Source organism: Micromonospora sp. U21 (assembly GCF_018070045.1).
Classification (GTDB): domain Bacteria; phylum Actinomycetota; class Actinomycetes; order Mycobacteriales; family Micromonosporaceae; genus Micromonospora.
Genome location: NZ_JAGPYK010000009.1, coordinates 1 through 115,343, shown reverse-complemented (window position 1 = coordinate 115,343; position 115,343 = coordinate 1). Strand labels below are relative to the sequence as shown.

Sequence of the window (115,343 nt, the reverse complement as noted above, 5' to 3'; positions counted from 1 at the left end):
CCTGGATCCCCCACGGATCCCGTGGACCCCGTCCCCGGTTGGTGCATCGCCTTCACCCGTCGGCGGGACCGTTCGCGGTCGGTCCGCCCCTGCTGTGTCGCGTTCGGGTCGAGTCGCTCCGCGGCCCGCAACCGCACCGAGGCGGCTCGCGGGTTCACGGCGACCTCCGCCTCCCCGGGCAGTTCGGCGCCCCGGCTGAGCAGCCGGAACGTCGGACCGGACCCGGGCAGTTCGACCGGGAGGTCGATCGGGCCCTTACTGCGGACCCGGTCCGCGAGCGCCACCTTGGTGAGCCGGTCCTCCAGCGAGTGGTAGGACAGGACCACCATGCGACCGCCCACGGTCAGTGCGTCGAGCGCGGACGGCAGCGCTGACTCCAGCGCTGCCAGCTCCTTGTTTACCTCGATCCGTAAAGCCTGAAACGTTCTCTTTGCCGGGTGTCCACCCGTTCGTCGGGCTGGTGCCGGAATCGAGGCCCGGACCAGCTCCGCCAGCCGCGCGGACGAGGTGATCCGGGCGCGTTCCCGCTCCCGGATGATCGCCGAGGCGATCCGGCCGGCGAACTTCTCCTCGCCGTAGACCCGCAGCACCCGGGCCAGGTCCGGATGTGCATAGGTGTTGACCACCTCCTCGGCGGTCACCCCCCGGGTCTGGTCCATCCGCATGTCCAGCGGCGCGTCCTGGGCGTACGCGAACCCGCGGTCGGGCGCGTCCAGTTGCAGCGACGAGACACCGAGGTCGAACAGGATCGCGTCGATGCCCGGATAGCCCAGCCGGTCCAGCACCTCGGGCAGCTCGTCGTAGACGGCGTGCTCCAGGTGCATCCGGTCGGCGAAACGGGCCAGCCGGACCCGTGCGTGGGCGAGCGCCTCGGTGTCCCGGTCGAGCCCGATCAGGACCGTCTCCGGGTGCGCCTCCAGCACCGCCTCGGCATGCCCGGCCAGGCCGAGCGTCGCGTCGACGTACACCGTCCGGCCGCCCCGACCCAGCGCGGGGGCCAGCAGCTCGAGACACCGCTCGAGCAGCACCGGCACATGCGTGCCGCGCAGCTCCCCCATCATGACCCCCACTGGTTGAAACGTCCGTTCGTTCGTGCGCCTGTCGCGGGACGGCGCCGCCGTCGTACCGCCAGATCCCCATCCGCTCCCGCCTGACACCGGGCTTCCGCCCGATGTCCGGATCGTGCGCCTGGCACCGGGGAAGGGATGCCAGGAACTCGAAAGCGGCTGGAGATCTCGCAGTACGTCGGGCGCCGTTCCGCCCTACAGACCGCCGGGCAGCACCCCCTCCTCGATGTCGGCGAAGTCGTCTTCGCTCTCGGCGAGGTAGGTCTCCCAGGCGACCCGGTCCCAGATCTCGACCCGCGTGCTCGCGCCGATCACGACCAGATCGCGGTCGAGCGCGGCGTACGCCCGCAGGTGGGCCGGGATCGTCACCCGGCCCTGCTTGTCCGGCACCTCGTCGTGCGCGCTGGCGAAGAAGACCCGGCTGTAGGCCCGGGCCGCCTTGTGCGTCATCGGCTGCGCGCGCAACTGCTCCGCGATCCGCTGGAACTCGGGCGTCGGGAAGACGTAGAGACAGCGATCCTGCCCTTTGGTGACCACGACACCCCCCGCCAGCTCGTCCCGGAACTTGGCCGGAAGGATCAACCGGCCTTTGTCGTCCAGGCGCGGAGTGTGGGTGCCGAGAAACACCGGCCCTACCCCCTCGCCCTTAAGCGGCGTTCGCGGCGCCGCTGACCCCCCGGGCCGGTGAGCCCTCCCGGCCTCACCATTGGGCCCCACTCTACTCCACTTCCCTCCACCTGCAACCAGAATCGACCGCGTGGCGCGCCGGATCCGTGGGCAAAACCGCACGTCACAAGGGGTGGGGCGGAGTGGAGGGCCGCAGCGGCCGCCCGGCGTGGTCCGCTTTCCGACATAGATCGACTCCGTCCGGTGGACGTCGACCCGGCCACCCGCGTCCGCACCACAACCGAACGGTTCACCGTCGGCGGCGATCTGGTGGGGTGGGCGGTCCGGTAACCTCGCTCGCGTGACGGACGCGAAAATGCCCCTACGGGCCAAGGTGGCCAGCTCCGTGTCCCGGACCGCCGCGGCGCTCTCCCGGGCGGCCGGCCGTGGCGACGGTTCGGTGATCGGCGGGTGGATCGGGCTGAAGATCGACCCGGACCTGCTGGCCCACCTGTCGGCCGGGCGCGCCATCGCGCTCGTCTCCGGCACCAACGGCAAGACCACCACCACCCGGCTGGCCGCCGCCGCGGTCGGCGTGCTCGGCCGGGTCGCCACCAACTCCTTCGGCGCCAACATGCCCAGCGGGCACACCTCGGCGCTGGCCAAGGCCGGCAGCACCCCGTACGCGGTGCTGGAGGTCGACGAGCACTACCTCGCCCAGGTGCTGGAGGCGACCGAGCCGCACGTGGTCGCGCTGCTGAACCTCTCCCGCGACCAGCTCGACCGGGCCAAGGAGGTCGCCATGATGGCGCAGCTCTGGCGCGCGGCGCTGGTCCGGCACACCGACGTACGCGTGGTGGCCAACGCCGACGACCCCATGGTGGTCTGGGCCGCCACTCCGCCGGCCGACCCCGCCCACGGCATCAACCCGCCGCACGTGACCTGGTTCAGCGCCGGCCAGCGCTGGCACGACGACTCCTGGGTCTGCCCCGAGTGCGGCTCCACCATCCAGCGCTCCGGCGACCAGTGGTGGTGCACCGGCTGCGCGCTGCGCCGACCGGAGCCGCAGTGGGTCGTCGAGGACGAGGGCGTGCTCGACCCCACCGGCGCCTGGCACAAGGTCTCCCTCCAACTGCCCGGCAAGGTCAACCTCGGCAACGCGGCGACCGCGCTGGCCGTGGCCGCCGAGTTCGGCGTCCGCCCGGTCGACGCGGTGTCCCGACTCGGCATCGTCACCTCGGTGGCCGGCCGCTACGCGCAGGTGGACAAGGACGGGCGTAACATCCGGCTGCTGCTGGCCAAGAACCCGGCCAGCTGGCTGGAGGCCTTCGACATGGCCGACGAGGCGCCCACCCTGCTCGCCATCAACGCCCGCGACCCCGACGGGCTGGACACCTCCTGGCTCTTCGACGTCGACTTCGCCCCGCTGCGCGGCCGGCAGGTGCTGATCACCGGCGACCGGGCGTACGACCTGGCGGTCCGGCTGGACGTCAACGACGTGTCGTTCCAGCACGTGCGCACATTTGACGACGCGATCCGGTCGGTCCCGCCGGGGCGGCTGGAGGTCATCGCGAACTACACCGCGTTCCAGGACATCCGAGCGGAGTTGGACCGTGTCAACTGAGAGCCTGCGCATCGTCTGGATCTACCCCGACCTGCTTTCCACCTACGGCGACCGGGGCAACGCCCTGATCCTCGCCCGACGGGCGCGCCAGCGCGGCATGCCGGTCGAGGTGCTGGAGGTCCGCTCCGACCAGCGGCTGCCCGCGACCGCCGACATCTACCTGGTGGGCGGCGGCGAGGACGGCCCGCAGGCCCTGGGCGCGCAGCGGCTGATCGCGGACGGCGGCCTGCACCGGGCGGTCGCCCAGGGCTCGGTGGTGTTCGGTGTCTGCGCCGGCTACCAACTGCTCGGCACCTCCTTCTTCGCCAAGGGTGTGCAGTGCCGCGGCCTGGAGCTGCTCGACCTGCAGTCCGACCGGGGCCCGAGCCGGGCCGTCGGCGAGCTGGCCGGCGAGATCGATCCGCGGCTGGGCCTGCCCGCGCTGACCGGTTTCGAGAACCACGGCGGTCGCACCCACCTCGGCCCGGAGGTCGCTCCGCTGGCCCGGATCACCGCCGGGGTCGGCAACGACGGCAGCACCGAGGGTGCCTGGCGCGGCAAGCTGCTCGGCACGTATTCGCACGGGCCCGCACTGGCCCGCAACCCGGCCCTGGCCGACCTGCTGCTGCGCTGGGCCACCGGCGCGCACCAGCTCCCGCCGCTGGACGACACCTGGTCGGACCGGCTCCGGAGCGAGCGCCGCACCGCAGTGGCCGCCGCCCGGGCATGATCCGGGCCGTCCGGCGGCTGCTCCGGCAGCCGTCGGCCGCCCGGTTCGCCCTGCTCGTGCTGCTGATCGGCCTGTGCGCGTTGCTGTTGCTCCTGGCACCCCGGCCGGATCCGGCGCGGCTGCCGCAACTGGCTGACCGGCTCGGCGACCTCGCCCCGGTGGCGGCGATCCTCGGTGGCGCGCTGCTGCTGGTCGCGTTGGTCCCCCGGACGTTCATCACGCTCGCCGCGGGCGCGATCTTCGGTCCGCTGGAGGGTGCCGCGTACGCCCTGGGCGCCGCGCTGGTGGCGGCGGCGGTCGGGTTCACGGTCGGCCGGTTGCTCGGCCGGGAGTTCGTCGCCGAGCGGGTCCGCGGCCGGCTGGCCCGCCTGGACGGTTGGTTCACCCGGCAGAGCGTGCTCGGCGTGGTCACCGTCCGGCTGCTCCCGATCGCCGGCTTCGGGCTGGTCAGTTACGGCTACGGCACCACCGGGGCCCGGGTCCTGCCGTTCCTGGCCGGCAGCGTGATCGCCTCCGCCCCGACCGCCTTCGGCTACGCCGCGATCGGTGCGGCGGTCAGCTCCCCCGGCCACATCAACTGGTACGCGGCCGCCCCGGCCAGCCTCGGCCTGATCGCCAGCGTGGTGCTGATTTCCCAGTGGTGGCGCGCCGAGCGGCAGCGCCGCTCGGTGCTGAGCCGATGACGGGCGGGCCTGGCGAGCAGCGGCTCGCCGGCGGCTTCGTCGCCGAGGTGGTCCGGGCCGGCGACACGGTACGGCGCACGCCGCCGGCCAACCTGGAGTTCGTCGGCGCGCTGCTGCGCCACCTGGCCGAGGTGGGCGCGGACCTCGCGCCCCGTTACCTGGGAATCGACGCCCACGGGCGGCAGACACTCAGCTACGTCGCGGGTCGGGTGCCGTGGCGCGACCGGGAGGACGCGGCGTTCTTCGCCGACCGGGCGCTGGTGCGGCTGGCCGAGCTGATCCGGCGACTGCACGACGTGTGTGCGGGCACCCCGCTGGCCGGCGACGCCGAGACGGTGTGCCACCGCGACCTGTCCCCGAAGAACACGGTGTACCGGGACTACCCGGCCGGGCCCCTGCCGGTGACCTTCCTCGACTGGGACCTGGCCAGGCCGGGCCGACGGGTCGAGGACGTGGCGTTCGCCGGCTGGCACTGGGCGGCGTTGGGCGAGGGCGCCGATCCGACCGAGCTGGGCCGACGCTGCCGCGTGCTCTGCGACGCCTACGACGCGGCGTCCGCCGCACCCGCGCGTCCGGCACTGCCACGCGATGAACTGGTGGACGTGATGCTCCTCCAGATCGAGAGCACCTGGCGGAGCATCGACGCCGGCGCCGACCGCGACGAGCCGGGTATGCGCCGGCTACGCGACGCGGGCGCGGTCGAAGGGGTACGCCGCTGGCAGGACTGGCTGCTCACCCACCGCCATGCCGTGACGGCGGCGTTCACCGCCTGAGGCGGTGCCGGGCCTCGAAGGCCGGCCTGTCGCGCCGCAGAGCCAGCGTGTCGCCCGCGGCGGCGTGCGGCGCTTGGCGACGGTGGCCTGCCGCGCCCCGCCGAGACGCCGCCCTGCCGCGGCCCGCGGAGACGGGCGCCCTGCCGCGGCCCGCGGAGACAGATGCGCCGGAGAGCGTTATGACTCAGAGGTATGAATATGCCTCTGAGTCATAACGCTCGTTCCGGCGTCCGCCGCCGTCGACGTCACACCGCGTAGCGCACGCCGGTCATTCACCAGCGCGCCCCTCATCGACAGGGGCGTCAGGCGACGACCGAGACCACTCGGCCCGGGACGACGATGACCTTGCGAGGCTCCTTGCCGGCCAGGGCGGTGGACACCGCGTCCAGGGCGGCCGCGCGAACGGTCTCCTCGGACGAGTCGGCGGGCACCTCGATGCGGCCACGCACCTTGCCGTTGACCTGCACCGGATAGGTGACCGTGTCCACGACCAGCAGTGCCGGGTCAGCCGTCGGGAAGTCCGCGTACGTCAGCGACGTGTCGTGGCCCAGCCGCCGCCACAGCTCCTCGGCGACGTGCGGAGCGAACGGCGCCACCATCAGTACCAGCGGCTCGGCCACCTCGCGCGGCGTCGCCGACAGCCGGGTCAGTCCGTTGGTCAGCTCGATCAGCTTGGCGATCGCGGTGTTGAACCGGATGCCGTCCATGTCGCCACGGACGCCGTCGATCACCTTGTGCAGCAGCCGGCGGGTCGCCTCGTCGGCCGGCTCGTCGGTGACCCGCAGCGCGCCGGTCTGCTCGTCGACCACCGCCCGCCAGACCCGCTGCAGGAACCGGTACGAGCCGATCACCGCCCGGGTCTCCCACGGGCGGGACACCTCCAGCGGGCCCATCGACATCTCGTACACCCGGAAGGTGTCCGCGCCGTACGCCGCGCACATGTCGTCGGGGGTCACCACGTTCTTCAGCGACTTGCCCATCTTGCCGTACTCGCGGTTGACCACCAGGTCGCCCAGGTAGTAGGCGCCGTCGCGCTCGGCGACCTCCTCGGCCTGCACGTAGCTGCCGCGCGAGTCGGTGTACGCGTACGCCTGGATCATGCCCTGGTTGAACAGCTTGCGGAACGGCTCGATCGACGACACGTGCCCCAGGTCGAACAGCACCTTGTGCCAGAACCGCGCGTACAGCAGGTGCAGCACAGCGTGCTCGGCGCCACCGACGTACAGGTCCGTGCCGCCACAGTCGCCCTCGCCGCGCGGGCCCATCCAGTACCGCTCGTTCTCGGCGTCGACGAACCGCTCGCTGTTGGTCGGGTCCAGGTAGCGCAGCTCGTACCAGCAGGAGCCGGCCCACTGCGGCATCACGTTGGTCTCCCGGGTGTAGCGCTTCGGCCCGTCACCCAGGTCCAGCTCCACCTCGACCCAGTCGCGGCGACGCGACAGCGGGGTCTCCGGGTTCGAGTCGGCGTCGTTCGGGTCGAACGTCTTCGGCGAGAAGTCGTCCACCTCCGGCAGCTCGACCGGCAGCATCTCCTCCGGCAGGGCGATCGCCGCGCCGGTCTCGTCGTAGACGATCGGGAAGGGCTCACCCCAGTAGCGCTGCCGGGAGAACAGCCAGTCGCGCAGCCGGTAGGTCACCGCGCCGGAGCCGTGCCCGTTCGCCTCCAGCCAGGCGATGATCGCCGACTTGGCGTCGGCGACCCCCAGGCCGTCCAGATCCAGGCCGCGCTCGGGCGCCGCGCTGTTGATCGCCGGGCCGTCCCCGGTGTACGCCTTGCCGTCGAAGCCCTCCGACGGCTGCACGGTGCGCACGATGGGCAGCTCGAAGACCTCGGCGAACGCCCAGTCCCGCTCGTCCTGCGCCGGCACCGCCATGATCGCGCCGGTGCCGTAGCCGGCCAGCACGTAGTCGGCGATGAAGATCGGGATCTGCCCGCCGGTGACCGGGTTGGTGGCGTACGCCCCGATGAAGACGCCGGTCTTCTCCTTGGTGTCGGCCTGCCGCTCGACGTCCGTCTTGGCCGCCGCCGCCTTGCGGTACGCCTCCACGGCCGCACGCGGGCTCGCGTGCCCGCCGGTCCAGGCGTCCCGCGTCCCGTCCGGCCAGGCGGCCGGCACCAGCGCGTCGACCAGCTCATGCTCGGGCGCCAGCACCATGTAGGTGGCACCGAAGATGGTGTCCGGCCGGGTCGTGAACACCCGCACGGGCGCGCCGGCGGTCGGGAAGTCGATGTGCGCACCGGTGGAGCGACCGATCCAGTTGCGCTGCATGTGCTTGATCGGCTCCGGCCAGTCCAGGCCGTCCAGGTCGTCCAGCAGCCGGTCACCGTACGCGGTGATCCGCATCATCCACTGCTTCAGGTTGCGCTTGAAGACCGGGAAGTTGCCCCGCTCGGAGCGCCCGTCGGCGGTGACCTCCTCGTTCGCCAGCACGGTGCCCAGCCCCGGGCACCAGTTCACCGGGGCCTGCGAGACGTACGCCAGCCGGTGGTCGTCGACGACCTGGCGGCGCTCGGCGACGCTCAGCTCGGCCCAGGCCCGGCCGTCCGGGGTCGGCCGGTTACCGCCTTCGAACTCGGCGATCAACTCGGCGATCGGCCGGGCCCGGCCGGCGTCGCGGTCGTACCAGGAGTTGAAGATCTGCAGGAAGATCCACTGGGTCCAGCGGTAGAAGTCGGTGTCGATGGTGGCCACCGAGCGGCGCTCGTCGTGCGCCAGCCCCAGCCGGCGCAGCTGCGCCTTGTACCGCTCGATGTTCGCCACCGTGGTGGTCCGCGGATGGGTGCCGGTCTGCACCGCGTACTGCTCGGCGGGCAGGCCGAACGCGTCGAAGCCCATCGCGTGCAGCACGTTGCGGCCGGCCATCCGCTGGTAGCGGGCGTAGCAGTCGGTGCCGATGTAGCCCAGCGGGTGGCCGACGTGCAGGCCCGATCCGGAGGGGTACGGGAACATGTCCAGCACGTACAGCTTCTCCGCGCCGGCCCGGGGGTGGCCCGGGTCGGCCAGCGGGCCGGTCGGGTTCGGGGCGTGGAAGGTGCCCTCGCGCGCCCAGATGTCCTGCCAACGGATTTCGATCTCGTCGGCCAGGGCCGCGGTGTACCGGAACGGGGGAATGTCGCCCGCCGGTGCGGCTGCCTCACTCATCGTCTCTCCTCGCTTCGCTTCGCTTCGTCTCGGCGCCACCGGGCCGGGCCGGCGACGGGCACAAAAAAGCCCCTCGCACAGGAGGGGCCGCCGTGCTGTCGCGCGTTCAGCGCATCAGCACGGCCCGGTAAGAAGCAGGAAAGCTCCGGCCATGTCGGCAGTGTACCTCGCCGCCGCGCCGGACCGGCGGTGCCCGGGACGAGCCAGGTCCGATCCCCCGACTTGGCGAATATCGGTGCGTAACCGACGGACTACCTGCGGGGGTCGGCGATAACGACAAACATGGTTAGCCTGAGAGGCCAGTGAGAATTCTGCGGCAAACGAGGCTCGACGTCGCGAACCCAACGGCGGGTCCAGGTGCTCTCTATAGAGCTGCCGTGACGGCGACGAGGAGGAGGCCCGTGACACAACAGACCTGGGACGAGGTGGGCGGCTTGCTGCCGCACGACGAGTTCCGCGCCGCCAGCGAGGCCATCGTAGCCAACATCGAGCAGGTCATCGAGGGTAAGACCGCCACCGTGCGGCTGGCCCTGGCCGTCCTGCTCGCCGAGGGCCACCTCCTCATCGAAGACGTCCCCGGCGTCGGCAAGACCAAGCTGGCCAAGGCGCTCGCGCGGTCCATCGACTGCACGGTGCGGCGGATCCAGTTCACCCCCGACCTGCTGCCCAGCGATGTCACCGGCGTCAGCGTCTACAACCAGGAGACGCACGACTTCGAGTTCCGCCCCGGCGCCGTGTTCGCCAACCTGGTCGTCGGCGACGAGATCAACCGGGCCTCGCCGAAGACCCAGTCGGCGCTGCTGGAGTGCATGGAGGAGCGGCAGGTCACCGTCGACGGCGTGACGTACCAGCTGCAGACCCCGTTCATGGTCATCGCCACCCAGAACCCGATCGAGATGGAGGGCACCTACCCGCTTCCCGAGGCGCAGCGCGACCGGTTCACCGCCCGGATCGCGATGGGCTACCCGGACGCTGGCGCCGAGCTGGCGATGCTCGACGGGCACGGCGCCACGGACCCGCTGAACGAGCTGCGGCCGGTCTCCGACGCGGACATCGTCCGGCAGCTCATCGCCACCGTCCGCAAGGTGCACGTCGCGGACGCGGTCAAGCAGTACGCCATCGACCTGGTCACCGCCACCCGCGAAGCCCCCGACCTGCGTCTGGGCGCGTCCCCCCGGGCGACCCTGCAGCTGCTGCGTACCGCCCGGGCGGTCGCCGCCCTCGAGGGGCGCGACTACGTCCTTCCTGACGATCTGCAGGCCCTCGCGGTGCCGGTGCTCGCGCACCGGATCATCCCGACCGCCGACGCGCAGCTGGCCCGACGCACCACGGACGCGATCGTCTCCGAGCTGGTGCACCGACTGCCGTTGCCACACGACCGGCAGCGCTCGCCCTACGACACCCGGCCCGCCACCGGCAACGGTCGCGCGCCCTACGAGCCGCGGAGGCCGTGACGTGCGTGCCGGGCTGCGCGGGTTGACCACCCGCGGGCGCTCGTTCCTGGCCGCCGCGGTCGCGGCGGCGATCTCGGCTGGCATCCTGGGCGAGAAGGACCTGCTCCGGGTGGCCGTGCTGCTGGGCATCCTGCCACTGCTGGCCGCGGCCTACGTGGGGCGCAGCCGCTACAAGCTGGCCTGCAACCGGTCCCTGGACCCGCACCGCGTCCCGGTCGGGGCCAACTCCCGGGTGGTGCTGCGCCTGCAGAACCTCTCCCGGCTGCCGACCGGCACCCTGCTGCTGGAGGACCGGCTGCCGTACGCCCTGGGCAGTCGACCCCGGGTGGTGCTGGAGCGGCTGGGCGCGCACCAGGCCAGCTCGGTGGCGTACACCGTGCGGGCCGACGTGCGGGGCCGCTACGACGTGGGCCCGCTGGTGGTCCGGATGACCGACCCGTTCGGTCTCTGCGAGCTCAGCCGGGCATTTCCCAGCACCGACCACCTGACGGTCATCCCGCAGGTCACTCCGCTGCCGTCGGTCCGGCTCCCGGGGGAGTACGCGGGCAGCGGCGACAGCCGGGCGCGCTCGGTGGCGGTGCACGGCGAGGACGACGCGGCGACCCGGGAGTACCGGCGCGGCGACGACCTGCGCCGGGTGCACTGGAAGTCCACCGCGCGCACCGGCGAGCTGATGGTGCGCCGCGAGGAGCAGCCCTGGGAGAGCCGGGCCACGGTCGTGCTGGACACCCGCGCGTACGGTCACCGCGGCGACGGGCCGACGGCGAGCTTCGAGTGGGCCGTCTCCGCCGCCGCGAGCATCGCGGTGCACCTGCGGCAGGCCGGTTACAAGCTGCGCCTGGTCACCGGCTCGGGGGCCGACGTGGACGCCTCGGAGGCCGGCGGCGACGGGGCGCTGCTCGACCACCTCGCCGAGGTCCGGTTGGACCAGCGGGCCGAGGTGACCAGCCTGGTGCAGCGGGTCCGGCAGCGCGCCGACGGTGGGCTGATCATCGGGTTGTTCGGCGCGGTGAGCGTGGCCGAGGCCGAGCTGCTGGCCGGCCTGCGGGGCAACGGCGCCACCTGCGTCGGCTTCCTGCTGAACAGCTCCACCTGGCTCAGCCTGCCCGAGAAGGCCCGGGCCGAGGCGGAGCACGCGCACGGCGCCGCCGTGCTCGCCATGCTGCACAGCGGCTGGCGGGTGGTCGGCGTCGACCACGGCAGCCGACTGCCGGCGCTCTGGCCGCAGGCCGGCCGGGGCTCCCAGGGGTTCGCCCTGCGCGCCGCGCTGGCCGAGACGGTCGCCGGCGGCGTGCGATGAACGGAAGGTTCCCCTCATGATCGCCAGTCGGAACATCGGCCCGGTGGCGGCCGCCGCCACCCTTCTCGCCGCCGCGCCGCTGTCGGCCATCTTCGAGACCTGGACGTGGCTCATCCAGTCCGCGATCGCGGTCGCGGTGGTGGCCGGGGTCGCCGCGCTGACCCGGCTGGTCCGGGCGCCGCTGTGGGGTCAGGTCCTCGGCATGCTGGCCGGCCTGGTGCTCGCCCTGACCTGGTTGTTCCCCAGCGGCGGGGAGCTGCTCACCTTCCTGCCCACGCCGGGCACGATCGGGCACTTCGCCGACCTGTTCACCGGCTCCATGCAGGACATGCGCTCATACGGCGTGGAGGTACCGGACACCGACCCGCTGCTGTTCATCACGGTGCTCGGCGTCGGCGGGGTGGCCGTACTGGTGGATGTGCTGGCGGTTGGTCTGCGCCGGCCCGCGCTGGCCGGGCTGCCGATGCTCGCCATCTACTCGGTGCCGGTCGCCGTCTACGTCGACAGCGTCCCCCCGGTGCCGTTCGTGGTGGGCGCCGCCGGATACCTCTGGCTGCTGGTCACCGACAACGTCGACCGGGTCCGCCGGTTCGGCCGCCGGTTCACCGGCGACGGCCGCGACGTCGACGTGTGGGAGGCCTCGCCGCTGGCCGCCGCCGGCCGTCGGCTCGCGGTGGTCGGGGTGGCCATCGCCGTGGCGCTGCCGCTGGCCGTGCCGGGCATGACCGGCGGGCTGCTCGACACGCTCGGCGGCGGCACGGGCAACGGCAACGGCAGCGGCCGGGCGGGTGCGGGCGGCTCATCGGGCCGGATCGACCTGTTCGCCTCGCTCGCCGGCCAGCTCAACCAGTCCGAGGTGGCCGACCTGGTCAAGGTGACCACGTCCGAGCCGAGTCCGTTCTACCTGCGCTACGCGGTCGCGGACGAGCTGCGCCCGAACGGGTTCCAGGCGCGCAACCCGAGCGGCCGGCCGGTCAACCGGGACCTGCCGGACCCGACCGAGCGGGCCGGCCCGGGCGTCCAGCAGACCCCCTACCGGGCGACCGTCGAGGTCACCAAGAGCCTGAGCATGTCCCTGATGCCGGTGTACGCCGAGCCGGTGCGCACCGAGGACCTCAACGGCAACTGGCTCTACGACCCCAACCAGCAGGTCGTCTTCTCCAACCGGGACAACTCCCGGGGCAGGAAGTACTCCTTCGACTACATCCGCTCGACGTACACGCCTGCGGCGCTGCGGGCCGCGCAGCCGCTGCCGGCCGACCACCCGGTACGCCGGCAGCTGACCGCCACGCCCGGGCCGGTGCCCGAGGTGGAGGAGCTGGTCCAGGGCCTGGTGCAGGGCAAGCGCACCGACTACGACCGGGTGCTGGCGATCTACCAGCACTTCTCGGCGGACAACGGGTTCAGCTACCGGCTCAGCACCGAGAGCGGCAGCAGCGGCGAGGACATCGTCAACTTCCTGACCAACAAGGTCGGCTACTGCCAGCAGTACGCCGCGGCGATGGCCTGGCTGGTGCGCAGCGCCGGCATCCCGGCCCGGGTGGCGTTCGGGTTCACCAACGGCAGCAAGCGGGACGGCGACACCTACACGTTGACCAACCTCAACCTGCACGCCTGGACCGAGGTCTACTTCGACGGGGTCGGCTGGGTGCCGTTCGACGCCACGCCGTCGTACGGTGTGCCGGGCTCCACCCGGTCGGCCTGGGCACCGGACACCGATGCGCCGGAACGGGCCGACACGGCCCCCGGCACCCCGGGCACCCCGTCGGGCCCCGACGCGTCGGCCGGCCCGGCCGGTCCGGACAACGCCGACCGGGACACCGACTCGGGGCTCTCCCTCGCCGGCGAGACGCCGGCCGAGCAGCCGCCGGTGTGGCCCTGGTGGACGGCGGGCCTGCTGGCCCTGTTGGCACTGCTGGCGGTGCCGGCCCTGCGTCGGCTGGCGCTGCGCCGGCAACGGGGTGGCCGGGCGGCCGGCGCCGCGATGGCCGCCGCATCGAACGACGCCGCGACGGTGGACGGGGCACGTGTGGTGGTGGTCGGGCCGGATGCCAACCGGGCTCGCGCGGACGCGCACGCCGCCTGGGCGGAGCTGCTCGACACGCTGGTGGACTTCCAGGTCCGGGTCGACCGCACCGAGACGCCCCGGGGGACCGCGGACCGGCTGGTCCGGGAGACGTTCAGCGATGACACCGCGGCGGTCGGCGCGGCGCGGCTGCTCGGCCGGGCTGAGGAGCGGGCCCGCTACGCGCGGGATCCGCTGACCGGTGAACCGCTGGTGCCGGCACTGCGCGCGGTCCGCGGTGCGCTCGCCGCCCGGGCGGGCCGGCGGACCCGACTGCTCGCCGCCGTGCTGCCGCCGTCGGTGCTGCTGCGCTGGCGGACCGCCCTGGCGGACACCTCCGGCCGGATGGTGGCGCTGACCGGGCGGGCCCGGTACCGGCTGCTCCGCTGGAATCCGCGTCGGCTGCTGGCCGACCGGGCGGCCCGCTGAGCGACGTCCGTCCGGCTCGCGGGGCGGCGGTCCACCGGACCGTCGCCCCGGGCCACCGGTGCTCGCCGCCGTACGGTGCCTTCTGATCGACTTGATGCCGGGTGGTCGCCGGAGGCCGCACGGAACGGCCCAGATCAAGTGATCATGGACGCCAGATGACGCGCGGGACGAGGCGGGTGAGCGCTGGAGTCGGCGTGCGGCCCTGGGCCGTTGAGCGGCGGAGCGGACGGCGTTCGTCCACCATGCGACGGGCGCGCGGATACGTCAGCGGTCGCCGGGGATGTTCCCGGCGACCCGCTCGTCGCGGGTACGGCCCGCCTCAGCGGCGGGACAGGCTCAGCGGTGCCCCTCCGGGCGCTGCCGCCACCTGTCCTCCATGCGGTCCAGGATCGACGGCCGGCGACCGGATCGGCCGCCACGGGGACGGCGACGACTGGTCGTGCCACCGACCACGTGCAGGTCGGGTGACTGCGCCCGCCGGTGCGACTGCACCGCGAACGCGGCCGAGGCCAGCATGACGACAAAGCCCGCCACCGCCAGCGGTGGAGTCTTGATCACCGCGCCATAGACCAGTAGAGCCAAGCCAGCGATGATCACGCCGGCAGCGACGAGCAGGCGACGCCGCGCATGGAAGCGCGGATCGCTGGCGCGCACGGCCGAGGCGAATTTGGGGTCCTCGGCAAGCGACCGCTCGATCTGCTCGAACAGCCGCTGCTCGTGCTCCGAGAGCGGCACGGCACTCCTCCCCGGTCACGTTGGTCGGGCCCACTCGGGCCGACAGACCGTGGCAGCCAACCGGCTGCTTACCCGCAAGTCTACGAGGGGGGTCGCGCGTCGGAAAGCGGGACGACCTACGGGTGGGGTGGATTTTCGTTTCGACGGGGGTCACGGTCGCCCAGGAGACTGGCCGGACCTATGACGGACCGCCCGAATCGGGCAGCGGCGGCGTCCGCGGCAGCTTCCGCCTCACGCCAGCCACGCTCGGGCGCGCCGAGGGTGAGCTGTCGGGGCGCACCCTGTGCCGGGGCGAGCCCCTCCACCCGGACACCGACGAGCCGGATCCGCTCGCCCGGGTCCAGCGCGGTGTAGAGCGCCCAGACCGTGTCGAACATCTCGCGGGCCGTGTCGGTGGGCACGCCGAGTGTGCGGGAACGGTTGACGGTGCGGAAGTCGGCCAGCCGCACCTTGAGCGTCACGGTGCGCCCCACCTGCCCGGAGCCGCGTAACCGGACGCCGACCTTCGCGCTGAGCGCGAGCAGGGCGCGACGGATCTCCACCGGGTCGGCCACGTCGGCGTCGAAGGTCACCTCGGCGCCGATCGACTTGTCGACGTGCTCGGGGCTGACCCGGCGCGGGTCCCGCCCCCAGGCCAGCTCGTGCAGGTGCGCCGCGGACGCCGCACCCACCGCGCGGCGGAGCATGCCCAGCGGGGCGTCGGCGAGGTCGCCGACGGTGGCCAGGCCGAGCCGGCGCAGCGACTCGGCGGCGCGCTCCCCCACCCCCCAGAGCGCGTCCACCGGCAGGGGGTGCAGGAAGTCGAGCACCTGCCCGGGGGGCACGACCAGCAGGCCGTCCGGCTTGGCTCGGGTGGACCCCAGCTTGGCCACGAACTTGCTCGGCGCCACCCCGACCGAGCAGGTCAGCCCCTGCTCGTCGGCGACCCGGCGGCGGATCAGCCGGGCGATGGCGGCCGGGGAGCCGAACAGCCGACGGGCTCCGGTCACGTCGAGGAACGCCTCGTCGAGGGAGAGCGGCTCGACCAGCGGGGTGACGTCCCGGAAGATCTGCATGACGGCGCGGGAGGCGGGCGTGTAGGCGGTGAAGTCCGGTGGCAGGTAGACCGCGTGCGGGCAGCGGGCCCGGGCCTGGCTGGTCGGCATCGCGCTGCGGACGCCGTAGCGGCGGGCCTCGTAGCTGGCCGAGCTGACCACGCCGCGCGGTCCGACGCCGCCGACGACCACCGGCCGGCCCCGTAGCTCGGGCCGGCGCCGCACCTCGACGGCGGCGAAGAAGGCGTCCATGTCGACGTGCAGGATCGGGCTGCCGGAGTCGTCGGCGTCCGGCCCGAAGCGGGGATCGCCGCCCCGGGGCAACGACTGGCTGCGGCCCATCCCAGCAGGTTAACCCGGGGGTACGACATCACCAGCGGCTGCCGGGGCCGGGCCGTCCGTCGGTCAGCCGCGGACCACCAGCAGCGGCACGGTCAGCTCGGCGGCGGTGTCCGACCCGTGGTACGCCACCAGCCGGGACGCCATCGGCCGTTCGGTGCGGGTGGCCATGACCGCGTACGTGTCGTTGCAGCTCACCACCACATCGCCGATACGCCCCAGGTGCTCCTCGGGCACCGGCCCGAACCAGCCGCTGGCCACCACCTCGTCCCGGGTGCGCACCCGGGCCGCGTCGCCGAGCACCGCCGACCAGGCGGCCACCACGTCGTCGACCGCACCCGGCGCGACGTGCAGGTAGCGCACCCGGGCCTCACCGGCCACCAGCCGCACACCGTCACGCAGCCGCGGATCGGTGTCCAGGTCGAAGCGGTGCGTGGCGGGCACGTTGAGCTGGCCGTGGTCGGCGGTCACCAGCAGCGCCGCGTCCGGCGGCAGCCCGTCGACCAACCGGGCGAGCAGCGCGTCCACCTCGCTGGCGGCGATCCGCCAGGGGGCCGAGTCGATGCCGGTGAGGTGGCCGTGCCGGTCCAGGTCCGCGTGGTAGCCGGAGACCAGGGTGGGTCCGCTGCCGGCGGCCAGCGCGGCCAGGATGGTGGCGGCCACGGCGTCCGCGCCGGCGGCGCCCCGGAAGTCGCCGCCCCGGTTGGCGGCCAGGGTCAACCCGCTGCCACCGAACTCCGGCCGGCTCACCACGCTCACCGCCACCCCGGCGGCGCGGGCCCGTTCCAGCTGGGTGGGCACCGGCTGCCAGCGCAGCGGCGGCGGGTCGGCGGCCCAGTCGGTGTGGGTGAGCACCCGGTCCGTTCCGGGCACCCGCACGGTGAAGCCGAGCACCCCGTGCGCGCCCGGCGCGACGCCGGTGCCGAGGGTCACCAGGCTGGTCGGGGTGGTGGACGGGAAACCGGCGATGAGCGGCCGGCCCACCGTCGCGGCGAGCCCGGCGAGGGTCGGCGCGTACGGCACGGCGGCCGGCAGTTGATACCAGCCGAGCCCGTCGACCAGCAGGACGGCGATCCGGCGTACCCCGGTCAGCGCGGGAACCAGTCCGAGCGGGTCGGCCGACCCGGGCACGCCCAGCACGGCCAGTGCGCTGGGCAGCACGTCAGCGAGGCGACCGCCGCCGTGCGCCGGACCGAGGACGGCCAGCGGCGCCGGCGCGCCACCCGGCAGGGCGGTCATGCCGGTCGGCGGGCGAACAGGTGCAGCTGGGCGGCCAGATCCCGGTACGGGGGTTGGGCGGCCAGCGCCCGTTCCAGCTCCACCAGCGCGGCCGACTGCCCGTCGGCCACCGCGGCCGGCAGCAGGTCGGCCAGCACGCGTACCCCGTGGATCTCCTCGACCACCAGCCCGGCGGCGCCGAGCAGCGCGGCGGCGCCGGAGGCGTCGTAGCGCCGGCGCAGGGTGTCCCGTGGCCCGGCGGTGCCGGCCGGGTCGGCGGCCAGCGCGGCCGCGACGTCCAGGTGACCGTTCATCGCCCGGCCCAGCACGGCGGCGGCCCGGCCGGCCACCAGCACACTGGCCGCACCGCCCGGCCGCAGCGCGGTGGCCAGCGCGGCCACCACCGGCGTCGGGTCGTCGACCACCTCCAGCACGGCGTGGCAGAGCACCAGATCGACACCGGCCGGCTCGACCAGCCCGGCCAGCGCGTCCCCGTCGCCCTGCACCGCGGCGATCCGGTCGGCCACCCCGGCCTCGGCGGCCCGGCGGGTCAGCGCGGCCAGCGCGTCCGGGCTGGCGTCGACCACGGTGACCCGGTGCCCGGCGCGGGCCAGCGGGACGGCGAAGCCACCCGTGCCGCCGCCCACGTCCAGCACGGTGAGCTCGGCGTCGCCGCGCCGGTCCAGCTCGGCGCGGAGCACCGACCAGATCACGGCGGTACGGGGGGTCAGCGGCGGCCCGGTGAACCGGCCTCGGGTCTGCTCCACCCGGTCGAGCCTAGTCACCCGGTCCAGTCAACCCTTGCGGCCGGTGGTGGCGATGCCCTCGACGAAGTGCCGCTGGGCCAGGAAGAACAGGATGATCATCGGTACGGTGGCCAGCACGCTCCCGGCGAGCACGATCTCCCACTGCTGCTCGCCGCCGTAGCCGAACCGGTCCAGCACCACCTTGAGCCCGCGCGGCAGCGTGTAGAGCTGCTCGTTGCGCAGGTAGATCAGCGGCTTGAGCAGGTCCGTCCAGCTGGCCTTGAACTCGAAGACGAAGGCGACCAGCAGGGCCGGTCGGATCAGCGGGAAGGCCATCTTCCAGAACAGCTGCGGGTAGCTCGCCCCGTCCACCCGGGCGGCCTCGAAGTACTCCCGGGACAGGGAGAGCAGAAACTGCCGCAGCAGGAAGATGTAGAACGCCGAGCCGAACAGGTTGCCCGCCCAGAGCGGCACCTGGGTGTCGGTCAACCCCAGGTCCGACCAGATCAGGTACGTCGGGATCATGGTGACCGCGAACGGCAGCATCATGGTCGCCAGGACCAGCCCGAAGAGCAGGTTGCGGCCGGGGAAGCGGAAGTAGGCGAAGCCGAAGGCCACCCAGGCGCTGGAGAGGGTCACCGCCGCGGCGGCGGCGACGCCGACCACCACGCTGTTTCCGAACCAGGTCAGCAGCGGCACGGCCTGCCAGGCCTCGGCGTAGTTCTCCGGAGTGAACGGCACCGGCAGGAAGCCGGGGGCGAAGACGTACTCCCGGGGGCGCAGCGAGGCGCTGATCAGCCAGACGAACGGCAGCATGAAGATCACCGCGGCGCCCACCAGCGCCGCCACGAAGAGCACCCGCTGCCAGAGTGGCGGGCGGCCCTCACCGGCCGCCGACCGGGGCACCGCCGGCCGGGCCGGCGAGATGCCGGGCACCGGCGGAGCAGTGCCCCGCTCGACGGCGGTGGTCACGACTCGGCCCCAGCCGCCGGGTCGTCCTCGGCCCGGGACCGCCGAGCGTTGGCGACCGGGCCGTCGGTGAGCTGGTACTCGCGCGGCTCGAGGTGCTGCTCGGGCACCCATCCAGCGGTCAGCCGGGTGCGTCGCGCGTTGGCCACGCCGTTGTGACCGTTCATCCCCGTCACTTGTCTTCTCCCTCGTAGTACACGAACCGGTTGCTGAGTTTCACCTGTATCAGGGTGATGATCAAGATGATCACGAAGAGGAGCCAGGCCATCGCCGAGGCGAAGCCCATGTGCAGGAACTGGAAAGCCTCCTGGAACAGGTGGATGACGTAGAAGGTGGCCGCGTCGCTGTTGAACGTGTTCTGGGTCTCGCGGTTGCCGAAGTACATGGTGTAGACCTCGGTGAACATCTGCAGCGACGCGATCGTGTTGACGATCAGCGTGAAGAACAGCGCGCCCGAGATCATCGGCAGGGTGACCGACCGGAACCGGGCCCAGGCGCCGGCGCCGTCGATGGCGGCCGCCTCGTACAGGTCACGGGGCACGTTCTGCAACGCGGCCAGGTAGATGATCACCGTGGAGCCGAGGCTCCACAGGCTCATCAGGATGATGCCGGGCATCACCCAGCCCGGGTCCGTGGTCCAGCTCGGACCGTCGATCCCGACCAGGCCGAGCGCCCGGTTGATCAGGCCGTCCTGAGTGTTGAGCAACAGCAGGAACAGGATGCCGACCGCCACCGCCGGGGTCATCACCGGCAGGTAGAAGACGGTACGGAAGAAGCCCTGCAACCGGCCGACCCGCTTGAGCAGCAGCGCCAGGCCGAGCGAGATCAGCATCACCAGCGGTACGTGCAGCGCCGCGTAGTAGACGGTGTTGCCCAGGCTGCGGGCCACCGCCGGGTCACTCATCAGCTCCCGGTAGTTGTCCAGCCCGGTGTACTCCGGCGGGTTGATCACGTCGTACTCGGTGAAGCTCAACCAGAGGCTGGCGATCATCGGGCCGGCGTAGAAGACCAGGAACCCGACGATCCACGGCGCCAGGAAGAGGTACGCCCAGCGCGCCTCCCGCCGGGCCAGCGGCGTACGACGGCGCCGGCCCGGAGCGGGAGCGGTGACGGTGGCCATCGCGCGGGCTACTTCGCGGCCTTGTCCAGCGCGGCGGTGGCCTCCTGCTGGGCCCGCTGCAACGCCTGCGCGGGCTGCGCCTGGCCGGCGAGCACCCGGTTGACCGCGTCGTAGTACGCCTTGTCGAACTCCGCGCCCGCCGGAGAGGCGGGCATCGCGAAAGCGGCGTCCTGCACCGAACGGATGGTGGCCACCGCGTCGTCGAAGCGCTTGTTACCGGTCGGCTGGTACAGCTCGTCGAAGATCCTCTTGTCGGCCTCGGCGTTGGCGGTGTAGACGCCGGTGAACGGCTGGCCGGCGGACTTGCGGGCGTCCGCCCGGGCCTTCGCGGCGGCCATCCAGGTGTCGGTGGCGGTCATCTGCTTGACGAACGCGCACGCGGCGTCCGGGTTCCTCGCGCCCTTGGTGATCACCCAGGCCTGCCCGGCGGACTGGGTCAGCGGCTTGCCCTGCCGGTCCACGAACGGCTTGACCACCAGCTCGGCGTCCGGGCTGTTCTTGGCGGCCTGGTTGAGGAACCACTCCTCCATCGGCCAGGCCACGATCTGGCTCTTGGACAGCGGGTTCTGCGCGCCGAAGAAGTCGAAGGTGTCCCGGAAGGACTTGAACCTGCCCCAACCACCCTGCTGCTGGATCAGGTTCACCCCGGTGGTCAGCGCCTCGATCACCTTGGGGTCGTCCAGCTTGGCGGTGCGGCCGTCGGCGGAGAGCATGTCGACACCGTTGGCCTTGGCCCACATCGGCAGGAACTCGGGAATCTTCGGGTCGATGCCGATCCGGGAGAGCCGGCCGCCGGACACCGTGGCCAGCTTGGCGTTGAGCCCGGGCAGCGCCGCCCAGTCGGCCAGGTTGACCTGGTCGGCGGTCATCCCGGCCTTCTTCAGCAGCCCCTCGTTGAGGTAGACCACCCGGACGGTGGAGAACTCCGGGATGCCGTAGACGGTGCCGTCCAGGGTGACCTGGGCGCGGGCCGCCGGCCGGTACTGCTCCAGGTTGATGCCCTGCTTCTTGACACAGTCGGTGAGCGGCTGGATCGAGCCGCGCTTGGCGTACGTGCCGATCAGCTTGCGGTCCATGTAGACCAGGTCCGGTGGGTTGCCCGAGGCGACCGCGGAGAGGAACTGCTGCTCGTCGAAGCTGCCCTCGGTGACCTTCAGGTCGACGTCCGGGTGGTCCCGCTTGAAGGCGTCGACGCGGGTGCTGGCGATCTCGTCGGAGAACCCGAAGCCCATGGTGCTGAGCGCGCCCTTGGTGGCGGTGCCGCCGCCCGCGTCGCTGCCGCCGCCGACTCCCCCGCACCCGCTGAGCGCCAGGGTGAGCACCCCGGCGAACGCCGTCACCCGCACTGTCCGTGACATGAGACCCTCCCGATTCGCGCGGGCCACCCTGCCCGCGCGACCTGCACTTCTCCTCTTCTCCGGATTTCCAAACATGGGAGGCCGATGCTTGCCGGTCACCGGAAGTCACGGGACGCGGGACTGACCGGCGGTTCGATCGCGTCCAGCCGGTCGGCCACGAGGTTGGTCACCCCCTCGTGCCGTTCCAGCCGCCCCCGGACCACCAGCGCGGCGCTGGTCCGGGCCACCCGCCGGTAGCGCTGCCACAGCCCCGGCGAGCAGGTGACGTTGAGCATCCCGGTCTCGTCCTCCAGATTGAGGAAGGTGACCCCACCCGCGGTCGCCGGGCGCTGCCGGTGGGTGACGATGCCGCCGACCCGGATCCGCTGCCCGGGCTCCACCCGGCCGAGCCGGGCGACCGGCACCGCGCCGAGCACGTCGAGCTGGCCCCGGATGAACCGGGCCGGATGGCTCTCCGGCGACAGCCCGGTGGCCCACACGTCGGCGACCAGCCGGTCCACCGCCTCCATCCCGGGCAGCGTGGGTGCCGCCGCGCCGGTCACCGTGCCGGGCAGCCGACCCGGCCGGTCCTGGGCCGCCGCGCCAGCGGCCCAGAGCGCCTCCCGCCGGGTCAGCCCGAAACAGGCGAAGGCGTCCGCGGTGGCCAGCGCCTCCAACTGCGCGGCGGTGAGACCGACCCGCCGGGCCAGGTCCGGCATGTCCCGGTACGGCCCACCGGTCGCCCGTTCGGCCTCGATCCGCTCGGCCACCTCGGCGCCGAGGGTCCGTACGCCGGACAGCCCGAGCCGGACCGCCGGGCCGCCCAACCCCCAGGCGTGCGGCGGCTCCCCCGGACCGCTGCCCCACCGGGTGTCCGGGGTGGACTCCAGCACCGCCTTCGCCCCGCTGGCGTTGATGTCCGGGCGGCGTACCTCCACCCCGTGCCGGCGGGCGTCGTCCACCAGGGTCTGTGGGGAGTAGAAGCCCATCGGCTGGGCGTTCAGCAGCGCGGCCAGGAACGGCGCCGGGTGGTAGCGCTTGAGCCAGGAGCTGGCGTAGACCAGGTAGGCGAAGCTCATCGCGTGGCTCTCCGGAAAGCCGTAGCTGGCGAACGCGGTGAGCTTGCGGTAGACGTCCTCGGCCAGCTCGCCGGTGATGCCCCGCTCGGCCATCCCGGCGTAGAGCCGGTCGGCGATGCGGGTCATCCGCTCGACCGAGCGTTTGGCGCCCATCGCCCGGCGCAGTTGGTCGGCCTCGGCCGCGTCGAAGCCGGCCAGGTCGATGGCGAGCTGCATCAGCTGCTCCTGGAACAGGGGCACGCCCAGGGTCTTCTCCAGCGCGTTGCGCATCAGTGGGTGCGCGAAGGTCACCGGCTCCAGGCCGTTCTTGCGCCGGATGAACGGGTGCACCGAGCCGCCCTGGATCGGGCCGGGCCGGATCAGCGCCACCTCGACCACCAGGTCGTAGAACTCGCGGGGCTTGAGCCGGGGGAGGGTGGCCATCTGGGCGCGGCTCTCCACCTGGAACACCCCGACCGAGTCCGCCCGGCAGAGCATGTCGTAGACCTCCGGGTCATCCAGCGTCATGTCGCCGAGGTCGAGCCGGGACCCGATCATGTCGTAGCCGTAGTGCAGCGCGGAGAGCATGCCGAGGCCGAGCAGGTCGAACTTGACCAGACCGACCGCGGCGCAGTCGTCCTTGTCCCACTGGAGCACGCTGCGCCCGGGCATCCGCCCCCACTCCACCGGACAGACCTCGATCACCGGCCGGTCGCAGATCACCATGCCACCGGAGTGGATGCCCAGGTGCCGGGGGAACGTCTGCAACTCGTTGGCGTACTCCACCACCTGCTCGGGGATGTCCTCGACGTCGACCGTGGCGACCGAGCCCCACCGGTCGATCTGCTTGCTCCAGGCGTCCTGCTGGCCGGGTGAGAAGCCGAACGCCTTGGCCACGTCCCGCACCGCCGACCGGGGCCGGTAGGAGATGACGTTGGCGACCTGGGCGGCGTGCTCCCGGCCGTAGCGGGTGTAGACGTGCTGGATCACCTCCTCCCGGCGGTCCGACTCGATGTCCACGTCGATGTCCGGTGGGCCGTCCCGCTCCGGGGCGAGGAAGCGCTCGAAGAGCAGGCGGTGCCGGACGGCGTCCACGTTGGTGATCCGCAACGCGTAGCAGACCGCCGAGTTGGCCGCCGAGCCCCGACCCTGGCAGTAGATGTCCTGCTCACGGCAGAACGCGACGATGTCGTAGACCACCAGGAAGTAGCCGGGGAAGCCCAGCTCCTCGATCATGTTCAGCTCGTGGTCGAGCTGCGCGTACGCCGTCGGGTGCGCCTGCGGGGGGCCGTAACGCTCCCGTGCCCCGTCGGCGGTCAGTTTCCGCAGCCAGCTCATCTCGGTGTGCCCCGGCGGCACCGGGTACGCCGGCAGCTGCGGCGCGACCAGTTGGAGGTCGAAGGCCAGCTCGGCGCCGAACTCGGCGGCCCGGGCCACCGCGCCCGGATACGCGGCGAACCGGGCCGCCATCTCCGCGCCGCTGCGCAGGTGGGCGGTGGCCGCCGCGGGCAGCCAGCCGTCGATCTCGTCCAGGCTGCGCCGGGCCCGGACGGCGGCGACCGTGGTGGCCAGCCGTCGCCGGCCCGGGCTGGCGTAGTGCACGTTGTTGCTGGCCACCGTCGGCAGCCCGGCCGCGGCGGCCAGGTCGGCGAGCGCGTCGTTGCGGTCGGCGTCGACGGGGTGGCCGTGGTCGGTCAGCTCCACCGCCACCGTCTCCGCGCCGAAGAGCGCGGTCAGCCGGTCCAGCTCGCGGGCCGCCGCGTCCACCCCCTCGGTGAGCAGCGCCGCCGGCACGTGCCCCTTGCGGCAGCCGGTCAGCACCAGCACGTGGTCGCGCAGCTCGGCGGCGACCTCCTCCAGCTCCCCGTAGACCGGGCGGCCTTTCTCCCCGCCGCGCAGCTGGGCGCGGGCGATGGTGGTGGCCAGCCGGGCGTACCCCTCGTGACCGTGCGCGAGCACCAGCAGGTGCGCGCCGTGCGGGTCGGGCTCGCCGTTCTGCGGACCGGGCAGCCCGAGGGAGAGCTCCGCGCCGAAGATGGTCGGCAGGGCCAGCGCGCGGGCCGCCTCGGCGAAGCGGACCACCCCGTAGAAGCCGTCGTGGTCGGTGACGGCGAGTGCGGTGAGCCCCAGCCGGGCCGCCTCCTCGGCCAACTCCTCCGGATGACTGGCGCCGTCGAGGAAGCTGAAGTTGGTGTGTGCGTGCAGCTCCGCGTAGGGCACCACGCCGTCGGGGCGGGCCAGCTCCGGCGGCTGGTACTGCTCGCGCCGGCGGCTCCAGGCCGGGGAGTCCCCGCCGTCGGCGTCCACGGCGAGCGGATCCACCACGTGCAGGTGCCGCTCACCCCGGCTCCCCCGCTTGTCGTCGGCCCGCCCGGAGAGCACCCGCTCCAGATCCGACCAGGGCATCTTCGGGTTGTGGAAGCTCATCCGGCCGCCCCCACGGGTGGCCGGATCCCGACGGCCGGCTCCGCCGGCGAGAGGGTCGGTGAGCGATATACCTGAGAGTCATAAATATGCCTGACAGTCATATCGCTCGCCGGGGCATCCGCCTCCGGCAGGGAGCGGACACGGACCAGCTCAGTCATAGATCGCCTCCACCAGCCACTGCCCGGCCTCGACGGCGAGCAGCAGGGCGGTGCCGTCGGCGAGGCCGATCTGGAACCGGGCCCGGCGGTGGGCCTCCGCCGGCACCCACCAGCGCTCGTCCACCGGCCACGGCCCGGCCCAGCCGACAATCTCCGCCGGCCGGCCGGTGCCGACCAGCAGCCGTGCGGGTGGGGCGCTCACCGCCAACCGAGCGCTGACCACCACCGGCTCGCCGGCAGCGTCCTGCACGGTCGCCACGAGCGGGCTGGCCAGCACCATCGCCGGCGCGGGCGGGGGAAGCCGGCCGGGCCAGGGCGGGGCACCGGCGCGGGCAGGGAGGCGTTCGTCGCCCCACGGCACCAGTCGCACCTGGTCAGCCGGGGAACGCCCGCCGCCGAGCACCGCGGTGACCACCGATTCCGGGCCGAGGATGCCCTGCACCCGGCTCAACGCCCGGTGCGCCCGCTCCCGCTCCTCGCCGGCCTCCCCCCAGAGGCCGGACTGCAGGCCGGCCTGGGCGATCACCCCGTCCGGGACCAGCCGCAGCCGGATGATGCCGGCCGTCGGCCGGGCCGGTCGGGCACCGGCCCGGCCGTTGCTGCCGGAGAGCCAACCATCGAGCTGCCAGCGCACCCGGTCGGCGATGGCCGCGGCGGTGAGCAGGCCGTCGTGCCGCCACACGCGGTGCAGCTCCTGCCCGTGCGCGGTGACCGCCTCGATGCCGAGCCGGGTGCAGGCCAGCCCGTGCCCGGCCAGCCGGTCGTGCAGCTGCTCGGCCAGCGCGCGGGCGGCGAACGCCGCCGCGTCGACCCGGTCGATCGGCTCGTCGTGCTCGGCGGTCACCGTCAGGTCGGACGGCGGCTGCCGGACGGCGAGCGGGCGATGGTCCCGCCCGGCGGCCAGCCGGTGGGCCAGCGCGCCGTCGAACCCGAACCGGGCCAGCACGTCGCCGGCCGGCAACGCGGCGAAGTCGCCGAGGGTCCGCACCCCCAGCCGGCGCAACAGGTCGGCCAGCGCCGACCGGCCGAGCGCCTCGACCGGCAGCCCGGCCAGGAACTCCGGTGTCCCGCCCGGCGCCACCACCCGGCCGGCGCGGGCGGCCAGCCCCGCGGCGAAGACCCCGTCGGCGATGCCGACCTGGCTCTCCACCAGACACGACTGGGCGATGTGCTCGATGATCCGCTCGGCGGCCGCCTCCTCGCCGCCGAGGTAACGGCTCGGGCCCCGGGCGGCCACCGCGCAGGCTCCCGGGCGGACCACCTCGACGCCGGCGACCAGCTCCTCCACCGCGGCGACCACCGGCTCGAACGCCCGGGCGTCCCGGCCGGGGTCGTGCTCCACGACGGTGAGCTGCGGGCAGCGGCCCTGCGCCTCCCGCTTGCGCAGCCCTCGACGCACCCCCTCGGCGCGGGCCCGCTCGGAGCAGGCGACCACCCGGTTGGCGTGCAGCACGGCGACCGGGCCGGTGGCCGGCACCCCGTCGACGATCTCGGCGGCGAGCACCGGCCAGTCCGGGCACCACAGCAGCAGGGTCCGTACCGGCGAGCCGGTCACGCTGGTCACGCCGGGCTGACCAGAGTGAGCGACACGGCCGGTCGGGCCACGGTCGACGGCACCGTACGAGGGATCACCCGGGTGAGCTCGTCACCGGGGAGCCAGACCTTGATCTCCTTGGGTCGGGCGGCCGCCCCACGCCCCCGCGCCGAAACGGTGATCTCCCGGCGGCGCAGCCGGCCCCGGCCCGACCCGAGTCCTTCCCAGACCCCACGGACCACCTGCAGCGTCACGTCCGCGCCGTCCCACCGGCCGTACGGGACGAGCACGCTGCCGCGCTGCCGGGCCCGGGCGGCCAGCCGGGTGGCGACCGAGGCGGAGACCGCGGCCGGCACGGCGGTGACCACGACGTCCACCCCGTCGATCAGTGCGGCGACCACGGTGGCCCACTCGGGGCCGGGATCCGGCACCAGGGCCAGCCGGTCCAGGGCGATGCCCAACTCGGCGGCCGCGCCCGCGCCGAACGTCGGCACCCCGACCACGGCGCACCACGAGCCGGCCCGGGACGCCTCAGCGAGCAGGGCCAGCACCAGCGAGGTGCCGCCGCTGCGCCGGGGTTGGCCGACGGCGACCGCGATGGTGCTGCCCCGGCGCAGGCCCCGGTTGGGCAGCAGGCCGGTCAGCTCGGGTGCCACCGGCAGCACCCGGTGGCCGCCGACCTGGTCGGGTGCGCTCGCCGGGCGTACCAGATCGGCCAGTGCGGCGGAACCGACCACCATGCGGCCCACCATTGGACCAACCCCCCGTCGTTGCTGTGGATCAGATCAGGACCGGCACGCCGTGACGCCGGCCGCCCGACTCCCCCCGTCGGGCGGCCGGTGTCACGGCGGGATCATGCGGCGAGACCGTCCAGGGCCGGTTGATGAGCCACGCCGAGCGCGGTCTCCACCACCGTGACGAACTGTTCGGCCGCGCGGAGCAGGTCGTCTGCCTCCCGGGCGCTGACCACCCGGGGGATGCCGGCCTCGGCGGCGGCCCGCTTGCCGGCGCCGGCGGCGAAGAACCGGGCCCACTCGTCGAGCTCGGGGGCGACGGCGCAGAGCAGGACCCAGACGCTGGTGATCCGGTTGCGCCGGCTCGGCGCGGGTCGGGCACGGGCGGCGAGCAGTGCGGCCGCCGCGCGCAGAGCCGCCAGGTGGGCAGCCGCGTAGCGCAGGCCGTCGGGTCGGGTCTGGCCGGCTTCGACCAGCCCGCGCCGGGCCAACATGAGGAGCTGGGCGGGGGTGCGGTGCGGCAGCACGTGCGCCGGCACCGCCGGTGCCTGAGCCGGGTTGGTCGGCATGGACTGTCTCCTCCACTGGCCGGGGCGTCGCCTCGGCGCACCGGTGCCGCCGATGGGATGCCGAGGTCGGGTGGTGCGGAGGAAGACGCACCGGGTGTGGCCGGCCGGGTGTGGATGCTTCCCCACACCACACCCGGCCGGCGTACCGGCGGGTTCGTCGCCCGCCGCCCGGGGGTCGTGGGCGGCGGGCGACGCTCCTGCCTGTCGGGACCGGGCTCGCGACTGCCCGGAAACCCAGGTGCGGCCCGCGGAGCCGCACCGGCCAGAGCTGGCGCCGCGAAACGCCGCGCTCCGGCTGGTTGGAACGGGCGTTCGAGGCAATCGAACACTCGTTCTAACTGCTGCTGACAGTACACCTCCCCTCCGACGAAAATGCAACGTGTGACGCGCCGCCCGGTGCACCGGAGTGAACCCGGCACCGTGGACCGGGAAGAATGGCGACATGCAGCCACACCCGAACGTACGGGCGGTGCAGGACGCGCTGGACGGCTCCGGCGCGCTCGACGGCGCCGGCCAGCCCAGCACGGTCCGCCTGCTGCCCGACGCGGTGCACACCGCCGCGGCGGCCGCCGAGGCGCTCGGCGTCCAGGTCGGTCAGATCGCCAACTCGCTCATCTTCGACGCGGACGACACGCCGCTGCTCGTGCTCACCTCCGGCGCGCACCGGGTGGACACCGCCGGCCTGGCCGCGTCGATCGGGGTCACTCGACTGCGCCGGGCCACCCCGGAGTTCGTCCGGACGCACACCGGGCAGCCGATCGGTGGGGTCGCCCCGCTCGGGCACCCCCGACCGCTGCGCACCCTGGTGGACACCGCGCTGGCGGCGTACCCGGAGATCTGGGCCGCGGGTGGCGTACCGCAGGCCGTCTTTCCGACCACCTACGCCGAGCTGCTGCGGGTCACCGCCGGCACCCCGGCCGAGGTGGCGTGAGCGAGCGGAGCGAGCGAACCAGCAGGCACAGCAGCGCCGTTCCGGATCTGGTCACCCTGCACGTGTGGCGGACCTCCCGTGGCGCGCTGCCCCGGGCGCTGACCCGGATGGCGGTGGACCCGGGCCGGTTGCGCGCCCTGCCGGGCGTGCGGTTCGGCAAGCTGCTGGGCACCGGGACGGGCACCGGCTTCGGGCCGGGTGACGCCGACCTGACCCGGTGGGCGGCGCTGACCGTCTGGGACTCGCCCGCCGCGGCGGCCGGCTTCGACGACTCGCCGGTCGGCCGCGCCTGGGCTCGGATCGCCCGCGCCCACGCCCGGGTCGACCTGCGGCCACTGAGCAGCCGGGGCGAGTGGTCCGGTCAGCGGCCCTTCGGCGAGCCGCCGGGTGGCCGGGTCACCGGCCCGGTGCTGGCACTGACCCGGGCCCGGCTGCGGGCCCGCCGGGCGGCCACCTTCTGGCGGGCGATCCCCCCGGTCGCCGCCGCCCTGCGCGACGCGCCGGGGCTGCTGGCCCGGTTCGGTGTCGGTGAGGCGCCGCTGGGTTGGCAGGGCACGGTGAGCGTGTGGCGTGATCCGGCGGACCTGGTGGCGTTCGCGTACCGTCACCCGGAGCACCGGGCGGCGATCATGCGAACCCCCACCGCGGGCTGGTACGCCGAGGAGCTGTTCGCACGGTTCGAGGTGCGCGACGTGGTCGGCGACCGGACGGTGCTCGGGTGGGTCGCCGACGGCGACCCGGGAACGGCGAAGGGTGGACGGGCATGAGGTTGGTGCGCTGGACGCCGGACGATCTCGTCCGGCGGCTGGACGACGTGGTGACCGTCTACGGCGAGGCGATGGGATACCGCACCGATCTGCTGGAGGCCCGGCGCGGCTACATCGCCACCCACGTCCGCCGGCCCGGGTTCCGAGCCGTGGCCAGCCTGACCAGCGAGGGTCACCTCGCCGGCTTCGGCTACGGCTACCTGGGCGGCCCCGGGCAGTGGTGGCACGACCAGGTGCACCGGGCCCTGGACGCCCCGACCCGGCAGCGCTGGCTCACCCACTGCTTCGAGGTGGTCGAGCTGCACGTACGGCCGCCGGCGCAGGGGCACGGCCTGGGCGCCGGCCAGCTGCGTGCCCTGCTCACCATGGCCGAGGGCGACACCACGCTGCTGTCCACCCCGGAGGCCGACGAGCAGACCTCGCGGGCCTGGCGGCTGTACCGGAGGTTCGGCTTCGTCGACGTCCTGCGCGACTTCCACTTCCCCGGCGACGAGCGGCCGTTCGGCGTGCTCGGCCGGGATCTGCCTCTCGAGCGCCCGGCGTCATGACCCGGCGGGGGATCTCCTGGACGCTGCTCGCCGTCCTGGTGCTCGCCCAGATCTGCTACCCGCTGACCACCGGCGCCACCCGGGCCGGGCTCACCGTGGCCACCGTCGTGCTCGGCTGGCTTCTCTCGGTCGGCCACGCGCTGCTCAGCCGGGGACCCCGGGCCGCGGTGGCGCTGGTCGCCGTGGCCACTGGCGGAGGGTTCGCGATCGAGGCGATCGGGGTGGCCACAGGTGTGCCGTTCGGCAGCTACGACTACTCCGGAGAGCTCGGCCCCAAGCTGGCCGGGGTGCCGCTGATCATCCCCCTGGCCTGGACCTGGATGGCCTGGCCGGCGTGGCTGGCGGCGGTCCGGCTGACCGGCGGCACCGGGTCGCCGACCATCCGGCGGGTGCACCGCATCACGCTGGCCGCGCTGGGGCTGGCCGCCTGGGACCTCTTCCTCGATCCGCAGATGGTGGCCGAGGGGTACTGGGTCTGGCGGGACGCCACCCCGGCGCTGCCCGGCCTGCCCGGCATCCCGGTCAGCAACTACCTGGGCTGGCTGCTCTTCGCGGTGCTGCTGATGAGCGCGCTGCGCCCGCTGGCAGGCCCGGACGCCGAACGCACCGACCACCGGGATCACCCGATGATCGCGCTCTACCTGTGGACGTACTTCTCCAGCATCCTGGCCCACGCGGTCTTCCTCGACCTGCCCGCCTCGGCGCTCTGGGGCGCGGCCGGCATGTCGGTGACCGCCGTGCCGCTGGCGGTGATCCTGCTGCGCGCCCGCCGGGCCTCCGACGCCCACCGGGAGAGCCACCAGCCGCACCGCCCCGGTGTCGACGCGACCCGATGACCGTCCTGTTCGCCCTGCTGCTCGTCGTCGCCGCGCTGACCGGGCACACCTGGGTCAACGCCTCGCGCTGGCTGCGCCGGCCCACCGACCGACCGGACGAGGCCGGCGAGCCGGTCGCCGTGCTGCTGCCGCTGCGGGACGAGGCCGCCCGGGTCGCGCCCTGCCTGCGCGCTCTGCTCGCCCAGCGCGGTGTGCCCGGGCTACGCGTCGTGGTCCTCGACGACGGGTCCACCGACGGCACCGCCGACGTGGTCCGCGCGGTGGCCGGCGACGACCCCCGGGTCACCCTGCTCACCGGGGTCGCCCCGCCGCCGGGCTGGCTGGGCAAGCCGCACGCCTGCTGGCAGCTGGCCACCCGGGCCGACCCGGCGGCGACCGCGCTGGTCTTCGTCGACGCCGACGTGGTGCTCGCCCCGCACGCCGTGGCGGCGGCCGTCACCGAGCTGCGCGCCGCCCGCGCGACGCTGCTGTCGCCGTACCCCCGGATCGTGGTGGCGACGGCGGCCGACCGGCTGGTGCAGCCGCTGTTGCAGTGGCTCTGGCTGACCTTCCTGCCGCTGCGCGCGATGGAGCGCTCGCGGCGGCCGTCGCTGGCCGCGGCGGGCGGGCAGTTCCTGGTGCTGGACCGGGCCGGCTACACCGCCGCCGGTGGACACGCCGCGGTCGCCGACAAGATCCTGGAGGACGTCGAGCTGGCCCGGGCGGTCAAGCGGGCCGGTGGGCGGATCGTCCTCGCCGACGGCTCCCGGCTGGCCACGTGTCGGATGTACGACGACTGGCCGCAGCTGCGTGACGGGTACTCGAAGTCGCTGTGGGCGTCGTTCGGGCACCCGGGCGCGGCGGCCGCCGTGGTGGCGTTGCTGCTGCTGCTCTACACCGCCCCGCCGCTGGTCGCGGTGGCGGCCCTGGCGGCCGGCGCGCCGGGGGTGGCCGCCGCGGGCCTGGCCGGCTACCTGCTCGGGGTGGCCGGGCGGGTGCTCACCGCCCGGGCGACCGGCGGCCGGTGGTGGCCCGACGCGCTCGCACACCCCGTGTCGGTCGTGGTCCTCGGTTGGCTGACCCTGCGGTCGTACCATCTGCGAAAGCAGCGTCGCCTGACCTGGCGGGGCCGCCCGGTCAGCTAGGAGGCGCGGCATGGCGCGGATCGTGGTCGTCGGCGCCGGGGTGGGTGGCCTGGCCACCGCCGCCCGGCTGGCCGCCACCGGGCACCAGGTGACCGTCTTCGAGCGGGCCGACACGGTCGGCGGCAAGCTCGGCCGGTACGTGCACGACACCCCGGCCGGGTCGTTCCACTTCGACACCGGCCCGAGCCTGCTCACCCTGCCCGAGGTCTTCCACGACCTGTTCGAGGCGACCGGGGCGAAGCTCGACGAGTACCTGGACCTGGCCCCGCTGGACCCGATCGTCCGGCACGTCTTCCCCACCGGTGGCCCGGCACTGGCCTCCTGCGCCGACCCGGTGGAGTTCGCGGCGCGGATCGGGGCCGCCTTCGGTGACCGGGCGGCGGCCGACTGGCAACGGCTGTGGCGCCGGGCGGCGCGGGTGTGGCACGCCTCCTCGCGGGACATCCTGCGCCGTACCGTCGATTCCCCCCGCGACCTCGCGTCGCTGGCCTGGCGCGTCGGCGACCTGGCCGCCATCGCCCCGGGCCGCACCCTGCGCGGGCTGGGCCGCCGGCACCTGTCCGACCCTCGGCTGCGGATGCTGCTGGACCGGTACGCCACCTACACCGGCGCCGACCCCCGCCGGGCGCCGGCGGCCATGGTGGCGGTCCCCTACGCCGAGCTGACCTTCGGCGGCTGGTACCTGCGCGGCGGGTTGGGCACGCTCGCCGACGCGCTGCTGACGCGCTGCCTGGACCTCGGCGTGGTCGTGCGGACCGGCGCCACGGTGACCCGGATCGACGCCGCCGGCGGCCGGGTGCACGGGGTACGCCTCGCCGGCGTCACCGCGCCGGTGCCCGCCGATGTGGTGGTGGCCAACGTGGACGCACTCACCGTCTACCGCGACCTGCTGCCGCACGCACGCCGGCTGGCCGGGCTGGCCGACCGCAGCCTGGCGGGCTTCGTGCTGCTGCTCGGCGTCTCCGGCAGCACCGGGCTGGCGCACCACAACGTCTTCTTTCCGCGCGACTACGACGCGGAGTTCGACGCGGTCTTCGGCGACCCGGGGCGCGGCGTACGGGCGCGGCCGGCAGCCGACCCGACGGTGTTCGTCACCGTGGCCGACGACCCGATGGCCCGCCCGGCCGGGCACGAGGCGTGGTTCGTGCTGGTCAACGCCGCACGGCAGGGCACCGCCGCGGGCGCGGTCGACTGGCGACGCCCGGGGCTGGCCGACGCGTACGCCGACCGGATCCTGGCGGTGCTGGCGGAGCGTGGCGTGGACGTACGCGACCGGCTGCTGTTTCGCGAGGTCCGTACCCCGGCCGACCTGGACGCGGCGACCGGCGCGCCGGGTGGCTCGATCTACGGCACCGCCGGAGGGCTGCTCCGCCCGGCCAACCGGGGCCCGGCGCACGGGCTGTGGCTGGTGGGCGGCTCCAGCCACCCCGGCGGTGGGCTGCCGATGGTGACCCTCTCCGCGCAGATCGTCGCCGACGAGATCGGCCCCGCCTGGTAGCCGCAAGGAAGGGCACCTTGTTAACGCCTGCGGTATAGGAAGGGGCCCTTCCTGACATCGCGGCACGGAGGTCAGCCGGCGTCGAGCAGCGCGCGGCGGACGGTGGAGAGCAGCTGCCCCAGACCGAAGCCGGCCAGCAGCACCCACACCGCGGTCGCCATGGTGATGGTGCCGGCGGCGAGATCCGGCTCGATCAGCCCGGCCAGCCCGGCGACCAGCAACCCGACCAGCGCCACCGAGACCCGGGTGGGGCGTTCGCCCACGGTCACCGCGCCGATCTCACGCATGCCGGCGGAGACCGCTCGGGCCCGGGTGTACTCGTGCAGCCAGGACAGCGCGCCGCCCGCGACCACCAGCGCGCCCGGCGCGCCGACCAGCCAGAACGCCAGCAGCCAGGCCACCTCACCGAGCCGGTCGGCGACCGAGTCGTAGACGTAGCCGAGCCGGGTGGTGCGGCCGGTGGCCACCGCCACGGCCCCGTCCACGCTGTCCGCCACCGAGGCGAGCAGCACGAACAGCGCGCCGAGAAAGGGCCCGTCCGCCGGCCGGGTCACCAGCAGCGGTACGCAGAAGCAGAGCAGCACCCCGGCCACGGTGACCGCCGTGGGACTGACCCGCAGCCGGCCCAGCACGTACCCGACGTGGTACGCGAACCGCAGCCAGGCGCGCACCACCGGCGCGGCCGTCCGGGGGTCGAACCCGCCGTGCAACCGTGCCCACGCCGTGGCGTACTGGTCCCAGTTCAGCTGTGTGCCCACCACGGATCAACCGTCGTGCCGGGCATCAGGTGTCGCCGGCTCCGGGGTCACATCCGCGCGCCGGCCTTGAGGTTCTGCCAGACCTCGCGGGTCGCGGTGGACCGGTTGAGGGTGATGAAGTGGATCCCCGGCACGCCCTCATCCAGCAGCCGGCGGGACATCTCGCTGGCCTGCTCGATGCCGAGCCGGCGGACCGCCTCCGGGTCGTCGGCGACCCGCTCGAAGCGCGCCGCCAGCGCCGGCGGGAAGGGCGCTCCGGACAGCTGCACGGACCGCTCGATGGTGCCGATCTGGGTCACCGGCATCACCCCGGCGAGGATCGGGGTGTCGCAGCCGGCGTCCGCCACCCGGTCACGCAGCCGCAGGTAGTCGTCCGCCTCGAAGAACATCTGCGTGATCGCGAACTCGGCGCCGGCCCGGCACTTGCGCACGAAGTGCGCGGTGTCGCTGGCCACGTCGGGTGAGCGGGGGTGCTTGTACGGGAAGGCCGCCACGCCCACGCTGAAGTCACCGGCGTCCCGCACGAGGCGTACCAGGTCCTCGGCGTAGTCCACGCCCGCAGGGTGGCGGACCCACTCGCCGCCCGGGTTGCCCGGCGGGTCACCGCGCACCGCCAGCACGTTGCGCACCCCCACCCCGGCGAGCCGACCGATCACGTGCCGCAACTCGGCGACGGAGTGGTTGACCGCCGTCAGGTGGGCCATCGGCAGCAGGGTGGTGTCGGTGGCGATCCGCTCGGTGACCGACACGGTGGTGTCCCGGGTCGAGCCACCCGCGCCGTAGGTGATCGACACGAACGACGGGCGCAGTGACTCCAGCTCGCGGATCGCCTGCCAGAGCAGCCGCTCCCCCGCCTCGGTCTTGGGCGGGAAGAACTCGAACGAGAAGGTCGGCTGACGGTCACGGATGAGCTCCCCGATCGCCGGCTGCGGATTGGGGAGTACCGAGGGAAGACCGAGCGCCACGACCCGACTCTAGCGGGCAGCGTCCGCACCACCCAGGCGCTTTCCATCGCGTCCCACGGATCGACGGATCCGTGGGCGCGCCCGTTGGCCGGTGCCGCCCCGCGCGCCCGGCCCGGCGGGCGGAGAGCCGTCGTACCCACGGGGTAGTAATGGGTGGCGCGGGAGGGTCGGCGGGGGCGGCCCGGGGGCACGCGCGGGGGTCAGCAGCCGAGCGGTGTCGCCGCTCCCGTCCGGTCGGGCGGGCGCTCGTCGCCGCACCGACGCCCGCCTGGAGGACCGATGACCCCGCCCCCACCGCCGCGCCCGGCACAACTCGGCCCGCTGCTCGCCCGGTGCCGGCTGGCCCGGAGCTGGAGCCAGCAGCGCACCGCCGCCGAGTTGTGTGCCGCCGCCGGGGTGCCGACCTTGAGCCGGCACGAGGTGTCCCGGTGGGAACGGCAACGACGCGTCCCGGGAGGGTTCTGGCTCGGTTGGCTCGCCGTGGTGCTGGACGTGCCGTTGGTGGCGCTCGCCGAGGCCGCCGCGGTCACCCGGCGAGCCGGCTCGGCGCGGGCCGTCGGGCCGGGCCGGGCCACGGCCGGCGCACGGCCGGGCGGACGGGCGGACGGGCGGGCCGGGGCCGCACCGGCGGGCGGGCCGGCGGCACTACGCGTGGCGGTGGAGCACGGTACGCGGCGACCGGCTAGCGTCGTGGCGTGACCCACGCTGCTCCCGTGTCTCCCGTCGACCGCGCCGACCTGCGGCAGCGGGTCGACAAGGCCCTCACCGAGTTCCTGGCCGGCCAGCGGGCCCGGTTGACCGGCGTCGACGATGCCCTGGTCCCGGTGGCGGAGGCGATCGAGGCGTTCGTGCTCGGCGGTGGCAAGCGGCTGCGGCCGGCCTTCGCGTACTGGGGGTTCCGGGGCGCCGGCGGGGTGGACGCCGACCAGGTGCTCACCGCCCTGGCCGCGCTGGAATTCGTGCAGGCCAGCGCCCTGATCCATGACGACCTGATGGATCGCTCCGACACCCGGCGCGGCGAGCCGGCGGTGCACCGGCGGTTCGCCGCCCGGCACCGGGCGGCCGGTTGGGGCGGTGACCCGGACGGGTTCGGCGACGCCGCCGCGATCCTGCTCGGCGATCTCTGCCTGGTCTGGTCCGACGAGTTGCTGCACTCCGCGGGGCTGGACCTGCGGGCGGTGGCCCGGGCCCGGCCGGTCTTCGACGAGATGCGCACCGAGGTCACCGTCGGGCAGTACCTCGACGTGCTCACCCAGGTCACCGGGGACACCTCGGTGGAACGGGCCAGCAAGGTCGCCCGGTACAAGTCGGCGAAGTACACGGTCGAGCGTCCGCTGCTGCTCGGCGCCGCGCTGGCCGACGCCACGGCGGACGTGCGGACGGCCTACTCGGCGTACGGGCTGCCGCTGGGCGAGGCGTTCCAGCTCCGCGACGACGTGCTGGGGGTCTTCGGCGACCCGGCGCAGACCGGCAAGCCCGCCGGGGACGACCTGCGCGAGGGCAAGCGCACGTACCTGGTGGCAGCGGCCGTGGAGGCCACCGACGACGCCGGCCGGGAGTTGCTGCTCAGCCGGCTCGGCGACCCTGAGCTCGACGAGCAGGGGGTGGCCCGGCTGCGCGAGCTGATCTCCGCGAGCGGGGCGCTGGCCCGCACCGAGCAGCGCATCGTCACGCTCACCGACTCGGCGCTGGCGGCGCTGGCCGCCGTCGACCTCGACACCGAGGCCCGCCAGGCCCTGGTCGACCTGGCGATAGCCGCCACCCGCCGCGCCGACTGACCCCCTCCCCGGGCCCGGCGGACCTGCCCACTGATGATCATGAAGTTGGCGACGCGACACGCCGCTGCGGACGCCGCCAACTTCATGATCGACGCGCGGGAAAGCGCGGGAAGGGCGCGGGAGGGTTAGAAGCCGAGGGCTTGGGCTCGGCGCTTGACTTCGCGGGCCTGGTCACCGGAGAGGGCGGCGGCCGGGGTGGCGCCGGGGAGGCTGTCGTCCGGCTCGTAGAGCCAGCGCAGCGCGGCCTCGTCGTCGTAGCCGTTGTCGGAGAGCAGGTTGAGCACGCCGGGCAGGTGCTTGAGCACGGTCTGGTTGGCCACCAGGTCCGCCGGCACCCGGCGGATGCCGTCGCGGCGGACCGCCAGCAGCTCCCGGTCACGGATCATCTGGTGCACCTTGCTGATCGACACGTCGAGGCGCTCGGCGACGTCGGGCAGGGTGAGCCAGCCGGCCGGGTCGGCGGGTCCGGCGAGCTCGGGGCCGGGCACGGCCTGGTCGGGTACGGGTTCGGTCACCCGATCACCCTGCCACGCCATTGCCCGAACGAGCCACCGGGCACCCCGGGACGACCGGTCCAACCACTCGGTGGACCGCCGGCGACCAGCGGGTGAGGGGTCGGGACAGGGGTGATGAGCGCGGCGGGACAGACCAGGTTCGCCGCCGGCTGTAGCATCCTGTTCATCCTTTGCCCCCTGGACACATAGACTCCCTGCCGATGGACACACAGGTCGCCGACACGTTGCTGGGCTCGCTGATCGACGGGCGCTACCGCATTCGCGGTCGCGTGGCCCGTGGCGGCATGGCGACCGTGTACACCGCCACCGACGAGCGCCTCGAGCGCACCGTCGCAGTCAAGATCATTCACCCGACCCAGGCGTCCGAGGCGCGGGCCCGGATCGCCAACTTCGTGGCCCGGTTCACCGACGAGGCGAAGACCATCGCCCGGCTGACCCACCCGAACGTGGTGGCGGTCTACGACCAGGGCGCCCACGGCGGGCTGCCGTACCTGGTGATGGAGTACGTCCGCGGCCGCACGCTGCGCGACGTGCTGGCCGAGCGGCGCCGGCTCAACCCGGACGAGGTGCTGGCCATCGCCGAGCAGATGCTCGCCGCGATCGCCGCCGCACACCGCGCCGGCCTGGTGCACCGCGACGTCAAGCCGGAGAACGTGCTGGTCGCCGAGGCGCCCACCGGTGGTGTCGCCAACCTGGTGGACAGCGTCGTCAAGGTGGCCGACTTCGGGTTGGCCCGGGCGGTCGAGGCGAGCGCCGACGAGGAGCAGGGCAACCAGCTGATGGCCACCGTGGCGTACGTCGCCCCGGAGCTGGTCACCGAGGGGCGGGCCGACCCGCGCACCGACGTCTACTCGGCGGGCATCGTGCTGTTCGAGATGCTCACCGGTCGGGTGCCCTACGACGGCGACCGCCCGGTGGACGTCGCGTGGCAGCACGTCGACCGGGACGTGCCGGCACCGTCGACGCTGGTGCCCAGCCTGCCGCCGATCCTCGACGACCTGGTTCAGCGGGCCACCCGGCGCGATCCCGGCGCCCGGCCCGCCGACGCCGGGGCGCTGCTGGCCGAGGTGCAGACGGCCCGGGACCACCTGGGCGACGCGAACAGCCGTACCGCCGTGCTGCGCCGGGTGACCGACGAGCCGCCGATGTCCCAGCCGACCATGATGGTCGCCACGGTCCGCCCGGCCGAGCGCCCGGCCTGGGCCCGGCTGCCCGAGGGCGGCGGGCAGGGGCCGGGCCGGCGACGGGCCGCGCCGGAGCCGGCGGAGGGCCTGTGGTCCCGGCTCGCCGCGCTGCGCGGCACGGTGCTGAGCAACCCGCGGGGCCGGCTGGCCGTCGGGGCCGTGGTGGTGGTGCTGGGCCTGGTGGCCGCGCTCGGCGGCTGGTGGTTCGGCGTCGGCCGCTACACGGCGGCCCCGCAGCTGGTCAGCCTGAGCAAGGCCGACGCGCAGGCGCAGGTCGAGCGCGCCGGGCTCACCCTGGCCTACGGCGAGCCACGCTACGACGAGAAGGCGCCGAAAGACAGCGTGGTGGGGCAGAGCCCGGCGTCGGCCACCAAGATCGTCAAGGGCGGCACCATCACCCTGACCCTCTCCCTGGGCCCGGAGCGCTTCCCGGTGCCGGACGTGATCGGCAAGGACTTCGAGCTGGCCGAGGCGGACCTGGTCAACGCGAAGCTGGTGGTGGTCAAGGGCACCGCCCGTTACGACGACAACCTGCCGGCCGGAGTCGTGGTGGACAGCTCCCCCAAGGTGGGCACCGAGGTCAAACCGGGCGCGAAGGTCACCCTCATCCTGAGCCGGGGTCGGGCGCCGGTGTCGGTGCCGAACCTGGTCGGCAAGAGCCTGACCGAGGCCCGGGCCACCCTGGCCGAGCTCAAACTGGTGCCGGTCGAGACCTACAAGGACTCCGACAAGCCCAAGGACGAGATCCTGGGCCAGAGTCCGGCCGACGGCACCGGCGTCGAGAAGGGCGCCCAGGTCAAGCTGGACGTCAGCAAGGGCCCGCCGCTGGTGGTGGTGCCCCGGGTGGTCGACCTGCCCTGCCCGCAGGCCAAGCAGGTGCTGGAGAGCCAGGGCTTCCCGGTGGCCATCCAGCTCAACCCGAACGCCGTGGTCCGATTCCAGAACCCGGGCGAGAACTCGCAGGTGCCGCCGGGCACCCAGGTCACTATCGGGTGTTTCTGAGATGCCGGTGACCTGTTCCCGACCGGTCGGCGCGCACACCCCCACCTCCGGCGGGCTGGCCAGGGCCGCCCTGCCGTACGCCGACGCGACCGGCGCCGAAGTGGTGCAGGTGTACGTCTCCAACTCGCGGGGCTGGGCGCTGCCCCCAGGTGACCCGGCGCAGGATGTGCTGTTCCGCGACGGCTGCGCCGAGCGGGGCATCCCGGCCTTCATCCATGCCTCGCTGCTGGTCAATCTGGGTTCGCCCACCCCGGCCACGGTCGAGCGTTCGGCCCTGACGCTGGCGCACGCGCTGCGCCGGGGCGTGGCGATCGGCGCCCGGGCGGTGGTGTTCCACGCGGGCAGTTCGGTGGACGAGGGGTACGCCGAGGCGGCGATGCGACAGGTCCGCCAGGAGCTGCTGCCGCTGCTCGACTGGACTGCCGAGACCGGCGGGCCGATGCTGCTGGTCGAACCGAGCGCGGGCGGCGGCCGATCGCTCGCCTCCCGGGTGGAGCATCTCGGGCCCTACCTGGACGCGGTGGACCGGCACCCCATGCTCGGGGTCTGCTTCGACACCTGCCACGCCTGGGCCGCCGGGCACGACCTGGCGGTCGAGGGTGGCATGACGGCGACCCTGGACACGCTGGTGGCCACCGTTGGTGCGGACCGGCTGCGGCTGGTGCACGCCAACGACTCGAAGGACCTGTGCGGCTCCACCCGGGACCGGCACGAGAGCATCGGTAAGGGCACCATCGGTGAGCCCGCCTTCGCCGAGCTGATGGCCCACCCGGCGACCGCCGGCGTCCCGATCGTCGTGGAGACGCCCAGCGAGAAGCAGGTCGGCCACGCCGCCGACATCGCCACCCTCAGCCGCCTCCGCCCCTGAACTCCCACTCCCCTGCGGCGCCCAGCGCGGGGCCCGCGCGGCGTCAGACGCGTGGGGGCCCGCGCGGCATCAGACGCGTGGAGGCCCGCGCGGCATCAGACGCGTGGAGGCCCGCGTGGCGTCAGACGCGTGGGGGCCCGCGTGGCGTCAGACGCGTGGATCTAGGGGAAATCGTCATGGCTGGAGATCAACTAGCGACGATTTCCCCTAGATCGCGGCGGGGGGCGCGCGGGGCGCGGGGCGCGCGGCGCCGTGCGGGGGGTCAGGCGGCCAGGAGGCGGGCCAGGACGGTGGCGGCGCGGGTGACGCCGGCGTCGTCGAGGTCCAGGTGGGTGACCAGGCGGGCGGTACGCGGGCCGAGCACCGAGATCAGCACGCCCTCGGCCCGCGCGGCGGCGGCCAGGGCGCGTGCGTCCAGCGCGTGCTTGGTCAGGTCCAACGGAACCAGGTTGGTGCGGACCGCGGTGGCGAGCACGCCGAACGGCGCGACCGCCTCGGCGAGCCGGGCCGCCCTGGCGTGGTCCTCGGAGAGCCGGTCGACGTGGTGCGCCAGCGCGTACCGGCCGGCGGCGGCGAGGATGCCGGCCTGGCGCATGCCGCCACCCATCCGCTTGCGGATCAACCGGGCCCGTTCGATCTTCTCCGCGCTGCCCACCACCAGCGAGCCGACCGGCGCGCCGAGGCCCTTGGAGAGGCAGACCGACAGCGTGTCGAAGAGCTGGCCGTACTCGACCAGCGGCACACCGTCGGCGACGTGCGCGTGCCAGATCCGGGCGCCGTCACAGTGCAAGGCCACCCCTGCCTCGTCGGCGACCCGGCGCAGCTCCCGGAGGGTGGCCAGCGGGATCACTCCCCCGCCACCCCGGTTGTGGGTCTGCTCGACCGCGATCGCGCGGGTGGGGACCGCGAAGTAGCCGTCCGGCCTGATCATCCCGGCGACCGTCTCCGGGTCGATGTCCGCGCCGACCGCCGGCCAGGTCCGGGAGGAAATCCCGCCGTACGCGGCCGCGGCGCCGATCTCGTACGTGACCACGTGGGCGTCGGCGTCGCAGAGCAGCTCGTTACCGGGCGACACCAGCAGTTGCAGGGCGATCTGGTTGGCCATCGACCCGCTCGGCGCGAACAGCGCCGCCTCATGCCCGAACAGCGCGGCGACCTCGGCCTCCAGCGCGTTGACGGTCGGGTCCTCGCCGTAGACGTCGTCGCCGACCTCGGCGGTGGCCATCGCCTCCCGCATGCCGGGAGTCGGTCGGGTCACCGTGTCGGACCGCAGGTCCACGAATACGTCAGCCACGATCATCCTCTCGACTGCCGACTGCGGGGCTCGCAAGCTCACTCCTCGCGTCAGCCACTGTCATCCTTGTTCGGCCGCCGACTGCGGGGCTCGCAAGCTCACTCCTCGCGTCAGCCACTGTCATCCTTGTTCGGCCGCCGACTGCGGGGCTCGCAAGCTCACTCCTCGCGTCAGCCACGGAGCATCTCCGCTACCAGGAAGGCCAACTCCAACGACTGCTGAGTGTTCAGTCGCGGGTCGCAGGCGGTTTCGTACCGGTCGGGCAGGTCGAGGTCCTCGATGCCCTGGGCGCCACCGAGGCACTCGGTGACGTCCTCGCCGGTCAGTTCGACGTGCAGGCCACCGGGGTGGGTGTCCAGCCCCCGGTGCACCTCGAAGTAGCCGAGCACCTCGTCGACGATGCGGTCGAAGTGCCGGGTCTTGTAGCCGTTGGACGACTCGTGCGTGTTGCCGTGCATCGGGTCGCACTGCCAGACGACCTTGGCGCCGGCCGCGGTGACCTTGGCCACGATCGGCGGCAGGGCGTCGCGCACCCGGTGGTTGCCCATCCGGCTGATCAGGGTGAGCCGGCCGGGGACGTTGTCCGGGTTGAGCTTCTCGCACAGCTCGATCGCCTCGTCCGGAGAGGTGGACGGGCCGAGCTTGACGCCGATGGGGTTGGCGATCCGGGAGATGAAGTCGATGTGCGCGCCGTCGATCTGCCGGGTGCGCTCGCCGATCCAGAGGAAGTGCCCGGAGAGCCCGTACGCCCGGCGGTCGGAGACGCGGGTGAGCGCCCGGTCGTACTCCAGGGCGAGTGCCTCGTGGGAGCAGTAGAGGGTGACGGTGCGCAGCGCCTCGTCGTCGGTCATCCCGCAGGCCCGGATGAAGGCCAGCGCCCGGTCGATCTCCCGCGCGATCGCCTCGTAGCGCTCCCCGGCCGGGGAGTTCTTCACGAAGCCCTTGTTCCAGTCGTGCACGGCGTGCAGGTCGGCGAGCCCGCCGGCGAGGTACGCCCGGAGCATGTTCATCGCCGCCGCCGAGTTGGCGTACGCCCGGATCATGCGCTGCGGGTCGGCGACCCGGGCGGCCGGGTCGGCCTCCAGCGAGTTGATCATGTCGCCGCGGTAGGCGGGCAGACCACGCGCGTCGGTGGGCAGCGAGCGGGGCTTGGTGTACTGCCCGGCGACCCGGGCGACCTTGACCACCGGCAGCGACGCGCCGTAGGTGAGCACGATCGCCATCTGGAGCAGGGTGCGGGCGTTGGCCAGCAGGTGGCTCTCGGTGTTGTCGGCGAAGGTCTCGGCGCAGTCACCGCCCTGGAGCAGGAACGCCTTGCCCTCGCAGACCAGGGCGAGCTTCTGCCGGAGCTGGTCCACCTCGTAGGGCGCGACGACCGACGGCACGGTGTCGAGCACCTTGCAGACCTCGGCGACGGTGGCCGGGTCGGCCCACGGCGGGGTCTGCTCGCGGGGCAGGCCCCGCCAGCGGTCGAGACCGAGGGCGGCGTCCTCGGCGGAGTCGACGGTCGGTCGGCTGGTCTGCAGGCCCGGGCTGCCCACCGCGGGATGGCTCAGCTGATGCCACTCATGGCGCATGACAGAAAGCGTACGGCGACCGCCGGGGTGCCCGGGCGGCGAGGGGGACGGTTCCGGCAGATGGGAGACCACTCCCAGCCGGCGCAGGTCAGGAAGCGGGCGAGGGGACGACGCCGGCCGGCGTCGCGGCGGCGCCCGGCGCTTCCCCGGCGATGCACCAGTCGCCGCCGTCCCGGGTGACGGTGAACACCAGCGGCCGGGTGGTCTTGCGCTTGCCGGCGGTGACCGAGACCGAGACGCTGACCTCCTGGCCACGCGGGCCGGACCGGACGTCGGTGATCGCCGCCTCGGGCACCTCGAAGTGATCGGCGAAGTCGCCGTTGGGGCCGGTCGCGCCCAGGTCGAAGCCCTCGTGCAGCAGCGCGCAGAGCTGGCTTCGGCCGGCGGCGACGTCCTTGGCGGTCATCGCGTCGAGGTACGCCTGCACGCGCTCGCGGGACCGGGTGGCGGCCTCCTCGGCGGGGGCCCGCTCAGGCTTGGCGGCCGGCTCGTCGCCGCCGCCGGTGAGCCCGCAGCCAACCAGGGCGACCGGCAGCAGCACCAGCCCGGCGGCGGTCGCCGCCAGCCTGCGGTGGGTCGGGCGCATGACCACCTCCGTCGACGGGGACATCGAGACTGCCGAGCCGCGAGTCTGCCACATCGGGCCGGCCCCGCCCAACGCCGGCGGCCCGGCCGACGCTGGGCGTCGACCGGGCCGGTACGTCACGGGCGGGGAGGGGCGGTGCGTGCCCCTCCCCGCCGTGTGGGTGGTGCGTCGGCCCTCGGCTCAGCCGAGACCGCCCTTGATGGCGCCGATGAGCTCCCCGTTGCCGGTGTCACCGGAGAGCTCCCAGAAGAACGCGCCACCGAGGCCCTGGTTCTTCGCGTACGTCATCTTGCCGTTGATGGTCGACGGGGTGTCGTAGCTCCACCAGTTGCTGCCGCACTTGGCGTACGCGGTGCCGGCGACCGTGCCGGTGGCCGGGCAGGTGTTCTTGAGGACCTTGTAGTCCTCGATGCCCGCCTCGTACGTGCCCGGCGCCGCGCCGGTGGCGCTGCCGCCCGGGGCGGCCTGGGTGACGCCGGTCCAGCCCCGGCCGTAGAAGCCGATGCCCAGCAGCAGCTTGTTGGCCGGGACGCCCTTGCTCTTGAGCTTCTGGATCGCCGCGTCGGAGTTGAAGCCCTGCTGCGGGATGCCGGTGTACGACGTGAGCGGGGAGTGCGGGGCGGTCGGGCCCTGGGCGTTGAACGCGCCGAAGTAGTCGTACGTCATCGGCATCAGCCAGTTGAGGTTGCCGATGGCGCCGGCGTAGTCGGTGGCGTCGATCTTGCCGCCGTTGCTGCCGTCCGCGGTGATCGCGGCCGTGACCAGGGCGTTGGAGCCGAACCTCGACCGCAGCGCGCTGATCACGTTCTTGAACGCGTTCGGGCCGCTGGTGTCACAGGTCAGGCCGCAGGCGTTGGGGTACTCCCAGTCGACGTCGATGCCGTCGAAGACGTCCGCCCAGCGCGGGTCCTCGACCAGGTTGTAGCAGCTCTCGGCGAAGGCGGCCGGGTTCTGCGCAGCCTGGGTGAAGCCGCCGGACCAGGTCCAGCCACCGAAGGACCAGATCACCTTGAGGTGCGGGTTCATCTGCTTGAGCTTGCGCAGCTGGTTGAAGCTGCCGCGCAGCGGCTGGTCCCAGGTGTCGGCGACGCCGTCGACGCTGTCCGCCGCCGTGTACGCCTTCTCGTAGTCGGCGTAGCTGTCCCCGATGGCGCAGCGGCCGCCGGTGGTGTTGCCGAAGGCGTACAGGATGTGGGTCAGCTTGGCGGCCGAGCCGCTGGTCTGGATGTTCCTGACGTGGTAGTTGCGCCCGTAGACGCCCCACTCGGCGAAGTAGCCGACGACCTTCTTGCCACCCGGGTTCGGCGGGGTGGTGGTCGGCGGCGGAGTGGTGGGCGGCGGGGTGGTGGGCGGGGCCGTGGTGGGCGGGGTGGTGGTCGGCGGGGGCGTGGTCGGCGGAGGGGTGCCGCCGCCGCAGGCCGCGCCGTTGACCGTGCAGTTCAGTGGCGCCTTGTAGGCGCCGGTGCCGTTGTAGCCCCAGCTGAACGAGGCGCCCGGGGCGAGCCCACCGGCCCAGCTCTTCTTGACTGCGACGTAGTGGTTGCCGCTGCTGGTCACGTCGGCGTCCCAGGAACTGCTGATGGTGGTGCCCGACGGCAGGTCGAATTCGATACGCCAGGTGCTGACCGTGGCACTCGACCCGTTGGTGACGGTCACCCTCGTCTCGTGACCGGTCCCCCAGTCCTGTGCCTTGGTGAACGTGGTGGTGACCGTGCCGGCGCCGAACGCGGTGGTCATCGGCACCGCCGCGACGGTCACGGCGACCACGGCACCGGCCCAGAGGGCCCGGCGGAGCGATCTTTTCATGAGGCGTCTCCCGAACTGTTAGGAAACTTTCCAAAAGAGATGGTGAGACGGTACTCACGGCGTCATCACTTCGTCAAGATGTGCATGTTTCGATTTCTTCTGGTGCGTGGAGTGCACCTGCTCCGCCCGTCATCGGAGCCCCGCCGGCCGGCGCGTAGCCTCGGGCCATGACCGTCTTCGACATCCCGATCGACGCCCTCACCGGCGGCCCCGCCGACCTCGCCCGCTACCGCGGCCGGGCGCTGCTGGTCGTCAACGTGGCCTCCCGCTGCGGCCTCACCCCCCAGTACGCCGGCCTCCAGACCCTCGCGGACTCCTACGCCGACCGCGGCCTGGTGGTGCTCGGCGTGCCCTGCAACCAGTTCGCCGGGCAGGAGCCGGGAAGCGCCGCCGAGATCAGCGACTTCTGCGAGGTCAACTACGGGGTCACCTTCCCGCTGACCGAGAAGGTCGACGTCAACGGCCCCGACCGGCACCCGCTCTACGCCGCGCTGGTGGACACCCCGGACGCCGACGGGCACACCGGGGACGTCCGGTGGAACTTCGAGAAGTTCCTGGTGGCGCCGGACGGCACGGTCGCCGCCCGGTTCGCCCCCACGGTCGAGCCCGGCGCCGACGAGCTGCGCGCCGCCATCGAGAAGGTGCTACCCGCCACGGCCTGACCCGGCTGGCATCACGGCCCGGCGAACCGCCACTGCGCCGCGTCCGCCAGCGGGCGGTAGCCGAGGGCCTGGTAGATCCGGTTGCTGGTCGGGTTGGCGAGATCGGTGTAGAGCGCGCACGCGGCGGCGCCGGCGTCCAGCGCGTATTGGCTGACGTGCGCGACGCAGCCGCTGGCGTAGCCGTGCCCCCGCCACTGTGGCGGCGTGTACACGCCGCTGATTCGGACCACGCCGGCGACCGGCCGGCTCAGCCAGGCCGTCGAGACCGGCGTGCCGGCCTGCTCCCACAGCCAGAGCAGGTCGCCGTACGGCAGTCGGGCGCCGATCTGCCCGGCCGCGTCGACCGGCGGACCGTCGGGCATCGTCTCCGCGCCGTACGCGGCGGACCAGGCGATCAGCAGGTCCCGGTCCGCGGCGGTGGCCGGGCGGGCGCGTCCGGGCACACCCACCGGCGGCCGGACCGCGTCCAGCTGGAAGATCCGCTGCGCGGTGCCGGGTACGGCGATCCTGTCAGCGTGTTGGGCGTACCGCTCGGCGAACCCGACCACGGCCGGGACCGGGCCGTGCACCTCGACCAGCGGCGGCACCGCCCGGACGAAGTGCTCGGCGAGCGCCCGCGTGGCCGCCGCCGACACCGCGCCGAGCAACGGCCCGCGCGGCGGCGTGTGCACCGCCGCACCCACCGTCGCGCCGTCGACCACCCGGACGAACCGCTCGTCCCCGGAGAGTGGCACGTCACCGGAGAGCCGGTCCGCGACCAGCGTGAGCAGTACGTTGTGCAGGACGGGCTCGCGACGCAACCAGGCGTCGGCTGCGGCGGCGAAGGTCGCGAGATCCTCGGTCAGACACTGCACGGACGGCATTCTGCGCACCCGTCGGCGCCTCGACAACCGGAATAACCCACCACGGCGGTCGGGAATGTGTCGCGGGTGGACGGAGTTGGGAACCAACATGACAACTGTGGGACTGATCGGCAGTGGCAACATCGGCGGCACCCTGGCCCGGCTGGCGGTGGCCGCCGGCTACGAGGTGGTGCTGAGCAACTCGCGGGGGCCGGAGACGCTCACCGAGCTGGTCGACGAGCTGGGCCAGCACGCCAGCGCCGGCATGGCACAGGACGCGGCGCAGGTCGGCGACCTCGTGGTGGTCAGCGTTCCCCTGAAGGCCTACCGGGCGGTGCCGGTGGAGCCGCTGGCCGGCAAGGTCGTCATCGACACCAACAACTACTACACGGAGCGCGACGGGAACTTCCCGGAGCTGGACTCCGGCGAGGTCACCAGCAGCGAGCTGCTCCAGCGGCACCTGCCGGACGCCCGGGTGGTCAAGGTCTTCAACAACATCTTCTTCAAGCACCTGGCCTCGCTGGCCCGGCCGTCGGGCGCAGCCGACCGCAGCGCCCTCGCGATCGCCGGCGACGACGCCGCCGCGAAGTCCGAGGTGACGGAATTCCTGGACCGGATCGGCTACGACGCGGTGGACGTCGGCCCGCTGGCCGAGGGGTGGCGCTACCAGCCGGACACCCCGGCCTACGGCACGCTCTACTCGGCCGACCCCACCAACTGGGAGCACCCGAAGCGGGGCGACGCCGACACGCTGCGCGCCCTCCTGGCCGCCGCCATCCGCTGACCGTCACCGCCAGGCGGGGCCCTCTGCGGCGTCGCCTAGCGGGTGGTCGTCCGCAGGGCGGCGGCGAGTTCCTCGTCGTAGCTGGCGATCCGCTGGCCGTCCGAGGCGTACGCGACGAGCCGACCCTGTGCCATGCTCGCCGACCGGAACGAGAACGTCCGCGTCCCCGGGTAGGCGGCGAGCAGGGGAATGGTCCGGGGCGCCCCGCCCGGCGCGGAGTAGTACTCCAACCGGGCCACCTGTCCGGAGACCACACCGTTGACCCGCACCTTGGTCTTCTCGGCCCGGGTGCCGAAGGTGACCGGCGCGTCGGTGCCGTAGGCGGCGCACTCGGCCGGGCCACGGCAGACGAAGAAGTATCGCGGGTTGACCACGTCGTCGAGGCTGTACGCCTTGAAGGTCGGGTCCGCCCCGGCGGGCAGCGGTTGCACGGCGAAGAACGCCACCGCCACGGTGGCCGTGACGCCCACCCGCCACCAGGCCCGCCCGGCGGCCGGTCGCCGGTGCGTCCGGGCGGCGGCGACCGCGACGCCACCGAAGCCGGCCAGGCACAGCAGGCACACCCCGACGGCGCGCGCGTTCTCCAACAGGAACTGCACGCCCGGCCGTATCGACACCGGGCTGAGGACGGCCCCCAACGAGACGACCATGGCGGCGAGCAGCGCCGCGCCGGCGGCCCGCTGGGTGACGCCGGACGCGCCGATCAGCAGCATCGCGGCGAGCACCGGCCACACCTGATGGTGGGTCCAGGAAACCGGGGACGCGGCCACGGTGGCGCAACCGACGAGCACCGCGGCGTGCCCGGGGCGGCCCTGCGCGGTCAACTGCCGGGCGCGCAGCAGCGCCGCCGCGCAGATGAGCGCCACCAGACCGGCCCAGAGGAGGGGCAGCGCCGCCTCGTCGACCCCGACGCGCAGCAGCATCCCGTGCACGGACTGGTTGCCGAGCGAGGCCAGGTTGCCGATCCGGGAGGTCTGCCGCACGGCCTGGGTCCAGTAGGTCCAGCTCTCGCCGGGCAGCACGATCGCGGCGAGCCCGGCGCAGGCCACGAACGTCGCCGCCGCCCGGCCGGCGTCGCGGTAGCGACCGGTGACGAGGAAGTAGACCACGAACAGCAGTGGGGTCAGCTTGATCGCCGCGGCCACCCCGACCAGCACGCCACGCACGCGGGGTGGAACCACGCCCATCCCGTCCAGCAGCGCCATCAGCACGACGAAGATGCTGACCTGCCCGAAGCGCAGGTTGCTCTGCACCGGCGCGGAGAGCATCAGCACCGTGGCCGCCACCGCCACGACGAGCGGGCGACGGGACCGTCGGGCGGTCAGCGCGACACCGACCGACCCGGCGATGGCGACGACGGCCGCGCACGTCGCCAGCAGCCAGACCGCCTGCAACACGCCCTCGCTGACGGCGGTGATCGGACCCAGCACGAGGGCGGCGAACGGCGGATAGGTGAACGGCCCCCCGTTCTCCGCCACGTATCCGTACAGCGGCCGCCCGGCGTGCAGGTCGGACAACGCTCCGTAGTAGATGTGCAGGTCGGAGAGGCGGTCCTCGCGTCGCGACACGAGCACACAGGACACCAGCGCGACGACGACGAAGGCCGTCCACACCAGCGCCACTCGGCGATCCCGCATCGACCGAGAATAAGGGAGCACAACGATCTGCGTCGGCCCGTCGACACCGCGTCTGCCGTCGGGAGAACGGCCTCCGCGTGGCGGGCGCACGTCCCTAGCATCGGCGGATGGGAGCGACGAGCACACCGGCGTACGACGCCCACGCGGACTGGTACGAGGACTTCATCTCCGCCGGGGGTGACTATCTCCGGCGGGTGCACGGCACCCTCGCGGACCTGCTCGGTCCGGGCGAGGGCACCTGCCTGGACGTCTGCTGCGGCACCGGCGCGCATGCGGCCGTGCCGTCGAGTCTGGGTTGGACGCCGGTGGGCATGGACCTGTCCGGCGGGCAACTGCGGCACGCCGCCGGGCGGCTGCCGGTGGCGCGGGTCGACGCGACGGAGCTGGCCGTAGCCGGCGCGTCGCTGCCCGCCGCGATGTGCGTGCTCTCCAGCACCGACGTGCCCGACTACCCTGCCGTGCTGCGCGAGGTCGCCCGGGTGCTGCGCCCCGGCGGGCGGTTCGTGCACCTGGGCGTGCATCCGTGCTTCGTGGGGGCGTTCGCCGACCGGAGCCAGCGGCGAAGCGTCGTCGTCGACGAGCGGTACGCCGACCGGTCACGCAGCTTCGCCAGCTGGAACACCAGCGGCGTCCGCGTCCGGGTCGGTGCCTGGCACGTCCCGCTCGCCGACCTGCTCAACGCGACCGTGACCGCCGGTCTCCGGCTCGTCCGGATCGCCGAGGCGGGGCCGGACGGCGTGCCGGATCTGCTCGGCTTCCTCGCCGTGAAGGACTGATCGGCCCGGACGATCATCGATAGCTGACAAAAATCCGCCGACATGCCGGTGACAACTTGCGCCCTGGTCCCGTACACGGGACTCTGTTCCGTGGGTTGCCGCCCGCTCACCGACCGTGCTCTCGGAGGCGACATGCGCATGCTCCCTACCACCGTGCCCCGCCGGCTGCTGGCCGGCGCTGGCGCGCTCCTGCTCTGCACCACCCTCGCCGCCGTCGGCGTCTCCACACCGGCCAGCGCCGGCGCGGACACCGTCGGATACGTCCGGCTCGCCCATCTCTCCCCCGACACCCCGGCCGTGGACGTCTACCTGGCCGCCCCCGACGCCGCGAAGCCACGGGTCTTTCCGGGAGTGGGCTATGGCGTGGTCTCCGACTACCTGGAGCTGGCGCCCGGCCGGTACGCGGTGGCGATGCGCGAGGCGGGCGCCCCCGCCAGCGGTCCCCCGGTCCTCACCACCGAGGTCGCGGTGACCAGTGGCGACGCGTACACGGTGGCCGGCGTCGGCCGGCACGCCGACCTGGGCTTGCGGGTGCTCAACGACGACCTCAGCGCGCCCACCCGGGGTCGCGCCAAGGTGCGCGTCGTGCAGGCGTCCGTGCGGACCCCGGTGCTGGATGTGGCCGCCGCCGACGGCCCGATGATCGCCAACGGCGTGCAGTTCGCCACCACCACGGACTACCAGCAGGTGGAGCCGGGTAGCTGGCGGCTGCGGCTGACCGGGGCCGGCGGGCCGAGCACCGACACCGAGGTGCGGCTCACCGGCGGCGCCGTCTACTCCCTGCTGGTGCTCGACGCGAAGCAGGGCGGTCTCACCGCCGAGCTGCGCCGCGACGCCGAGGGCGGCACCGTCGTCCCCGCCGGTGGGGTGGACACCGGCGCCGGCGGCACCGCCGCAGCCGGGCGCGGTGCGTACCCCCTGGTGGCCGGCGGGCTGGCCGCGGCGGCCGTCGCGGTGAGCCTGCTGCTGTGGCGTCGGCGGCGGCGCACCACCTGGTGAGCACCGGGCCCGGCCCAGCGATCCGACGGCACCGCGACCGCCGGGTGCCGCTGGCCGCGCTGGTCTCGGCCGGCGCGGCGGTCTGCCTGGCCGCCGGCACCGGGGTCGGGCTGGCCACCACCGGCCCGGCGCCGCCGCCGGCGGCGAGCTGGCGGCCCGGCTGCACCGACGACTGCCCGTCCGCTGCCGCGGCGCCCGCGCCGCAGGGTCCACCCACCCGGGTACGCGTACCGCGGATCGGCGTCGACTCCACGCTCACCGTCCTGGGTCTGGACCACGCCGGCACGCTGATTCCGCCGACCGACTTCGAGACGGCCGGCTGGTACGGCGGCGGCCCGGCCCCCGGTGACACCGGCCCGGCCGTGCTGGCCGGACACCTGGACTCGCGGCGCGGCCCGGCGGTCTTCGCCCGGCTCGGCGAACTGCGTCCCGGCGACCGGGTGGAGGTGTGGCGCGGTGGGCAGCGCCTGCCGTTCCGGGTGACCGGGTCGCTGCGCACCCGCAAGGACCGGTTTCCGACCGCCGTGGTCTACGGCCCCACGCCCGGCGCGGAGCTGCGCCTGGTCACCTGTGGCGGCGACTTCGACCGGCGGCGCGGGCACTACCGGGACAACGTGGTGGTGTTCGCGGTGGCCGACGCCGCCGACCCTGCCCTGCCGGAGTCCGCCGCAGGCTGAGCCGGCGACGCCGCGGGCTGAGCCGGTCGCGGCCTGAGCCGGTCGCGGCCTGAGCCGGTCGCGGCCTGATCGACTCCGGTTCCCGGATGTCGGGGCTTCCGGCTCACCGGGATGCCCCGGCTTCCGGGATGTGGAGTGGATCGTGCGGTGACGGGAGCGTCAGGCCGGACGGCGGCCGGCGAAGCCGCACTCGGCCCGGTGGTACCAGCGCACGTCGGAGTCCCCCTCCAGCCAGCACCAGAGCACGGCGCGGCCGGCGCGTTCGCCGGGAAAGTCGAGCAGCACCGGCGCGATGCCCTTGACCTGGATGTCGTGCTGGTGCAGCTCGTCGACGACGGCGTGCAGCCGGGCCTCCAGCCCCTTCACCTCGGCCAGCCCGCCGAGCGCGCTGACGCCGTGATCGGCGAGGTCGACGCGTAGCTCGGCCAGGTCGGCCCGGAGCCGGATCAACTCGTCGACGCGCGGCTGCAGGGTGGCCACCAGGTGCCGGGCCTGGGCGAGTGTGAACACCGGGCCAGTATGCGGCACGCGCCGGGCGGCCAGGCCCTGCGGCTTCAGTCGGCCTGGGCGGCCAGTTCGCGGGCGCGGTCCCGGGCCGCCTCCAGCGCGGCGAGCAGCGCCGCCCGGACGCCGTGCTTCTCCAGCTCGCGGATGGCGGAGATGGTGGTGCCGGCCGGCGAGGTGACCGCCTCGCGCAGCTTGACCGGGTGCTCGCCGGAGTCGCGCAGCATCACCGCGGAGCCGATCGCGGTCTGCACGATCAGCTCGTGCGCCACCTGCCGGGGCAGCCCGAGCAGGATCCCGGCGTCGATCATGGCCTCGACCAGCAGATAGAAGTAGGCCGGGCCGGAGCCGGAGAGCGCGGTGACCGCGTCCTGCTGCGACTCGGGCACCCGGATCGTCTGGCCGAGGGGCTTGAACATCTCCTCGGCCAGCGCCAGGTGCGCACCGGTGGCGTGCGCGCCCGCCGAGATCGCCGTCATCGCCTGGTCGACCAGGGCCGGGGTGTTGGTCATCACCCGGACCACCGGCGTCCCCTCGGGCAGCCGGCGGTTGAAGAAGCTGGTGGGCAGCCCGGCGCAGAGCGAGATGACCAGCTTGTCGGCGGGCACCTTGGGGCCGATCTCGTCCAGCAACGTGGCGGCGTCCTGCGGCTTGACCGAGACCGCGAGCACCGCCGCCTCGCCGACCGCCGTCAGATTGTCGACCACCCGGACGCCGTAGCGGGCGGTCAGCTCCTCGGCGCGGGTCGGCCGGCGGGCGGTGGCCAGCAGCCGATCCACCGGCCATCCCGAGCGCAGCAACCCGGAGAGCATCAGCTCACCGATCTTGCCCGCGCCGATCACCGCGACCGTGTGCACCCCGGCTGACATCTCGACGTACCCTCCCTGACCCCGCCGATCTAGGGCGGATCGTGGTGAGTTGATCTCCTCGAACAGCAACATGCCCTAGATCGACGGGGCCGGCGGCGCGGCGCGGCAGCGCAGCGCCGCCGGCGGGGGGGTGGCGGGGGTGGGCCTCAGGGCCCGCCCTCGCCGCCGCGCCCTCGTCAGCTGCCGAAGAAGACCTCGGCCTCGGCGTACCGCTCCAGCGGCACGGTCTTCAGCTCGCGGGTGGCCTCGGCCAGCGGCACCCGGACGATGTCGGTGCTCTGCATCGCGACCATCTTGCCCCAGTCGCCCTCGTGCACCGCGTCGATGGCCTGCAGGCCCAGGCGGGTGGCGAGCACCCGGTCGAACGCGGTCGGGGTGCCGCCGCGCTGGATGTGGCCCAGCACCACCGTGCGGGCCTCCTTGCCGGTCTTGGCCTCCAGCTGCTCGGCCAGCCACTGGCCGATGCCGCCGAGGCGGACGTGGCCGAACGAGTCGAGCTCCTGGTTGGCGAGGACCATCTGGCCGTCGAGCGGCTGAGCGCCCTCGGCGACCACGACGATCGGGGCGTACTGGTGCTGGAAGCGCTTCTCGACGTAGCCGGCCACCTGGTCGACGTCGAACTGCCGCTCGGGCAGCAGGATCACGTTGGCGCCACCGGCCAGGCCGGCGTGCAGGGCGATCCAGCCGGCGTGCCGGCCCATCACCTCGACGACCAGGGTGCGGTGGTGGCTCTCCGCGGTGGTGTGCAGCCGGTCGATGGCCTCCATCGCGATGTTGACCGCGGTGTCGAAGCCGAACGTGTAGTCGGTGGCGCCCAGATCGTTGTCGATGGTCTTCGGCACGCCGACCACGTGCACGCCCAGCTCGTAGAGCTTGGTGGCGACGCCGAGGGTGTCCTCGCCGCCGATCGCGATCAACGCGTCCACGCCCTGCTCGGCGAGATTGTCCTTGATCCGCTCGACGCCGTTCTCGATCTTGAACGGGTTGGTCCGGGACGAGCCGAGGATGGTGCCGCCGCGGGGCAGGATGCCGCGGACGTCGGCGATGTCCAGGGGCCGGGACAGGCCCTCCAGCGGGCCCTTCCAGCCGTCCCGGAAGCCCACGAACTCGTGACCGTAGGTGGCGACGCCCTTGCGGACCACCGCCCGGATGACCGCGTTGAGACCCGGGCAGTCGCCGCCGCCGGTGAGCACGCCGATACGCATGATCCGCTCATCCTCCTGGAGCATCAGGTAAAGCCCGATTAAGCCCCAGGATATGTGTCAGATCAGACCATCGGCGCCGTTGCCGGCCCGGGGCGGGCCGTCACTGCGCACTGTAGTCGGCCTGCCCGAACACCGACAGCGCGCCCCACGGGGCGACCCGCCCCCCGCCGCCGGTCAGTAGGTCACCGCATGGTTCTCGCCGGCCTCCGGTGCCCGGCCGGTCACCGCGGCCCGGGCGAAGCCGAGCAGGTTGACCATGGTGCTGCCGGGCGAGTCCCAGTACTCGGCGGAGCTGGCGTGCACCTTGATCGACGTCAGGCCGGGGGTGTCCAGCCCATCCGGGAACCAGGTCTCGAGCAGCGGGTTCCACAGCCGCTCGGCGTGGGCCCGATCGAACCCCTCGTTGGCGGTGCCGGAGACCGACACCCAGGCGTTGTGCTTCTGGTCAGAGAAGGCGACGTTGACCTCCGGGTTCACCCGGATCTGGCGGACCTTGGCCGAGTCGGCGTGGGCGAAGAACCACAGGTCGCCGTCGAACTCGGCCTCCTGGAGCCCCATCGGTCGGCTCACCTGCCGCCCGTCCAGGGCCATCGTGGTGAGCATGCAGATCCGCGCGGCCCGAACCAGCTCGGTGACCCGGGCACGTGCCTCGGCTGCGCTGGTCGGCTCGTTGCTCATGGCACTCTCCCTCGGCTCGACTCGTCGAACCGGTGCCCCGGACAGAACCGGTCAAACCTCCGGTGCCACGATCGCACCGCGACCGCCGCTCAGCGGGCCGTCATCGCCCGCCAGCGTGCCAGGTTGTGCCGGGCGTCGACCAGAGCGTCGTGCCGGGCCGCGTCCGCGTCCGGCAGGACCGGCCGGCCCCGGTCGTCCCACAGCTGCCGCAGCTCCTTGGTGAACCGGGGGATCTCCCGGGGGAGCGCCGGCATCGCACCCCAGAGCTGCGCGAGCACCACGTGGTCGTACGCGGCGTACCAGGCCCACAGCTCCAACTGCTCCCCCGGCCGGTCCCGGACCGGCTCGAGCAGGAAGTCGTACAGGTCGTCGCGGATGCGCTCCCGCGAGCGCCATGCCCGGTCCGCCGGCGAGGGCAGCTTGTCGAGCACGTTGCGCCGGACCCAGGGCACGGCACGGGAGTCGTCGAACTCGGTGGAGACCGCGTAGAACTCGCGGCCGTACTCGTCGACGACACCGATCGACACGAGGTCGACGCTCCGGCCGTCCTCGATGAACTCGCAGTCGTAGAAGTAGCGGTAGACCATTCCGGCCATCCTCGCCCACCGCCGGCCGACGGTGGGCGGCGGGGGCCCGCGGACGGCGGGGCCCCGACCGGCGGGTGAGCCGCGGCACCGGCCTGGAACGGCACCTCAGGACGCGGTACGCCGCAGCTCGCGACGGTCACGGAAGTGCTTCGAGGGGTGTACAGCAAGCGACCGGACCGTCATGATCTGATGTGTACCGCTACCGGACGCCGAACCGGTGTCAGTTCACCTTGTCGGGGCCATCAGGTTCGCCCGGTGAGCGAGTTGTGGTCCTTGACCGGGGAGGGGTTGGGCCGTGGAGGTTCGCCTGCCGGAGCCGGGTGATGCGCTCACGGGTGTCGAGATGTTCGCCGGGCTGGAGCCCGAGGTGCGGCAGCGTGTCATCGCCGCCGCCGTCCCGCGCACCTACCGCAAGGGTCAGCTGCTCTTCGTGGAGAACGACCCGGGCGAGTCGCTGATCGTGCTGCGCCGCGGCGCAGTGGCCGTCTTCCGCACCGCGCCCACCGGCGAGCGGGCCGTGCTGTCGGTGATCCGTCCGCCCGACGTGCTCGGCGAGGTCTCCCTGCTCGACGCCTCCACCCGGTCCGCCTCCGCCGAGGCCATCGAGGACTGCGCGGCGCTCGCGCTGTCCCGGGGGGCGTTCATGGAGCTGGTGCACTCCAACCCGCGCATCCTGGACGCGGTGATGCGCTCGCTGGGCGCGCTGATCCGCCGGCTCACCGAGCAGAACGCCGACCACGTCTTCCTCGACCTGCCCGGCCGGGTGGCCAAGACGCTGGTCCGGCTCGCCGGCGAGAGTCAGGCCCCGATGATCACGATCGAGCTCAACCAGAGCCAACTGGCCGAGATGGCCGGCGGCTCCCGGCAGAGCGTCAACCAGGCGATCGGCTCGTTCGCCAGTCGTGGCTGGTTGCGTACCGAGGGGCGGCGGATCGTGGTGACCGACGTCGCCGCGCTTCGTCGGCGCGCCGGCATGAACGACCGCTGACCCGCCGGCGCGGGCAGCGCACCGAAGCGGACACGACGCGGCCGGGTCACCCGTGGGCGACCCGGCCGCGTCGTCGCGTCACCGGCGCTGAGTCAGACCCCGGAGCTGCCCGGCCCGGCCCACTTGTCCGGACCCTTGCCGTCACCGTCCGGGCCGTGGGACTGCTCGATGACGATGCCCTCGGCCTGGAGGGTGGCGAGGGTGGCGGCGTCGACGTCCACCGAGTCACCCGCGGAGTGGCTGACCCCGTTGCCGTCGGTCCATTCGCTCTCCAGCTTGACGTACACCATTGACCTGTCCCCCTCTGGTCGCTGATCGACATGTGGCCGCCTGAATCTAGTCCGTCGAGCCGCTTGTGGACTGTCCACAAGCCAACAGGCCGGTACCCGACAGCGGCGCCGGCGGTGATACTTCCTCTGACGCGACGCCGTGGGGGGCGTCCGGTTCACCACTGGAGGGTGTCATCGCCGCGCAGTGTGGGCGCTGTGGACGCACGGCCGCCGAGGGCGACCGCTTCTGCGGTGGCTGCGGCGCCGAGCTGGGCGCGGTCTGCCCACACTGCCTGCGTCCGCTCGCCTCGGACGTCACGTTCTGCACCTCGTGCGGGTCGCCCCGGCCGGGCGCGGACCGGCCGGCCGCGGTCAGCCCGCAGGAGGACCGCCGCCGGGTGAGCGTGCTCTTCGTCGACCTCATCGACTTCACCCCGTACGTGGAGCGGGCCGACCCGGAGCAGGTCCGCGGCATGCAGACGGGCTTCTTCTCCGCGGCCCGCCGGGTGGTGGGCCAGTACGGCGGCGTGGTGGAGAAGTACATCGGTGACGCGGTGATGGCGCTCTTCGGTGCACCGGTCGCCACCGAGACCGACGCGTTGCGCTGCGTACGGGCCGGGCTCGAGCTGCAACGGGTGCTCACCCGGTTCGCCCCGACCGGCAGCACCGAACTGCGGTTCCGGGTCGGGGTGGCCACCGGTGAGGCGCTGGTCGACGTGGCCGCCGCCCGCGACGGCGGGCAGGCGATCGTGGCCGGCGACGTGGTGAACACCGCGTCCCGGATGCAGTCGGTCGCGCCACCGGGCGGGGTGCTGGTCTGCGGCACCACGCACGCCCTGACCAAGGACGCGATCCGCTACGAGGAGCAGCCCCCGGTCACCCTGCGCGGCCGGTCCTCGCCGACCGAGGTGTGGCTCGCCCTGTCGCCGCTGCGCCGCCAGCCCACCGACCGGGAGCCGGACACCACGCCGCTGGTCGACCGGGAACACGAGCTGGGCATGCTGGTCAACGCGCTGCACCGGTCACTGCGGGACCGGCTGCCGCAGGTGGTGACCATCTTCGGCCGGGCCGGCATCGGCAAGAGCCGGCTGCTGCGGGAGCTGTACCGGCACGCCGGTCGGCTCGTCGACGAGCCGCTGACCTGGCGCACCGGGCGCTGCCCGCCGTTCGGAGAGAACGTCACGTTCGCCGCGCTCGCCGACATCGTCAAGTCCGAGGCGGGCATCCTGGACACCGACCCGGCCGGCAGCGCGGCGCAACGTTTGGCCGCCGCGGTCGGCGAGCTGATCGGCCCGGGCGAACGCAACCGGGTGGTGGACGCGCTGCGCCCACTGGTCGGGTTGCCTGGCACGCCGCTGCCCGCCGAGGAGGCGGAGTCGGCGTGGCGGCGTTTCCTGCTGGCGCTGGCCGCCCGCCGCCCCACCGTGCTGGTCTTCGAGGACCTGCACTGGGCGGACGACGCGATGCTGCGCTTCGTGGAGCTGCTCGGCGCGGGCGCCCGTGAGGTGCCGCTGCTGCTGCTCTGCACCGCCCGCCCGGAGCTGGTCGACCGGGACCCGAGCTGGTCCGGCACCATCACCGGCTCGGTGACGATCACCCTGCCGCCGCTGCGCGACACCGGGATCGCCGCGCTGTACGCGCACCTGTTCGGCCAGGCGGCGTTCTCCGCCGACATGTTGAGCCCGCTGATCGAGGTGGCCGGCGGCAACCCGCTCTACGCCCACGAGTACGTCCGGATGCTCATCGAGCAGGGCGCGCTGCGCCAGTCCGGGCGGGGCTGGTCGCTGGACAAGCAGCTCGAGCTGACCATGCCGGAGAGCGTGCACGCGGTGATCGCCAACCGGGTGGACCTGCTGGACGCCAAGGACCGCGCGGTGCTGCTGGCCGCCTCGGTGGTCGGGGTGCAGTTCTGGCCCGGCGCGGTGGCCGCCGCGCTCGGGCAGCAGGTCGAGTCGGTCGAGCGCTCGCTGCGCCGACTGGAGCAGCGCGACTTCGTGCACGAGCAGGCGGCGTCGACGATGGCCGGGCAGGCGGAGTTCCGGTTCCGGCACGTGCTGGTGCGCGACGTCTGCTACCAACGGCTGCCGCGCACCGAACGGGTGGCCCGGCACGAGCGGGCCGCGGACTGGCTCGACGCGCTGTCCCACAGCCGCGACACGGATCTGGCCGAGGTGCTCGCCCACCACCGCTGGGCGGCCCACGAGATCGCCCGTTCACTGGGGATGGAGGTCCGGCGGTACGCCGGGCCGGCCCGGCAGGCGCTGCACCGCGCGGCCCGCCGGGCGTACGCCCTGCACGGGCTGGACGCGGCGGCCAGCCACGCGGGCCGGGCGCTCGGCCTGGCCGACGACAGCGACCCGGTGGGCCGACTCCAACTGGAGCTGCTGAGCACCGAGATCTCGTTCTACCGGGACGGCAACGGGTTCCTCTCCGGCGGTGGGCCGGAACAGGTGCACACCCTCGCCGACCGGCTGCTGGCGCACGGCGACGACGCCTGCGCGGCCCGGGCGTGGACCCTGCTCGGCCAGGCCGCCTGGCTGCGCGCCGACCGCAGCGACGCGCTGGCCTGCCTGGACCGCGCGGTGCAGCTGTTCGAGCCGCTGCCGGACACCGCGCAGAAGGCGGACGCGTACGCCGAGCTGGGCCGGTTGCACATGCTCAACTACGAGCGGGATCCGGCCGTGGCGGCGGCGGACACCGCTGCGGAGATCGCCGAGCGGCTGGGCCTGACCGAGACCCGCACCAACGCCCGGATCACGGCGGCCACCGCCCGCTACCAGTCCGGGGACCGGGTCGGCCTGGACGAGCTGCACGCGATCGTCGAGTTCAGCCGGGCCGGTCAGCTGCTCGCGCTGCCCCGGGCCACCCAGAACCTCGCGTGGGCGATCCGGGAGGAGGGTGACTGGCTGCGTTCCGACGCCCTGCTCTCGGCCGCGCCGGCCCGCACCGCGAGCGGCCAGACGCTGACCACCAGCTACTCGGCGGAGGCGATGCGCGCCTGGTTCGACGGCGACTTCGGCCGGCTGCTCGCCGCGGCGGAGGCGTTCGTGGACACCCCGACCGGCAGTTGGGACATGCAGGTGCGGGGGTTGCGCTGCTGCCTGCTGGTGCTGCGCGACGACGATGATCCGGACGACGTGGCCGACGCGTTGGACACCGCGCGGCGCAGCGGGTTCCACCGGCTGCACTGGACGATGCTGAGCATGGCCGCGCTGTGCCGGGCGCTCCAGGGCCGCGACGCCGAGGCGGCGACGCTGATCGACGAACTGGCCAGTTCCTGGTCGGCGGTGCCGGCGCTGGCCAGCGGGGAGTGGATCGCCGCCGCCGCGTACGCCGGCGCGCTGGCCGGCCGGGACGCCGCGGTGCGGGTCCGGGCGATGCTGGACCGGCTCGGCCACCGGACGCCCTGGTCGGAGGCGGCGCTGCGGACCGTGACGGCGGCCCTGGCCGCGGCCGACGGCGACCACCGGCGCTCGGCCGAGCTGCACCTGGCGGCCGCCGAGACCTACGGCCGGATCCCGGACGTCAGCGACCGGGTGCTGGCGCTGGCGTTCGCGGCGGCGGAGCTGACCCGCGCCGGCGATCCGGCGGCCGCCCGGGTGCCACGCGCCGAGGTGCGCACCTTCGCGTTGCGCAACGACGCCCCCGGCCTGCTCGCGCTGGCCGGCCGGCCGATCGCCCCGACCGGGCCGGCGGTCGCCTGCTGAGCCGGGCTCAGGCGGCGACCGGCGTGGGCACGGGTTGTGGGTCCTTGAGCTTCTGCGCGTAGATGTCGACGTACTCCCGACCGGAGAGCTCCATCAACTCGTACATGATCTCGTCGGTGACCGCGCGCTCCACGAACCGGTCACCGGCCAGCCCGGCGTAGCGGGAGAAGTCCAGCGGAGCACCGAAGCGGATCTTCACCCGGGCGACCTTGGGGATGAGCTTGCCCGGCGGTTGGATCTCGTCGGCGTTGAGCATCACCACCGGCACCACCGGCGCCCCGCTCTCCAGGGCCAGTCGCGCCACCCCGGTCTTGCCCCGGTAGAGCCGCCCGTCCGGGGAGCGGGTCCCCTCCGGGTAGATGCCGGCCACTCCCCCGGCGCGCAGCACCTGCAACTGGGTGTCCAGCGCGGCGCGGGCCGCCCGACCGCCGGAGCGGTCGACCGGGATGGTGCCGGTGCCGACGAAGAACATCTTGGTCAGCCAGCCCTTGATCCCCTTGCCGGTGAAGTACTCCGCCTTGGCCACGAAGGTGACCTTCCGCGAGGTGATCAGCGGTGTGAAGATCGAGTCGGAGAAGGAGAGGTGGTTGCTGGCCAGGATCACCGGACCGGACGCCGGCACGTTGCGCAGGCCCTCCACCTGCGGGCGGAAGATCAGCTTGAGCAGCGGACCGAGGATGACGTACTTCAACAGCCAGTACAGCACCGGCGTCCCTTCGCGTGGTGTGCCCGCGACAGCACGCCCAAGCCGGGCAACGCCGCCGTCGCCGACGAGCCTACGAAGCGCGGGCTCTCCCCACAACGGACGAGGCACGCACCGAACGCATCGACCCGGCTCGGGGTGCCCACCACCGGGCTGCGACGGCGACCGCACCTCGCCACGTTCGCGCGTCGTCCCGATCGCTGGCAGGTCAGCAGGGCAGCGCTCGGCCCGTCGGGTCGCACAGCCGTCAACGATCATGCAGTCACCGCGCCCCGGACGTACCCCTTTAGCACTTGTTGCGCAAGAACGGACAAAGGGGCACGGCCGCCACCAGCAGCGGGAACGCTGACTTTCGAAGACGCGACACAACGCACTCCCGGAACCGGGCCCTGACGTGTCACGATTCAGAGCACGGCGTGCGGACGGGCGTCGAGGGGGCTGGGCGGCCGCGCCGGAAGGCGCGTTGAGGAGGATGTCCGGGTGTCAGCGGGTGGGGCCCGCCGGGGACGGCGGGACAACGGGCTCGACGCGAACGAGTACGCCGTCGTCGGCGACGTCGATCCGCGCGTCGGCGAGCACCTGCTCGACGTGCTGGCCGCCGGCGGGATCGCCGCCTACCTGCAACCCTCCGCCGACCTCAACCCGATCACCCGCACCACCACCGTCCCGGCCCGCCCGGTCGACCGGCTCTACGTCGACCGCTCGCACCTGACCACCGCGCGGGACTACCTCACCCAGCTCGCCGACGAGACCGCCCCCGAGCAGCCACCGGCCCGAGACGAGCCGGACATCGACGCCGAGTGGGCCCGGATCGTCGCCGGCTTCCACACCACCTCGGCGACGGGCGAGCACCCGTGGCCGGCCGCGGAGGACGTGGACGCCCGGGAGGACCGGGACGAGCCGGCCGCCGGTCCACTGGCCCGCTCCGGCGCGGACGAGTCCGGGCCGACCGCCACCGACGTCCGCCGGCTACCGTCCGCCACCGACATCTCCGGGATCTCGATCGGGCGCGGCACCCGGCCGGACGAGCCGTCGCTGCTGGACGGGTTGGACACCTTCGGCGCCGACCTGCCGGACGACGAGGAGGAGGAGGGCTACACCCCGCCTCCGCCGCCGCCGCTGCCCCGGCTCTCCAAGTACGCGGTGGTCGGCGCGCTCGCCGTGATCGTCGGGTTCGTGCTCTTCCTCTTCCCGGCGCTGCTCCCGGTGGACCGCTCGGCGGTCACCCTGTTCGGGTTCACCGGCATCCTGGCCGGGTTCGTCACGCTGATCTGGCGGCTGCGCCCCGGCGACGAGGACGATCGCGACCCGGACGACGGCGCCGTCGTCTGACCCCCGTCACGCCGCCGCCGACCGCATCCCGGGACGGCACCGGCCCACCTGTGACGTAACAGTGGTGTAACTTACTGTCAGTAGGAATACCGCCGTACGTCACTTCCCCGACTGACTGACCGGTTTTCCGTTGCTCGTGGCGGTCAGTCCTCTGCTGATCGGAATGCCCGAGATGCGACAGAGTTCCCTCGTGGTGGTGGCCAACCGCCTCCCCATCGACGACAGTGTGGCGCCCGACGGGGCAACTGCGAATGGCGGCGCAGCCCAGGTGGGCTGGTCAGCGCGCTGCACCCCCTGCTACGGCACACCCCGGCGACGTGGGTCGGCTGGGCCGGCGGCACCGGGCCCGCCCCCGCACTGCCGGACGTGGACGGCGTCCGGATGCACAGCGTCCCGCTCAGCCACGAGGACCTGCGCGACCACTACGAGGGGTTCGCCAACGCCACCCTCTGGCCGCTCTACCACGACGCCGTCGAGCAACCGCAGCACCACCGCCGGTGGTGGGAGGCGTACCAGCGGGTCAACCAGCGCTTCGCCGAGGCGACCGCCGAGGTGGCCGAGCCGGGCGGGGTGGTCTGGGTGCAGGATTACCACCTGCACCTGGTTCCCGGCCTGCTCCGCGCGCTCCGGCCCGACCTGCGCATCGGGTTCTTCCTGCACGTGCCGTTCCCGCCGCCGGAGCTGTTCATGCAGTTGCCCCGTCGGGCCGAGCTGCTACGCGGCATGCTCGGCGCCGACCTGGTCGGCTTCCAGCGAGCCCAGGCGGCGCACAACTTCGCCCAGCTGGTCACCAAGGTGCTGGAGCTGCCGGCCACCGACCGACGGATCGGGATCGACGACCGGGTGGTGCGCATCGGCGCGTTCCCGGTCTCCATCGACACCGCCGAGATGGCCGCGCTCGCCGCCCGCCCCGAGGTGGCCGCCCGGGCCCGCCGGCTGCGCCAGGACCTCGGCGATCCCCGGCAGGTCATCCTCAGCGTGGACCGGATGGACTACACCAAGGGCATCGAGCAGCGGCTCAAGGCGTACAGCGAACTGCTCGCCAACGGCGACGTCAAGGTCCGCGACACGGTGCTGGTCCAGGTCGCGATGCCGAGCCGGGAACGCGTCGGCCAGTACCAGATCCTGCGCGAGCGGATCGAACGCGAGGTCGGTCGGATCAACGGCGAGTTCGGCCGGGTCGGCGAGCCGGCCATCCACTACCTCACCCAGCCCTTCGACCGGGCCGAGCTGGCCGCGCTCTACCGGGTCGCCGACGTGATGGCGGTGACGCCGCTGCGGGACGGAATGAACCTGGTCGCCAAGGAGTACGTCGCCGCCCGGGTGGACGAGGCGGGGGCGTTGCTGCTCAGCGAGTTCGCCGGCACCGCCGCCGAGCTGTCCCAGGCGTACCTGGTCAACCCGCACGACCTGGAGGGGCTCAAGCAGGGGCTGCGCGCGGCGTTGCGTGCCAGCCCGGCCGACGTCACGGAACGGATGCGGGCCATGCGCGCCTACCTGCACCAGCACGACATCCGGGCCTGGGCGCGCTCCTACCTGAGCGCGCTGGACGAGAGGGGTGCCGTGGTCAGCCGCCTGACCAGCACCGACGGCACCCCGGAGGGCACCGCCCGGCCGCCGGCCCCGGCGCCCCGGGCCGCCCCGGCCGGCAGCCCGGCCACGCGGCACAGCGGCTGACCAACGCACCCCGGCCGGGCGCGCGCGGCGACGCGGACCGCCGAAACGGTCAGTGCGCCGCCGGCTCCTTCTCCAACCAGTCCAGGATCGCGTCGATCGGCTCCGCCCAACGCGCGTCCAGCATCAGGTCGTGGCCCATCCCGGGGAAGAGCAGCGGGGCTGAGCCGTACCGGCGGGCCACCCGGTTCAACGTCGACGTCGGCACCACCCGGTCGTCCGGGCTGCCCAGCACCAGCACCGGTGGCGCGCCCACGGCCGGCTCCGCCTCCGGCTCGCCCAGCAGCGCCCACTGCGCCCGCCGGCCGGCCCGACCGAGCCGGGCGATGTGGCGCCGGGCCTCCGCGTCGGGCAGTTCGCGGCTGAACAACTGGCCGCGGCTGAGCCGCAGCGGCCCGCCGAACACCGCCGGCAACGTGCCGGACGGATTGCGGCGCAACGCCGCGCCGAGCACACCCCAACCGCCGAAGACCGGCGCCACCAGCACGGCACTGCGCGCCGGGTAGCGGGCCAACGCGTGCGCCACCACCAGCGCCCCGGCGCCGTGCCCCACCAGCACCGCCTGGCGCGGCAGGCCCGCGGCCACCTGGACCACATCATGGGCGTACGCGCGCAGCGACGCCTCCGGCGCCGGCTCGCTGGCGCCGTGCCCGCGCAGGCTCATCGCGTACGCCGGGAACCCCCGCGACGCCGCGTGCCCCAACCAGTGCTCGGCGAACGCCCACGCGCCGTGCCCGAACCCGGGAACGAACAGCAGCGGTGGGCGCCCCTCCTCCAACTCGGGGGTGGCGCTGAGCACCTCACGCCGGGCCGCCCGGACCGGGCGGGACCACTCCCGGCCCCGCATGATCCGCAGCTCACTCCTCGCGCTCACTTGCCCTCCAGGTCGTGCAGGGCGCGCTGGACGGCGCGCAGGTAGTCGGCGTGACCGACCTCGAACCAGTGCCGGCTGCTCTCCTTGACCTGCGCGGAGTAGCGCTCCCCGGCCCGGTCCCGCACCCGCTGCGCGAAAGCCGCGGCACGATCCGGTCGGTCCCGGCGGGCCTGCAACAGCCGGGCGAAGAGCACCATCTGCCAGTGCGACAGCGTGAACAGGCCGGAGTCCGGCTGCACCAGACCCGCCACCGCCAGCGTCGGATGCCCCGGGGTGAAGGCGTTGAGCCACAGCGTGGGCCGACCGACGCCGGCGCTGTCTCCGAACACCGACGCGTCGAGGAACTCGAAGCGTGGCAGGTAGCCGGTCGCGAAGATGACCAGCTCGGGATCGATCTCGCGGCCGTCGGTCAGCTCCACCGCGTACGGGTGGAACCGGGCGACGTCGGGCACCGGGCCGATCGCGCCATGGCCCACGTAGTAGACGAGCTGACTGTTCGCGATCGGGTGCGTCTCGTAGACCCGGTGGTCGGGCCTGGGCAGGCCGAAGCGGGTCAGGTCCCCGACGGTCAGCCGCAGCGTCCAGTGGTAGAGCCACTGACGCACCCGCAGCGGCACACGCAGCGCCAACAGACTGTCGTTGACCTGATCGGCGGGGCGGCCGAGCACGTACTTCGGCGCGTACCAGTAGCCGCGCCGGGTGGAGTGCCAGCACCGCGACGCCTGCTGGGCGGCCTCGACGGCGATGTCGCAGCCGGTGTTGCCGGCGCCGACCACCAGCACCCGCTTGCCCCGCAGCTGCGCCGGGTCCTTGTAGGACGAGGCGTGCATGATCTCGCCGCGGAACTGTTCGAGGCCCTCGTAGCGGGGCAGCTTCGGCGACCAGTTGTGGCCGTTCGCGACCACCACGGCGGCGTACTGGGAGGTGCGCTCCGGCCCGTACCCGCCGGTGGAGCGAGTGGTCACGTCCCAGCGCTCCCCCGCGGCCGGCTCGACCCGGATCACCTCGGTGCCGAACCAGATGTGCGAGCGCAGGTCGAAGTGGTCGGCGTACCGCTCGAAGTACGAGAGCAGCTGGCTGTGGTGCGGGTAGTCCGGCCAGGAGTCCGGCATCGGGAAGTCGGGGAACTGGGTGAACGGCTTCGACGAGAGCAGGTGGGTGCTGGCGTACACCGGGCTGCGGTCGTGCCGCCAGTTCCAGGCGCCGCCGACGCCGGTCTCCCGCTCGTAGCAGTCCACGCCGAACCCGTGCTCGCGCAGGTTCTTGATGGCCGTCAGGCCGCTGGCCCCGGCCCCGATGACGCAGATCGTGTCGCCCCGGTCGGAAACCGGACGGCCGTCGCGGCTCAGCGCGGACGGGGTCGCCTCCGGGTCGGGCCGGCCGTGGTCGGTGGAGGTGGACACCGGGACATCTCCTTTTGTGCGGCACGCGTGCCGGTCGCCGCGAAATCCTCTCCACATCGGAGCCGGATGTCCAGCCCCGGCGCGGACGGATCTGCGGTCGCGCCGGTCGGGGGTCAGCCGGTGGTGGGCAGCAGCAGGTCGACCAGGACCGGGAAGTGGTCGCTGGCCCGCCGGGTCTGCGGGGTGTCCACCACGTCGTAGTCGACCACGGTGATCCGCGGGTCGACGAAGAGCGCGTCGATGCGCCGGCGCGGGTCGGCGCAGGAGTAGGTGAGCCGGTCCGCCCGGTCGGCCGCCACCGCGGCGTCGGTCAGCCCGCGCGCCACGGTGGCCCAGGCCGGCGCGTCCGGGCCCTCGTTGAGGTCCGCCCCGGCCACCACCGGGCTGCTCGCCGCGCCCAGACCGCGCTTGAACTCGGCGGCCTGCGCCGGACGTTCGGCCGGATCGGTGGACAGGTGCGAACCGGCGAGGGTGAACCGGGCGTCGCCGACACGGCAGTCGGCGTACGCGGCGCCGCGCAGGTGCCGGCCGGGGGTGAGCGGGAAGCGCTGGCAGCGGGTGCCTCGCACCTGGACCCGCAGGCTGGTCAGCAGCAGGTTGCCCAGGGCGGGCAGCCCGCCGGCGGCCACCACCAGGCCGAACGACTCGGCCAGCGTGGCGGACTTCTGCCGCCACCGGAACCGGCGCGGCCCCTCCTGCACGATCACCACGTCCGGCGTCACGGCCCGGACCACCGCCGCCAGCGCGGCTGTGTCGTCGCGTTGGCTGTGGATGTTGTACGACACCACCCGCAGCGGTACGCCGCAAGCCTGGCCCATCCCGGCTCGCCTCAGATCCGCCGGGCCAGGTCGGCGGCGCCGATCACCCCGGCGCTGTTGCCCAGCTCGGCGGGGAGCACCTCGGCCACCGGCAGGCGCCCCCGCTGCGAGAGCGCGCCGAGGTACGAGCGGCGCGTCGGGCCCAGCAGCAGGTCACCGGCGTCGACCACGCCGCCCCCGACCACCAGGGTCTGCGGGTCGAGGATCTGCGCCATGTCGGCGAGGCTGGTGCCGAGCCACCGGCCGATCTGCGCGAACGCCTCGGTCGAGACCGGGTCGCCGCCCTGCGCGGCGGCGGTCACCATGTGGCCGGTGATCGCCTCGGTCTCCCCGCCGGCCAGCTCCAGCAGCGCGGCGGCCCGGTGCGGCTCCTGTCGGGCGCCGGCCCGGGCGAAGCGGACCAGGGCGCTGCCGCTGGCGTACTGCTCGATGCAGCCCAGCCGCCCGCAGCCGCACTGGTGCCCGTCCGGCACGGCCAGCATGTGGCCCAGCTCCGCGGCGATGCCGTGCGCGCCACGCAGCAGCTCGCCGCCGAGCACGATGCCACCGCCGACGCCGGTGCCGATGGTGAACATGACCATGGAGTCGTCGGCGGCCCGGGCCGCGCCGTGGCGGAACTCGGCCCAGGCCGCCGCGTTGGCGTCGTTCTCCACGATCACCGGCAGGCCGACCGCCATGCTGACGTACTCGCGCAGTGGCTCGTCCCGCCAGGCCAGGTTGGGGGCGAAGAGCACGGTCGAGCGGTGGGCGTCGATCCAGCCGGCCGCGCCGATGCCGACCGCCTCGATCGTCCGTCCGGCGGCCAGCTCGCCGACCAGGTCGATGATGACGTCGCGGGTCTTGCCGACGTCATCGGCGGGAGTGTCCCGTCGGGTCTGCACGAGGACCGTGCCGGTGTCGTCCACGACACCGCCGGCCACCTTCGTGCCACCGACGTCGACTCCGATGGTCAGCGTCACCGCTGCCGCTCCCCTCTGCTGTGCTGTCCGGCCCGCGCGCCGGCGACACGCCGGCCCGGGTCGGGATGTCCCGCGCTCAGGCGACGTCGCCCGGTGCGGCCGCGCCGGTGTCGTCGGGCACCCGCGACGCGGGCACCACGGGTCGGTCGGTCGGTGCCGGTGCGGCCACCGTCCCGGCCTCGTCGACGGGTGGTGCGGTGGCCGGCGCGGGTGGGTCCGCCGTCCGGGTGGCGACCGACCAGACGTCCCGCTCCGGCGCCGGCTGAGAATCATGCCCGGTACGGGTGGCGTCGCGCCAGACGTGGTCGTCGCCGGCCCCGGTGGACCGGTCCGTCGGCGTGGCCTCCGGGACGTCGGCACCGGCCGCCGTGGCGGGCGCCGGTCGGGGCGGGGTGGGGGGCGCCGACGGGCTGCCCGCGGGCGGCTCCGCCGGGGCGAACGCTCGAAGCAGGCTGGCCACGCCGGCCGCGAGGTCACCGGCGCCGGTGGCCAGCCGCTCGGCGAATTCGGGACTCGGGTCGCGCAACGCGGCGATGCCCCGACAAACCGGGCAGACGCAGCATTCGGCGGAACCGGTGGCGAAACCGCCACCGGTGCCGGAGTGACCGCCGGGGGCGGCACTGTGACCGAGGACACCGGCCAGCATCCCGCCCAGCGGGCCCCACGCGCCGCCCGCCGAGCCGGCGGAGGCCAACCGCGCTCCCGCGATCAGGGTGGCGACCAGCCGCTCCGCCTCTTCCCGGGCTGAACCCGGATCCGTTCCGCCCATGGTCGGCTCCTCTACCGTGCCGCCGTACGCGTCACTGCGCCGCACCGGGTGCTTCTACCCGGTGCTTGAGCTGCTTCAACGCGGTATCCATGATCATCTTCTCGGCCTTGCGCCGAAACATGCCGAGCATCCCCACGGAAAGCTCGACCTCCAGGGTGTAGGTCACCGTGGTGCCGCCGTCCGGGTTGCCCACCAGGTCGTACGAACCGCGCTGGCTCTTCTGCATCTTCGAGGGCGCGACCAGGTGCCACTCGATCCGGGACAGGTCCTCGGCGTACTCGTAGGCGAGCACGTACTCGTCGGCCATCACCCCGGCGTCGATGGTGAAGCGCACCTGGCTGGCGTAGCCGTCCTCGTACTCCTCGATGACCTCGGCCCGGCGCACCGCCTCGGTCCACTCCGGGTAGCGCGCGAAGTCGCAGATGACCGCCGTCACCCGGTCCGGTGACGCGCCGATGATGATCGACTGGGTGGAGGAGTCCGCCATGGGGGGAGGCTACCCGGCGGGCACCGCCCACGCGCCACGCCGCCCCCACCAGGTCCGGCGGCGGGGTCAGCACCCACCGCGCGCCGTGGGCCAACCACCACGAGGCCCGACCGACCATCCTGCTTGTCCCACCCGACCCGGCCGCCGGGTAGGTTGCGACAGAGCCGACGCCCACGGCGGCCGGCCCGGCCAGTGCGAGCACGAAGGAGTGCAGGTGCGCGAGTTCTCCGTTCCGCCGATCGTCACCGTTGGCGACGCGGCCAACCTCACCGATCCGGTCTGGGACAACGCCGAGATCGCACCGGACGCCGTGCAGTTCGCCCGCGGCAGCCGGACCGCCGACGGCACCGGCACCGCCTGGGCGGAGGTGACCTGTCGGCAGTTCCGTGACGAGGTGGTGGCGGTGGCCCGCGGGCTGATCGCCGCCGGCATCCAGCCGGGCGCCCGGGTCGCGCTGATGAGCCGCACCCGCTACGAGTGGACGCTGCTGGACTACGCGATCTGGACGGCCGGGGCGGTCACCGTGCCGATCTACGAGACCTCCAGTTCCGAGCAGGCCGCCTGGATCCTCGCCGACTCCGGCGCGGTCGCCGTCGTGGTGGAGACCGACGCGCACGCCAGCCTGGTCGCCGACGTCCGGGACCGGCTGCCCGAGCTGGAGCACGTCTGGCAGATCGACCGCGGCGGGGTCGACGAGCTGGTCACGACCGGCACCGCGGTCGAGCTGGCCGAGGTGGAACGGCGCCGTAAGGCGGTCCGCGCCGATGACCTCGCCACGATCATCTACACCAGCGGCACCACCGGCCGTCCCAAGGGCTGCGTGCTCAGCCACCGCAACATGTACGCCGACATCGCCAACGCGGTGCCGGTGCTGCCGAACCTGTTCCACGCCGGCGCGGCCACCCTGCTCTTCCTGCCGCTGGCGCACGCCTTCGCCCGGCTGATCCAGATCGGCGTGGTGCAGGCCCGAGCCACCATGGCGCACTGCGCCGACACCAAGAACCTGGTCGCCGAGCTGCAGGAGTTCCGGCCGACCTTCGTGCTCTCCGTCCCCCGGGTGTTCGAGAAGGTCTACAACGCGGCCAAGCAGAAGGCCGAGGCCGACGGCAAGGGCGGCATCTTCGCCCGCGCCGAGCAGGTCGCCATCGCGTACAGCGAGGCGCAGGAGACCTCACGCGGGCCCGGCCTGGCCCTGCGCGCCCAGCACGCGGTCTTCGACCGGCTGGTCTACGGCAAGCTGCGTGCCGCGCTCGGCGGCCGGTGCCGGGACGCCATCTCCGGCGGCGCGCCGCTCGGTGCCCGGCTCGGTCACTTCTTCCGGGGCATCGGCGTGACGGTCCTCGAGGGCTACGGGCTGACCGAGACGTCGCCCGCCGCGGCGGCGAACCTGCCCACCGGCACCCGGATCGGCACCGTCGGCCGTCCGCTGCCCGGCGTGACCATCCGGATCGACGGCGACGGCGAGATCCTGATCTCCGGCGACCTCATCTTCCAGGGTTACTGGCACAACGAGGCGGCGACCGCCGAGGCGCTCACCGCCGACGGCTGGTTCCGCACCGGCGACCTGGGCCAGCTCGACAACGACGGCTACCTCAGCATCACCGGCCGGAAGAAGGAGCTGATCGTGACCGCCGGCGGCAAGAACGTCGCCCCGTCGGTGCTGGAGGACCAGGTGCGGGCCCACCCCCTGATCAGCCAGTGCGTCGTGGTCGGCGACCGGCAACCGTTCATCGCGGCGCTCGTCACCATCGACGAGGAGGCGCTGCCCGCCTGGCTGGAGTCGGCCGGGCTGCCCGCCGGCACCCGGGTCGAAGAGCTGCGCGAGCACGACGGCCTGCGGGCGGAGATCCAGTCCGCGGTCGACAGCGCGAACCGGGCCGTCTCCAAGGCCGAGGCGATCAAGGTGTTCCGGGTCCTGCCCCGCGACTTCACCGAGACCACCGGCGAGCTGACCCCGTCGCTCAAGGTCAAGCGCCAGGTTGTCCACAAGACGTACGCGGCGGAGATCGCCGATATCTACCGGGGCTGACTACCATCCGTCACGTGCCCGCATCGACATCCGCCGCACCACACCCGCATCCCCTCGCCGCGGCCGCTCGCCTGGTGATGCTGGCGCTGGTCGCCGTCCTGACCCTGTTCGCCACCCGCGACGTCACCCAGCTGTGGTGGATCGCGCTGCTGGCGATCGCCGGGCTCCCCTCGCTGCTGGCTCCTCAGCACCGGCTGATCGGGCCGCTGAGCCGGGTGGCCGAGGTGCTGGTGCTGGGGCTGGCCGCGAGCCAGGTGGCCGCGGTCGCGTCGATCGGCGGCACGGTCGACGGGCTCGGCGCCTCCGCGGTGCTGCCCTACCTGGCGGTGCCGGTGACCGTCACCGCGCTGCGTCGCCGTTTCTCCGAGGGCGCCGCGCTGCTCGCCGTCACCGCCGCGACGCTGCTGGTCAGCGGGGCGCTCACCGAGGTCGGTGGGGAGCGCCAGCTCGGCCAGCTCGGCTACCTCGCGGTCTGCGCGCAGTGGCTGATCCTGGCCGTGCTGGGGCTCTACGCCGCCGGCACGCTGCACCAGGTGATGGCGGTACGCGGTGAGGGCAAGCCCCAGCCGTACGCCGAGGCGACCCGGCTGCTGACCCAGCTGCGCACGGTGGCCCGGCAGCTGCCCGGGGCGACCCTGGACCCGGGCGGCATCTCCGAGCACCTGCTGGAGGAGCTGCGTACGGTGGCCCGGGCGGACCGGGGCGCGGTGCTGTCGGCCAGCGGCGGCGGCCGGCTCGTGGTGCTCGCCCAGGCCGGGGTGGACCGGGTGGACTGGGAGACGACGCTGGACGCGGACTCGGCGATCGCCGACGCGTGGGCCAGTCAGCAGGCCCAGACCGCGGCGCGGTCGCAGTCCCGCTCGCACCGGGGCGGCGACGTCTCCGCGTTGATCGTTCCGCTGGTCGCGGGGGTGCGCACGGTGGGGCTGGTGGTGCTGGAGGCGGACGCCGCACACGCGTACCCGCCACCGGTGGTGTCCCGGGTGACCGCGCTGACCCGGCCGGCGGCGCTGCGCCTGGAGGCGGCGCTGCTCTTCGACGAGGTCCGCTCGCTGGCCACCAACGAGGAGCGGCAGCGGCTGGCGCGGGAGATCCACGACGGGGTGGCGCAGGAGCTGGTGATGGTCGGCTACGGCATCGACAACGCCCTGGCCACCGTCTTCGACGACGCCGACGAGACCGCCGAGGCGCTGCGTACGCTGCGCGGCGAGGTGACCCGGGTGATCACCGAGCTGCGGCTGAGCCTGTTCGAGCTGCGCAGCGAGGTGGACCGGCAGGGCGGGCTGGCCGCGGCGATCGCCGAGTACGCGCGCACCGTGGGCGCCTCCGGTGGGCTGCGGGTGCACCTGTCGCTGGACGAGTCCACCGCGCGGCTGCCGGCGGCCACCGAGGCCGAGTTGCTGCGCATCGCGCAGGAGGCGGTGACCAACGCGCGCAAGCACGCCGGGGCCTCCAATCTCTGGGTCACGTGCGAGGTGGACCCTCCGTACGCGCAAATTGAAGTGTCGGATGACGGTCAGGGGATGGCTGACCAGCGGCCCGACGGGCGGTACGGTCTTGCGATCATGGCCGAGAGGGCGGAACGTATCCGGGGCCGGTTGGAGATCAGGCCCCGGCAACCGAGCGGCACAACCGTGGCGGTGGTTCTCGGCACCTCGCCCCGGCGCGATAACCTGCGCGGTAGCGCAGCAGCAGAAGGGGAGTAACCCGAGGATGACCACCAGTCCGACACCGGCCACCCGCACCAAGGTCCTCCTTGTCGACGACCACGACCTGATTCGCAAGGGCCTGCGGCACGCCTTTGAGCGCGACCGTCAGTTTGAGGTCGTCGGTGAGGCCGCCACGGCGGCGGAGGGGGTCCGCCAGGCCGGTGCGCTCCAGCCGGACGTGGTGATCATGGATCTCCGGCTGCCCGACGGCAGCGGCCTCGAGGCCACCCGTGCGCTGCGCAAGTCCAGCGCCTCGATGGGCATCGTGGTGCTGACCATGTACGCCGGCGACGACCAGCTCTTCGGCGCCCTGGAGGCCGGCGCGAGCGCCTTCGTGCCGAAGACCGCCCCGGCCGACGAGGTGGTGGCCGCCGCGCGGCACGCCGCCTCCTCCCCGAGCGCGTTCACCGCGGCCGACCTGGCCGAGGCGATGAAGCGCCGGCTCGCCCCGTCCGGTCCGCAGCTCTCCCCCCGCGAGGGGCAGGTCCTGCGGCTGCTCGCCGACGGGATGAGCGTGGCCGGCATCGCCAAGCAGCTGTTCGTCAGCGAGTCCACGGCCAAGACGCACATCTCCAAGCTGTACGAGAAGCTCGGTGCGGCCAACCGGGCGCAGGCGCTGATGACAGCGCTGCGGCTCGGCCTGCTCGAGGCGCCGGACGCCCCGAAGTTCTGACCTGCACCCGCTCGTCGAGCGGGACGCCGCGACCGAAGGTCCGCGCCAGCTCCGGCCGGCGCGGACCTTCGCGTATCGACCGACGTCGGCGGGAACCTGGCGGCAGGCTATGGTCTGGCGGGAACGTCGGGGGCACAATACCCGCGCGGGCGACGACGCCCGCGTCGTGGACTCGAGGGGTGAGCGCATGCAGCGGCCGGACTGGGCACCCGACACCATCGACATCGAGCGCCCGAGCGTCGCGCGGATGTACGACTACTACCTCGGCGGCTCACACAACTTCGCGGCCGACCGGGCCGCGGCGCAGGCGATGGTGGCCGCGGTGCCGGAGGCGCCGCTGATGGCCCAGGCCAACCGCGCGTTCCTGCGCCGGGCGGTGCACCACCTCGCCGAGGCCGGGATCCGGCAGTTCCTGGACATCGGCTCGGGCATTCCCACGGTCGGCAACGTGCACGAGATCGCCCAGCGGCTCGACCCGGAGTCACGGGTGGTCTATGTGGACGTCGACCCGGTGGCGGTGGCGCACAGCCGAGAGATCCTGGCCGGCAACGACCGCGCGGTGGTGGTGCAGGAGGACCTGCGGCGCCCGGAGAAGATCCTGACCCACCCGGACATCCGCAAACTACTCGACCTGGACCAGCCGGTGGCCGTGATGATCGTGGCCGTGCTGCACTTCGTCTCCGACGAGGACCGTCCGGCGGAGCTGCTGCGGACCCTGCGCGACGCGCTGGCCCCGGGCAGCTACCTGGTGCTGTCGCAGGCCAGCGACGACGGGCGCAGCCAGGACGAGCGGGCCGAGGCGGAGCGGGTCTACCGGCGTACCGACAACCCGCTCTCGGTCCGCAGCCGGGCCGAGTTGACCGCGCTCTTCGACGGGTTCGAGCTTCTCGACCCGGGCGTGGTCTGGGTGCCCCAGTGGCGGCCGGACACCCCGGAGAGCGCGGAGGACGCCGAGCGTGCGGTCTTCATGGGCGGCGTCGGGCGCCTCGGTGGCTGAGTCGCCGGAGGCGACCTCCTGCCCGGGCACGTTCGCCAGGGCCTGGGCCAAGGCCGTCTCCGGCACCAGCTATCTGCCGATGACCCAGGCCCAGCTCGAGACCCTGCTGCACCGGCTCACCGGGCAGTTGGCCGGCGCGTTGCTCGCCGAACCGTTCGACCTCCGCGCCGGCTATCGAGTGGGTGCCGAACTGGTCGCCGCGCACATCGCCTCCGCGGAGGGGCTGGGCCGTACCGTCGAGGTCATCCAGCTCCGGCTGATCCGCGACCTGGGGCTGGTGGCCGAGGACGTCGAGGACCGGATGGCGCGGCTGCTGGCCGCCGTGGCGACCGGATACGCCCGCGCGCTGCGGGACCGGACGCTCGACGAGCAGGAGTCGATCCGCCGGGCCGCCATGATGGCCCGGACCCAGGCCGAGCGGGCGCTGCGGGCCAGCGAGGCGCGGTTCCGGCACCAGGCCACCCACGACCCGCTCACCGGCCTGCCCAACCGGACGCTGTTCACCGAGCGGCTCACCGCCGCGCTCAACGAGCCGGGCCGTGGCGCGCAGCGGGTCGGCGTGTGCTTCATCGACCTGGACCGGTTCAAGGTCGTCAACGACACGCTGGGGCACCAGGTCGGCGACCGGCTGTTGACCACGGTGGCCGAGCGGCTGTGCCAGACCGTGGGCGAGCGCCTGGTGGCCCGACTCGGTGGGGACGAGTTCGTCATCCTGGTGGAGGGCAGCGCCGGCACCGACGACATGGTGGCGGTGGCCGAGGCCGCACTGGCCGCCGTCCGGACACCGGCGCTGGTCGACGGGCACGAGCTCCAGGTCTCGGCGAGCATCGGCATCGTCGAGCGCCAGGTGGCCGGCGCCAACCCCGGTGACCTCATGCGGGCCGCCGACAGCACCCTGCACTGGGCGAAGTCGGCCGGCGGGGCGCGCTGGGCGCTCTACGACGCCGAGCGCAACCGACGCGAGCTGGCCCGGTACGCGCTCTCCGCGGCCATCCCGGCCGCGTTGGAGCGAGGCGAGTTCTACCTCGACTACCAGCCGCTGACCTCGCTTCGGGACGGCCGGCTGATCGGCGTGGAGGCGCTGGTCCGCTGGCGCCACCCGGAGCTGGGTGTGCTGCGGCCGGACAGCTTCATCGGGCTGGCCGAGGAGACCGGGCTGATCGTGCAACTGGGCGGGTGGGTGCTGGCCGAGGCGTGCCGGGAAGCCGAAGCCTGGTCGGCCGGCGGCACGGCCGCACCGTTCGTGAGCGTCAACCTGGCCGTCCGGCAGGTGCACCGGCCCGGGCTGGTGCAGGAGGTACGCGCCCTGCTGCGGCAGACCGGGCTGCCGCCGGAGCGGCTCCAGTTGGAGATCACCGAGAGCACGATGATGAGCACGGCCAAGGAGCCGGTGCGCGCCCTGCGGGTGCTGGCCGACCTCGGCGTGCGGATCGCCATCGACGACTTCGGCACCGGCTACTGCAATCTGGCGTACCTGCGGGACCTGCCGGTGACCGAGCTGAAGGTGGCCGGGGAGTTCGTGGCCGGGCTGCGGTCGCCGTCGGTCGGGCGCACCGATGAGCGGATCCTCGCCTCGCTGGTCTCGCTGGCGCACGCGCTGGACCTGACGGTGACCGCCGAGGGGGTGGAGACCGCCGGGCAGGCTGAGCGGCTCCGGGCGATCGGCTGCGACGCCGCCCAGGGCTGGCACTTCGGCCGTCCGGCTCCCGCAGATCGGATCCTGGCCCGCATCCGCTGACGCACCGCAGTCCCGGGCCGGGCTCCGCCACGCTGGGCGGCGCCAGGCGGACGTCGTCCGGCTGGTCCCGCTGCGGCCTGGCACCGATGTGCCGCCGCCGCCAGTGCTGGCGCGGCGCATCCCCGTGGTCGCGCTGTCGGTGTCGACCGCGATACCTCACCGTCATATTTATTGACTTTGAGATATCACGCTCGAAAGGGCGAGGCATCGGGACATCGGTTGCCGCGCCTGGGCCATCCGCGGGTTGGCGGTGAGAGCAGCGAGTAGACATTGTCTACCGCTGCTGGTAGACAACGTCTATGAGTGCGGAGGCGAGCGTCCGGGCCCGACTGGTGGCCGCCGGGGTGGACCTGGTGCTGCGCGAGGGCCAGTCGGCGGTGTCGCTGCGGGAGATCGCCCGCCGGGCCGGGGTCTCGCACGGCGCGCCGCGCCGCTACTTCCCCACTCACGTCGACCTGCTCTCGGCAATCGCCCGGGAAGGCTTCGCCGACCTCGCCGCCCGCGTCGAGCAGACGATGCGCGCCGCCGGCCCCGACCCGCGCGCCCGGCTGACCGCGCTCGGCCGGATGTACCTGGACTTCGCGGCGGCGCACCGCGGGATGTTCGAGCTGATGTTCCGGCACGACCTGCTGGACAGCGGCCGGCTACAGCTGCGCGAGACGAGCCTGCCGCTGTTCGCCGTCCTGGCGGACCTGGTGGCTCAGGTGCGTCGGCCGACCGACGCACCGGCCCCGGTGCTGGCCGGCGCGCTCTGGGCCAACCTGCACGGCATAGCCCAGCTCTGGGCCTGGGGCAGCCTGCCGCTCGCCACGGGCGCCACCGACGACGACGCCCTGCTGCACGCCGCACTGGACGCCCACCTCGGCCCGGCCCCCGACTGACTCATCCAACCCGCACCCCGGAGGACACGTGCCCCTGCTGTACGACCTCACCAAGCTGACCGTCGGCACCATGCTGCGGCTGGGCTGGCGGCCACGCGTGGAAGGGCTGGAACACCTGCCCCGGCGCGGCGGCGCGATCCTCGCCGGCAACCACCTCTCCGTCGCCGACGAGCTGTTCCTCGTCAGCGTGACGCCCCGACACGTCACCTTCTGGGCCAAGTCCGAGTACTTCAGTGGCCGCGGCCCGGGCGGCTGGCTCAACCGGCGGATCGTCGCCGGCATGGGCGCGATCCGGGTCGAGCGCGGCGGCGGCCGGGCCGCCCTCAGCGCCCTCGACGCCGCCGTGCCGGTGCTGCGCGCCGGCGGCCTGGTCGCCGTCTATCCGGAGGGCACCCGTTCCCCGGACGGGCGGCTCTACCGGGGCCGGGTCGGAATGACCCGGCTCGCCCGCGACGCCGGGGTGCCGATCATCCCGGTCGGCGTGCTCGGCACCGCCGAGGTGCTACCCGTCGACGCGCGGCTGCCGCGCCGGCACCCGGTCACCCTGCGTTTCGGCCCGCCGATCCCGGTCGCCGGCCGGATCAACGGGCCACGCGACATCCGGACGGTCACCGACGAGGTGATGGCGGCGATCCAGCGGCTCACCGGCCAGGAGTACGTGCCCCGCTACGCCCCGCCCCGGTCGACTCCCACCTGAAGCGCGGGCGGCGGTCAGCCGGCGAGCACGGCGGCCATCCGCTGCGCCTGCGCCTCCCAGCGCCACTCTCGCTCCACCCACGCCCGACCTGCCGCGCCCAGTTGGCGGGCCAGGTCCCGGTCGGCGAGCAGCCGGGCCACCCGGTCGGCGATCTGGGCGACGTCGCGGCCGCGGACCACGTAGCCGGTCTCCCCCTCGCGCACCGCGTCCGGCGCGCCCCCGGAGTCACCGGCCACCACCGGCAGGCCGGTCGCGGACGCCTCCAGGTAGACGATGCCCAGCCCCTCCACGTCCAGCCCGCGGTTGCGGGTGCGGCAGGGCATCGCGTAGACGTCGCCGGCCGCGTAGTGCGCCGGCAGCTCGGCCGCCGGCACCGAACCGGTGAAGACCACGTCCCGTTCCACCCCGGCCTGCCGGGCCAGCTTCTCCAGGGTCGCCCGGTACGGCCCGCCGCCGACGATCAGCAGCACCGCGTCGGGCACCCGGCGGCGGATCTCCGGCAGTGCCCGGATCAGCATGTCCTGCCCCTTGCGCGGCACCAGCCGGGACACACAGACCACCACCGGCCGGTCGGTCAGCCCCAGCCGGGCCCGGACGGGCTCGCCGTCCACGGTCGGGTGGTAGGTGTCCACGTCCACCCCGGGCGCCAGCCGGCGCAGCTCGGTCAGCCCGTCCAGCACACGGGCCAGCCGGCTGCGGGTGTACTCGCCGAGGTAGGTGGTGACGTCGACGCCCCGACCGATCCGGCGCAGCGCCGGCCGGGCGGCGGGCAGCGCCGCCCAACCGACCTCGTGGCCGTGGGTCTGCGCCACCACCCGGCGCACCCCGGCCCGTCGCCGCAGGCCGGCGGCGAGCAACCCGAGCGGGGCCGCCGCGCCGAACCACACGGTGTCGCAGTCGTACGCGCGGGCCAGCCGCGCCGCCCGGCGGGCGATCAGCGGGGTGGGCAGCAGCACCCGGGTGCGTTCCCGGATCACCTCGAACGGCTGGTCGGCGTCGAACTTCGCGGCCCCGCGCCAGCTCGACGCGTACACCACCACCGAGCCGGCCGGCTGACGCACCGCGAGGTTGTGCACGAAGGACTGGATCCCGCCCGGGCGGGGCGGGAAGTCGTTGGTGATCAGCAGCGTGCGGCTCATCGGCCGGCCTCCCGGGCGTACGCGCGGGCGGCGGCCATCCGCTCCACGGTGGACGGATGTGAGGCCGAGTAGAGGTACTCCCAGCGCGGCGGGTCGGGGTCGCCGAGGTTGACCGAGCCGAGTCGGCGTTGCATCGACTCGAAGGCGGCCGGGTCGCGGGTGAGCGCGAGCGCGTGCGCGTCGGCCCGTGCCTCCACCCGCCGGGACATCAGCGCCTGCACCGGCGCGGCGACCAGCCCGGCCACCGTGACCAGGGCGACCAGCAACGGAAACGCGCGCGGGTGGGCGACCGACTCGACGCCGGCCATCCGCAGCAGCGGCCCCCACGAGCCGAGCAGGTAGAGCGCCACCACCGCGGCGGCGGCACCGAGCGCCCCGGTCAGCGTGCCGGCCGCGACGTCCCGGTCCTTCGCGTGCCCCAGCTCGTGCGCCACCACGGCGGTCACCTCCGCCGGGGTGGCCTCGCGCAGCAGCGTGTCGTAGACCACCACCCGGCGGGTCGGCCCGAGACCGGAGACGTACGCGTTGACCGCCCTGGTGCGCCGGGAGGCGTCGGCGACCAGCACGTCGCGCACCGGCACCCCGTCGCGGGCGGCCATGCTCATCAGCTCGGTGCGCAGCGGGCCCTGCTCCATCGGGGTGAACCGGTTGAACACCGGCTCCACCAGCACCGGCAGCACGAATGACAGCAGCACCACCAGCAGGGCCGCGCCGGCCGCGCCGAACGCCCACCACCAGCGCGGCGCGAGCCGGATGACCGCGTAGAACCCGAACAGCGCCACCGCGCCGATCACGGCGCTGACCGCGTACGACTTGAGCAGGTCGACCGCCCAGCCGCTCCAACCGTTGGTGCTCAGCCCGTAGCGGGTGAGCACGCTCTGCCGCCAGGCGGCGAACGGGAGGGTGAGCAGGTCGGCGACGAGCACCACGGCCAGCCCGCCGAGCACGGCCTGCGCGGTCCAGTGCCCTCCGAACGGCCGGCCCATCAGCTCGATCAGACGGCTGCCCAGCGGGGTCAGCCCCAGCGCGAGCGCGACCAGCAGCCCGACGGCGAGTGCGGCGTAACCGCCGGGGCGCAGCGCGGCGCGGAACTCCCGCCCGCGGGCCACCTGCTCGGCGGGCAGGTCGCGCAGCGCGGCGAGCTGGTCGGCCCGGGGCGCCGGCGGCCGGTGCCACGGGATCAGCAGCGCGGCGGTCACCACCAGCGCGACGGTCAACCCGGCGAGGGTCAGCAGCGCCCAGCCGCGCGGGGTCACCGGGACACCGCCGTGCTGGCCGCGCGGCGCGCTTTCCCGCCGCCGGCGGGCCCGCCGTCGTCGCGTCGTACCCCGCTCATCCCGCCGCTCCTCCCGCCGTGACCGCCCATCCTATGGCCCGCGAAAAGCCCGCTTCGGGCGCGGTGTCGCGCTCAGGCGACCCGGCGGGAGGCGCGGCGACGGGCGGCACCGGGACGCGCGGGCGCGGCCAGCACCTCCACGTCGAAACCGGCGCGGGCGAACACCTCGATCGCCTGGACCTCGGCGGCGTCCAGGCCGGCCGCCGGGGACGCCTCGTCGAACAGGGCGGCCACCAGGCAGCCGGAACAACCCTCACCCCGCTCCTTCGCGCACCCCTCGCAGTCGATGAGCATCACGCCTCCTGATCGGCTCGCGACGCCCGGCCGGCACGCTGTCGTCGCCGGCCGAGCACCGTCGGTCACATCGACGCTAGCCACCGGGTACGACAGAAACCGGACAAGCTCCCCGACCGGCTGTTTCGGGGGCGAGATCGACTCCAGGTCAGCGATATCGGACCATCCCGCTCGGCCGCACACCCCGACATCACCGACCTCGAGTCGATCACCGGCCTCGGCGGGCGCACTCTGGCCAGCGGGCTGCTGCTGCGGATCGAAGCCGCGGTGCGAGACCCGGGCCGCTGCCGGAGCCGGCGCGCGCGGACGTCAGGAGCGGGCGAGGCGCCGCAGCAGCGAGTCGGCGCCCAGCGGGTAGGCCCCGTGCCGGCGGACCCCGTCGGCGACCTCGCGGTCGGAGGAGACCACCACCACCGGGCGGCCGGCCGGCTCGGCGCGGACCAGCCGCCGGATCAGCTCGTCGGCGGTCTCGCCCTTGCGGGAGAAGAGCACCCGTACGCCGCGCGGCGCCGGCGGCAGCCCGTGCATCCGCTCGGCGCCGTCGAAGACCACGGTGACCTCGTCGCCGGTCTGCGCGGCGATCCCGCCCAGGCCGGTGATCAGGCGCTTGCGCTGCTGCTCCAGCGACATCTCGCCGAAGCCGCGCTTGGTGACGTTGTAGCCGTCCACCACGAGGTGCGCCCGGGGCAGCGCGAGCAGTTGGTCCAGCCGTGCCGGGTCGTCGGTGTCCCGGGCGCGCGCGGCCGGGCCGGCCGGGGCGGTGCCCGGCTGCTCGGCGAACGCGTCGGCGACGAAGTCGGCGGGGAGCTTGTCCACCGGGTCCAGCGCCAACTCCCGGCGCAGCCCGACGGCGGCCTGGCCGATGGTCTCCAGCAGCAGCCAGAGCCGGGCGTCGTCGACCGAACGGGCCTCCTTGGCGCTGGCCCGGGCCACCCCGGCGGCCGCCTCCGCCTCGGCCAGCCGGGCGCGGGCCCGGCGCAGCTCGGCGTCCACGTCGGCGCTGGCGCGCGCGGCCCGACCGCGCTCGGTGGCCAGCAGTTCGGTGGCCTTGCGCTCGCGGGCCTGGGTCTCCCGCAGCGTGCGGGCCAGTTGGCGGGACTCCTCGCGGAGCTGACCCAGCTCCTCCCGGACCCGGGCCAGCTCGTCGCGGAGCTTCTCCGCCTCCACCCGGGCCACGGCCCGGTCGTGCTCGGCCCGGGTGGCCCGCTGCTCGGCCTCGCGGACCAGCTCGGCGACGACCGCGCTGTCGGCCTCGGCGCGGACCGCCGCGCCGCTGGCGTCGATCAGCTCCCGCCAGCCCCGCGGCCGGGCCAGGTAGGCCAGCGCGGCCACCTCGACCGGGTCGGCGGCGGCCGGCGCGGTGCCCTCGACCACGGCCGCGCCGAGGTCACCGGCATCGGCCAGCACCCGGGCGGTGACCCGCTGCCGGAACAGCGGGTCGGCGGTGAGCTGCGCGGCGATGGCCGGCGCGCCGAGCCGGGCCCGCCGGTTCGGGGCGAACTTGGCCACCCGGCGCAACGGCACCGGCACCTCGTCGCCCGGGAGGGTGGGCAGCACCGCGGCGGTCAGCGCCACGATCCGCTGCCGGACCGGCTCGGGCAGGGTGGGCTCGGGCTCGATCGTCGGCTCGCCGGCCGGGCCCACCGGGCCGGATGACACGGCGGCGGCGGCGGCGTCTTCGTCGCCGCTGTCCGGGTCGCCCACGGCACCGTCGTGCGCGACCGGATCCTCCTGCGGGAGGTGGTCGTCGTACGGCTCGGTGAGGGGCATGTGGCAAGTCTCCCACCGCGACCGGGCCCACCGCCCGGTGAGTGAGCCGATCTCTCATCCTAGCCCCATGCTGACCGGTGGGGCCGCTGTGACGGGAGTGTCGGACCGGCGCGCTAGCGTGCCGCCGATGGCACAGGCGGAGTACGTCCAGGAGTCACTGGCCGGTCTCGACCCGGCGGTGGGTGGGGTGGACCCGGCGCTGCCGCTCTACGCGACCACCTTCGTGGTGGTCGACCTGGAGACCACCGGTGGCGCGCCGGACGGCGGCGGCATCACCGAGATCGGCGCGGTCAAGGTGCGCGGTGGTGCGCAGCTCGGCGTGCTGGCCACCCTGGTCAACCCGGGGCAGCCGATCCCGCCGTTCATCACCGTGCTGACCGGGATCACCCAGGCCATGCTGCTGCCGGCGCCGCCGATCGAGCAGGTGCTGCCGAGCTTCCTGGAGTTCATCGCCGACGCGGTCCTGGTGGCCCACAACGCCCCCTACGACGTGGGCTTCCTCAAGGCCGCCTGCGCGAAGCACGGCTACCGCTGGCCCAACCCCCGCGTGTTGGACACGGCGGCGCTGGCCCGCCGGGTGCTGACCCGCGACGAGGTGCCCAACCGCAAGCTGGGCACCCTGGCGGCCTACTTCCGCACCGCCACCCACCCCACCCACCGGGCGCTGGACGACGCGAAGGCCACCGTCGACGTGCTGCACGGGCTGATCGCCCGACTCGGCGGGCACCGGGTCGACACGGTCGGCGACGCCATCGAGTTCGCGCGGGCGGTCACCCCGACCCAGCGCCGCAAGCGACACCTGGCCGAGGGCCTGCCCAAGGTGCCGGGGGTCTACATCTTCCGGGCCGCCGACGACCGGCCGCTCTACGTCGGCACCTCGGGCGACATCGCCACCCGGGTGCGCAGCTACTTCACCGCGGGGGAGAAGCGGGCCCGGATCTCCGAGATGCTGGCCGCGGCCGAACGGGTCGAGGCGGTGGAGTGCGCGCACTCGCTGGAGGCGGAGGTCCGCGAGCTGCGGTTGATCGCCGCACACGCCCCGCCGTACAACCGGCGGTCGAAATACCCGGAGCGGATGGTCTGGCTCAAGCTGACCGACGGGCCGTACCCCCGGCTGTCGGTGGTCCGCGACCTCTCCCCCACCGACACCGCCTACCTCGGCCCGTTCACCTCCCGGCGGGCCGCGGAGCTGGCCGCCGCCGGCTTCCACGACGCGGTGCCGCTGCGCCAGTGCACGCACCGGCTCTCACTGCGGACCGTCACGCCGGCCTGCGCGCTGGCCGAGCTGGGTCGCTGCCCGGCACCCTGCGAGCACAAGATCACCCCCGAGGAGTACGACCACCGCGCCGCGGCGCCGTTCCGCACCGCCACCGCCAGCGACCCACAGCCGGTGGTGGACGCGCTGCTGGCCCGGATCGACGTGCTCTCCCGCGACCAGCGCTACGAGGAGGCGGCGGTGGTGCGGTCCCGGCTGGCGGCGGTGCTGCGCGCCACCGTGCGGATGCAGCGGCTGGCCGCCCTGACCGGGATCGTCGAGCTGGCCGCGGCCCGGCCGGCCGCCCGGGGCGGCTGGGAGCTGGCCCTGGTCCGGCACGGACGGTTGGCGGGCGCGGGCGTGTCCCCGCCCGGCGTCCACCCGCGACCCACGCTGAACGCCATCCGGATCACCGCCGAGACGGTGTCGGGTGGGCACGGCCCGGTGCCGGCGGCCACGGCGGAGGAGTCCGAACGCATCCTGTCCTGGTTGGAGCGACCGGAGACCCGGCTGGTGGAGATGTCCTCCGGTTGGTCCTCCCCGGCGGGTGGCGCGGGGCGATTCCGGGACCTGCTGGCGAAGGCCGAGAGCGGTGCGTCCCACCAACTCTCGACCGAACGCTCATGACCAACTGACCGATCGGACTACGTCGACTCGCTTAGGCTGTTAGAGAAGTGCAGTCCTGCCCGATTCGTGGGCCTGCTCCCGGTCGCCGGGTCTCGGCGACCGCGGGGCCGGGGTGAGGAGGTGTCCCTCGTGGACGTCGACGCCGGACACGGCGCCGCTCTGGGGGGCGCCCTGCCGACCCAGTCGGGTGAGCTGCCATTGGCCCGCCGGCTGCGGTCGTTGCTCACCTGGCCGACCACCGACTCCGACCCGGTCACCCAGCTGGTCCGGACCCACCGTGGCATCCACGCCGGCACCGACCCGGCGGTGCTGCGCCGGGCGTACACCATCGCGGAGAACATGCACCGCGGGCAGTTCCGCAAGAGCGGCGAGCCGTACATCACCCACCCCCTCGCGGTGGCGCAGATCTGCGCCGAGCTGGGGATGGACACCACCACCCTGGTGGCGGCGCTGCTGCACGACACGGTGGAGGACACCCGCTACACGCTCCAGGCGCTGTCGGAGGACTTCGGCGGCGAGGTGGCCCACCTGGTCGACGGGGTGACCAAGTTCGACAAGGCGTTCTACGGCAAGGCCGCCGAGGCGGAGACGATCCGCAAGATGATCGTCGCGGCCGCCAAGGACGTCCGGGTGCTGATCATCAAGCTGGCCGACCGGCTGCACAACATGCGCACCCTCGGTGTGCGCTCCGCGGCCTCGCGGGAAAGGATCGCCCGCAAGACCCAGGAGGTGCTGGTCCCGCTCTGCGACCGGCTCGGCATCCAGACCCTCAAGCGGGAGCTGGACGACGTGGTGCTGCTGCACCTGGAGCCCGACGAGCACGCCCGGCTGGCCCGGCACGTGCACGATCGGCCGGGCTGGGACGCGTACCTCGACTCGGTGGTCACCCGGGCCCGGGCGGCGCTGCGCCGCAGCCGGGTGGACGCCGAGGTGAGCCCGCGGCCCCGGCACCTCTACTCGATCTGGAAGGACACCATCGCCGGCGGTCACACCGCGCCGTACGACCTGCCGCGTATCGCGGTGGTGGTCGACGGCCCGGCCACCGACTGCTACGCCGCACTGGGTGCGATCCATGGCACCTGGCGACCGGTCCCGGGCCGGTTCAAGGACTTCATCGCCTCGCCGAAGAACAACCTCTACCGTTCGCTGCACACCAGCGTCTGCGGCCCGCAGGACCGCACCGTCGAGGTGCTGATCCGCACCGAGGAGATGCACCGCTCGGCCGAGTACGGCATCGCCGCCGACTTCCGCTTCCCGCGCTCGGGAGGCAGCAGCGCGGCGGCCCGCGCCGAGCAGCTGGACTGGCTGCGCCGGGTCCTCGACTGGGAGCCGGACGCCGCCGACCCGGCGCAGTTCCTCGAGTCGCTGCGCTGCGACCTCGCCGAGGGGCAGATCCAGGTCTTCGCCGAGGGGCGGCAGGTCGTGCTGCCGGCCGGCGCCACGCCGGTCGACCTCGCGTACGAGCTGGGCAGCGAGCGGGGCGACCACTGCCTCGCCGCCCGGATCAACGGCCGGCTGGCGCCGCTGAGCTCGGAGCTGGACGAGGGCGACGTGGTGGAGATCTTCACCGAGAATGACGGGGACAACGGCTTCGAGGCCGGTGAGGCGCCGCGCGGCCCGCGCCGGGAGTGGCTCGACTTCGTCAAGTCGCCGCACGCACAGATGCAGATCAACCGGTGGTTCGCCGAGCACACCGAGCCGGGCATCACGATCAGCGACAAGGTCCGCCTCGGCCGGGCCACCATCGGGCTCGCCCTGCGCCAGCACAACCGCGGCCTCGCCAGTGACCTGCCGCTGCTGCGCCTCTCGGAGGAGCTGGGCTACCCCGACCTGGAGACCCTGCTGGTCGCGGTCTTCGACCGCGTGATCGAACCGGACACGGTGGTACGCCAGCTCATCGACCTGGTCGACCATCGACAGTGACCGGCCGGGCCCCAGCGCGTCCGAAGGACATTCGTGACCACTAGCCTGGGGTCATGATCCCCCGCTCCCGCGCCACCGGTCGGGCCATCTTCTACCAGGCCTTCTACCGGCTGCCGCTGCCGGTGCGCCGTCGCCTGGTCCGGCTGGCCGTGCCCAAGTACATCGTCGGCGCGGTCACCCTGGTCCGCGACGCCGAGGCGACGGGTGCGGGCCGGTTGCTGTTGCTGCGCCAGCCGCCCGGCAAGGGTTGGTCGCTCCCCGCCGGCCTGCTGGATCGGGGCGAGGCCCCGGTGGTGGGCGCGGCTCGCGAGCTGTTCGAGGAGTCCGGCATCCGGCTCACCCCATCCCGACTGCGACCCGCGGTGCCGAACGCGATCGTGCACGCCAAGGGTTGGGTGGACATGGTCTTCGAGGCGGAGGTGCCGGCTACCGACGTCGAGCTGGTGGTCGACGGGGCGGAGGTCTTCGAGGCCGCCTGGCACCCGCTGGACGACCTGCCCAAGCTGACCTGGCCGACCGCCCGGCTGCTCGCCTACTACGACATCGGGCCGCTGGCCGGGCAGTTTCCGCCACCGGTGCCCGACACCACGCCGTGACCGGAGCGGCCGGTGTGCCGGCGACCGGCGGGCGGGCGGGCGACCGACGCGCGGAGGTCTGCGCGGTGGTGCTCGCCGCGGGCGAGGGCACCCGGCTGCGCCCGCTCACCGAACGGGTGCCCAAAGCGCTCTGCCCGGTGGGCAACGTACCGCTACTGGACCGGGCGCTGGCCCGGCTGGCGGGGCTCGGCCTGACCGGTCCCGGACGGGTCGCGGTGAACGCCTGCTACCTCGCCGACCAGGTGGTCACGCACGTCGGTGACCGCGCCCACCTGTCGGTGGAGCCCGGCGACCCGCTCGGCACCGCGGGCGGGGTGGCCAACCTGCGGGACTGGATCGACGGGCGGCCGGTGCTGGTGGGCAACGCCGACGCGTACCTGGCCGACGCGGCGGCTCCGCCGGGCCCCGACGTGGCCGCGCTGCTGGACGGCTGGGACGGGCACCGGGTACGACTGCTCGGTCAGCCTGCCGCGGACCCGACGGCGCCGGGCGCCTTCGCCGGGCACTGCTTCACCGGCTTCTCACTGCTGCCCTGGCGGCTGGTCCGTGACCTTCCGGTGGTCTTCTCCGACCTGGTGCGCGCGGTGTGGCGGCCGGCCGAGGCGGCCGGCGCGCTGGAGGTGATCGCCTACCCGGGCACCTTCTACGACACCGGCACCCCGGCCGACTACCTGGCGGCCAACCTGCACGCCGCCGCCGGCGGCGCCCTGATCGACCCGTCCGCCACGGTGGCCGGTCGCTGCGTGGAGTCGGTGGTCGGCGCCGGTGCTCAGGTGTACGGCGATGTGCGGCGCACGGTGGTCTGGCCGGGCGCGACGGTACGCGACGGCGAGCGGCTGCACGACGCCATCCGCGCCGGGGATGGCCGCACCGTGCCGGCCACCGCGCGCGGCTGAGCCACGGCGGCCTCCCGCCTCCGGGCCCGGGCGGAAACATCTAGCATGGGCGACGACGCCGACGAACGGAGAAATGTCCAGTGATCACCGCGATCGTGCTGATCGACTGCGCCACCGACGCGATCCCCGAGGTGGCGGAGAACCTGGCCAACCTCCCCGGCGTCAGCGAGGTCTACTCGGTGGCCGGGCACGTCGACCTCATCGCCATCGTCCGGGTCCGCGAGTTCGACCAGATCGCCCAGGTCATCGCGGGCAGCATCTCCAAGGTTCCGGGTGTGCTGAACACCGAGTCGCACATCGCGTTCCGGGCGTACTCCCAGCACGACCTGGAGGAGGCGTTCGCGATCGGTCTGGCCAACGCGGACTGACGCACCGGCGGCGCCGACGGGCGCCGGACGCACGGCGGCCGGCCCACCGCGCGGATGGGCCGGCCGTCTGCTGCCGCTACATCAGCTCTCGCTGGGAGCCGGCGACTCGGTGGTGCCGCCCGGAGCCGGGGACTCGGTGCCAGTGCCGCCCGGAGCCGGCGACTCGGTGCCAGTGCCACCCGGGCTGGGCGTACCGCTGGCGCTCGTCTGCGGGACCGGAATGCCCAGCTGGTTGGCGAGCTGGACCAGTTCGTCGTAGTGCGTCTGCAGCGTCGGCAGAGCGGTCTGGGCCAACTGGACCACCGACTGCTCGGAGCCCTGCGAGATCTCCGTCTGGGTGGCCTGGATGGCCTGGACGTGGCCGGCCAGTTCGCTGGTCACCCACAGCCGGTCGAACTCCTCGCCGCTGGCGTTGTTCAGCTGGTCGAGGACGGCCTGCTCATCGGCGCTGGGCTCGTTCGGCAGCTCAACCCCGAGCTGGGATGCGGTCTGCTGCACCGTCTGGTCCAGCTGCGTGTGATCGGTCTTCAACATTGCGCCCAGGTCCTTGACCCTCTGGTTCTGGCCCTTCTGCTGGGCCAGGTCACCGGCGGTGATCTCGAACAGGTTGACCTGGTGCACCGCCTGCAGATACTGGGTGTCCTGCGTCGACGGCTGTGCCGCGGCCTGCGCGGCCGCAGCCGGCGCGACGCCGACCAGTACCAGCGCGGCCAACAGGCCGAGGCGTTTGATACCCAACATGCTTCCCCCCCTTGAGACGTTGGACCGCACGGATACCCGGCTCACCGGGGTTATTCCTGCGATCGCCCGTCGCGCGGGGTCTACCGGTCGCGTCGTCGGCGTCCCACTCCTGGTCGGATGGGCGGTGGACGCGGATACGACGTGGCGCCCGCCGGAATTCCGGCGGGCGCCACGTGACGGTGCGGTCGGGGGTCAGCGGCGGCTCTCGCCGCTGCCGATCTCCTCGCGCTCGGGCCGGGCCTCGACCGGCGGGTGACCCGGCGAGACCGGCGCCTCGACCGGCTTCTCGATCGGGTAGAAGAAGCCCCGGACCGCCGGGCCAAGAGCCCCGAGCCGGTTCATCTTCTTGGGCACCACCCAGCCGACGTACTCCAGCTCGCCGTGGCCGTCCGCGTGCCCGTTCGCCGAACTGAGCGGCTGGTGCACCTCGACGAACCGGCCGTCCGGGAGTCGCCGGATGATACCGGTCTCCACGCCGTGCGCGAGCACCTCACGGTCGTGCTGCTGCAGACCGAGGCAGAGCCGGTAGGTGATGTAGTACGCCAACGGCGGGACCGCCAGCAGGCCGATCCGGCCGGCCCAGGTCATCGCGTTCAAGCTGATCTGGAACTTGTCGGCGATCACGTCGTTGGCGCCGGAAAGCGTCAGCACGACGTAGAACGACACCGCCATGGCGCCGACCGCGGTCCGGGCCGGAACGTCCCGGGGCCGCTGGAGCAGGTTGTGGCTCTTGCGGTCCTTGAGGTGCCGGGCCTCCAGGAACGGGTACATCGTCGACAAGCCCACCAGGATGCCGGGCAGGACGACCGTCGGCCAGAACAGCGGCGGGATCACGTACCCGTCGCCGATCGGAATGGGGATCTCCCAGGCCGGCATGAGTCGGGTCGAGCCGTCGAGGAACATGACGTACCAGTCCGGCTGGCTGGCAGCCGAGACCACCCACGCCTCGTACGGGCCGAACAGCCAGATCGGGTTGATCTGGAACAGACCGCCCATCAGCGCGATGACGCCAAAGACGACCATGAAGAAGCCGCCCTGCTTGATCGCGTACCGCGGGAAGAACCGCTCTCCGACCACGTTCGCGTTGGTCCGGCCGGGGCCGGGCCACTGGGTGTGCTTCTGCTTGAAGACCAGGCCCAGGTGGACGCTGATCAGGGCGACGAGCAGAGCCGGGATGAGCAGCACGTGGGCGATGAAGAACCGGCTGATGATGATCGTGCCGGGGAACTCACCGCCGAAGATCGACGACGTGAGCCAGGAGCCGATCACCGGGATGGACAGCATGATCGCTGAGGCGATCCGCAGGCCGGTGCCGGACAGACCGTCGTCCGGCAGCGAGTAGCCGGTGAAGCCGGCCAGGAAGCCGACCCAGAACAGCAGCGAGCCGATGATCCAGTTGGTCTCCCGCGGCTTGCGGAAGGCACCGGTGAAGAAGACCCGCAGCATGTGCACGACGATCGCGGCCATGAACAGCAGCGCCGACCAGTGGTGCATCTGCCGCATCACCAGGCCGCCCCGGACGTCGAACGAGATGTCCAGGCTGGAGGCGTACGCGGCGGACATCGGCGTGCCCTGCAACGGGGCGTAGCTGCCGTCGTAGACCACCTCGGTCATCGCCGGCTCGAAGAAGAAGGTCAGGAACACACCGGTCAGCAACAGCACGACGAACGAGAACAGCGCGATCTCGCCGAGCAGGAAGGACCAGTGGTCCGGGAAGACCTTGTTCAGCAGCCGACGCAGCGGAGTGGCCACCTGGAAGCGGTCGTCCACTCCCACCGCGGCCTTGCCCGGCGTCGCTGCCAGGTCAAACTTTCGACGCTTCATGGCCGCTCCCAGAAGTCAGGCCCGACGGTCTCGGTGTAGTCGGACTTCGCCACGAAGAAGCCCTCGGAGTCCACCTCGATCGGCAGCTGCGGCAGCCGCCGGCTGGCAGGGCCGAAGACGGGCTTGGCGTTGTCGGTGATCAGGAACTGGGACTGGTGACACGGACAGAGCAGCCGGTTGGTCTGCTGCTCGAAGAGGCTGGCCGGGCAACCGGCGTGCGTGCAGATCTTGGAGAACGCAGCGTAGTTGCCCCACATGTAGTCGCCGTGGCCAATTTTCTCGTTGGCCCGCCGCGACTCCTGCGCGTCGGAGTCCCGCAGGTGGATCAGCAGCGTCGGGGAGTCGGCGTGCCGGTTGCTCACGCCGTGCTCGATGCCCGGGAATACGGTCAGCTGGCCACCGCTGCTGATGTCCGCCGGACGCACCGGTCGGCCGTCCTCGCGCACCAGGCGGATCCGCTCGCCGCCCTCGGCCGGGGCGAACCCGGTGGTGAACATCTGGTTGTTCTTGTGCGGCTGGGAGATCAGACCGCCGACCAGCGGGGCCGCGGCGACCGCGGCGACCGGCGCGAGACCGGCCAGCAGTGAGATGCCGAGCAGCGGCCGACGCTTCAAACCCAGCTCGTCGGACACGTACAGCATGGTCTGCCCGGTGATGGTGCGGCCTTCCTCGTCGACCGCGCCCTCGTGCCGGTCCTGGATCGACACCTCCTTCGGCATCAGCTTCTTGCCCCAGGTCAGGATGCCGAAGCCGATACCGAGCAGGGCCAGGCCCATGGTGACGCCGAGCAGCGGGGTATAGAACTTGTCGCCGCCGCGGCCGGGCTCGTACTGCCACGGCCACCAGATGTAGACGACGAGGAAGACGGTCGCCGCCAGGCCGGTCAGGAGGAAGAGCCCGGCGACCAGGCGGACCAGCCGCCGCTCGGCCTTCGAACCCGCGACGACCTGCGGCTCGTAGTGGACGATCTCGATGTCGTCCCGGCGGGCGCCTTCGCGCACGATGTCGAACCGGGACAGCCCGGGGGTGTTCACGTCGAGCGGCTCCCGGCCCTGCTGGGCCTGGTGCTCGGTGTGGGTGCTCATGCCGTCACCTCGCTACGGGTGGTGCCGAGCGGCACCACGGCACTGAATCGAATGATCCGCTCGATCACGACTTACCCGCAATCCACAGGCTAGCGAAGACGAGCGCCACGATGCCAACCAGGAAGATCGCCAGACCCTCGGTGGACGGCCCGTACCGGCCGAGGTTGAACCCGCCCGGGTCCTGGTCGTGCTTCAGCGTCTCCTGGATGTACGCGATGATGTCGGCCTTCTGCTCCGGCCGGAGCTGGTTGTCACCGAACACCGGCATGTTCTGCGGGCCGCTGAGCATCGCCGCGTAGATCTGCCGGTCGGTCGCCGGGCGCAGACTCGGCGCGAACTTGCCCGAGGAGAGTGCGCCGCCACCGCCGCCGAAGGCGTGGCACTGCGAGCAGTTGATCCGGAACAGCTCACCGCCGGAAGCGATGTTGGCGTCCTCGTGGAGGTTGTCGCCCTCCGGCACCATCGGGCCGCCGCCGAGCTCCTGGATGTACTGGGCCAGCTGGCGGGTCTGCTCGTCGGTGAAGAGCGGGGGCTTGCGGTGCGCCTGGGCCTCCTGGCGGGCCAGCGGCATGCGGCCGCTGCTGACCTGGAACTCGACCGAGGCCGCGCCGACGCCGATCAGGCTCGGTCCGCGACCCTCGACGCCCTGGGCGTTGCGTCCATGGCAGGTGATACAGCTCACGTCGAACAGCGCCTTGCCCTCGGCGGCGGCGCCGGTCAGCGGCGGGTTGTCCTGTGCCTGCGCACCGGGGGCGAAGACGGTGTAGGCGCCGCCGGCGAGCATCAGCGCGGCGAACAGCCGGACCGCGGCGCCCAGCCGGCGGCGGCCCCTGCTGCGCGCGGCGGGCCGCTCGCGCAGCCGCGCGAGCAGACCGCGTCGGCGGTCGTTGTCAGAAGTCATGAGCTGTGTCCTTAACCGGTTGGACCTTGTCTCAGGGGACGGAGCAGCGGCGCGGTTCGTGACGCGCCAAGATCACTGAAGCCAGTAGATCATGGCGTACAGCCCGATCCACACGACGTCGACGAAGTGCCAGTAGTACGACACGACGATCGCCGAGGTCGCCTGCGCCGGGGTGAACCGGCCCATGGTGGTACGGACCATGAAGATGATGAAGGCGATCAGGCCGCCGGTCACGTGCAGGCCGTGGAAGCCGGTGGTCAGGTAGAACATCGAGCCGTAGCCGTCTTCGTTGATCTTGACGCCCTCGTGCACCAGCGTGCGGTACTCGTTCACCTGACCGAGCACGAAGATCAGGCCCATCACGAAGGTGATGGTGAACCAGCGCCGAAGCGCGTGCACGTCACCCTTCTCCGCGGCGAAGACACCGAGCTGGCAGGTCACCGACGAGAGCACCAGGATCACGGTGAAGGTGGTCGCGTACGGGATGTTCAGATGCTCGGTGTGCTTCTCCCACTGCTCCGGCGCAGCCGCGCGGATCGAGAAGTACATCGCGAACAGCGCCGCGAAGAACATGAGTTCGCTGGAGAGCCACACGATCGTCCCGACGCTGACCATGTTCGGTCGGGTCAGGGAGTGGATCCGGCTCTTGTCAATGGCTGGGGCCGCAGTCACGCCGTCATTATTGCCCCTGACCGGGGCCGGCGATCAGCGGGGTGGCAAACCTGCGACTTCCGTGGCCCCAGCGTCAGAGTCCGGTTCGCCTGGCCTAGCCTAAAAAGCGTGCTGCACGTCGATCCGATCTTCGCCGCCACCTCGGCCGTCCCGGCCGCAGTGCTCGCGGCCACTCCGGCGGGCCCGCCGCTGGCCGCCGGGGGTGAGGCGATCCCGCCCCCGTTCACCATCGGCGCGGTGCTGACCGAGACCCGGCTGGACAGCTGGCTGGCCCTCGGCCTGGTGCTCGCCGCGGGCCTCTACCTCTACGGGGTGCACCGGCTGCGCATCCGCGGCGACCGCTGGCCCATCTCCCGTACGGTGTTCTTCCTCGGCCCCGGCCTGGGCGGCATCGCGCTGGTCACGGTCAGCGGGCTGCACGCGTACGACACCGCGCTGCTGTCGGTGCACATGGTCCAGCACATGGCGCTGTCGATGGTGGCGCCGATCTTCCTGGCGCTCGGCGCACCCATGACGCTGGCCCTGCGGACCCTGCCGGCCCGGGCGCGCAAGCGCCTGCTGGCGATCGTGCACAGCCGCGTCGCCCGGGTCTACAGCTTCCCGCTGGTGGCGTTCGCCATCTTCGTGGTCAACCCGTTCGCGCTGTACTTCAGTGACCTGTACCGCTTCACCCTCGAACACGCCTGGGCGCACGAGCTGGTGCACGCGCACTTCATCATGACCGGCTGCGTGTTCTTCTGGCCGCTGCTCGGCCTCGACCCGTTGCCCGGCCGCTGGCCGTACCCGGCGCGGGCGCTGCTGATGCTGCTCTCCGTGCCGTTCCACACCGTGCTCGGGCTCACCATCATGCAGAGCAGCACCCTCTTCGGCGGCGACTGGTACCCGTCGCTCAACCTGAGCTGGTCCGACCCCTGGAACGATCAGGTCGTCGCCGGCGGCATCCTGTGGGCCGGCGGCGAGTTCGTCAGCGTGACCATGCTCGCGGTGCTGGTGGTGCAGTGGGTCAAGCAGTCCGAGCGGGAGGCCCGCCGGGTCGACCGCGAGCTGGACCGTCAGGAGGCCCGCGAACGCGCCGCCGGTACCCCCGCCTGAGCTGCGGCGACGGTACGCCGGACCGCCGGCGACGGGCGGGATGTCGACTACGTCACGTCGACCGGTACGATCGGCGGGCAGCTACGAGGTGGGAGCCAGTCCAGCCATGAGCGATCGTCAGTGCACCGTCCTGCTCTACAGCGACGACCCGCAGGTCCGTGACCGGATGCGGCTGGCCGTCGGCACCCGGCCCGCACCCGGGCTGCAGATCGAGTTCGTCGACGCGTCGACCTACGCCGAGACCATCCGGCTGGTCGACGACTACGAGATCGACCTGCTGCTGCTCGACGGCGAAGCCAGCCCGGGCGGCGGCATCGGCATCGCGCGGCAGATCAAGGACGACCGGGACGACGCTCCCCCGACCTGCCTGGTGATCGCTCGCGCCGCCGACCGATGGCTCGCCGCGTACGCCGAGGTCGACGCGACGCTGGTGCACCCGCTCGACCCGGTGACCACCGGTAGCACGGTGGCCGAGCTGCTGCGGACGCACGCACCCGCCTGACGTCCCCCGCTCCGGCACCGCCTCGGCGCCGGATGAGTCGGCGCCGGTTCCAGCCCACCCGCACTTCGCACGCTCGGGAGGCCCGCCATGGGCGATCGGACCTGGCCGCACCTGCTCAACGCGCTGCTGCGCGGCGACGAGCTGTCCACCGCCGACACCGCCTGGGCGATGGGCGAGATCATGGCCGGTTCGGCGGGCGCCGCGCAGGTCGCCGGCTTCGCCGTGGCGCTGCGGGCCAAGGGCGAGACGTCGGCCGAGCTGGCGGGGCTGGTGGAGACGATGCTGAGCCGGGCGGTCCCGGTCGACCTCCCCGAGGATCTGCGCTCCACCGCGCTGGACGTGGTGGGCACCGGCGGTGACCTCGCGCACACGGTCAACATCTCCACCATGGCCGCGCTGGTGGTGGCCGGCGCCGGTGTCCGGGTGGTCAAGCACGGCAACCGGGCCGCGTCGTCCTCCTGTGGCACGGCCGACCTGCTGGAGTTCCTCGGCGTCCCGCTCGACCTCGACCCGGACGCGATCGTCCGCTGTGTCACTGAGGCCGGCATCGGGTTCTGCTTCGCCGCCCGGTTCCACCCGGGCATGCGGCACACCGGCCCGGTCCGGCGGGAGCTGGGCGTGCCCACCGTCTTCAACTTCCTCGGCCCGCTGACCAACCCGGCCCGGCCGCGCGCCGGCGCCGTCGGCTGCTTCGACTCCCGCATGGCCCCGGTGATGGCCGGCGTGTTCGCCGCTCGCGGCGACTCGGTACTGGTGATGCGCGGCGAGGACGGGCTGGACGAGTTCACCACCGCCGCGCCGACCCGGGTCTGGGCGGTCCAGGGCGGCACCGTACGCGAGGCCGTGCTGGACGCGACGGACCTGGGGTTACCCCGGTCCACCCTCGCGGACCTGCGCGGCGGTGACGCCGCGTACAACGCCGGCGTGGCCCGCCGGCTGCTGGCCGGCGAGACCGGTCCGGTCCGGGACGCGGTGCTGGTCAACGCGGCGGCGGCGCTGGCCACCCAGGGCCGGCTGGACGGGGATCTGACCGAGGCGCTGCGCGCCGGGCTGGACCGCGCCGCCGAGTCGATCGACTCCGGCGCGGCGGCCGACACCCTCGACCGCTGGATCGAGATCGCCACCACCGCCTGACCAGCCGCCGTCCGGCGACGTGGGCGCGTGATCGACTCGGGATCTTTGAAGTCGAGAGATCCGGGGGGCCGGTATGCCCCGACGTCGGTGACGTCGAGTGGATCACGCCGCGTGTCCTGCGGCGGGCTTCCGAGCGACGGTGCGTGGGGAATTGTCGGACCCGCGTGTGAAACTACAGCCGAGTAGTTCTCCGCTTCCGTTGTGCGCCGCTGTCGCACCCGGAACGAGTCGCCTGGAGTGAGAGGAGACGCCCGTGTCGGACCGCGAGCTCTACTGCGACGTCTGCGAGGGCGTGGCACTGTTCGAGGCGCCGCCCTGTGTCGACGGCCACGGCACCGACTGCCCCGAGCTGATCTGCACCGGCTGCGGTTCCGCCATGGTGATCGCCACGTTCACCTTCCGTGTCACCCGGCTGGCCGACCGCCAACGCCGCCAGCCCACCCGCCACGCCGCCTGACCCGGCCACCCCAACCTGCCTGGGCCGCGCCGCGGCTCGATCAACTCGGTCTCGCCGATGTTGCGGCATCCCGCCGCACTGACACCCCCACATCGGCGATGTGGAGTCGATCACGTGGGCACGGGCCCGGGCGCGACGAAGGCCCGCTCCCCACCGGGGAACGGGCCTTCGTGCTGCCATGGGTCGGTCGCGACAGCGACCGGGTGGGTCAGTGCTCGGCGGTACGCCGCGTGCCGCTGTAGTACTCGAACAACAGCCCGCAGGCGGCGAAGACGACCGCCACCAGGCCGGCGCCGACCAGCCAGAGCTGCCAGAACGCCAGGCCCATGCCGGCGATCGCGGCGGCGAGCGCCAGCCCGAACGGCCAGTAGCTGCCGGGGCTGAAGAAGCCGACCTCACCGGCGCCGTCGGCGATCTCGGCGTCCGGCCGGTCCTCTGGGCGCAGGTCGATACGGCGCGAGACGAACCAGAAGAAGCCGCCGCACATCGTGCAGAGCAGGAAGGACAGCAGCAGGGCGATGGTGCCCACCCACTCGACGCCGCCGGCCTCACCGGCCGTCCAGGCGCCGTAGAGGACCGTGGCGCCGAACAGGAACGTGGCGATGACCAGGAAGATACGCCATTCGGTCTTCATGCCGCCGCCTCAGCTTCCCGTGCCGGCCGGAGCGCTGTCCGGGTTGAAGTTGCTCTGCGTCCGCCTGGTCTCGAACGGCTGCGTGGTCTCCGCGTACGGCTTCTCACCGATGGCGGTCAGCGCGTCCTGGGTGGACTTGCCGCTCTGCTTGGCCGCCAGGAACTGGTCGTACTGCTCCGGCGAGACCACCCGCAGCTCGAAGTTCATGAACGCGTGGTAGCTGCCGCACAGCTCGGCGCAGCGGCCGACATAGGCACCCTCGGCCTCCAGGCTGGAGACCTCGAACACGTTGCGGATCTTGCCGGGCATGACGTCCCGCTTGAACAGCAGCTCCGGCACCCAGAAGGAGTGGATGACGTCGCGGCTGGTCTCCTCGAACCGGATCGACCGGTTGGTCGGCAGCACCAGCACCGGGATGACCTCGCTGGTGCCGAGCGTCGACGCGGTGGTGCGGGCGTCGGGGCCCTGCCCGTCGCGGTAGTTGAACTGCCAGTTCCACTTGAAGGCGACGATCTCGACCGTGACGTCGGGGTTCTTCGACAACTTGTCCACGTCGGTCTGCACGATCGCCGTGTAGTAGAAGAGCACGGAGACGATCAGGATCGGCGCGATGGTGTAGAGGAACTCCATCGGCAGGTTGTAGCGGGTCTGCACCGGCAGCGCGTTGCCACGCTTGCGGTAACGAATGACGCACCAGAAGATCAGACCCCACACGAAGATGCCGACCGCGAGGGCGGCGATGCAGGAGGCGATCCACAGGTCGTACATCCGCCGGGACTCGGCCGAGATGCCGCCCTGCGGCCAGCCGAAGCCGTCGAACGCCGCACCGACGTCACAGCCCGTGAGCAGGACCAGCAGCGTCACGCCACCGAGACCGAGCCCGGCCACCCGACCAGCACCACGCCGCCGGCGTCCACCGACCCCTCGGGAAGCGCTGTGCCGTACGGCCGACGGCCGTACCTCCGAACTCCTTGCGACCACCTGGTCCTGCCTCCCTAGCGCGCCGCGGTGCGTCTTTCCTCAGCACCGGCGGCAAAGGCGTCACCGACGGTCGCAGATTACTCGACCATGACGGACTCGGCCGTGGTGGGGTCACTGTCCGCCCCCATCGGGGGGATCCTGGGCATACCGCCGCGATAGCGTTGGGATCCGTGAGTGCGAGGAGTGAGCCGGGGTTGCGAGCCCCGCAGTCGCGAACAGAAGGCGGCCCCGTGAGTGCGAGGAGCGAGCCGGGGTTGCGAGCCCCGCAGTCGCGAACAGAAGGCGGCCCCGTGAGTGCATCCCCGGTCTACCTGGACGCGGCGACCGCCGCGCCGATGCATCCGGTCGCCCGGCAGGCGCTGCTGGCCGCCCTCGACGACGGCTGGGCCGACCCGGGCAAGCTGTACACCCAGGCCCGCCGGGCACGGCAACTGCTCGACGCCGCCCGCGAGGCCACCGCGCAGACGCTCGGCGTCCGCGCCGACGAGCTGTCCTTCACCTCCAGCGGTACGACGGCCGCGCACGGCGCCGTGCTCGGTGGCCTGGCCGGGCGGCGCCGGGTCGGACCGACGCTGGTGCATTCGGCGATCGAGCACTCCGCGGTGCTGCACGCCGCGGAGCGGCACGTCGCGGCGGGCGGCGTCGCCAACCCGGTGCCGGTCGACCGGTTGGGCCGGCTGGATCTGACCGCCTGGTCGGACGCGGTCCGGGCTCCCGGGGTCGCGCTGGCCGCGTTGATCACCGCCAGCCACGAGGTGGGCACCGTGCAACCGGTCGCCGAGGCGGCCGCCACGTGCGCCGACGCCGGGGTGCCGCTGTACGTCGACGCCGCGCAGTCGGTCGGCCGGGTGCCCCTGCCGGCGGGCTGGTCGGTGCTCACCGCCAGCGCGCACAAGTGGGGTGGCCCGCCCGGGGTGGGGCTGCTGGCGGTCCGCAAGGGCACCCGCTGGGAGTCACCCTGGCCGGCCGACGAGCGGGAGGGCGGGCGTACCCCCGGCTCGGTGAACCTGCCGGCGGTGGTGGCGGCGGCGGCGAGCCTGCGCGCGGCGGCGGTCGACGCCTCGGCCGAGGAGACCCGGCTGGCGCCGCTGGTGGACCGGATCCGGGCGCGGGTCGCGGCGGAGGTGCCCGACGTGGAGGTGGTCGGCGATCCGGTGCTCCGGCTCCCCCACCTGGTCACCTTCTCCTGCCTGTACGTCGACGGCGAGGCGCTGCTGCACGCGCTGGACCGGCGTGGCTTCGCGGTGTCGTCCGGCTCGTCCTGCACCTCGTCCACGCTGCGCCCGTCCCACGTGCTGGAGGCGATGGGGGTGCTCTCACACGGGAACGTCCGCGTCAGCCTGCACCGGGAGACGACCGAGGCGGACGTCGAGCGGTTCCTCGCCGAGCTGCCCGGGATCGTCGCCGGGCTGCGCGCCGAGGCCGGGGTGGTGGGGCTGTGACGATGCCGGACGAGGTGCTCGACTGCCGGGGTCAGCGCTGCCCGCTGCCGGTGATCGCGGCGGCCCGACGGATGCCCCAGGTGCCGGTCGGCACGGTGGTGCGGGTGCTCGCCGACGACCCGGCCGCGGCGGTGGACATCCCCGCCTGGTGCCGGATGCGCGGCCAGGAGTTCGTCGCCGCGATCACCGGCCCCGACGGCCCCGCCTACGACATCCGTCGCGCCCACTGACCCCGGCGATCCTGCCGTTTCGGCCCGGAACAGCGCACAAGCCGCGAACCGGGGCCACGACCGGCGGGATCGCCGAGGCGAGGGGGCTACGGCAGGAGGTGCGGGCGGATCTCGTCGGCGGCCGTATCGCCGTAGGACTCGGCGAGGCGCTTGACGAACAGGTCGCGGCGGACGTCGTACTCCTGGGTGCCGACGGTCTCCAGGACCAGCGTGGCCAGCAGCGAGCCGACCTGGGCGGCCCGCTCCAGGCCGAGCCCCCAGGAGAGCGCGGTGAAGAACCCGGCCCGGAAGCCGTCGCCCACCCCGGTCGGGTCGACCGCCCGGATCTCGCGCGCGATCGGCACGTGGATCGGGTCCATGCCGCGCCCGGCGATCTCGACGCCGTGCTTGCCCAGCGTGGTGACCCGCACCTTGACCAGCTCCAGCAGCTGGTCGTCGCTCAGCCCGGCCTTGCTCTGCAGCAGCGACTTCTCGTAGTCGTTGGTCATCAGGTACTCGGCGCCCTCGATCAGCGCCACCACGTCCTCGCCGGGCATGCGGGCGAGCTGCTGGGAGGGGTCGGCGGCGAACGCGTACCCGCGGGTGCGGCACTCGGCGGAGTGCCGCAGCATGGCCTCCGGGTCGTTGGCGCTGACCAACACCAGGTCCAGCCCGCCGAGCCGGTCGGCGACCGGGGCGAGCTCGATGTTGCGAGCCTCACTCATCGCGCCGGCGTAGAACGACGCGATCTGGCACATGTCGGTGTCGGTGGTGCAGACGAACCGTGCGGTGTGCGCCACCTCGCTGATGTGCACCGAGTCGCAGTCCACGCCGTGCCGCTCCAGCCACGACCGGTAGTCGGCGAAGTCGGCGCCCACCGCGCCGAGCAGCACCGGGCGAAGCCCGAGCTGGCCCATGCCGAAGGCGATGTTCGCCGCCACCCCGCCCCTGCGGAGCACCAGGTCGTCCACCAGGAAGGAGAGGGAAACCTTGTGCAGCTGATCGGCGAGGAGCTGGTCGGCGAAGCGACCGGGGAAGCTCATCAGGTGATCGGTGGCGATCGAGCCGGTCACGGCGATCTTCATGTCAACCCTCGGGGTCGGGAGCAGGGCGCGGTCAGACTACCGGCCCGGCAACTCGGTGGTGTCCGGTCGGTCGGACAACGGCAACCGGCCGGCAACCCGGCCGGTCAGGGAGCCTCCGGGACCACTGCCGGCCCACACGACGACGGGGCCGTCCCGCAGGACGGCCCCGTCGTGATGGTGCGTGGTGTGACTCAGTTGAAGGAGTCGCCGCAGGCGCAGGAGTTGCCCGCGTTGGGGTTGTCGATGGTGAAGCCCTGAGCGTCGATCCGGTCCGCGAAGTCGATCGTCGCACCGGAAAGGTACGGGGCGCTCATCCGGTCGACGACGACCTCGACACCACCGAAATCGGTGACGACGTCACCGTCGAGCGAACGCTCGTCGAAGAAGAGCTGGTACCGCAGGCCGGAGCAGCCACCCGGCTGCACCGCGACACGGAGCCGCAGGTCGTCGCGGCCCTCCTGCTCGATCAGAGCCTTGACCTTCTGCGCCGCGACGTCGGTGAGGACGACGGAAGTAGGGGCCTTGGCCTCGGTCGACTCGGTCTGCGCTGGCGTGGTCACGTGGAAGTCTCCCTGCGCGGTATGGGTCCGGACGCACTGGCCAACGCCGCGCGCCGTCCAGTGATTCCCGGTGTGGTCCAAGTCCGATCGTACGCCGCCGCGGCCGGGCTCACCCGGGAGGCGTGACCCCCGCCGCAGGTCGGCCCGGTCGTGGCCACGGACGGCCGGCCGGCCGAGCGCTCAGCGGCTCCACTGCCGGGCCAGCCGGGCGCCCAGCTCGCGCAGCCCGTCGGCGGGTCGGCTCATGGCGGCGCTGAGCCCGCCGCCCTCCTCACCGCCGAAGTGTTCGACCAGGCTGTACGCGTCGGTCACCCCGGCCGCGGCGGCCTCCCGCCGGCCCGTGCTCACCTGGCCGGCCACCACCACGCAGGGGACCCCCCGGTCCCGGGCGGCGCCGGCCACCCCCGCGACCACCTTGCCGCGCAGCGACTGGTGGTCGAAGGACCCCTCACCGGTGATCACCAGGTCGGCGGTGTCCAGCGCGGCGTCCAGCCCGGTGGCCCGGGTGACCAGGCCGATGCCCGACTCGCAGCCGCCACCCAGGGCGAGGATGGCCGCGCCGATGCCGCCGGCGGCCCCGCCACCGGGCAGCGTGCCGAGCCCCGCCGGGCAGCCGGGCAGATCCTGCTCCAGCACCGCCGCGAAGCGCTCCAGCGCGGCGTCGAGCAGCAGCACGTCGGCCCGGTCGGCACCCTTCTGCGGGCCGAACACGTTGCTCGCGCCGTGCAGGCCGAGCAGCGGGTTGTCCACGTCTGTGGCGGCGACCAGCCGGACACCGCGCAACCGGGGCGCGCCGTCCAGCGCGACGGCCGCGGTGAGCGCCGCCCCGCCGTACGGCAGTGCGGCGCCGGCGGCGTCGAGCGGGGTCACGCCCAGCGCGGCCAGCATTCCGGCGCCGGCGTCGTTGGTGCCGGAGCCGCCCAGGCCGATCACCACCGTCCGGGCCCCGCTCTCCACCGCGGCGGCCACCAGCAGGCCCAGCCCGTAGGAGGTGGTGGTCTTCGGGTCACGTTCGGCGCCGGCGAGCAGGTGCAGCCCGCACGCCTGGGCGCTCTCCAGGTAGGCGGTCGCGCCGTCGGCGGTGAGCAGGATCTCACCCGCCGCCGGCCGGCCCAGCGGGTCGACCGTCCGCACCGGCGCCCGCCGGCCGCCGAGGGCCTCGGCGAGCACCTCCACGAAGCCCGGCCCGCCGTCGGCGAGTGGCCGGATCAGCAGGTCGTCGCCCTCGGCGACGGTGCGCCAACCGGCGGCCACCGCGGCGGCCACCTCCGGTGCGGGCAGGGTGCCGGCGAACTTGTCCGGGCAGAGCAGCACACGCATGCCCAGCAGTGTGGCAGCACACACCGACGGAAGCCGCGCCGCGCTCGCGCTGTGGGACCATGGGTCACGTGACTTCGACCTGGGTGGAACCCTCCAACACGGCGACGGCTCTGCTGCTGCTCGGCCGGGGCAGCGACCCCGACACCGAGCGCGGCGTCGAGTGTCCGGGCGACCTTCCGGCGCCCAGCGATCCGGATCTGGTGGCCCGCGCCGCCGCGGCGAAGGCGAAGCTGGGCAGCAAGGTCTTCGTGCTGGGGCACCACTACCAGCGCGACGAGGTGATCCAGTTCGCGGACGTCACCGGCGACTCGTTCAAGCTGGCCCGGGAGGCCGCGGCCCGTCCGGACGCGGAGTACATCCTCTTCTGCGGCGTGCACTTCATGGCCGAGAGCGCCGACATCCTCACCACCGACACCCAGCGGGTGATCCTGCCCGACCTGGCGGCCGGGTGCTCGATGGCGGACATGGCCGTGCTGGGCCAGGTCGAGGCGACCTGGGACACGCTGACCGAGCTGGGCATCGCCGGCGAGACCGTGCCGGTGACGTACATGAACTCCTCGGCCGACATCAAGGGCTTCGTCGGCCGCAACGGTGGCGTGGTCTGCACCTCCTCCAACGCCAAGCGCGCCCTGGACTGGGCGTTCGAGCAGGGGTCGAAGGTGCTCTTCCTGCCCGACCAGCACCTGGGCCGCAACACGGCGGTGCTGGAGATGGGCCTGTCCCTGGACGACTGCGTGCTCTACGACCCGCACAAGCCGGGCGGCGGGCTCACCCCCGAGCAGCTGCGGGACGCCAAGATGATCCTCTGGCGCGGGCACTGCTCGGTGCACGGCCGGTTCACCCTGGACAGCGTCAACGAGGTGCGCGAGCGGGTGCCCGGGGTCAACGTGCTGGTCCACCCGGAGTGCCGGCACGAGGTGGTCACGGCCGCCGACCACGTCGGCTCGACCGAGTACATCATCAAGACCATCGAGGCGGCCCCGGCCAGCTCGGCGTGGGCGCTCGGCACCGAGCTGAACCTGGTCCGCCGGCTGGCGCTGGCACACCCGGACAAGCAGGTCATGTTCCTGGACAAGGCGGTCTGCTACTGCTCGACGATGAACCGGATCGACCTGCCGCACCTGGTCTGGGCGCTGGAGGAGCTGGTCGCCGGCCGGGTGGTCAACCAGATCACGGTGGACCCCGACACCGCGCACCACGCCCGGGTGGCGCTGGATCAGATGCTCGCCCTTCCCGGCGCGGACACCCCGCCGCCGGCGGCGGTCTGATCACGATCAGTAGCGCCCTTGGTACGCAAAAGTGCCGGATCACCGATTAATGCCACACACGCCGATGTGACCGAGTCCTTTTCCGTCACCGAGGGCTATGCTGCCGGAGCGACGACGCAAGCGGGCCGTTTCGATATGGCCGCATCCGGGGTAGCGAAGGAGTTCACGCTCCCCACCATCAACACGGCAGCACCGACGCGCTGGAGGTTGCGTTGACCGACGACGTCCTGGTCGTGCACGGAGGCAATCCGCTTGAAGGGCGGATCCGCGTGCGCGGCGCGAAGAACCTGGTTTCGAAGGCGATGGTCGCCGCGCTGCTCGGCGACAGCCCGAGCCGGTTGTTCGACGTGCCGAAGATCCGCGACGTCGAGGTGGTCCGGGGTCTGCTCGGTCTGCACGGCGTCAAGGTCACCGACGGCACCGAGGACGGCGAGCTCGTCTTCGACCCGGCCAACGTGGAGAGCGCCAGCACCGACCAGATCAACGTGCACGCCGGCTCCAGCCGGATCCCGATCCTGTTCTGCGGCCCGCTGCTGCACCGGCTCGGGCACGCGTTCATCCCGGACCTGGGCGGCTGCCACATCGGCCCGCGCCCGATCGACTTCCACCTTCAGGCGCTGCGCGAGTTCGGTGCCACGGTCGACAAGCGGCCCGAGGGTCTGCACCTGTCCGCGCCGAACGGCCTGCACGGGACCAAGTTCGCCCTGCCGTACCCGAGCGTCGGCGCCACCGAGCAGGTGCTGCTGACCGCGGTGATGGCCGAGGGGGTCACCGAGCTGCGCAACGCCGCGGTGGAGCCGGAGATCATCGACCTGATCTGCATCCTGCAGAAGATGGGCGCGATCATCAAGGTGCACACCGACCGGGTGATCGAGATCCAGGGCGTACCGAAGCTGCACGGCTACACCCACCGGCCGGTCCCGGACCGGATCGAGGCGGCGAGCTGGGCCGCGGCCGCGCTGGCCACCCGCGGTCACGTCGAGGTGCTCGGCGCGCAGCAGGCCGACATGATGACGTTCCTGAACATCTTCCGCTCGGTCGGTGGCGAGTACGAGGTCACCGACGCCCGGCCGCCGAAGCTGGGCGACCCGGGTCAGGAGGGTGGCATCCGGTTCTGGCACCCGGGCGGCGAGCTGAACGCCGTGGCGCTGGAGACCGACGTGCACCCGGGCTTCATGACCGACTGGCAGCAGCCGCTGGTCGTGGCGCTGACCCAGGCCCGCGGGCTGTCGATCGTCCACGAGACGGTCTACGAGCAGCGGCTGGGCTACACGGAGGCGCTGAACTCGATGGGCGCCAACATCCAGGTCTACCGGGACTGCCTCGGCGGCACCCCGTGCCGCTTCGGCCGGCGCAACTTCAAGCACTCGGCGGTGATCGCCGGCCCGAGCAAGCTGCACGCCGCCGACCTGGTCATCCCGGACCTGCGGGCCGGTTTCAGCCACCTGATCGCGGCGCTCGCCGCCGAGGGCACCTCGCGGGTGTACGGCGTCGACCTGATCAACCGGGGCTACGAGGACTTCGAGGCGAAGCTCGCCGACCTGGGCGCGCACGCCGAGCGTCCGTAACCTCGAACACCTTCCGTTCGCTACGACAACTCCAGTTCGGCGCGTCTGACGCCGCGCTGCGACCTGGAGCCGTCGGCCCGGTGCACCGCGATGTGCACCGGGCGCGGGACGTTGGCTACCCTTGCCGCGTGCCGTCGCTCTTTCGCCGCAAGTCCACCGACCTCGTCGACGAGGCCGTCTCCTCGGTGACGCCCGAGGAGACCGCCGAGCGATCCCGGGGCTACACCCCGGCCAAGGGCCGGGAGACGCCCAAGCGGCCGACCGCCGGCCGCCGCCCGGCCGGCCCCACCCGCCCCCTCACCAAGGAGGAGGAGCGGGAGCGCCGCCGCCAGCTGCGCGCCGAGGCCGCGTCGGAGTTCCGCCGCGAGGGCGGCCCCCGCGACCGCGGCCCGGAGCGGCTGCTGGCCCGTAACGTGGTCGACTCCCGGCGTACCGTCGGCACCTGGTTCTTCGGCGGCGCGCTGATCGTGCTGATCGGGTCGAACGCGGCGATGCCGCCGGTGGTCCGACTGATCTCCAACGTGCTGTGGGGCGCGCTGGCACTGGGTGTGGTCGTCGACTCGGTGCTGATCTGCCGCAAGATCAGCAAGCTGGTCCGGCAGCGCTTCCCGAAGACCGACCAGCGGATGGGCTCGCTCTACCTGTACGCGGTCATGCGGTCGATCACCTTCCGGCGGATGCGCGCCCCGGCTCCCCAGGTCAAGCTCGGCGACAAGGTCTGATCCCGGCTCACGGCACGCCGAGCAGTCGCAGCACGGCGGTGGTGCCGGCCGCGCCGATCACCACCAGCACGAACGGCACCCGCCGCCAGGCGAGCAGCACGCCGACCAGCACCCCGGCCGGACGGGCCCAGCCGGCGAACCGGCCAGCCTCGGTCAGGGCCGCGGTGGCGGCCAGCGCGGCGAGCAGCGCGGCGGCGCCGACCGGCAACAGCCGCCGGGACCACTCGGGCAGGTCCAGCCGGTCCCGCAGCAGCACACCGGCCACCCGGAAGCCGTAGGTTCCGGCGGCGAGCGCCAGGATCACCGCGATCAGCACGATCCCTCCCCGGTGTGCTCGGCGCCGACGCGTGTGGGCAGGGCAGGCCGTGCGCCGCCTCTCGGAGCCGATCGGCGGCGGACGGCGATGGCGGCCGGACCGGCGAGTGCGAGCAGCACCGGCAGCCCGGCCGGCAGCACCGGGGTGGCGGCGACCGCCAGCGCGGCCCCGGACAGCGCCGCGTGGCGGGTGTCCCGGTCCCGCAGGGACGGCAGCAGCAACGCGATCAGACCGGCCGGGAAGGCGGCGTCCAGGCCCAGCGCGGCCGGGTCGCCGACGGTGCCACCGGCGAGCACGCCGAGCAGGGTGCCCGCGTTCCAGGCCACGAAGAGCAACGTGCCGGCCAGCCAGAACGCCCGTCGCCGAGCTTCGCCGGCCGGTCGGGCCAGGGTGAACGCGGTCGTCTCGTCGGTCAGCAGGTGGCTGCCGAGCAGCCGGTGCCGCAGTCGGGGGCCGAGGCTGTCGCCGAGGGCGAGGCCGAACGGCAGGTGCCGGGCGTTGAGCAGCAGCCCGGCCAGCACGGCGGCCAGCGGGCTTCCGGCGGCCACCAGGCCGACCGCCATGAACTGCGCGCCGCCGGCGTAGAGGACGGCGGACATGGTCAGCGTGGCCCATATCGGCAGGCCGGCGGCGATCGCCACCGCTCCGAACGACGCGCCCACCGCGATCATCGCCGCACCGAGGGCAAGGACGTCACGAAGCGTCCGGGCGTCGGTTGTTCGTTGTACCGTACGCATGGTTCACCATGCTGAACACGGCAGCGGTGTTCGTCAAACCGAACGTTGATCCAATGGAGCGAACGCATGTCTCCCGAACCGGCCGCCCCGCTCGCCACCATCGCCGCCGCCCTGCGCCGCGAGCGGGACCGGGTCGGCATCTCGCTGACCGAGCTCGCCCGGCGGGCGGGCGTCGCCAAGTCCACCCTCTCCCAGCTGGAGTCGGGGACCGGCAACCCGAGCGTGGAGACGCTGTGGGCGCTCGGCGTGGCACTCGGCGTGCCGTTCAGTCGGCTGGTGGAGCCCGCCGACGACGGCGTACGGGTGATCCGCGCCGGGGAGGGGCCCCGGGTCCGCTCCGAGCAGGCCGACTTCGCCGGGACGCTGCTCAGCGCCGGGCCGGCGCACCTGCGTCGGGACGTCTACCTGATCGAGCTCGAGCCGGGCGCGATCCGGGCCGCGGCCGGGCACACCCCCCGCAGCGTCGAGCACGTGGTGGTCGCCGCCGGTCGGCTGCGGGTGGGCCCCGAGTCCGGCCCGGTCGAGCTGGGCCCCGGGGACTACGCGACGTTCCCCGGTGACGCCCCGCACCGCTACGAGGCACTGGTCCCCGGCACGTTCGCCGTGCTCATCATGGAACATCCCTGACCGGGGGCGGATCCGAGCCGGGCCGAGCCGGCGGCAGGTGGAGTATCGTTGGGCGGCCAGATTTCGGTTATCGACCCAAATGTCCAAAACCATAGGATAACGTTTGCGCCCGTGGGCGGTACCACAGTGGCGGTGAGCGAGCCCACGCCGTTACCCTCCATCCGCAGCCACGCCCTGCCGAAACGGGCGACCTGACCGGCACGCGAGGCCCAGCGCGACAATCTGCAACGAGGTGACAACGCCGTGAGCGAGCGGACGCGAGCCGGCCACCGGGGCGTGGCAGGCGGCGACCGGACGCCCGGCGGTCACCGGGGCGCGAACGCGGACCGCCCCCCTCTTGCGCTGATCGGCCACCTGGCCGGGTGTGGCGACGGGCTCGGCGGATGAACGGCCGCTACACCGACCGGTGGCGGGACCCGAACGAACCGTCCTGGGTGGTCGAACCGACCACCGAATGGCATCCCCAGTTCCCCGGCCAGCGCTATCCCGGCGACATCGGCATGTCCCACCAGCCGCCCCCGCCACCGCGCGGCCGGGCGGCCGTGGTCGGCCGCACCGAGGTGCCGCCGCTCGCGCCCACCCGCCCGGACGGCACCTACCTCGGCCGCTCCTGGTCCGACGAGGAGCCGGCCGAGACGGCTCCCTACGGCCGGTCCTGGGCCGACGAGGAGCCGGCCGGTACGCCGACCCACCGCGGGTCCCGGGGCGGCGAACGCCCGGTCGAGGAGTCCGCCGACGGCCGGCCCGACGGCGCCGACGCCCACCGCTACGACCACGAGCCGTACCGTCGGCCGCTGCCCGAGCCGCCCCGGCGCGACGACCGCCGTTCCCCCGAATCGGACCGGCGGACCGCCTGGTCCGACCGGCGTCCGAGCGACGATCGGGCACCGGCCCGCGAGGCGGCCTGGCACCGGGACCAGCCCGCCGAGCGGCACGACGGCCGCCGCCCCCGGCACGATCCGGCCGACCGGGAGCGGGGGTACCCGAGCGCGCCACCGGTGTCCCCCGCGCCCCGGGCCGATCCCGGCTGGGTGCCGGAGCCGGACGAGGCGCCGCGCCAGCGCGGCACGCAGGAGCGCCCGGCCGCCGGTTACGACCGGCACCCCGGTGACGGGTACGCTCCCCGGCCCACCCGGGGCCACAACGGCCGCCCGGCCGACGGCTGGGCTGCCGGCGGGGCCGGTCAGTGGGCACCCGTGGAGGGCCGCCCGCGACACCCCGCTGAGGGGTATCCCGATCGGGTCGCCGACGACACCCGCCGTGCCGACCGGGCGGCCGACGCACGGCGCGCTGAGCGGGTCGCCGACGACGCCCGCCACCCTGAGCGGTTCGCCGACGACGCGCGACCGGCGGCGCGGGCCCGTGCGGACGCCGGTGGCAGTGTGCCCACGGAGCGGCGGTACCGCCCGGACGAGGCGGTCGGCGCACCGCAGACACCGGACGGTGGACGACGGCACCGGCCCGAACCGGAGATGCCGGGACAACCGCGCCGGGACGACGAGCGGCGCCGGCCAGCCGACCCGCACCGGCAGCAGCCCCGCGAGGCGGCGGCCCGCGCCGAGGCGTACCCGGACCGGCGCCCCCGCGAGGAGACCCGGCCGGAGGCGTACCGCGAGGAGACGTACCGCGACCGGCGCCCCCGGGAGGCGCCCCGGCCGGAGGCGTACCGCGAGGCGCGGCCGCAGCCCGGCCACCGCCCGGACGGCACCCTGCCCTGGCCACCGCCGGGTCCGGTGCGTCCGGACCGCACACGGGAGCCGGGCCACCAGGGCGATGCGCACCGCACCGCCGACCCGCACCGCACCGCCTCCGAGCCGGGCGTCGCGTCGCGGCCGGCCACCCGGCCCGAGAGGCCGCCGGCCGCGCCGTCCCGGTACGACGAACGACCGGCGCGTCCCGCCGCGGCGGCTCCGGCCACCTCCGGCCGGGCCACGCCCGTCCCGCCGGCGCCCGTCTCCCCGGCCACGCCGGGCACCGGCCGCCCAGCCACGGTCCCGCCCGTCTCCCCGGCCACGCCGGGCACCGGCCGCCCAGCCACGGTCCCGCCGGTCTCCCCGGAGCGACCGGTGTCACCGGCATCGGTCTCCCCCGCCGCAGCCGGCCGGGACCGGCCGATGTCGGCCGCCCCGATCTCCCCCGCGCCGACGGACCACGAGCGCCGACCGGCCGACCACGTCCCGCCGGGCCGCCCGGATCGCAACCGGCCGGTGTCGGCGGCCCCGGTCTCCCCGGCGGCGGACGTACCCGTCTCGGGTCCGCCGGCCGCCCGGCTCCGGCTGGAGTTCCTGCCCGCGCCCGTGGACCCGCCGCTGGCCGACGAGCACCCGGACCCGCCGGTGTCCATCGAGCACCGGACGCCGGCCGAGCCGACATCCCCGGAGCAGCCCGCCGCGGCGGCGGACGCACGCCCGCCGCTCGCGCCGCCGCCCGCCTGGCAGCCCTCGGATCCCCCTGCCGGCCGGACGGTCCCGACACCCACGGCCCCGACACCGACGGCGGACGCCGAGCCGGCGCTCCCGCTGGCACCCGGCATGCCGCGCCGCTACGTACCCCCGCCGCCGTCGGAGCCGCCGGTGGCGCCCGCTCCGGAGCCGGTCGAAGCTCCGGTCACCCGGGGACCGGCGGCCTGGTTCAGCCCCGTCCAGGAGGGGGAGGCCGACCAGGACGAACCGGAGACGGACCACCGGCCAACCGAGTCGACCGACGACCCCTCGGCCACCGATGGCCCGACCGGCTCCTCCCCGCCGACCGAAGCGGAGTCCGACCCGTCGACGCCCGCTGCCGCACCCGCCGCCGACGGCCGGACGATCGACCCCCACCTGGGCTCCACGGTCGAGCCGGCTGTCGTGGCGCCGGCCCCCGCACCCCAGGCCCGGCCGGTCTCCGCACCGCCCGCGCGACCGATCTCCGCACCGCCGGCCGAACCGGTCTCCGCACCGCCGGGCGAACCGGACTACGGCGACCGCGCCCCCTGGGCCGACGACGTGGTCACCGATGCCGACCCCGCAGTCGGGTCGACACCAATCGACGCCCTCGGACCGGTGTCCGCACCGCCGGCGTACCCGGTGTCCGCACCGCCGGCGTACCCGGTGTCCGCACCGCCGGCGTACCCGGTGTCCGCACCGCCGGCGTACCCGGTGTCCGCACCGCCGGGGCGCCCGGTGTCCGGTGCCCCCCGCAGGTGGGCGGACGATCTGCTCGACGAGGCACAGCCTGCCGTCGAGCCGACACCGGCGCAGGCCCGCCCGCCGGTCACCGGCGCGCCGAGCACCGCCGAAACACCGCACCAGCGCACCGATTCGGCACCCGCCGAAACCGACCCCGACGTCTCCGGATCCCCTGACGCGCCGGCCTACGACGAATCCGACGGCCCGGCGGCCGACCGCCTCGCCGAGCCGAAGCCGCTGGACCAGCCGACATCGGCGCCACCGGCGTCGATCGACGCCCAACAGCCGGTTGCGGCACCGCTGGACCGACCGGTCTCCGCACCGCCCGGAGGGGACAGCGACCCGGCCGAGCGCGACCCGGTGGACGACGCGCACTCGGCGCCGGAGGCCCCGACCGGTCGGAGCACCGACGGACCGATGTCCGGCTCGCAGACCGACGACGTGTCCGCCGCCGGTGAGCGGCCGTCCCGGCCCGCGCCGTCCGATCACGACCCGGAAGAACGCGTCTCGGCGGAGCCCGCACGGCCGGTCTCGGCTGCGCCCGTCTCAGCCCCGCCCGCAGCGCCGGTGTCCGCGCCGCCCGTCTCCACGGCACCCGTCTCCGCGCCGCCCGTCTCCGCGCCGCCCGTCTCCGCGCCGCCGATCTCCACGGCGCCCGTCTCCGCGCCACCCGTCTCCGGGCCACCCGTCTCCGGGCCACCGGCCGCAGCCGTTCCCGGGCCGCGGAGCGGGTCACCCGGCGAGAGCGTGCCGGTGTCCGCGCCACCCGGAACCGCGCCGCCGGCGACCCGCCGGCCGCTGGCCGACCAGGGCGACCCGGAGCAGGTCCTCTCGGCGTACCGGTGGCGGCTGGACCCGGTCACCCTGCGCGAGGATCTGACCGAGCCGGACGACATGCGGGCGATCCGGCGCCGGCTGACCGAGAAGTTGGGCTCGGCCATCGACAACCGGGCCCGGGCCCGGCTGCTCAGCCTGCGGGCGGTGGCCTCCCGGATCCTGGGCGAACTGGACGACGCGCTGGCCGACGGGCGGCTCGCCCTCACCTACGCCGAGGCCACCGGCGAGCTGCGCCGGACGGCGCTGGCCCAGGCCCGGCTGGCCCACGTGCTGCGCTGGCGCGGCGACTTCGCCGAGGCCGACCAGCTCTTCGCCAAAGCCAACTCGGTCGAGCTGCCCGACCGGCTGCGGGCAGCCCTGCACGAGCACGCCGGCCGGTCCTGCTACGACCAGGGCCGGCTGATGGAAGCCTGCCACCACTTCGAGCAGGCCCTCGACCTGCGCGGGGCCGGCGACGCCGAACTGCTGGACCGGATCCGGGTGGCCCTCGACGCGGTCGCCACCCGGGCCGCGGCGGACGGCTTCGGGCCGTACCCCCGGGGTCGGGACGAGGTGCTCGACCGCGACCGACCCCCGGTGCCGGGCCGGGACGGACCGCTGTGGGGGTACACCGGCCCGGAGGGTGACCAGGTCATCCCCGCCCGCTACGCCGAGGCGCAGCCGTTCCACGACGGGTTGGCCTGGGTCCGCCGGCCGGACACCGACCGGTGGTCGCTGATCAACCTGCTCGGTACGACGGTGATCCCGCCGTCCTACCGGGCGGCGCGCCCGTTCAGCGACGGCCTGGCCTGGGTGGTCGCGGACGGCGGCTGGACGGCGATCGACGCGACCGGCCAGGTGCAGGTCCCGCCCAACTTCGCCGAGGTGCGCCCGTTCCGCCGCGGGGTCGCCGCGGTCAGGCGCGAGGGTTGGGGAGCGGTCGACCGGACCGGCCGGATCGTGGTGCCCACCCGCTACCACGGCTTCGCCACCGAGCTGGCCGACGGCCGGAAGGTCGACGGGTTCACCGACGAGGGCCTCGCCGTGGTCGACGTGGGTGGCCGGCGTGGCGTGGTGGACCGCAGCGGCACGGTGCTGGTGCCGCCGGCGCACCCGATGCTGGTCATCCATCCGGTGGCGTTCCTGGCCGGCAGCGGCACCGGGCGCTGGGGCGCCCTGGACCGGCGCGGCGAGCCGCTCATCGACCCGGTGCACCCCGACCGCGCCGCGGTGCTGGCGGAGATCGACCGGCTGCTCATCGACGCCAACCCCGTGCTCTGACCGGCGGTTCGGCGACCCGGAACCGCCAGGGCTAGGGTCGGGTCATGGAATTCCGACACCTGGGCCGTTCCGGCCTGATGGTCAGCGAGATCTCGTACGGCAACTGGATCACCCACGGTTCGCAGGTCGAGGAGGACGCCGCGTTCGCCTGCGTCCGGGCCGCTCTCGACGCGGGGATCACCACCTTCGACACCGCCGACGTGTACGCCGGCACCCGGGCCGAGGACGTGCTCGGCCGGGCGCTGCAGAACGAGCGCCGCGAGGGCCTGGAGATCTTCACCAAGGTCTACTGGCCGACCGGTCCCGGCCGCAACGACCGCGGCCTGTCCCGCAAGCACATCATGGAGTCGATCAACGGCTCGCTGCGCCGGCTGCGCACCGACTACGTGGACCTCTACCAGGCCCACCGGTACGACCACAGCACGCCGCTGGAGGAGACGATGGAGGCCTTCGCCGACGTCGTGCACTCCGGCAAGGCGCACTACATCGGCGTCTCCGAGTGGACGGCGGCGCAGCTGCGTGCTGCCCACCCGCTCGCCCGGGAGCTGCACATCCCGCTGGTCTCCAACCAGCCGCAGTACTCGATGCTCTGGCGGGTCATCGAGACCGAGGTCGTGCCGGCCAGCGAGGAGCTGGGCATCGGCCAGATCGTCTGGTCGCCGATGGCGCAGGGCGTGCTCTCCGGCAAGTACCTGCCGGGGCAGCCGCCGCCGGCCGGTTCCCGCGCCACCGACGAGAAGTCCGGTGCGGGCTTCATCTCCCGGTTCATGACCGACGAGGTGCTGACCCGGGTTCAGCAGCTCAAGCCGCTGGCCGAGCAGGCCGGGCTGAGCATGGCCCAGCTCGCGGTGGCCTGGGTGTTGCAGAACCCGAACGTGTCGTCGGCGATCATCGGCGCGTCCCGCCCGGAGCAGGTGCACGACAACGTCAAGGCGGCCGGAGTGAAGCTCGACGCCGAGCTGCTCAAGGCGATCGACGAGATCGTCGAGCCGGTGACGGAGCGGAACCCGGCGAAGACCGAGTCCCCCGCGCAGCGCCCGTAACGCTCAACCCCCGGCCCCCGGCCCCGGCCCCGGCCCCCGGCCCTCGGCCTCGCCCCTCGGCCTCGCCGATCTAGGGCATATCGCGGCCGATAGAGAACAACAAGCGGCGATACGCCCTAGATCGGCGGGGGCGGGGCGGCGGGGCGGGGGGCGGGAGCGG

At 73.5% G+C, this 115,343-nt stretch carries 102 protein-coding genes and 2 pseudogenes (1 of these 104 running past the window's edge); 51 read left to right on the top strand and 53 right to left on the bottom strand.

The features are described from left to right. Positions 1-1,058, bottom strand: partial view of a 16S rRNA (cytosine(1402)-N(4))-methyltransferase RsmH gene (gene rsmH, locus KBX63_RS14795; protein WP_210911899.1) — the 5' portion only. 55 nt of this gene lie to the left of the window's left edge; only the first 1,058 of its 1,113 coding nucleotides appear in the window; the start codon lies at positions 1,056-1,058; the stop codon falls past the left edge of the window. A 204-nt stretch (positions 1,059-1,262) separates the two neighbouring features. Further along, positions 1,263-1,694 (bottom strand): division/cell wall cluster transcriptional repressor MraZ, encoded by a 432-nt coding sequence (gene mraZ, locus KBX63_RS14790; protein ID WP_210911593.1) that lies wholly within the window; start codon positions 1,692-1,694, stop codon positions 1,263-1,265. Positions 1,695-2,049: 355 nt separating this feature from the next. On the opposite strand from mraZ, the gene KBX63_RS14785 reads away from it, so the two are divergent. From KBX63_RS14785 to KBX63_RS14770, 4 genes are read left to right on the top strand one after another with little or no spacing between them, the layout of a single operon-like run. Further along, positions 2,050-3,297 carry a MurT ligase domain-containing protein gene (locus KBX63_RS14785; protein ID WP_210911897.1) on the top strand — a complete coding sequence of 416 codons (1,248 nt, stop codon included), beginning with the start codon at positions 2,050-2,052 and terminating at the stop codon, positions 3,295-3,297. Next, positions 3,287-4,006, top strand: a complete 720-nt coding sequence (locus tag KBX63_RS14780; RefSeq protein WP_210911591.1) for a type 1 glutamine amidotransferase — start codon at positions 3,287-3,289, stop codon at positions 4,004-4,006. The genes KBX63_RS14785 and KBX63_RS14780 overlap by 11 nt, the downstream gene beginning before the upstream one ends. Next, a complete protein-coding gene (locus KBX63_RS14775; protein WP_210911590.1) occupies positions 4,003-4,689 on the top strand; it encodes a TVP38/TMEM64 family protein in 687 nt (228 codons plus the stop codon). Before KBX63_RS14780 ends, KBX63_RS14775 begins: the two co-directional genes overlap by 4 nt. Beyond that, positions 4,686-5,462, top strand: coding sequence for a phosphotransferase (locus KBX63_RS14770; RefSeq protein ID WP_210911589.1), 777 nt, complete (start codon positions 4,686-4,688; stop codon positions 5,460-5,462). The genes KBX63_RS14775 and KBX63_RS14770 overlap by 4 nt, the downstream gene beginning before the upstream one ends. 302 nt (positions 5,463-5,764) lie before the next feature. Here the strand turns inward: KBX63_RS14770 and leuS are convergent, their stop codons facing one another. Then, positions 5,765-8,605, bottom strand: a complete 2,841-nt coding sequence (gene leuS, locus KBX63_RS14765) for a leucine--tRNA ligase (RefSeq protein ID WP_210911588.1) — start codon at positions 8,603-8,605, stop codon at positions 5,765-5,767. 401 nt (positions 8,606-9,006) lie between these two features. Between leuS and KBX63_RS14760 the strand changes: the two genes are divergently transcribed. The 3 genes from KBX63_RS14760 to KBX63_RS14750 are packed head-to-tail and all read left to right on the top strand — an operon-like array spanning position 9,007 to position 13,853. Next, positions 9,007-10,059 carry a MoxR family ATPase gene (locus KBX63_RS14760; protein WP_210911587.1) on the top strand — a complete coding sequence of 351 codons (1,053 nt, stop codon included), beginning with the start codon at positions 9,007-9,009 and terminating at the stop codon, positions 10,057-10,059. 1 nt (position 10,060) lies between these two features. Then, positions 10,061-11,359: a DUF58 domain-containing protein gene (locus KBX63_RS14755; RefSeq protein WP_210911586.1), complete on the top strand. Its 1,299-nt coding sequence runs from the start codon at positions 10,061-10,063 to the stop codon at positions 11,357-11,359. A gap of 16 nt (positions 11,360-11,375) precedes the next feature. Further along, positions 11,376-13,853 carry a DUF3488 and transglutaminase-like domain-containing protein gene (locus KBX63_RS14750; protein WP_210911585.1) on the top strand — a complete coding sequence of 826 codons (2,478 nt, stop codon included), beginning with the start codon at positions 11,376-11,378 and terminating at the stop codon, positions 13,851-13,853. Positions 13,854-14,189: 336 nt separating this feature from the next. Here the strand turns inward: KBX63_RS14750 and KBX63_RS14745 are convergent, their stop codons facing one another. From KBX63_RS14745 to KBX63_RS14690, 12 genes are all read right to left on the bottom strand, one after another. Further along, positions 14,190-14,588: a DUF3040 domain-containing protein gene (locus tag KBX63_RS14745; protein ID WP_074313058.1), complete on the bottom strand. Its 399-nt coding sequence runs from the start codon at positions 14,586-14,588 to the stop codon at positions 14,190-14,192. Positions 14,589-14,704: 116 nt separating this feature from the next. Then, positions 14,705-15,964, bottom strand: coding sequence for a DNA polymerase IV (locus KBX63_RS14740; RefSeq protein ID WP_210911584.1), 1,260 nt, complete (start codon positions 15,962-15,964; stop codon positions 14,705-14,707). Positions 15,965-16,027: 63 nt separating this feature from the next. Next, positions 16,028-17,200, bottom strand: a complete 1,173-nt coding sequence (locus KBX63_RS14735) for an alkaline phosphatase family protein (protein WP_210911583.1) — start codon at positions 17,198-17,200, stop codon at positions 16,028-16,030. Next, positions 17,197-17,964, bottom strand: a complete 768-nt coding sequence (locus KBX63_RS14730) for a methyltransferase domain-containing protein (protein WP_210911582.1) — start codon at positions 17,962-17,964, stop codon at positions 17,197-17,199. The genes KBX63_RS14735 and KBX63_RS14730 overlap by 4 nt, the downstream gene beginning before the upstream one ends. Positions 17,965-17,973: 9 nt before the next feature. Then, the gene (locus KBX63_RS14725; protein WP_210911581.1) at positions 17,974-18,897 is read right to left on the bottom strand and encodes a carbohydrate ABC transporter permease; all 924 of its coding nucleotides are present in this window, start codon (positions 18,895-18,897) and stop codon (positions 17,974-17,976) included. Next, positions 18,894-19,070, bottom strand: a complete 177-nt coding sequence (locus tag KBX63_RS14720) for a hypothetical protein (RefSeq protein ID WP_159451030.1) — start codon at positions 19,068-19,070, stop codon at positions 18,894-18,896. Before KBX63_RS14720 ends, KBX63_RS14725 begins: the two co-directional genes overlap by 4 nt. After that, on the bottom strand, positions 19,067-20,014 hold the full coding sequence (locus KBX63_RS14715) for a carbohydrate ABC transporter permease (RefSeq protein WP_210911580.1): 948 nt from the start codon (positions 20,012-20,014) through the stop codon (positions 19,067-19,069). The genes KBX63_RS14720 and KBX63_RS14715 overlap by 4 nt, the downstream gene beginning before the upstream one ends. 8 nt (positions 20,015-20,022) lie before the next feature. Next, a complete protein-coding gene (locus tag KBX63_RS14710) occupies positions 20,023-21,372 on the bottom strand; it encodes an extracellular solute-binding protein (protein WP_210911579.1) in 1,350 nt (449 codons plus the stop codon). A gap of 95 nt (positions 21,373-21,467) precedes the next feature. Beyond that, positions 21,468-24,836 carry an error-prone DNA polymerase gene (locus KBX63_RS14705; RefSeq protein WP_210911578.1) on the bottom strand — a complete coding sequence of 1,123 codons (3,369 nt, stop codon included), beginning with the start codon at positions 24,834-24,836 and terminating at the stop codon, positions 21,468-21,470. Positions 24,837-24,986: 150 nt separating this feature from the next. Next, entirely contained in the window at positions 24,987-26,549 is a 1,563-nt protein-coding gene (locus KBX63_RS14700) for a DNA polymerase Y family protein (RefSeq protein WP_210911895.1), read from the bottom strand. A gap of 5 nt (positions 26,550-26,554) precedes the next feature. Beyond that, positions 26,555-27,280, bottom strand: coding sequence for a hypothetical protein (locus tag KBX63_RS14695; protein WP_210911577.1), 726 nt, complete (start codon positions 27,278-27,280; stop codon positions 26,555-26,557). A 101-nt stretch (positions 27,281-27,381) separates the two neighbouring features. After that, the gene (locus KBX63_RS14690; RefSeq protein ID WP_210911576.1) at positions 27,382-27,831 is read right to left on the bottom strand and encodes an SAV_6107 family HEPN domain-containing protein; all 450 of its coding nucleotides are present in this window, start codon (positions 27,829-27,831) and stop codon (positions 27,382-27,384) included. Positions 27,832-28,273: 442 nt separating this feature from the next. On the opposite strand from KBX63_RS14690, the gene KBX63_RS14685 reads away from it, so the two are divergent. Genes KBX63_RS14685 through KBX63_RS14660 form a run of 6 tightly spaced genes read left to right on the top strand, consistent with a single transcriptional unit; the run spans position 28,274 to position 33,535 of the window. Next, a complete protein-coding gene (locus tag KBX63_RS14685) occupies positions 28,274-28,762 on the top strand; it encodes a YbaK/EbsC family protein (protein WP_210911575.1) in 489 nt (162 codons plus the stop codon). Beyond that, entirely contained in the window at positions 28,759-29,529 is a 771-nt protein-coding gene (locus KBX63_RS14680) for a monooxygenase (RefSeq protein ID WP_210911574.1), read from the top strand. The genes KBX63_RS14685 and KBX63_RS14680 overlap by 4 nt, the downstream gene beginning before the upstream one ends. Then, a complete protein-coding gene (locus KBX63_RS14675) occupies positions 29,526-30,077 on the top strand; it encodes a GNAT family N-acetyltransferase (RefSeq protein ID WP_210911573.1) in 552 nt (183 codons plus the stop codon). The genes KBX63_RS14680 and KBX63_RS14675 overlap by 4 nt, the downstream gene beginning before the upstream one ends. After that, entirely contained in the window at positions 30,074-30,913 is an 840-nt protein-coding gene (locus KBX63_RS14670; protein WP_210911572.1) for a carotenoid biosynthesis protein, read from the top strand. The genes KBX63_RS14675 and KBX63_RS14670 overlap by 4 nt, the downstream gene beginning before the upstream one ends. Then, complete coding sequence (locus KBX63_RS14665) at positions 30,910-32,037, top strand: glycosyltransferase family 2 protein (RefSeq protein WP_210911571.1); 1,128 nt, start codon at positions 30,910-30,912, stop codon at positions 32,035-32,037. The genes KBX63_RS14670 and KBX63_RS14665 overlap by 4 nt, the downstream gene beginning before the upstream one ends. Before the next feature lie 10 nt (positions 32,038-32,047). Then, on the top strand, positions 32,048-33,535 hold the full coding sequence (locus KBX63_RS14660) for an NAD(P)/FAD-dependent oxidoreductase (RefSeq protein WP_210911570.1): 1,488 nt from the start codon (positions 32,048-32,050) through the stop codon (positions 33,533-33,535). Between the two features lie 71 nt (positions 33,536-33,606). Here KBX63_RS14660 and KBX63_RS14655 read toward each other — a convergent pair whose 3' ends face one another. Together KBX63_RS14655 and metF are read right to left on the bottom strand one after the other, a co-directional pair. Beyond that, complete coding sequence (locus tag KBX63_RS14655; protein WP_210911569.1) at positions 33,607-34,296, bottom strand: CDP-alcohol phosphatidyltransferase family protein; 690 nt, start codon at positions 34,294-34,296, stop codon at positions 33,607-33,609. 44 nt (positions 34,297-34,340) lie between these two features. Then, entirely contained in the window at positions 34,341-35,258 is a 918-nt protein-coding gene (gene metF, locus KBX63_RS14650) for a methylenetetrahydrofolate reductase [NAD(P)H] (RefSeq protein ID WP_210911568.1), read from the bottom strand. 279 nt (positions 35,259-35,537) lie between these two features. On the opposite strand from metF, the gene KBX63_RS14645 reads away from it, so the two are divergent. Then, a complete protein-coding gene (locus tag KBX63_RS14645; protein WP_210911567.1) occupies positions 35,538-35,957 on the top strand; it encodes a helix-turn-helix domain-containing protein in 420 nt (139 codons plus the stop codon). Continuing rightward, positions 35,954-37,036: a polyprenyl synthetase family protein gene (locus KBX63_RS14640; RefSeq protein WP_210911566.1), complete on the top strand. Its 1,083-nt coding sequence runs from the start codon at positions 35,954-35,956 to the stop codon at positions 37,034-37,036. Before KBX63_RS14645 ends, KBX63_RS14640 begins: the two co-directional genes overlap by 4 nt. A gap of 125 nt (positions 37,037-37,161) precedes the next feature. Here KBX63_RS14640 and KBX63_RS14635 read toward each other — a convergent pair whose 3' ends face one another. Beyond that, the gene (locus KBX63_RS14635; RefSeq protein ID WP_210911565.1) at positions 37,162-37,551 is read right to left on the bottom strand and encodes an Rv2175c family DNA-binding protein; all 390 of its coding nucleotides are present in this window, start codon (positions 37,549-37,551) and stop codon (positions 37,162-37,164) included. Between the two features lie 200 nt (positions 37,552-37,751). Here KBX63_RS14635 and pknB point away from each other — a divergent pair, with 200 nt between their 5' ends. Both pknB and KBX63_RS14625 read left to right on the top strand, forming a co-directional pair. Then, positions 37,752-39,737, top strand: a complete 1,986-nt coding sequence (pknB, locus tag KBX63_RS14630; RefSeq protein ID WP_210911564.1) for a Stk1 family PASTA domain-containing Ser/Thr kinase — start codon at positions 37,752-37,754, stop codon at positions 39,735-39,737. Between the two features lies 1 nt (position 39,738). Continuing rightward, positions 39,739-40,605: a deoxyribonuclease IV gene (locus tag KBX63_RS14625; protein WP_210911563.1), complete on the top strand. Its 867-nt coding sequence runs from the start codon at positions 39,739-39,741 to the stop codon at positions 40,603-40,605. Positions 40,606-40,867: 262 nt separating this feature from the next. Here KBX63_RS14625 and KBX63_RS14620 read toward each other — a convergent pair whose 3' ends face one another. From KBX63_RS14620 to KBX63_RS14605, 4 genes are all read right to left on the bottom strand, one after another. Next, positions 40,868-41,899, bottom strand: coding sequence for a low specificity L-threonine aldolase (locus tag KBX63_RS14620; protein ID WP_210911562.1), 1,032 nt, complete (start codon positions 41,897-41,899; stop codon positions 40,868-40,870). A gap of 170 nt (positions 41,900-42,069) precedes the next feature. Next, positions 42,070-43,476, bottom strand: a complete 1,407-nt coding sequence (locus KBX63_RS14615; RefSeq protein WP_210911561.1) for a class II 3-deoxy-7-phosphoheptulonate synthase — start codon at positions 43,474-43,476, stop codon at positions 42,070-42,072. An 88-nt stretch (positions 43,477-43,564) separates the two neighbouring features. Continuing rightward, on the bottom strand, positions 43,565-44,062 hold the full coding sequence (locus KBX63_RS14610) for a nuclear transport factor 2 family protein (RefSeq protein ID WP_210911560.1): 498 nt from the start codon (positions 44,060-44,062) through the stop codon (positions 43,565-43,567). 180 nt (positions 44,063-44,242) lie between these two features. Beyond that, positions 44,243-45,868 (bottom strand): glycosyl hydrolase family 18 protein, encoded by a 1,626-nt coding sequence (locus KBX63_RS14605; RefSeq protein WP_210911559.1) that lies wholly within the window; start codon positions 45,866-45,868, stop codon positions 44,243-44,245. Positions 45,869-46,035: 167 nt separating this feature from the next. Between KBX63_RS14605 and KBX63_RS14600 the strand changes: the two genes are divergently transcribed. Next, positions 46,036-46,530, top strand: a complete 495-nt coding sequence (locus KBX63_RS14600; protein WP_210911558.1) for a glutathione peroxidase — start codon at positions 46,036-46,038, stop codon at positions 46,528-46,530. A gap of 11 nt (positions 46,531-46,541) precedes the next feature. Here KBX63_RS14600 and KBX63_RS14595 read toward each other — a convergent pair whose 3' ends face one another. Beyond that, entirely contained in the window at positions 46,542-47,384 is an 843-nt protein-coding gene (locus tag KBX63_RS14595) for a GNAT family N-acetyltransferase (RefSeq protein WP_210911557.1), read from the bottom strand. Between the two features lie 97 nt (positions 47,385-47,481). Between KBX63_RS14595 and KBX63_RS14590 the strand changes: the two genes are divergently transcribed. Beyond that, the gene (locus tag KBX63_RS14590; protein ID WP_210911556.1) at positions 47,482-48,156 is read left to right on the top strand and encodes an NADPH-dependent F420 reductase; all 675 of its coding nucleotides are present in this window, start codon (positions 47,482-47,484) and stop codon (positions 48,154-48,156) included. Between the two features lie 35 nt (positions 48,157-48,191). Here the strand turns inward: KBX63_RS14590 and KBX63_RS14585 are convergent, their stop codons facing one another. Further along, positions 48,192-49,793, bottom strand: a complete 1,602-nt coding sequence (locus tag KBX63_RS14585; protein WP_210911555.1) for a glycosyltransferase 87 family protein — start codon at positions 49,791-49,793, stop codon at positions 48,192-48,194. Positions 49,794-49,900: 107 nt separating this feature from the next. On the opposite strand from KBX63_RS14585, the gene KBX63_RS14580 reads away from it, so the two are divergent. The 3 genes from KBX63_RS14580 (at position 49,901) to KBX63_RS14570 (ending at position 52,245) form a co-directional block, all read left to right on the top strand. Next, positions 49,901-50,569 carry a class I SAM-dependent methyltransferase gene (locus tag KBX63_RS14580; protein WP_210911554.1) on the top strand — a complete coding sequence of 223 codons (669 nt, stop codon included), beginning with the start codon at positions 49,901-49,903 and terminating at the stop codon, positions 50,567-50,569. 132 nt (positions 50,570-50,701) lie between these two features. Beyond that, on the top strand, positions 50,702-51,568 hold the full coding sequence (locus tag KBX63_RS14575; RefSeq protein ID WP_247662362.1) for a DUF4397 domain-containing protein: 867 nt from the start codon (positions 50,702-50,704) through the stop codon (positions 51,566-51,568). Continuing rightward, complete coding sequence (locus KBX63_RS14570) at positions 51,538-52,245, top strand: class F sortase (protein ID WP_307871719.1); 708 nt, start codon at positions 51,538-51,540, stop codon at positions 52,243-52,245. Before KBX63_RS14575 ends, KBX63_RS14570 begins: the two co-directional genes overlap by 31 nt. Before the next feature lie 159 nt (positions 52,246-52,404). On the opposite strand, the gene KBX63_RS14565 is transcribed toward KBX63_RS14570, so the two are convergent. From KBX63_RS14565 to KBX63_RS14545, 5 genes are all read right to left on the bottom strand, one after another. Next, positions 52,405-52,755, bottom strand: a complete 351-nt coding sequence (locus tag KBX63_RS14565; protein WP_121656189.1) for a DUF2203 domain-containing protein — start codon at positions 52,753-52,755, stop codon at positions 52,405-52,407. A 44-nt stretch (positions 52,756-52,799) separates the two neighbouring features. After that, positions 52,800-53,618, bottom strand: coding sequence for a pyrroline-5-carboxylate reductase (proC, locus tag KBX63_RS14560; RefSeq protein ID WP_210911553.1), 819 nt, complete (start codon positions 53,616-53,618; stop codon positions 52,800-52,802). A gap of 176 nt (positions 53,619-53,794) precedes the next feature. Then, a complete protein-coding gene (locus KBX63_RS14555) occupies positions 53,795-54,823 on the bottom strand; it encodes a 6-phosphofructokinase (RefSeq protein ID WP_074318808.1) in 1,029 nt (342 codons plus the stop codon). A gap of 174 nt (positions 54,824-54,997) precedes the next feature. Next, on the bottom strand, positions 54,998-55,501 hold the full coding sequence (locus tag KBX63_RS14550; protein ID WP_210911552.1) for a pyridoxamine 5'-phosphate oxidase family protein: 504 nt from the start codon (positions 55,499-55,501) through the stop codon (positions 54,998-55,000). An 89-nt stretch (positions 55,502-55,590) separates the two neighbouring features. Further along, positions 55,591-56,088, bottom strand: coding sequence for a polyadenylate-specific 3'-exoribonuclease AS (locus KBX63_RS14545; protein WP_210911890.1), 498 nt, complete (start codon positions 56,086-56,088; stop codon positions 55,591-55,593). A 295-nt stretch (positions 56,089-56,383) separates the two neighbouring features. Between KBX63_RS14545 and KBX63_RS14540 the strand changes: the two genes are divergently transcribed. Next, positions 56,384-57,076, top strand: coding sequence for a Crp/Fnr family transcriptional regulator (locus KBX63_RS14540; protein ID WP_074313118.1), 693 nt, complete (start codon positions 56,384-56,386; stop codon positions 57,074-57,076). A gap of 92 nt (positions 57,077-57,168) precedes the next feature. Here KBX63_RS14540 and KBX63_RS14535 read toward each other — a convergent pair whose 3' ends face one another. After that, on the bottom strand, positions 57,169-57,366 hold the full coding sequence (locus KBX63_RS14535; RefSeq protein WP_210911551.1) for a hypothetical protein: 198 nt from the start codon (positions 57,364-57,366) through the stop codon (positions 57,169-57,171). A 161-nt stretch (positions 57,367-57,527) separates the two neighbouring features. Here KBX63_RS14535 and KBX63_RS14530 point away from each other — a divergent pair, with 161 nt between their 5' ends. Continuing rightward, on the top strand, positions 57,528-61,052 hold the full coding sequence (locus tag KBX63_RS14530; RefSeq protein ID WP_210911881.1) for an adenylate/guanylate cyclase domain-containing protein: 3,525 nt from the start codon (positions 57,528-57,530) through the stop codon (positions 61,050-61,052). A gap of 7 nt (positions 61,053-61,059) precedes the next feature. Here the strand turns inward: KBX63_RS14530 and KBX63_RS14525 are convergent, their stop codons facing one another. Continuing rightward, positions 61,060-61,758, bottom strand: a complete 699-nt coding sequence (locus KBX63_RS14525) for a 1-acyl-sn-glycerol-3-phosphate acyltransferase (protein WP_210911550.1) — start codon at positions 61,756-61,758, stop codon at positions 61,060-61,062. 477 nt (positions 61,759-62,235) lie between these two features. On the opposite strand from KBX63_RS14525, the gene KBX63_RS14520 reads away from it, so the two are divergent. Continuing rightward, positions 62,236-63,087, top strand: a complete 852-nt coding sequence (locus KBX63_RS14520; protein ID WP_210911549.1) for a DUF308 domain-containing protein — start codon at positions 62,236-62,238, stop codon at positions 63,085-63,087. A 172-nt stretch (positions 63,088-63,259) separates the two neighbouring features. Further along, positions 63,260-64,764, top strand: a pseudogene (locus tag KBX63_RS14515) (trehalose-6-phosphate synthase). A gap of 49 nt (positions 64,765-64,813) precedes the next feature. On the opposite strand, the gene KBX63_RS14510 reads toward KBX63_RS14515, so the two are convergent. From KBX63_RS14510 to KBX63_RS14485, 6 genes are all read right to left on the bottom strand, one after another. Next, on the bottom strand, positions 64,814-65,608 hold the full coding sequence (locus KBX63_RS14510; RefSeq protein WP_210911877.1) for an alpha/beta hydrolase: 795 nt from the start codon (positions 65,606-65,608) through the stop codon (positions 64,814-64,816). A gap of 23 nt (positions 65,609-65,631) precedes the next feature. Further along, positions 65,632-67,038, bottom strand: a complete 1,407-nt coding sequence (locus tag KBX63_RS14505) for an NAD(P)/FAD-dependent oxidoreductase (protein WP_210911548.1) — start codon at positions 67,036-67,038, stop codon at positions 65,632-65,634. Positions 67,039-67,151: 113 nt separating this feature from the next. Next, a complete protein-coding gene (locus KBX63_RS14500; RefSeq protein ID WP_210911547.1) occupies positions 67,152-67,856 on the bottom strand; it encodes an endonuclease/exonuclease/phosphatase family protein in 705 nt (234 codons plus the stop codon). Between the two features lie 11 nt (positions 67,857-67,867). Further along, positions 67,868-68,815 (bottom strand): ROK family glucokinase, encoded by a 948-nt coding sequence (locus KBX63_RS14495; RefSeq protein WP_210911546.1) that lies wholly within the window; start codon positions 68,813-68,815, stop codon positions 67,868-67,870. Between the two features lie 76 nt (positions 68,816-68,891). Then, positions 68,892-69,584, bottom strand: coding sequence for a hypothetical protein (locus KBX63_RS14490; RefSeq protein WP_210911876.1), 693 nt, complete (start codon positions 69,582-69,584; stop codon positions 68,892-68,894). Between the two features lie 31 nt (positions 69,585-69,615). Beyond that, positions 69,616-70,071 carry an SRPBCC family protein gene (locus tag KBX63_RS14485; RefSeq protein ID WP_074313136.1) on the bottom strand — a complete coding sequence of 152 codons (456 nt, stop codon included), beginning with the start codon at positions 70,069-70,071 and terminating at the stop codon, positions 69,616-69,618. A 214-nt stretch (positions 70,072-70,285) separates the two neighbouring features. On the opposite strand from KBX63_RS14485, the gene KBX63_RS14480 reads away from it, so the two are divergent. From KBX63_RS14480 to KBX63_RS14450, 7 genes are all read left to right on the top strand, one after another. Beyond that, positions 70,286-72,100: a long-chain fatty acid--CoA ligase gene (locus tag KBX63_RS14480; RefSeq protein WP_210911545.1), complete on the top strand. Its 1,815-nt coding sequence runs from the start codon at positions 70,286-70,288 to the stop codon at positions 72,098-72,100. Between the two features lie 14 nt (positions 72,101-72,114). Beyond that, positions 72,115-73,806 carry a GAF domain-containing sensor histidine kinase gene (locus KBX63_RS14475; RefSeq protein ID WP_210911544.1) on the top strand — a complete coding sequence of 564 codons (1,692 nt, stop codon included), beginning with the start codon at positions 72,115-72,117 and terminating at the stop codon, positions 73,804-73,806. A gap of 7 nt (positions 73,807-73,813) precedes the next feature. Further along, positions 73,814-74,482 carry a response regulator transcription factor gene (locus KBX63_RS14470; protein ID WP_007072219.1) on the top strand — a complete coding sequence of 223 codons (669 nt, stop codon included), beginning with the start codon at positions 73,814-73,816 and terminating at the stop codon, positions 74,480-74,482. Between the two features lie 187 nt (positions 74,483-74,669). Continuing rightward, positions 74,670-75,479 (top strand): SAM-dependent methyltransferase, encoded by an 810-nt coding sequence (locus tag KBX63_RS14465; RefSeq protein ID WP_210911543.1) that lies wholly within the window; start codon positions 74,670-74,672, stop codon positions 75,477-75,479. Positions 75,480-75,558: 79 nt separating this feature from the next. Next, the gene (locus KBX63_RS14460) at positions 75,559-77,217 is read left to right on the top strand and encodes a bifunctional diguanylate cyclase/phosphodiesterase (protein ID WP_247662392.1); all 1,659 of its coding nucleotides are present in this window, start codon (positions 75,559-75,561) and stop codon (positions 77,215-77,217) included. 299 nt (positions 77,218-77,516) lie between these two features. After that, positions 77,517-78,098, top strand: coding sequence for a TetR/AcrR family transcriptional regulator (locus tag KBX63_RS14455; protein ID WP_210911541.1), 582 nt, complete (start codon positions 77,517-77,519; stop codon positions 78,096-78,098). A 28-nt stretch (positions 78,099-78,126) separates the two neighbouring features. Next, complete coding sequence (locus tag KBX63_RS14450) at positions 78,127-78,795, top strand: 1-acyl-sn-glycerol-3-phosphate acyltransferase (protein WP_210911540.1); 669 nt, start codon at positions 78,127-78,129, stop codon at positions 78,793-78,795. Positions 78,796-78,809: 14 nt separating this feature from the next. Here KBX63_RS14450 and KBX63_RS14445 read toward each other — a convergent pair whose 3' ends face one another. The 4 genes from KBX63_RS14445 to KBX63_RS14430 form a co-directional block, all read right to left on the bottom strand. Continuing rightward, a complete protein-coding gene (locus KBX63_RS14445) occupies positions 78,810-79,934 on the bottom strand; it encodes a glycosyltransferase family 4 protein (protein ID WP_210911539.1) in 1,125 nt (374 codons plus the stop codon). Further along, a complete protein-coding gene (locus KBX63_RS14440; protein WP_210911538.1) occupies positions 79,931-81,190 on the bottom strand; it encodes a M48 family metallopeptidase in 1,260 nt (419 codons plus the stop codon). The genes KBX63_RS14445 and KBX63_RS14440 overlap by 4 nt, the downstream gene beginning before the upstream one ends. Before the next feature lie 152 nt (positions 81,191-81,342). Further along, complete coding sequence (locus tag KBX63_RS14435; protein WP_210911537.1) at positions 81,343-81,564, bottom strand: hypothetical protein; 222 nt, start codon at positions 81,562-81,564, stop codon at positions 81,343-81,345. A 309-nt stretch (positions 81,565-81,873) separates the two neighbouring features. Then, a complete protein-coding gene (locus tag KBX63_RS14430; RefSeq protein ID WP_210911536.1) occupies positions 81,874-83,334 on the bottom strand; it encodes an NYN domain-containing protein in 1,461 nt (486 codons plus the stop codon). 127 nt (positions 83,335-83,461) lie between these two features. Between KBX63_RS14430 and KBX63_RS14425 the strand changes: the two genes are divergently transcribed. The 5 genes from KBX63_RS14425 (at position 83,462) to KBX63_RS14405 (ending at position 88,999) form a co-directional block, all read left to right on the top strand. Next, the gene (locus KBX63_RS14425) at positions 83,462-85,216 is read left to right on the top strand and encodes a DEDD exonuclease domain-containing protein (protein ID WP_210911535.1); all 1,755 of its coding nucleotides are present in this window, start codon (positions 83,462-83,464) and stop codon (positions 85,214-85,216) included. A 129-nt stretch (positions 85,217-85,345) separates the two neighbouring features. Beyond that, positions 85,346-87,139 carry a bifunctional (p)ppGpp synthetase/guanosine-3',5'-bis(diphosphate) 3'-pyrophosphohydrolase gene (locus tag KBX63_RS14420; RefSeq protein ID WP_210911874.1) on the top strand — a complete coding sequence of 598 codons (1,794 nt, stop codon included), beginning with the start codon at positions 85,346-85,348 and terminating at the stop codon, positions 87,137-87,139. Between the two features lie 53 nt (positions 87,140-87,192). Continuing rightward, positions 87,193-87,735, top strand: coding sequence for an NUDIX hydrolase (locus KBX63_RS14415; RefSeq protein WP_210911534.1), 543 nt, complete (start codon positions 87,193-87,195; stop codon positions 87,733-87,735). Further along, positions 87,732-88,631: a sugar phosphate nucleotidyltransferase gene (locus KBX63_RS14410; protein WP_307871717.1), complete on the top strand. Its 900-nt coding sequence runs from the start codon at positions 87,732-87,734 to the stop codon at positions 88,629-88,631. Before KBX63_RS14415 ends, KBX63_RS14410 begins: the two co-directional genes overlap by 4 nt. Before the next feature lie 80 nt (positions 88,632-88,711). Further along, a complete protein-coding gene (locus KBX63_RS14405; protein ID WP_210911533.1) occupies positions 88,712-88,999 on the top strand; it encodes an Lrp/AsnC family transcriptional regulator in 288 nt (95 codons plus the stop codon). A gap of 81 nt (positions 89,000-89,080) precedes the next feature. On the opposite strand, the gene KBX63_RS14400 is transcribed toward KBX63_RS14405, so the two are convergent. From KBX63_RS14400 to KBX63_RS14380, 5 genes are all read right to left on the bottom strand, one after another. Continuing rightward, on the bottom strand, positions 89,081-89,740 hold the full coding sequence (locus tag KBX63_RS14400) for a DUF4142 domain-containing protein (protein WP_210911532.1): 660 nt from the start codon (positions 89,738-89,740) through the stop codon (positions 89,081-89,083). A gap of 192 nt (positions 89,741-89,932) precedes the next feature. Beyond that, positions 89,933-91,564: a ubiquinol-cytochrome c reductase cytochrome b subunit gene (locus KBX63_RS14395; protein WP_210911531.1), complete on the bottom strand. Its 1,632-nt coding sequence runs from the start codon at positions 91,562-91,564 to the stop codon at positions 89,933-89,935. Next, on the bottom strand, positions 91,561-92,649 hold the full coding sequence (locus tag KBX63_RS14390; RefSeq protein ID WP_210911530.1) for a ubiquinol-cytochrome c reductase iron-sulfur subunit: 1,089 nt from the start codon (positions 92,647-92,649) through the stop codon (positions 91,561-91,563). Before KBX63_RS14390 ends, KBX63_RS14395 begins: the two co-directional genes overlap by 4 nt. A gap of 64 nt (positions 92,650-92,713) precedes the next feature. Next, positions 92,714-93,550 (bottom strand): cytochrome c, encoded by an 837-nt coding sequence (locus tag KBX63_RS14385; protein WP_210911529.1) that lies wholly within the window; start codon positions 93,548-93,550, stop codon positions 92,714-92,716. A gap of 72 nt (positions 93,551-93,622) precedes the next feature. Beyond that, positions 93,623-94,222, bottom strand: a complete 600-nt coding sequence (locus KBX63_RS14380; protein WP_074313173.1) for a heme-copper oxidase subunit III — start codon at positions 94,220-94,222, stop codon at positions 93,623-93,625. A gap of 108 nt (positions 94,223-94,330) precedes the next feature. On the opposite strand from KBX63_RS14380, the gene KBX63_RS14375 reads away from it, so the two are divergent. The 4 genes from KBX63_RS14375 (at position 94,331) to KBX63_RS14360 (ending at position 97,407) form a co-directional block, all read left to right on the top strand. Continuing rightward, the gene (locus KBX63_RS14375; protein ID WP_210911528.1) at positions 94,331-95,314 is read left to right on the top strand and encodes a cytochrome c oxidase assembly protein; all 984 of its coding nucleotides are present in this window, start codon (positions 94,331-94,333) and stop codon (positions 95,312-95,314) included. 106 nt (positions 95,315-95,420) lie between these two features. After that, complete coding sequence (locus KBX63_RS14370; protein ID WP_210911527.1) at positions 95,421-95,816, top strand: hypothetical protein; 396 nt, start codon at positions 95,421-95,423, stop codon at positions 95,814-95,816. 87 nt (positions 95,817-95,903) lie between these two features. Beyond that, positions 95,904-96,950: an anthranilate phosphoribosyltransferase gene (gene trpD / locus KBX63_RS14365; protein WP_210911526.1), complete on the top strand. Its 1,047-nt coding sequence runs from the start codon at positions 95,904-95,906 to the stop codon at positions 96,948-96,950. A gap of 253 nt (positions 96,951-97,203) precedes the next feature. Beyond that, a complete protein-coding gene (locus KBX63_RS14360) occupies positions 97,204-97,407 on the top strand; it encodes a hypothetical protein (RefSeq protein ID WP_210911525.1) in 204 nt (67 codons plus the stop codon). A gap of 208 nt (positions 97,408-97,615) precedes the next feature. On the opposite strand, the gene KBX63_RS14355 is transcribed toward KBX63_RS14360, so the two are convergent. Together KBX63_RS14355 and coxB are read right to left on the bottom strand one after the other, a co-directional pair. Next, positions 97,616-98,041: a cytochrome c oxidase subunit 4 gene (locus KBX63_RS14355; protein ID WP_210911524.1), complete on the bottom strand. Its 426-nt coding sequence runs from the start codon at positions 98,039-98,041 to the stop codon at positions 97,616-97,618. A 9-nt stretch (positions 98,042-98,050) separates the two neighbouring features. Further along, a complete protein-coding gene (coxB, locus tag KBX63_RS14350) occupies positions 98,051-99,022 on the bottom strand; it encodes a cytochrome c oxidase subunit II (protein WP_210911523.1) in 972 nt (323 codons plus the stop codon). Between the two features lie 290 nt (positions 99,023-99,312). On the opposite strand from coxB, the gene KBX63_RS14345 reads away from it, so the two are divergent. Then, positions 99,313-100,464, top strand: a complete 1,152-nt coding sequence (locus tag KBX63_RS14345) for an aminotransferase class V-fold PLP-dependent enzyme (protein ID WP_210911522.1) — start codon at positions 99,313-99,315, stop codon at positions 100,462-100,464. Next, a complete protein-coding gene (locus tag KBX63_RS14340) occupies positions 100,461-100,694 on the top strand; it encodes a sulfurtransferase TusA family protein (RefSeq protein WP_210911521.1) in 234 nt (77 codons plus the stop codon). Before KBX63_RS14345 ends, KBX63_RS14340 begins: the two co-directional genes overlap by 4 nt. A gap of 86 nt (positions 100,695-100,780) precedes the next feature. Here KBX63_RS14340 and KBX63_RS14335 read toward each other — a convergent pair whose 3' ends face one another. The 3 genes from KBX63_RS14335 to KBX63_RS14325 form a co-directional block, all read right to left on the bottom strand. Beyond that, complete coding sequence (locus KBX63_RS14335) at positions 100,781-101,758, bottom strand: carbohydrate kinase family protein (protein WP_210911520.1); 978 nt, start codon at positions 101,756-101,758, stop codon at positions 100,781-100,783. Positions 101,759-101,949: 191 nt separating this feature from the next. Next, a complete protein-coding gene (gene erpA, locus KBX63_RS14330; protein ID WP_074313193.1) occupies positions 101,950-102,318 on the bottom strand; it encodes an iron-sulfur cluster insertion protein ErpA in 369 nt (122 codons plus the stop codon). A gap of 180 nt (positions 102,319-102,498) precedes the next feature. Beyond that, positions 102,499-103,638 (bottom strand): glycerate kinase, encoded by a 1,140-nt coding sequence (locus tag KBX63_RS14325; RefSeq protein ID WP_210911519.1) that lies wholly within the window; start codon positions 103,636-103,638, stop codon positions 102,499-102,501. A 68-nt stretch (positions 103,639-103,706) separates the two neighbouring features. On the opposite strand from KBX63_RS14325, the gene nadA reads away from it, so the two are divergent. The 3 genes from nadA to KBX63_RS14310 all read left to right on the top strand — a co-directional run bounded on the left by nadA (position 103,707) and on the right by KBX63_RS14310 (position 107,196). After that, positions 103,707-104,906 (top strand): quinolinate synthase NadA, encoded by a 1,200-nt coding sequence (gene nadA / locus KBX63_RS14320; RefSeq protein WP_210911518.1) that lies wholly within the window; start codon positions 103,707-103,709, stop codon positions 104,904-104,906. Positions 104,907-105,118: 212 nt separating this feature from the next. Then, positions 105,119-106,474, top strand: coding sequence for a UDP-N-acetylglucosamine 1-carboxyvinyltransferase (murA, locus tag KBX63_RS14315; protein WP_210911517.1), 1,356 nt, complete (start codon positions 105,119-105,121; stop codon positions 106,472-106,474). Positions 106,475-106,602: 128 nt separating this feature from the next. Continuing rightward, positions 106,603-107,196, top strand: a complete 594-nt coding sequence (locus KBX63_RS14310) for a DUF3043 domain-containing protein (RefSeq protein WP_210911516.1) — start codon at positions 106,603-106,605, stop codon at positions 107,194-107,196. A gap of 7 nt (positions 107,197-107,203) precedes the next feature. Here KBX63_RS14310 and KBX63_RS14305 read toward each other — a convergent pair whose 3' ends face one another. Further along, complete coding sequence (locus KBX63_RS14305; protein WP_210911515.1) at positions 107,204-107,512, bottom strand: AzlD domain-containing protein; 309 nt, start codon at positions 107,510-107,512, stop codon at positions 107,204-107,206. After that, the gene (locus KBX63_RS14300; protein WP_210911514.1) at positions 107,506-108,249 is read right to left on the bottom strand and encodes an AzlC family ABC transporter permease; all 744 of its coding nucleotides are present in this window, start codon (positions 108,247-108,249) and stop codon (positions 107,506-107,508) included. Before KBX63_RS14300 ends, KBX63_RS14305 begins: the two co-directional genes overlap by 7 nt. A 66-nt stretch (positions 108,250-108,315) precedes the next feature. Between KBX63_RS14300 and KBX63_RS14295 the strand changes: the two genes are divergently transcribed. The 4 genes and pseudogenes from KBX63_RS14295 to KBX63_RS14285 all read left to right on the top strand — a co-directional run bounded on the left by KBX63_RS14295 (position 108,316) and on the right by KBX63_RS14285 (position 115,183). Then, complete coding sequence (locus KBX63_RS14295) at positions 108,316-108,876, top strand: helix-turn-helix domain-containing protein (protein WP_210911513.1); 561 nt, start codon at positions 108,316-108,318, stop codon at positions 108,874-108,876. 3,793 nt (positions 108,877-112,669) lie between these two features. Next, a pseudogene (locus tag KBX63_RS36730) lies at positions 112,670-113,506 on the top strand (hypothetical protein); the annotation flags it as partial. Beyond that, on the top strand, positions 113,433-114,140 hold the full coding sequence (locus KBX63_RS36725) for a WG repeat-containing protein (protein WP_374102221.1): 708 nt from the start codon (positions 113,433-113,435) through the stop codon (positions 114,138-114,140). The pseudogene KBX63_RS36730 and the gene KBX63_RS36725, both read left to right, overlap by 74 nt. 44 nt (positions 114,141-114,184) lie before the next feature. Continuing rightward, positions 114,185-115,183, top strand: a complete 999-nt coding sequence (locus KBX63_RS14285; protein ID WP_210911512.1) for an aldo/keto reductase family protein — start codon at positions 114,185-114,187, stop codon at positions 115,181-115,183. The last annotated feature ends 160 nt before the right edge of the window (positions 115,184-115,343 follow it).

Bases quoted from the DNA above. Each gene is read 5' to 3' on its own strand.
- KBX63_RS14585 (WP_210911555.1), bottom strand. From the start codon at position 49,793: ATGCGGGATCGCCGAGTGGCGCTGGTGTGGACGGCCTTCGTCGTCGTC.
- KBX63_RS14295 (WP_210911513.1), top strand. From the start codon at position 108,316: ATGTCTCCCGAACCGGCCGCCCCGCTCGCCACCATCGCCGCCGCCCTG.
- KBX63_RS14600 (WP_210911558.1), top strand. From the start codon at position 46,036: ATGACCGTCTTCGACATCCCGATCGACGCCCTCACCGGCGGCCCCGCC.
- KBX63_RS14470 (WP_007072219.1), top strand. From the start codon at position 73,814: ATGACCACCAGTCCGACACCGGCCACCCGCACCAAGGTCCTCCTTGTC.
- KBX63_RS14395 (WP_210911531.1), bottom strand. From the start codon at position 91,564: ATGAAGCGTCGAAAGTTTGACCTGGCAGCGACGCCGGGCAAGGCCGCG.
- KBX63_RS14510 (WP_210911877.1), bottom strand. From the start codon at position 65,608: ATGCGGGGCCGGGAGTGGTCCCGCCCGGTCCGGGCGGCCCGGCGTGAG.
- KBX63_RS14550 (WP_210911552.1), bottom strand. From the start codon at position 55,501: ATGAGCAACGAGCCGACCAGCGCAGCCGAGGCACGTGCCCGGGTCACC.
- KBX63_RS14735 (WP_210911583.1), bottom strand. From the start codon at position 17,200: ATGACCGCCCTGCCGGGTGGCGCGCCGGCGCCGCTGGCCGTCCTCGGT.
- KBX63_RS14670 (WP_210911572.1), top strand. From the start codon at position 30,074: ATGACCCGGCGGGGGATCTCCTGGACGCTGCTCGCCGTCCTGGTGCTC.
- KBX63_RS14750 (WP_210911585.1), top strand. From the start codon at position 11,376: ATGATCGCCAGTCGGAACATCGGCCCGGTGGCGGCCGCCGCCACCCTT.
- KBX63_RS14555 (WP_074318808.1), bottom strand. From the start codon at position 54,823: ATGCGTATCGGCGTGCTCACCGGCGGCGGCGACTGCCCGGGTCTCAAC.
- KBX63_RS14445 (WP_210911539.1), bottom strand. From the start codon at position 79,934: ATGAGCCGCACGCTGCTGATCACCAACGACTTCCCGCCCCGCCCGGGC.
- KBX63_RS14285 (WP_210911512.1), top strand. From the start codon at position 114,185: ATGGAATTCCGACACCTGGGCCGTTCCGGCCTGATGGTCAGCGAGATC.
- KBX63_RS14770 (WP_210911589.1), top strand. From the start codon at position 4,686: ATGACGGGCGGGCCTGGCGAGCAGCGGCTCGCCGGCGGCTTCGTCGCC.
- KBX63_RS14325 (WP_210911519.1), bottom strand. From the start codon at position 103,638: ATGCGTGTGCTGCTCTGCCCGGACAAGTTCGCCGGCACCCTGCCCGCA.
- KBX63_RS14460 (WP_247662392.1), top strand. From the start codon at position 75,559: ATGACCCAGGCCCAGCTCGAGACCCTGCTGCACCGGCTCACCGGGCAG.
- KBX63_RS14335 (WP_210911520.1), bottom strand. From the start codon at position 101,758: ATGAAGATCGCCGTGACCGGCTCGATCGCCACCGATCACCTGATGAGC.
- KBX63_RS14695 (WP_210911577.1), bottom strand. From the start codon at position 27,280: ATGGTGGGCCGCATGGTGGTCGGTTCCGCCGCACTGGCCGATCTGGTA.
- KBX63_RS14435 (WP_210911537.1), bottom strand. From the start codon at position 81,564: ATGCTCATCGACTGCGAGGGGTGCGCGAAGGAGCGGGGTGAGGGTTGT.
- KBX63_RS14715 (WP_210911580.1), bottom strand. From the start codon at position 20,014: ATGGCCACCGTCACCGCTCCCGCTCCGGGCCGGCGCCGTCGTACGCCG.
- KBX63_RS14645 (WP_210911567.1), top strand. From the start codon at position 35,538: ATGACCCCGCCCCCACCGCCGCGCCCGGCACAACTCGGCCCGCTGCTC.
- KBX63_RS14490 (WP_210911876.1), bottom strand. From the start codon at position 69,584: ATGGGCGGAACGGATCCGGGTTCAGCCCGGGAAGAGGCGGAGCGGCTG.
- leuS (WP_210911588.1), bottom strand. From the start codon at position 8,605: ATGAGTGAGGCAGCCGCACCGGCGGGCGACATTCCCCCGTTCCGGTAC.
- KBX63_RS14575 (WP_247662362.1), top strand. From the start codon at position 50,702: ATGCGCATGCTCCCTACCACCGTGCCCCGCCGGCTGCTGGCCGGCGCT.
- KBX63_RS14775 (WP_210911590.1), top strand. From the start codon at position 4,003: ATGATCCGGGCCGTCCGGCGGCTGCTCCGGCAGCCGTCGGCCGCCCGG.
- KBX63_RS14300 (WP_210911514.1), bottom strand. From the start codon at position 108,249: ATGCGTACGGTACAACGAACAACCGACGCCCGGACGCTTCGTGACGTC.
- KBX63_RS14425 (WP_210911535.1), top strand. From the start codon at position 83,462: ATGGCACAGGCGGAGTACGTCCAGGAGTCACTGGCCGGTCTCGACCCG.
- KBX63_RS14455 (WP_210911541.1), top strand. From the start codon at position 77,517: ATGAGTGCGGAGGCGAGCGTCCGGGCCCGACTGGTGGCCGCCGGGGTG.
- KBX63_RS14610 (WP_210911560.1), bottom strand. From the start codon at position 44,062: ATGCGCCCGACCCACCGCAGGCTGGCGGCGACCGCCGCCGGGCTGGTG.
- KBX63_RS14400 (WP_210911532.1), bottom strand. From the start codon at position 89,740: ATGTTGGGTATCAAACGCCTCGGCCTGTTGGCCGCGCTGGTACTGGTC.
- KBX63_RS14500 (WP_210911547.1), bottom strand. From the start codon at position 67,856: ATGGGCCAGGCTTGCGGCGTACCGCTGCGGGTGGTGTCGTACAACATC.
- KBX63_RS14465 (WP_210911543.1), top strand. From the start codon at position 74,670: ATGCAGCGGCCGGACTGGGCACCCGACACCATCGACATCGAGCGCCCG.
- KBX63_RS14385 (WP_210911529.1), bottom strand. From the start codon at position 93,550: ATGACTTCTGACAACGACCGCCGACGCGGTCTGCTCGCGCGGCTGCGC.
- KBX63_RS14580 (WP_210911554.1), top strand. From the start codon at position 49,901: ATGGGAGCGACGAGCACACCGGCGTACGACGCCCACGCGGACTGGTAC.
- KBX63_RS14370 (WP_210911527.1), top strand. From the start codon at position 95,421: ATGAGCGATCGTCAGTGCACCGTCCTGCTCTACAGCGACGACCCGCAG.
- KBX63_RS14605 (WP_210911559.1), bottom strand. From the start codon at position 45,868: ATGAAAAGATCGCTCCGCCGGGCCCTCTGGGCCGGTGCCGTGGTCGCC.
- KBX63_RS14430 (WP_210911536.1), bottom strand. From the start codon at position 83,334: ATGCCCCTCACCGAGCCGTACGACGACCACCTCCCGCAGGAGGATCCG.
- KBX63_RS14690 (WP_210911576.1), bottom strand. From the start codon at position 27,831: ATGCCGACCAACCCGGCTCAGGCACCGGCGGTGCCGGCGCACGTGCTG.
- KBX63_RS14625 (WP_210911563.1), top strand. From the start codon at position 39,739: ATGCCGGTGACCTGTTCCCGACCGGTCGGCGCGCACACCCCCACCTCC.
- KBX63_RS14545 (WP_210911890.1), bottom strand. From the start codon at position 56,088: ATGGTCTACCGCTACTTCTACGACTGCGAGTTCATCGAGGACGGCCGG.
- KBX63_RS14355 (WP_210911524.1), bottom strand. From the start codon at position 98,041: ATGAAGACCGAATGGCGTATCTTCCTGGTCATCGCCACGTTCCTGTTC.
- KBX63_RS14415 (WP_210911534.1), top strand. From the start codon at position 87,193: ATGATCCCCCGCTCCCGCGCCACCGGTCGGGCCATCTTCTACCAGGCC.
- KBX63_RS14665 (WP_210911571.1), top strand. From the start codon at position 30,910: ATGACCGTCCTGTTCGCCCTGCTGCTCGTCGTCGCCGCGCTGACCGGG.
- KBX63_RS14485 (WP_074313136.1), bottom strand. From the start codon at position 70,071: ATGGCGGACTCCTCCACCCAGTCGATCATCATCGGCGCGTCACCGGAC.
- KBX63_RS14675 (WP_210911573.1), top strand. From the start codon at position 29,526: ATGAGGTTGGTGCGCTGGACGCCGGACGATCTCGTCCGGCGGCTGGAC.
- KBX63_RS14535 (WP_210911551.1), bottom strand. From the start codon at position 57,366: ATGGTGTACGTCAAGCTGGAGAGCGAATGGACCGACGGCAACGGGGTC.
- KBX63_RS14660 (WP_210911570.1), top strand. From the start codon at position 32,048: ATGGCGCGGATCGTGGTCGTCGGCGCCGGGGTGGGTGGCCTGGCCACC.
- KBX63_RS14785 (WP_210911897.1), top strand. From the start codon at position 2,050: ATGCCCCTACGGGCCAAGGTGGCCAGCTCCGTGTCCCGGACCGCCGCG.
- proC (WP_210911553.1), bottom strand. From the start codon at position 53,618: ATGTCAGCCGGGGTGCACACGGTCGCGGTGATCGGCGCGGGCAAGATC.
- KBX63_RS14685 (WP_210911575.1), top strand. From the start codon at position 28,274: ATGCAGCCACACCCGAACGTACGGGCGGTGCAGGACGCGCTGGACGGC.
- KBX63_RS14705 (WP_210911578.1), bottom strand. From the start codon at position 24,836: ATGAGCTTCCACAACCCGAAGATGCCCTGGTCGGATCTGGAGCGGGTG.
- trpD (WP_210911526.1), top strand. From the start codon at position 95,904: ATGGGCGATCGGACCTGGCCGCACCTGCTCAACGCGCTGCTGCGCGGC.
- KBX63_RS14740 (WP_210911584.1), bottom strand. From the start codon at position 15,964: ATGGGCCGCAGCCAGTCGTTGCCCCGGGGCGGCGATCCCCGCTTCGGG.
- KBX63_RS14615 (WP_210911561.1), bottom strand. From the start codon at position 43,476: ATGCGCCATGAGTGGCATCAGCTGAGCCATCCCGCGGTGGGCAGCCCG.
- KBX63_RS14710 (WP_210911579.1), bottom strand. From the start codon at position 21,372: ATGTCACGGACAGTGCGGGTGACGGCGTTCGCCGGGGTGCTCACCCTG.
- pknB (WP_210911564.1), top strand. From the start codon at position 37,752: ATGGACACACAGGTCGCCGACACGTTGCTGGGCTCGCTGATCGACGGG.
- KBX63_RS14390 (WP_210911530.1), bottom strand. From the start codon at position 92,649: ATGAGCACCCACACCGAGCACCAGGCCCAGCAGGGCCGGGAGCCGCTC.
- KBX63_RS14590 (WP_210911556.1), top strand. From the start codon at position 47,482: ATGACAACTGTGGGACTGATCGGCAGTGGCAACATCGGCGGCACCCTG.